The organism is Novosphingobium hassiacum, assembly GCF_014196055.1.
Classification (GTDB): Bacteria; Pseudomonadota; Alphaproteobacteria; order Sphingomonadales; family Sphingomonadaceae; genus Novosphingobium; species Novosphingobium hassiacum.
In genome coordinates, this window is record NZ_JACICY010000002.1 from 316,768 (window position 1) to 428,343 (window position 111,576).

Annotated in this window: 110 protein-coding genes, 1 tRNA gene and 1 pseudogene (1 of these 112 only partly in view); 59 read left to right on the forward strand and 53 right to left on the reverse strand. The window is 64.7% G+C overall.

Annotated features, from left to right (window positions below; all coding sequences use genetic code 11):
- Positions 1-7 precede the first annotated feature (7 nt).
- Positions 8-904 (forward strand): tetratricopeptide repeat protein, encoded by an 897-nt coding sequence (locus GGQ88_RS06220; RefSeq protein WP_183612475.1) that lies wholly within the window; start codon positions 8-10, stop codon positions 902-904.
- Positions 905-909: 5 nt separating this feature from the next.
- Positions 910-1,539, forward strand: coding sequence for an LON peptidase substrate-binding domain-containing protein (locus GGQ88_RS06225; RefSeq protein WP_183612254.1), 630 nt, complete (start codon positions 910-912; stop codon positions 1,537-1,539).
- 1 nt (position 1,540) lies between these two features.
- On the opposite strand, the gene GGQ88_RS06230 is transcribed toward GGQ88_RS06225, so the two are convergent.
- The 7 genes from GGQ88_RS06230 to GGQ88_RS06260 form a co-directional block, all read right to left on the reverse strand.
- Complete coding sequence (locus GGQ88_RS06230) at positions 1,541-2,161, reverse strand: MarC family protein (protein ID WP_183612255.1); 621 nt, start codon at positions 2,159-2,161, stop codon at positions 1,541-1,543.
- Positions 2,162-2,164: 3 nt separating this feature from the next.
- Positions 2,165-2,932, reverse strand: a complete 768-nt coding sequence (locus GGQ88_RS06235) for a hypothetical protein (protein ID WP_183612256.1) — start codon at positions 2,930-2,932, stop codon at positions 2,165-2,167.
- A gap of 169 nt (positions 2,933-3,101) precedes the next feature.
- Positions 3,102-3,995 (reverse strand): bifunctional methylenetetrahydrofolate dehydrogenase/methenyltetrahydrofolate cyclohydrolase FolD, encoded by an 894-nt coding sequence (folD, locus tag GGQ88_RS06240; RefSeq protein ID WP_183612257.1) that lies wholly within the window; start codon positions 3,993-3,995, stop codon positions 3,102-3,104.
- A 26-nt stretch (positions 3,996-4,021) separates the two neighbouring features.
- Positions 4,022-4,321, reverse strand: a complete 300-nt coding sequence (locus GGQ88_RS06245) for a YggT family protein (protein WP_183612258.1) — start codon at positions 4,319-4,321, stop codon at positions 4,022-4,024.
- 93 nt (positions 4,322-4,414) lie between these two features.
- Positions 4,415-4,960, reverse strand: coding sequence for a hypothetical protein (locus tag GGQ88_RS06250; protein WP_183612259.1), 546 nt, complete (start codon positions 4,958-4,960; stop codon positions 4,415-4,417).
- Between the two features lie 67 nt (positions 4,961-5,027).
- A complete protein-coding gene (gene argB, locus GGQ88_RS06255) occupies positions 5,028-5,924 on the reverse strand; it encodes an acetylglutamate kinase (RefSeq protein ID WP_183612260.1) in 897 nt (298 codons plus the stop codon).
- 84 nt (positions 5,925-6,008) lie between these two features.
- Positions 6,009-6,656, reverse strand: a complete 648-nt coding sequence (locus GGQ88_RS06260; RefSeq protein ID WP_183612261.1) for a queuosine precursor transporter — start codon at positions 6,654-6,656, stop codon at positions 6,009-6,011.
- 88 nt (positions 6,657-6,744) lie between these two features.
- On the opposite strand from GGQ88_RS06260, the gene GGQ88_RS06265 reads away from it, so the two are divergent.
- Positions 6,745-8,001, forward strand: coding sequence for a NupC/NupG family nucleoside CNT transporter (locus GGQ88_RS06265; protein WP_183612262.1), 1,257 nt, complete (start codon positions 6,745-6,747; stop codon positions 7,999-8,001).
- A gap of 221 nt (positions 8,002-8,222) precedes the next feature.
- On the opposite strand, the gene mutS is transcribed toward GGQ88_RS06265, so the two are convergent.
- Entirely contained in the window at positions 8,223-10,799 is a 2,577-nt protein-coding gene (gene mutS / locus GGQ88_RS06270) for a DNA mismatch repair protein MutS (protein WP_183612476.1), read from the reverse strand.
- A 136-nt stretch (positions 10,800-10,935) separates the two neighbouring features.
- Between mutS and GGQ88_RS06275 the strand changes: the two genes are divergently transcribed.
- The 6 genes from GGQ88_RS06275 (at position 10,936) to GGQ88_RS06300 (ending at position 19,218) form a co-directional block, all read left to right on the forward strand.
- Positions 10,936-12,582 carry a hypothetical protein gene (locus GGQ88_RS06275; RefSeq protein WP_221214535.1) on the forward strand — a complete coding sequence of 549 codons (1,647 nt, stop codon included), beginning with the start codon at positions 10,936-10,938 and terminating at the stop codon, positions 12,580-12,582.
- 79 nt (positions 12,583-12,661) lie between these two features.
- Positions 12,662-14,926, forward strand: coding sequence for an NADP-dependent malic enzyme (locus tag GGQ88_RS06280; RefSeq protein ID WP_183612263.1), 2,265 nt, complete (start codon positions 12,662-12,664; stop codon positions 14,924-14,926).
- Between the two features lie 105 nt (positions 14,927-15,031).
- Positions 15,032-16,456 carry an aldehyde dehydrogenase family protein gene (locus GGQ88_RS06285; protein ID WP_246385570.1) on the forward strand — a complete coding sequence of 475 codons (1,425 nt, stop codon included), beginning with the start codon at positions 15,032-15,034 and terminating at the stop codon, positions 16,454-16,456.
- Between the two features lie 100 nt (positions 16,457-16,556).
- Complete coding sequence (locus GGQ88_RS06290; protein WP_183612265.1) at positions 16,557-17,234, forward strand: SDR family NAD(P)-dependent oxidoreductase; 678 nt, start codon at positions 16,557-16,559, stop codon at positions 17,232-17,234.
- 89 nt (positions 17,235-17,323) lie between these two features.
- The gene (locus tag GGQ88_RS06295; RefSeq protein ID WP_183612266.1) at positions 17,324-18,073 is read left to right on the forward strand and encodes a 3'(2'),5'-bisphosphate nucleotidase CysQ; all 750 of its coding nucleotides are present in this window, start codon (positions 17,324-17,326) and stop codon (positions 18,071-18,073) included.
- A 35-nt stretch (positions 18,074-18,108) separates the two neighbouring features.
- Entirely contained in the window at positions 18,109-19,218 is a 1,110-nt protein-coding gene (locus GGQ88_RS06300; protein WP_183612267.1) for a helix-turn-helix transcriptional regulator, read from the forward strand.
- 16 nt (positions 19,219-19,234) lie between these two features.
- Here the strand turns inward: GGQ88_RS06300 and GGQ88_RS06305 are convergent, their stop codons facing one another.
- Entirely contained in the window at positions 19,235-20,023 is a 789-nt protein-coding gene (locus GGQ88_RS06305) for an SDR family oxidoreductase (RefSeq protein WP_183612268.1), read from the reverse strand.
- Between the two features lie 275 nt (positions 20,024-20,298).
- On the opposite strand from GGQ88_RS06305, the gene GGQ88_RS06310 reads away from it, so the two are divergent.
- Positions 20,299-21,804, forward strand: a complete 1,506-nt coding sequence (locus GGQ88_RS06310; RefSeq protein ID WP_183612269.1) for a phosphomannomutase — start codon at positions 20,299-20,301, stop codon at positions 21,802-21,804.
- A gap of 97 nt (positions 21,805-21,901) precedes the next feature.
- Complete coding sequence (locus GGQ88_RS06315; RefSeq protein ID WP_183612270.1) at positions 21,902-22,771, forward strand: bifunctional 5,10-methylenetetrahydrofolate dehydrogenase/5,10-methenyltetrahydrofolate cyclohydrolase; 870 nt, start codon at positions 21,902-21,904, stop codon at positions 22,769-22,771.
- Positions 22,772-22,914: 143 nt separating this feature from the next.
- Here GGQ88_RS06315 and GGQ88_RS06320 read toward each other — a convergent pair whose 3' ends face one another.
- From GGQ88_RS06320 to GGQ88_RS06330, 3 genes are read right to left on the reverse strand one after another with little or no spacing between them, the layout of a single operon-like run.
- Entirely contained in the window at positions 22,915-24,429 is a 1,515-nt protein-coding gene (locus GGQ88_RS06320) for a DHA2 family efflux MFS transporter permease subunit (RefSeq protein ID WP_246385572.1), read from the reverse strand.
- Positions 24,416-25,483 carry an HlyD family secretion protein gene (locus GGQ88_RS06325; protein WP_183612272.1) on the reverse strand — a complete coding sequence of 356 codons (1,068 nt, stop codon included), beginning with the start codon at positions 25,481-25,483 and terminating at the stop codon, positions 24,416-24,418. Before GGQ88_RS06325 ends, GGQ88_RS06320 begins: the two co-directional genes overlap by 14 nt.
- Positions 25,476-25,925: a MarR family winged helix-turn-helix transcriptional regulator gene (locus GGQ88_RS06330; protein WP_183612273.1), complete on the reverse strand. Its 450-nt coding sequence runs from the start codon at positions 25,923-25,925 to the stop codon at positions 25,476-25,478. Before GGQ88_RS06330 ends, GGQ88_RS06325 begins: the two co-directional genes overlap by 8 nt.
- Positions 25,926-25,976: 51 nt before the next feature.
- Between GGQ88_RS06330 and GGQ88_RS06335 the strand changes: the two genes are divergently transcribed.
- Complete coding sequence (locus tag GGQ88_RS06335) at positions 25,977-27,560, forward strand: acyl-CoA dehydrogenase family protein (protein ID WP_183612274.1); 1,584 nt, start codon at positions 25,977-25,979, stop codon at positions 27,558-27,560.
- A complete protein-coding gene (locus GGQ88_RS06340) occupies positions 27,560-28,414 on the forward strand; it encodes an HTD2 family dehydratase (RefSeq protein ID WP_183612275.1) in 855 nt (284 codons plus the stop codon). Before GGQ88_RS06335 ends, GGQ88_RS06340 begins: the two co-directional genes overlap by 1 nt.
- Positions 28,415-28,418: 4 nt before the next feature.
- Here GGQ88_RS06340 and ribH read toward each other — a convergent pair whose 3' ends face one another.
- From ribH to GGQ88_RS06355, 3 genes are read right to left on the reverse strand one after another with little or no spacing between them, the layout of a single operon-like run.
- A complete protein-coding gene (gene ribH / locus GGQ88_RS06345; protein WP_183612276.1) occupies positions 28,419-28,841 on the reverse strand; it encodes a 6,7-dimethyl-8-ribityllumazine synthase in 423 nt (140 codons plus the stop codon).
- Between the two features lie 5 nt (positions 28,842-28,846).
- Positions 28,847-30,118 carry a 3,4-dihydroxy-2-butanone-4-phosphate synthase gene (ribB, locus tag GGQ88_RS06350; RefSeq protein ID WP_183612277.1) on the reverse strand — a complete coding sequence of 424 codons (1,272 nt, stop codon included), beginning with the start codon at positions 30,116-30,118 and terminating at the stop codon, positions 28,847-28,849.
- Positions 30,119-30,161: 43 nt separating this feature from the next.
- On the reverse strand, positions 30,162-30,911 hold the full coding sequence (locus tag GGQ88_RS06355; RefSeq protein ID WP_183612278.1) for a DUF1499 domain-containing protein: 750 nt from the start codon (positions 30,909-30,911) through the stop codon (positions 30,162-30,164).
- A 171-nt stretch (positions 30,912-31,082) separates the two neighbouring features.
- On the opposite strand from GGQ88_RS06355, the gene GGQ88_RS06360 reads away from it, so the two are divergent.
- Complete coding sequence (locus tag GGQ88_RS06360; RefSeq protein ID WP_183612478.1) at positions 31,083-33,221, forward strand: FAD-dependent oxidoreductase; 2,139 nt, start codon at positions 31,083-31,085, stop codon at positions 33,219-33,221.
- Between the two features lie 44 nt (positions 33,222-33,265).
- The gene (locus tag GGQ88_RS06365; RefSeq protein WP_246385575.1) at positions 33,266-36,295 is read left to right on the forward strand and encodes a TonB-dependent receptor; all 3,030 of its coding nucleotides are present in this window, start codon (positions 33,266-33,268) and stop codon (positions 36,293-36,295) included.
- Between the two features lie 15 nt (positions 36,296-36,310).
- On the opposite strand, the gene dmpG is transcribed toward GGQ88_RS06365, so the two are convergent.
- From dmpG to GGQ88_RS06380, 3 genes and pseudogenes are all read right to left on the reverse strand, one after another.
- Positions 36,311-37,342, reverse strand: coding sequence for a 4-hydroxy-2-oxovalerate aldolase (gene dmpG, locus GGQ88_RS06370; RefSeq protein ID WP_183612279.1), 1,032 nt, complete (start codon positions 37,340-37,342; stop codon positions 36,311-36,313).
- Positions 37,339-38,281, reverse strand: a pseudogene (locus GGQ88_RS06375) (acetaldehyde dehydrogenase (acetylating)). The gene dmpG and the pseudogene GGQ88_RS06375 overlap by 4 nt, the downstream one beginning before the upstream one ends.
- A gap of 4 nt (positions 38,282-38,285) precedes the next feature.
- Positions 38,286-39,071: a 2-keto-4-pentenoate hydratase gene (locus tag GGQ88_RS06380; protein ID WP_183612280.1), complete on the reverse strand. Its 786-nt coding sequence runs from the start codon at positions 39,069-39,071 to the stop codon at positions 38,286-38,288.
- A gap of 81 nt (positions 39,072-39,152) precedes the next feature.
- Between GGQ88_RS06380 and GGQ88_RS06385 the strand changes: the two genes are divergently transcribed.
- Positions 39,153-39,929, forward strand: coding sequence for an IclR family transcriptional regulator (locus tag GGQ88_RS06385; protein WP_183612281.1), 777 nt, complete (start codon positions 39,153-39,155; stop codon positions 39,927-39,929).
- 54 nt (positions 39,930-39,983) lie between these two features.
- Here GGQ88_RS06385 and GGQ88_RS06390 read toward each other — a convergent pair whose 3' ends face one another.
- The 4 genes from GGQ88_RS06390 to GGQ88_RS06405 form a co-directional block, all read right to left on the reverse strand.
- Complete coding sequence (locus GGQ88_RS06390; protein WP_183612282.1) at positions 39,984-40,679, reverse strand: HPP family protein; 696 nt, start codon at positions 40,677-40,679, stop codon at positions 39,984-39,986.
- 112 nt (positions 40,680-40,791) lie between these two features.
- Positions 40,792-41,340 carry a 30S ribosomal protein S9 gene (gene rpsI, locus GGQ88_RS06395; RefSeq protein WP_183612283.1) on the reverse strand — a complete coding sequence of 183 codons (549 nt, stop codon included), beginning with the start codon at positions 41,338-41,340 and terminating at the stop codon, positions 40,792-40,794.
- A 2-nt stretch (positions 41,341-41,342) separates the two neighbouring features.
- Positions 41,343-41,822 carry a 50S ribosomal protein L13 gene (rplM, locus tag GGQ88_RS06400; RefSeq protein WP_183612284.1) on the reverse strand — a complete coding sequence of 160 codons (480 nt, stop codon included), beginning with the start codon at positions 41,820-41,822 and terminating at the stop codon, positions 41,343-41,345.
- A gap of 150 nt (positions 41,823-41,972) precedes the next feature.
- Positions 41,973-43,028, reverse strand: coding sequence for a COX15/CtaA family protein (locus GGQ88_RS06405; protein ID WP_183612285.1), 1,056 nt, complete (start codon positions 43,026-43,028; stop codon positions 41,973-41,975).
- A gap of 249 nt (positions 43,029-43,277) precedes the next feature.
- Between GGQ88_RS06405 and GGQ88_RS06410 the strand changes: the two genes are divergently transcribed.
- On the forward strand, positions 43,278-43,649 hold the full coding sequence (locus GGQ88_RS06410; protein ID WP_183612286.1) for a MerC domain-containing protein: 372 nt from the start codon (positions 43,278-43,280) through the stop codon (positions 43,647-43,649).
- A 44-nt stretch (positions 43,650-43,693) separates the two neighbouring features.
- Entirely contained in the window at positions 43,694-44,686 is a 993-nt protein-coding gene (gene thiS, locus GGQ88_RS06415; RefSeq protein ID WP_183612287.1) for a sulfur carrier protein ThiS, read from the forward strand.
- A gap of 147 nt (positions 44,687-44,833) precedes the next feature.
- Here the strand turns inward: thiS and GGQ88_RS06420 are convergent, their stop codons facing one another.
- Positions 44,834-46,243, reverse strand: a complete 1,410-nt coding sequence (locus GGQ88_RS06420; RefSeq protein WP_183612288.1) for a methyl-accepting chemotaxis protein — start codon at positions 46,241-46,243, stop codon at positions 44,834-44,836.
- 158 nt (positions 46,244-46,401) lie between these two features.
- Here GGQ88_RS06420 and GGQ88_RS06425 point away from each other — a divergent pair, with 158 nt between their 5' ends.
- From GGQ88_RS06425 to GGQ88_RS06440, 4 genes are all read left to right on the forward strand, one after another.
- Positions 46,402-47,019: a retropepsin-like aspartic protease family protein gene (locus GGQ88_RS06425; protein WP_183612289.1), complete on the forward strand. Its 618-nt coding sequence runs from the start codon at positions 46,402-46,404 to the stop codon at positions 47,017-47,019.
- Between the two features lie 141 nt (positions 47,020-47,160).
- Complete coding sequence (locus GGQ88_RS06430; protein WP_183612290.1) at positions 47,161-47,415, forward strand: hypothetical protein; 255 nt, start codon at positions 47,161-47,163, stop codon at positions 47,413-47,415.
- A 182-nt stretch (positions 47,416-47,597) separates the two neighbouring features.
- Positions 47,598-47,936: a UrcA family protein gene (locus GGQ88_RS06435; RefSeq protein ID WP_183612291.1), complete on the forward strand. Its 339-nt coding sequence runs from the start codon at positions 47,598-47,600 to the stop codon at positions 47,934-47,936.
- A 133-nt stretch (positions 47,937-48,069) separates the two neighbouring features.
- A complete protein-coding gene (locus GGQ88_RS06440; RefSeq protein WP_183612292.1) occupies positions 48,070-49,683 on the forward strand; it encodes a hypothetical protein in 1,614 nt (537 codons plus the stop codon).
- A gap of 5 nt (positions 49,684-49,688) precedes the next feature.
- On the opposite strand, the gene GGQ88_RS06445 is transcribed toward GGQ88_RS06440, so the two are convergent.
- Positions 49,689-50,372, reverse strand: a complete 684-nt coding sequence (locus GGQ88_RS06445; RefSeq protein WP_183612293.1) for a Crp/Fnr family transcriptional regulator — start codon at positions 50,370-50,372, stop codon at positions 49,689-49,691.
- 26 nt (positions 50,373-50,398) lie between these two features.
- Here GGQ88_RS06445 and GGQ88_RS06450 point away from each other — a divergent pair, with 26 nt between their 5' ends.
- Positions 50,399-51,559 carry a serine protease gene (locus GGQ88_RS06450; protein WP_183612294.1) on the forward strand — a complete coding sequence of 387 codons (1,161 nt, stop codon included), beginning with the start codon at positions 50,399-50,401 and terminating at the stop codon, positions 51,557-51,559.
- A gap of 169 nt (positions 51,560-51,728) precedes the next feature.
- On the opposite strand, the gene GGQ88_RS06455 is transcribed toward GGQ88_RS06450, so the two are convergent.
- Positions 51,729-52,016 carry a hypothetical protein gene (locus tag GGQ88_RS06455; RefSeq protein WP_183612295.1) on the reverse strand — a complete coding sequence of 96 codons (288 nt, stop codon included), beginning with the start codon at positions 52,014-52,016 and terminating at the stop codon, positions 51,729-51,731.
- Between the two features lie 23 nt (positions 52,017-52,039).
- The gene (locus tag GGQ88_RS06460) at positions 52,040-53,950 is read right to left on the reverse strand and encodes a TIR domain-containing protein (protein ID WP_183612296.1); all 1,911 of its coding nucleotides are present in this window, start codon (positions 53,948-53,950) and stop codon (positions 52,040-52,042) included.
- 230 nt (positions 53,951-54,180) lie between these two features.
- On the opposite strand from GGQ88_RS06460, the gene GGQ88_RS06465 reads away from it, so the two are divergent.
- Positions 54,181-55,857 (forward strand): hypothetical protein, encoded by a 1,677-nt coding sequence (locus tag GGQ88_RS06465; RefSeq protein WP_183612297.1) that lies wholly within the window; start codon positions 54,181-54,183, stop codon positions 55,855-55,857.
- Between the two features lie 9 nt (positions 55,858-55,866).
- On the opposite strand, the gene GGQ88_RS06470 is transcribed toward GGQ88_RS06465, so the two are convergent.
- Both GGQ88_RS06470 and GGQ88_RS06475 read right to left on the reverse strand, forming a co-directional pair.
- The gene (locus GGQ88_RS06470; protein ID WP_183612298.1) at positions 55,867-57,042 is read right to left on the reverse strand and encodes an aminotransferase; all 1,176 of its coding nucleotides are present in this window, start codon (positions 57,040-57,042) and stop codon (positions 55,867-55,869) included.
- A complete protein-coding gene (locus GGQ88_RS06475; RefSeq protein WP_183612299.1) occupies positions 57,042-58,226 on the reverse strand; it encodes an acyl-CoA dehydrogenase in 1,185 nt (394 codons plus the stop codon). Before GGQ88_RS06475 ends, GGQ88_RS06470 begins: the two co-directional genes overlap by 1 nt.
- Positions 58,227-58,398: 172 nt before the next feature.
- On the opposite strand from GGQ88_RS06475, the gene GGQ88_RS06480 reads away from it, so the two are divergent.
- The 3 genes from GGQ88_RS06480 (at position 58,399) to arsC (ending at position 60,176) form a co-directional block, all read left to right on the forward strand.
- On the forward strand, positions 58,399-59,163 hold the full coding sequence (locus GGQ88_RS06480; protein WP_183612300.1) for a class II aldolase/adducin family protein: 765 nt from the start codon (positions 58,399-58,401) through the stop codon (positions 59,161-59,163).
- A 32-nt stretch (positions 59,164-59,195) separates the two neighbouring features.
- Positions 59,196-59,705 (forward strand): (2Fe-2S)-binding protein, encoded by a 510-nt coding sequence (locus tag GGQ88_RS06485; protein WP_183612301.1) that lies wholly within the window; start codon positions 59,196-59,198, stop codon positions 59,703-59,705.
- A 129-nt stretch (positions 59,706-59,834) separates the two neighbouring features.
- Positions 59,835-60,176, forward strand: a complete 342-nt coding sequence (arsC, locus tag GGQ88_RS06490) for an arsenate reductase (glutaredoxin) (RefSeq protein ID WP_183612302.1) — start codon at positions 59,835-59,837, stop codon at positions 60,174-60,176.
- A 255-nt stretch (positions 60,177-60,431) separates the two neighbouring features.
- On the opposite strand, the gene GGQ88_RS06495 is transcribed toward arsC, so the two are convergent.
- From GGQ88_RS06495 to GGQ88_RS06505, 3 genes are read right to left on the reverse strand one after another with little or no spacing between them, the layout of a single operon-like run.
- A complete protein-coding gene (locus GGQ88_RS06495) occupies positions 60,432-61,562 on the reverse strand; it encodes a M14 family metallopeptidase (protein WP_183612303.1) in 1,131 nt (376 codons plus the stop codon).
- Positions 61,559-62,173, reverse strand: coding sequence for a DUF4136 domain-containing protein (locus GGQ88_RS06500; RefSeq protein ID WP_246385577.1), 615 nt, complete (start codon positions 62,171-62,173; stop codon positions 61,559-61,561). The genes GGQ88_RS06495 and GGQ88_RS06500 overlap by 4 nt, the downstream gene beginning before the upstream one ends.
- Positions 62,174-62,233: 60 nt before the next feature.
- A complete protein-coding gene (locus tag GGQ88_RS06505; protein ID WP_183612304.1) occupies positions 62,234-62,917 on the reverse strand; it encodes a DUF4136 domain-containing protein in 684 nt (227 codons plus the stop codon).
- Between the two features lie 95 nt (positions 62,918-63,012).
- On the opposite strand from GGQ88_RS06505, the gene galE reads away from it, so the two are divergent.
- Positions 63,013-64,014: a UDP-glucose 4-epimerase GalE gene (galE, locus tag GGQ88_RS06510; RefSeq protein ID WP_183612305.1), complete on the forward strand. Its 1,002-nt coding sequence runs from the start codon at positions 63,013-63,015 to the stop codon at positions 64,012-64,014.
- A 29-nt stretch (positions 64,015-64,043) separates the two neighbouring features.
- Here the strand turns inward: galE and GGQ88_RS06515 are convergent, their stop codons facing one another.
- On the reverse strand, positions 64,044-64,811 hold the full coding sequence (locus GGQ88_RS06515) for a hypothetical protein (RefSeq protein ID WP_183612306.1): 768 nt from the start codon (positions 64,809-64,811) through the stop codon (positions 64,044-64,046).
- A 183-nt stretch (positions 64,812-64,994) separates the two neighbouring features.
- On the opposite strand from GGQ88_RS06515, the gene ykgO reads away from it, so the two are divergent.
- Together ykgO and GGQ88_RS06525 are read left to right on the forward strand one after the other, a co-directional pair.
- Positions 64,995-65,120, forward strand: a complete 126-nt coding sequence (ykgO, locus tag GGQ88_RS06520) for a type B 50S ribosomal protein L36 (RefSeq protein ID WP_011446910.1) — start codon at positions 64,995-64,997, stop codon at positions 65,118-65,120.
- 126 nt (positions 65,121-65,246) lie between these two features.
- Positions 65,247-65,852, forward strand: coding sequence for an HAD-IA family hydrolase (locus GGQ88_RS06525; RefSeq protein WP_246385579.1), 606 nt, complete (start codon positions 65,247-65,249; stop codon positions 65,850-65,852).
- 151 nt (positions 65,853-66,003) lie between these two features.
- Here GGQ88_RS06525 and GGQ88_RS06530 read toward each other — a convergent pair whose 3' ends face one another.
- From GGQ88_RS06530 to pepN, 3 genes are all read right to left on the reverse strand, one after another.
- Positions 66,004-66,864: an OmpA family protein gene (locus GGQ88_RS06530; protein WP_343057112.1), complete on the reverse strand. Its 861-nt coding sequence runs from the start codon at positions 66,862-66,864 to the stop codon at positions 66,004-66,006.
- 172 nt (positions 66,865-67,036) lie between these two features.
- Complete coding sequence (gene pgeF / locus GGQ88_RS06535) at positions 67,037-67,804, reverse strand: peptidoglycan editing factor PgeF (protein ID WP_183612307.1); 768 nt, start codon at positions 67,802-67,804, stop codon at positions 67,037-67,039.
- Complete coding sequence (pepN, locus tag GGQ88_RS06540) at positions 67,801-70,416, reverse strand: aminopeptidase N (protein ID WP_183612308.1); 2,616 nt, start codon at positions 70,414-70,416, stop codon at positions 67,801-67,803. Before pepN ends, pgeF begins: the two co-directional genes overlap by 4 nt.
- Before the next feature lie 56 nt (positions 70,417-70,472).
- On the opposite strand from pepN, the gene GGQ88_RS06545 reads away from it, so the two are divergent.
- Complete coding sequence (locus GGQ88_RS06545; protein ID WP_183612309.1) at positions 70,473-71,324, forward strand: Rossmann-fold NAD(P)-binding domain-containing protein; 852 nt, start codon at positions 70,473-70,475, stop codon at positions 71,322-71,324.
- On the opposite strand, the gene GGQ88_RS06550 is transcribed toward GGQ88_RS06545, so the two are convergent.
- Together GGQ88_RS06550 and GGQ88_RS06555 are read right to left on the reverse strand one after the other, a co-directional pair.
- On the reverse strand, positions 71,234-72,166 hold the full coding sequence (locus tag GGQ88_RS06550) for an EamA family transporter (protein WP_183612310.1): 933 nt from the start codon (positions 72,164-72,166) through the stop codon (positions 71,234-71,236). The two genes, GGQ88_RS06545 and GGQ88_RS06550, sit on opposite strands and share 91 nt — an antisense overlap.
- Positions 72,163-73,179, reverse strand: a complete 1,017-nt coding sequence (locus GGQ88_RS06555) for a threonine aldolase family protein (RefSeq protein WP_183612311.1) — start codon at positions 73,177-73,179, stop codon at positions 72,163-72,165. The genes GGQ88_RS06550 and GGQ88_RS06555 overlap by 4 nt, the downstream gene beginning before the upstream one ends.
- Before the next feature lie 71 nt (positions 73,180-73,250).
- Between GGQ88_RS06555 and GGQ88_RS06560 the strand changes: the two genes are divergently transcribed.
- The gene (locus GGQ88_RS06560) at positions 73,251-73,550 is read left to right on the forward strand and encodes a GNAT family N-acetyltransferase (RefSeq protein ID WP_183612312.1); all 300 of its coding nucleotides are present in this window, start codon (positions 73,251-73,253) and stop codon (positions 73,548-73,550) included.
- 9 nt (positions 73,551-73,559) lie between these two features.
- On the opposite strand, the gene GGQ88_RS06565 is transcribed toward GGQ88_RS06560, so the two are convergent.
- Both GGQ88_RS06565 and GGQ88_RS06570 read right to left on the reverse strand, forming a co-directional pair.
- Positions 73,560-74,528 (reverse strand): PAS domain-containing protein, encoded by a 969-nt coding sequence (locus GGQ88_RS06565; RefSeq protein ID WP_183612313.1) that lies wholly within the window; start codon positions 74,526-74,528, stop codon positions 73,560-73,562.
- A 111-nt stretch (positions 74,529-74,639) separates the two neighbouring features.
- A tRNA-Thr gene (locus GGQ88_RS06570) sits at positions 74,640-74,714 on the reverse strand.
- Positions 74,715-74,874: 160 nt separating this feature from the next.
- On the opposite strand from GGQ88_RS06570, the gene GGQ88_RS06575 reads away from it, so the two are divergent.
- Genes GGQ88_RS06575 through GGQ88_RS06600 form a run of 6 tightly spaced genes read left to right on the forward strand, consistent with a single transcriptional unit; the run spans position 74,875 to position 78,756 of the window.
- Positions 74,875-75,030, forward strand: coding sequence for a hypothetical protein (locus GGQ88_RS06575; RefSeq protein ID WP_183612314.1), 156 nt, complete (start codon positions 74,875-74,877; stop codon positions 75,028-75,030).
- A gap of 42 nt (positions 75,031-75,072) precedes the next feature.
- A complete protein-coding gene (gene gpmA, locus GGQ88_RS06580; RefSeq protein WP_183612315.1) occupies positions 75,073-75,759 on the forward strand; it encodes a 2,3-diphosphoglycerate-dependent phosphoglycerate mutase in 687 nt (228 codons plus the stop codon).
- Between the two features lie 30 nt (positions 75,760-75,789).
- Positions 75,790-76,275 (forward strand): 5-(carboxyamino)imidazole ribonucleotide mutase, encoded by a 486-nt coding sequence (purE, locus tag GGQ88_RS06585; protein WP_183612316.1) that lies wholly within the window; start codon positions 75,790-75,792, stop codon positions 76,273-76,275.
- Positions 76,275-77,333 carry a 5-(carboxyamino)imidazole ribonucleotide synthase gene (locus GGQ88_RS06590; protein ID WP_183612317.1) on the forward strand — a complete coding sequence of 353 codons (1,059 nt, stop codon included), beginning with the start codon at positions 76,275-76,277 and terminating at the stop codon, positions 77,331-77,333. Before purE ends, GGQ88_RS06590 begins: the two co-directional genes overlap by 1 nt.
- Complete coding sequence (locus GGQ88_RS06595; protein WP_183612318.1) at positions 77,330-77,836, forward strand: dihydrofolate reductase; 507 nt, start codon at positions 77,330-77,332, stop codon at positions 77,834-77,836. The genes GGQ88_RS06590 and GGQ88_RS06595 overlap by 4 nt, the downstream gene beginning before the upstream one ends.
- Positions 77,833-78,756 carry a bifunctional riboflavin kinase/FAD synthetase gene (locus GGQ88_RS06600; protein ID WP_183612319.1) on the forward strand — a complete coding sequence of 308 codons (924 nt, stop codon included), beginning with the start codon at positions 77,833-77,835 and terminating at the stop codon, positions 78,754-78,756. The genes GGQ88_RS06595 and GGQ88_RS06600 overlap by 4 nt, the downstream gene beginning before the upstream one ends.
- Here the strand turns inward: GGQ88_RS06600 and GGQ88_RS06605 are convergent.
- Positions 78,753-79,217 carry a cupin domain-containing protein gene (locus GGQ88_RS06605; RefSeq protein WP_183612320.1) on the reverse strand — a complete coding sequence of 155 codons (465 nt, stop codon included), beginning with the start codon at positions 79,215-79,217 and terminating at the stop codon, positions 78,753-78,755. The two genes, GGQ88_RS06600 and GGQ88_RS06605, sit on opposite strands and share 4 nt — an antisense overlap.
- A gap of 97 nt (positions 79,218-79,314) precedes the next feature.
- Here GGQ88_RS06605 and ileS point away from each other — a divergent pair, with 97 nt between their 5' ends.
- Genes ileS through GGQ88_RS06620 form a run of 3 tightly spaced genes read left to right on the forward strand, consistent with a single transcriptional unit; the run spans position 79,315 to position 83,155 of the window.
- Positions 79,315-82,221, forward strand: a complete 2,907-nt coding sequence (gene ileS, locus GGQ88_RS06610; protein ID WP_183612321.1) for an isoleucine--tRNA ligase — start codon at positions 79,315-79,317, stop codon at positions 82,219-82,221.
- Positions 82,221-82,739 (forward strand): signal peptidase II, encoded by a 519-nt coding sequence (lspA, locus tag GGQ88_RS06615; RefSeq protein WP_183612322.1) that lies wholly within the window; start codon positions 82,221-82,223, stop codon positions 82,737-82,739. Before ileS ends, lspA begins: the two co-directional genes overlap by 1 nt.
- Positions 82,739-83,155, forward strand: coding sequence for a DUF3035 domain-containing protein (locus GGQ88_RS06620; protein WP_183612483.1), 417 nt, complete (start codon positions 82,739-82,741; stop codon positions 83,153-83,155). The genes lspA and GGQ88_RS06620 overlap by 1 nt, the downstream gene beginning before the upstream one ends.
- A gap of 72 nt (positions 83,156-83,227) precedes the next feature.
- Here GGQ88_RS06620 and ung read toward each other — a convergent pair whose 3' ends face one another.
- A complete protein-coding gene (ung, locus tag GGQ88_RS06625; RefSeq protein ID WP_183612323.1) occupies positions 83,228-83,911 on the reverse strand; it encodes a uracil-DNA glycosylase in 684 nt (227 codons plus the stop codon).
- 184 nt (positions 83,912-84,095) lie between these two features.
- Here ung and GGQ88_RS06630 point away from each other — a divergent pair, with 184 nt between their 5' ends.
- Positions 84,096-85,400 carry a UDP-glucose dehydrogenase family protein gene (locus GGQ88_RS06630; RefSeq protein WP_183612324.1) on the forward strand — a complete coding sequence of 435 codons (1,305 nt, stop codon included), beginning with the start codon at positions 84,096-84,098 and terminating at the stop codon, positions 85,398-85,400.
- 77 nt (positions 85,401-85,477) lie between these two features.
- On the opposite strand, the gene GGQ88_RS06635 is transcribed toward GGQ88_RS06630, so the two are convergent.
- The 3 genes from GGQ88_RS06635 to cysD form a co-directional block, all read right to left on the reverse strand.
- Positions 85,478-85,750 carry a DUF2061 domain-containing protein gene (locus tag GGQ88_RS06635; protein ID WP_183612325.1) on the reverse strand — a complete coding sequence of 91 codons (273 nt, stop codon included), beginning with the start codon at positions 85,748-85,750 and terminating at the stop codon, positions 85,478-85,480.
- Positions 85,751-85,801: 51 nt separating this feature from the next.
- Positions 85,802-87,739 carry a sulfate adenylyltransferase subunit CysN gene (gene cysN, locus GGQ88_RS06640; RefSeq protein WP_183612326.1) on the reverse strand — a complete coding sequence of 646 codons (1,938 nt, stop codon included), beginning with the start codon at positions 87,737-87,739 and terminating at the stop codon, positions 85,802-85,804.
- Positions 87,740-87,863: 124 nt separating this feature from the next.
- Positions 87,864-88,841 (reverse strand): sulfate adenylyltransferase subunit CysD, encoded by a 978-nt coding sequence (cysD, locus tag GGQ88_RS06645; protein WP_281372401.1) that lies wholly within the window; start codon positions 88,839-88,841, stop codon positions 87,864-87,866.
- 117 nt (positions 88,842-88,958) lie between these two features.
- On the opposite strand from cysD, the gene GGQ88_RS06650 reads away from it, so the two are divergent.
- From GGQ88_RS06650 to GGQ88_RS06660, 3 genes are read left to right on the forward strand one after another with little or no spacing between them, the layout of a single operon-like run.
- Positions 88,959-89,576, forward strand: a complete 618-nt coding sequence (locus GGQ88_RS06650) for a ribonuclease D (RefSeq protein WP_183612328.1) — start codon at positions 88,959-88,961, stop codon at positions 89,574-89,576.
- Positions 89,577-89,600: 24 nt separating this feature from the next.
- Entirely contained in the window at positions 89,601-90,245 is a 645-nt protein-coding gene (gene lptC / locus GGQ88_RS06655; RefSeq protein ID WP_183612329.1) for an LPS export ABC transporter periplasmic protein LptC, read from the forward strand.
- Positions 90,246-90,271: 26 nt separating this feature from the next.
- On the forward strand, positions 90,272-90,817 hold the full coding sequence (locus GGQ88_RS06660) for an LptA/OstA family protein (protein ID WP_183612330.1): 546 nt from the start codon (positions 90,272-90,274) through the stop codon (positions 90,815-90,817).
- 12 nt (positions 90,818-90,829) lie between these two features.
- Here the strand turns inward: GGQ88_RS06660 and GGQ88_RS06665 are convergent, their stop codons facing one another.
- The 3 genes from GGQ88_RS06665 to GGQ88_RS06675 form a co-directional block, all read right to left on the reverse strand.
- A complete protein-coding gene (locus tag GGQ88_RS06665) occupies positions 90,830-91,543 on the reverse strand; it encodes a hypothetical protein (protein ID WP_183612331.1) in 714 nt (237 codons plus the stop codon).
- On the reverse strand, positions 91,540-92,880 hold the full coding sequence (locus GGQ88_RS06670; protein ID WP_183612332.1) for an O-antigen ligase family protein: 1,341 nt from the start codon (positions 92,878-92,880) through the stop codon (positions 91,540-91,542). The genes GGQ88_RS06665 and GGQ88_RS06670 overlap by 4 nt, the downstream gene beginning before the upstream one ends.
- Before the next feature lie 135 nt (positions 92,881-93,015).
- Entirely contained in the window at positions 93,016-93,273 is a 258-nt protein-coding gene (locus tag GGQ88_RS06675; RefSeq protein ID WP_183612333.1) for a hypothetical protein, read from the reverse strand.
- Positions 93,274-93,550: 277 nt separating this feature from the next.
- On the opposite strand from GGQ88_RS06675, the gene GGQ88_RS06680 reads away from it, so the two are divergent.
- The 7 genes from GGQ88_RS06680 (at position 93,551) to GGQ88_RS06705 (ending at position 100,344) form a co-directional block, all read left to right on the forward strand.
- On the forward strand, positions 93,551-94,429 hold the full coding sequence (locus tag GGQ88_RS06680) for a hypothetical protein (RefSeq protein ID WP_183612334.1): 879 nt from the start codon (positions 93,551-93,553) through the stop codon (positions 94,427-94,429).
- 116 nt (positions 94,430-94,545) lie between these two features.
- Entirely contained in the window at positions 94,546-94,680 is a 135-nt protein-coding gene (locus GGQ88_RS21525) for a hypothetical protein (RefSeq protein ID WP_281372403.1), read from the forward strand.
- A gap of 28 nt (positions 94,681-94,708) precedes the next feature.
- Positions 94,709-94,978: a PqqD family protein gene (locus GGQ88_RS06685; protein ID WP_183612335.1), complete on the forward strand. Its 270-nt coding sequence runs from the start codon at positions 94,709-94,711 to the stop codon at positions 94,976-94,978.
- A 22-nt stretch (positions 94,979-95,000) separates the two neighbouring features.
- Positions 95,001-95,498, forward strand: coding sequence for a lasso peptide biosynthesis B2 protein (locus GGQ88_RS21225; protein ID WP_183612336.1), 498 nt, complete (start codon positions 95,001-95,003; stop codon positions 95,496-95,498).
- Positions 95,495-97,444 (forward strand): asparagine synthase-related protein, encoded by a 1,950-nt coding sequence (locus tag GGQ88_RS21230; protein WP_183612337.1) that lies wholly within the window; start codon positions 95,495-95,497, stop codon positions 97,442-97,444. The genes GGQ88_RS21225 and GGQ88_RS21230 overlap by 4 nt, the downstream gene beginning before the upstream one ends.
- Positions 97,434-99,122 (forward strand): ATP-binding cassette domain-containing protein, encoded by a 1,689-nt coding sequence (locus tag GGQ88_RS06700; protein ID WP_183612338.1) that lies wholly within the window; start codon positions 97,434-97,436, stop codon positions 99,120-99,122. The genes GGQ88_RS21230 and GGQ88_RS06700 overlap by 11 nt, the downstream gene beginning before the upstream one ends.
- Complete coding sequence (locus GGQ88_RS06705; RefSeq protein ID WP_183612339.1) at positions 99,115-100,344, forward strand: nucleotidyltransferase family protein; 1,230 nt, start codon at positions 99,115-99,117, stop codon at positions 100,342-100,344. Before GGQ88_RS06700 ends, GGQ88_RS06705 begins: the two co-directional genes overlap by 8 nt.
- A 4-nt stretch (positions 100,345-100,348) precedes the next feature.
- On the opposite strand, the gene holA is transcribed toward GGQ88_RS06705, so the two are convergent.
- The 4 genes from holA to GGQ88_RS06725 are packed head-to-tail and all read right to left on the reverse strand — an operon-like array spanning position 100,349 to position 104,929.
- A complete protein-coding gene (holA, locus tag GGQ88_RS06710) occupies positions 100,349-101,359 on the reverse strand; it encodes a DNA polymerase III subunit delta (protein WP_183612340.1) in 1,011 nt (336 codons plus the stop codon).
- Positions 101,356-101,787, reverse strand: a complete 432-nt coding sequence (gene lptE / locus GGQ88_RS06715; RefSeq protein WP_183612484.1) for an LPS assembly lipoprotein LptE — start codon at positions 101,785-101,787, stop codon at positions 101,356-101,358. The genes holA and lptE overlap by 4 nt, the downstream gene beginning before the upstream one ends.
- Positions 101,788-101,845: 58 nt before the next feature.
- Positions 101,846-104,479, reverse strand: coding sequence for a leucine--tRNA ligase (gene leuS / locus GGQ88_RS06720; RefSeq protein WP_183612341.1), 2,634 nt, complete (start codon positions 104,477-104,479; stop codon positions 101,846-101,848).
- Positions 104,480-104,533: 54 nt separating this feature from the next.
- Positions 104,534-104,929, reverse strand: a complete 396-nt coding sequence (locus GGQ88_RS06725; RefSeq protein ID WP_246385620.1) for a DUF3576 domain-containing protein — start codon at positions 104,927-104,929, stop codon at positions 104,534-104,536.
- Between the two features lie 448 nt (positions 104,930-105,377).
- Here GGQ88_RS06725 and GGQ88_RS06730 point away from each other — a divergent pair, with 448 nt between their 5' ends.
- From GGQ88_RS06730 to GGQ88_RS06740, 3 genes are all read left to right on the forward strand, one after another.
- Complete coding sequence (locus tag GGQ88_RS06730) at positions 105,378-106,163, forward strand: hypothetical protein (RefSeq protein ID WP_246385582.1); 786 nt, start codon at positions 105,378-105,380, stop codon at positions 106,161-106,163.
- 138 nt (positions 106,164-106,301) lie between these two features.
- A complete protein-coding gene (gene phbB, locus GGQ88_RS06735; RefSeq protein ID WP_183612343.1) occupies positions 106,302-107,024 on the forward strand; it encodes an acetoacetyl-CoA reductase in 723 nt (240 codons plus the stop codon).
- A 14-nt stretch (positions 107,025-107,038) separates the two neighbouring features.
- Positions 107,039-107,305 (forward strand): ribbon-helix-helix domain-containing protein, encoded by a 267-nt coding sequence (locus GGQ88_RS06740; protein ID WP_183612344.1) that lies wholly within the window; start codon positions 107,039-107,041, stop codon positions 107,303-107,305.
- Here GGQ88_RS06740 and GGQ88_RS06745 read toward each other — a convergent pair.
- Together GGQ88_RS06745 and GGQ88_RS06750 are read right to left on the reverse strand one after the other, a co-directional pair.
- Positions 107,275-107,466 carry a hypothetical protein gene (locus GGQ88_RS06745; RefSeq protein ID WP_183612345.1) on the reverse strand — a complete coding sequence of 64 codons (192 nt, stop codon included), beginning with the start codon at positions 107,464-107,466 and terminating at the stop codon, positions 107,275-107,277. The two genes, GGQ88_RS06740 and GGQ88_RS06745, sit on opposite strands and share 31 nt — an antisense overlap.
- Positions 107,467-107,491: 25 nt before the next feature.
- Entirely contained in the window at positions 107,492-107,800 is a 309-nt protein-coding gene (locus tag GGQ88_RS06750) for a hypothetical protein (protein ID WP_183612346.1), read from the reverse strand.
- Between the two features lie 203 nt (positions 107,801-108,003).
- Here GGQ88_RS06750 and GGQ88_RS06755 point away from each other — a divergent pair, with 203 nt between their 5' ends.
- From GGQ88_RS06755 to metH, 4 genes are all read left to right on the forward strand, one after another.
- A complete protein-coding gene (locus GGQ88_RS06755; protein WP_246385583.1) occupies positions 108,004-109,011 on the forward strand; it encodes an ArsR/SmtB family transcription factor in 1,008 nt (335 codons plus the stop codon).
- Positions 109,012-109,015: 4 nt separating this feature from the next.
- On the forward strand, positions 109,016-109,957 hold the full coding sequence (gene metF / locus GGQ88_RS06760; RefSeq protein WP_183612348.1) for a methylenetetrahydrofolate reductase [NAD(P)H]: 942 nt from the start codon (positions 109,016-109,018) through the stop codon (positions 109,955-109,957).
- The gene (locus tag GGQ88_RS06765; RefSeq protein ID WP_183612349.1) at positions 109,954-111,015 is read left to right on the forward strand and encodes a homocysteine S-methyltransferase family protein; all 1,062 of its coding nucleotides are present in this window, start codon (positions 109,954-109,956) and stop codon (positions 111,013-111,015) included. The genes metF and GGQ88_RS06765 overlap by 4 nt, the downstream gene beginning before the upstream one ends.
- Before the next feature lie 115 nt (positions 111,016-111,130).
- On the forward strand, positions 111,131-111,576 hold the start of the coding sequence (gene metH, locus GGQ88_RS06770; protein ID WP_183612350.1) for a methionine synthase. 2,191 nt of this gene lie beyond the right edge of the window; 446 of the gene's 2,637 nt are visible here — the first part of the coding sequence; its start codon is at positions 111,131-111,133; the stop codon falls past the right edge of the window.

Genomic DNA, 111,576 nt, shown 5'->3' on the forward strand with positions numbered 1-111,576 from the left:
GGCCAGCATGGGGCTCAACCTCGAAGAACAAAAAGCGGTGGACCGTTTCCGCAACGACGTGGTCGAGCCGTCGATGTCCAAGCTGGTGATCCTCGATTTCTGGGCGGAATGGTGCGGACCGTGCAAGGCGTTGACGCCGGTGCTCGAAAAGGTCGCTGCCGAATATGCCGACAAGGGCGTGGTCCTGGCCAAGATCAATGTCGATGAGGACCAGTTCATCGCTGCGCAGTTCCAGGTGCGCTCGATTCCCACTGTCTACGCTATGTTCCAGGGGCAGCCGGTCGCCGACCTCACGCCCGCACGAACCGAGACGCAGTTGCGCCAGTTTATCGACCAGCTGCTCGCCAAGTTCCCGGTTCAGGCCGGAGAGCCGGTGCAGGACATCGCACCGCTGCTCGCCATGGCCGAAGACGTCCTTGGTGAAGGCGACGGCGAGCGTGCCGCGAGCATTTTTGCGCAGATCATCGAGATCGCGCCCGATAGTGCAGCGGCGCACGCCGGGCTGGTCCGTGCGCTGATTCTTGCAGGCCGCAAGGACGAAGCGCAGGGTATCCTCGACGCGCTCGACCCGGCAATTGCGGCAGATCCCGCCATCGCCCAGGCACGCTCGGCGCTCGCGCTGGCCGAAGATGCGCCAGAGGAAACCGAACTGGCGGCGCTACGCGCTGCGGCAGCAGAACGACCAGCCGACATGGAGGCGCAATTGGCCTTCGCTAACGCGCTCTACGCCAGTGGTGAGCGCGATGATGCAGCGGCCAAGCTGCTCGACATGGTCGCGACGGATCGTGCGTGGAACGATGGTGCTGCCCGCGCCCGCCTTCTGCAGATCTTCGAGGCGACCGGGCTTGAAGATCCGTGGGTTTCGGCAACCCGGCGCAAGCTCTCCACTGTGCTGTTCGGTTGATTGCGATGGGCGCGAACGTCAAACCCACGCGCCTGTCGATCTTTCCGCTGACCGGCGCGGTGCTCTATCCCGGCCTGCAACTGCCGCTGCATTTCTTCGAACCGCGCTATCGGGCGCTGGTCAGCGATTCGCTGGCGCGCGACCGGCGTATCGCGATGATCCAGCCTCAGGCCGCGGTCGAGGGCGCACCGCTGTTCCGAATCGGCTGCGTCGGCAAGATCGCGGATGTCGAGGCTTTGGAGGACGGGCGCTATAACGTCGTGCTCGAAGGCATCGCGCGGTTTCGCCTGATTCGGGAACTCGATGTCACCACGCCGTTCCGTCAGGTCGAGGCCGAACTGCTGACCGATGACATGGAAGAGGCGCTGAGCGCGGTCGAACGCGCCTCGTTCGAGCGTGAGGCGCGGCACTTTGCCGATGCGCAGGGTTATGCGGTAGATTGGGAGTCGGTTGCGCGGCTCGACGACATGTCGTTGATCAACGGCGTCTCGCAGATCGCCCCGTTCGACGGCGCGGCCAAGCAGGCGCTGCTCGAAGCCGATACCCTTGCCGAGCGGTGCGAACTGCTCGTTCAGTTGATGCAGTTCTTCGGCAAGCGCGACAGTGACGATGGCGGTCGCGTGACGCTGCAGTAGCTCAGAACTGCGCCTGAATCCCGTCGATCACGAACTGCGCCGCCAGGGCCGCGAGCAGCACGCCGAGCAGCCGGGTGATCACGGCTTCGACCTGTGAGCCCAGCGCGCGGATGATCGGGCGCGCGGCGACGAGCGCGAGAAAGCTCAACACCATCACCACCCCCAGCGCGCCGAGGATTACCAGGGTTTGCTGCGAGCCTTGGGCGCGCGCCGTCAGCAGCATCACCGACGCGATCGATCCGGGGCCTGCCAGCATAGGCATGGCCATCGGGAAGACGGAGACGTCTTCGACCTGCGGCTGTGCCGTGCGGACCTTCTCGGCGCGCTCCTCGCGCCGCTCGGTGCGCTTTTCGAACACCATGTCGAGCGCGATCAGGAACAGCATGATACCGCCCGCAATGCGGAAGCTGTCGAGCTCGATATGCAGCGCGCCGAGGAGGTCTTCACCGAACAGCGCGAAAACCAGCAGGATGCCAGTTGCGATCAGGCATGCCCGCAGCGCCATGCTGAACGCCTGTTTCGACGAGGCGTTGGCGGTAAGGCCGGCATAGATTGGCGCGCATCCGGGCGGATCGATCACCACGAACAGCGTGACGAAGGCCGAGAGGAACAGTTGCCACATCGCTCAGGCTCCCTTCGCCACGAAACTGCGCGCGAGTGCCTCGACCATCGCGCCGTCCTTCCAGATCCATGCGGAAAAGCGGCGGCTTCCGTCGGGCAGTACGACCGATCGCCACGCCAGCGAACCGTCGCGCGATTGCCCATCCTTAACGTCCGCTCCAGCCGGAGCGTCTGCGACCGGGATAGCACCTGCCAGGGGTCGCAGTGGCGGTAGCTTCGATTGCTCCTTGCGCTCGCGCTTGCTCCCCGGCTGGGCCGTGACGCCATCGCGCTGTATGCGTGTGGGGCAATCGGCGACTTTTCCTTGCGCCCAATCGACTTCGCGCAATGGCGCGTCGAGGGCCTGCCCGTCGTCGAGTACCCACTTCCAGTCGATCTTGCCCTTGAACTGGCGCTGCCACACGGTGACGTATTCGCCTGTCGCCGCTGCGCCCTGCCAGCCGCCAAAAGTCAGCCCGGCAGTACCGTCGCAGCTGATCCACGCGGAATGCGGCGCCCATTGCAGCGACGTGGCCGGGTTTTTGCGATCCTTGAGTGCTGCCTTTGCAGACACGCGCTTGCCCTCGATTAGTTCCGCCGTCTCGTCCGCCGTTTCACGAAATGCGGTCCACTGGCCTTTCTCGCGGGCAAGGCGGGCAAAGGCGATGTCGGCAGCAATCAATGCGCTTGGGTTGGCATAGGCCCGCTGCGGGCGCCGTGGCTCGTCGGGCGCGGGTTGGGCCAAGGCCGGGGCGGTGAGGGCGAGGAATGCAATCGGGATCAAGCGCTTCATGGGCACGAGACTAGCCCAAGCGCAGTGCCATTCCCACCCCCAACCCCTCCCGCAAGCGGGAGGGGGGATCATAGGTCAATTCTCCACCTCCCGCTCGCGGGAGAGGGGAGCGGCCCGAACTCCCCTCCCGCTTGCGGGAGGGGTTGGGGGTGGGCACTTTTTCCGCAACTCAGATCGCGTCTGCCGCAAGCTCCAGCCCCGCGTTGCGGTACGCCGCGACCAGCGCGTTGCGCAGCAACACTGCTATCGTCATCGGCCCGACGCCGCCTGGCACCGGCGTGATCGCCGAAGCGACCTCGGCAGCCGAGGCATAGTCGACATCGCCGACCAGCCGCGTCTTGCCTTCGACCGCGCCTGCAACGCGATTGATGCCGACATCGATCACCACTGCACCCGGCTTGATCCAGTCGCCCTTGACCATTTCGGGTCGGCCGACCGCCGCCACCACGATGTCGGCGCGGCGTACGACCTCGGGCAGGTTCTTCGTGCAGCTGTGCGCCACGGTCACCGTGCAGCTTTCCGCGATCAGCAATTGCGCCATGGGCTTGCCCACTATGTTCGACCGCCCGATGACCACAGCGTCCAGCCCGGAAAGGTCGCCCAACCGGTCCTTGAGCAGCATCAGGCAACCCAGCGGCGTACAGGGGACGAACCCCGGCTGGCCCACCGCGAGACGCCCGGCATTGATCACGTGGAAACCATCGACATCCTTGTCCGGCGCGATCGTTGCGATCACCTTCTGCTCGTCCATCTGCGAAGGCAGGGGCAGCTGCACCAGGATGCCGTCCACTGCCGGGTCGGCGTTCAGCGCTGCGACCAGCTCCAGCAGTGCGGCTTCGGACGCATCGGCGGGCAGCTTGTGTTCGAAGCTGTTCATCCCGGCTTCCAGCGTGCTCTTGCCCTTTGACCGGACATAGACCTGGCTTGCAGGGTCCTCTCCCACCAGCACCACCGCGAGACCCGCCTTGCGTCCGGCCTTGGCCTCGAACGCACTTGCAAGCTCACCCACCTTTGCACGCAGATTTGCGGCGAAAGCCTTCCCATCGATCACGACAGCCGTCATCACGTTATCCCGTCAATGATCGCGTGTCAGGCGCCCGCGCTCGATGCGGCAATGCCGCTCAGCAGGATCATCAGCAGGTTGAGGCCCACGATCAGCACCATCGGCGAAAAGTCGATCTGACCGGTATCGGGCATGATCCGGCGGATCGGGCGCAGCAGCGGTTCGAGGATGGCATTGAGCGCCTTCCAGATCGCGGCGACTGCATTGTTGTGCATGTTCACCACGTTGAACGCGATCAGCAGGCCGAGCACGAACTGGACGATCACCACGATCACGATGATATTCACGAGGTAATTGATCATCGAAATCAGCGTGTACAGAAACATGGCGCGTATCCTTGAAGCCCCGGAGTTGCCGCTCTAGCCGACCCTCTCCCACCGCCACAAGTGCCGCGTTTGCATCGGCAGGCGCAACCGGCCTCAGAGCGGCAGCGACAGGCTCTCGACATGCCAGCGCAACTGCTCGGTCGTCGCGCCATCAACATCGTTGACTCGGCGGATGATGACCTCGCCACGCAGCGTGCGGTCGCCGTCGACGATGGTGATCGGTGCGGTGTAGTATAACGATCCCGCAGCACCTTCCTGTGCCCCTGCCCCAATCGTCACCTTGGGCGCTTTGAGCACATCCCACTTCGCGGCGAACGCTGCCTCGTCCATGTTGCTGCGCGCGCCCATGTCACCCCAGAAGGCGCGCATTGCCGACCAATCGCGAGCCTCGATTGCAGCAGCCCACCAGTCGAGCGCCTCGACCGGGTTTTTCGAATAGCTCGGCCGGTCCGCATTTACCGTTGGCGCGGGGCTGGATGCTGAGGGCGCTGCCGACGCAATGGCCGACTCTGATTCACTCGTCAGGGCACCGGGTTGCGATCCGGCGGGCGCTTGCTGGCAGCCGCCCAAGGGCAACGTTCCAAGGCTGAGCGTCATGGCGGTGCCCGTGAAGGCGGCGGCGAGGCTATTTCGTCTCATCGCGACTGACGAGCGGATGCCGCATAAGTTCCTATGATTAATGTAAATTACATTGGCAGGCGCAGCCTCACACCCGGATCAGCGTCCCGGCCCCTTGCGCCGTAAAGATCTCGAGCAGCAAGGCATGCGGCACGCGCCCATCGAGCACGACCGCAGCCTCGCACCCGGCCTCGACAGCATGGACGCAGGTTTCCAGCTTGGGGATCATGCCGCCGCTGATCGTACCGTCCTGCGCCAGTTGCTTGATGTCGGCGGGACGTAGATCGGTCAGCAGGTTCTTGTCCTTGTCCAGCACGCCGGGCACGTCGGTCAGCAGGAATAGCCGCGATGCGCCGACGGCTGCCGCAAGTGCGCCGGCCATCGTATCGGCATTGATGTTGTAGGTGTGACCGTCCTTGCCCACGCCGATCGGCGCTATGACCGGGATGATGCCGGCTGCGCTGAGCGTGTAGAGGATCGAGGCATCGATTTCCGAAGGTTCGCCAACAAAGCCGAGGTCGACGACGCTCTCGATGTTGCTGCCCGGATCCTTCGTCGTGCGTTCCACCTTGGTTGCGGTGACCAGCCCTGCGTCCTTGCCGGAAATGCCGATAGCCTTGCCGCCTGCTGCGGCAATCCACCCCACCAGTTCCTTGTTGATCTTGCCCGACAGCACCATTTCGGCAACCTCGGCCGTGACCTTGTCGGTTACGCGCAGCCCGTCGATGAAGCTCGATTCAACGCCCAGTTGCTTGAGCATCGCGCCGATCTGCGGGCCGCCTCCGTGGACGACGACCGGATTGATGCCCACGGCCTTGAGCAAGACCACGTCCTCGGCGAAATCGCGCGCGGCTTCGGGATCGCCCATTGCGTGGCCGCCGTATTTGACGACGAAGGTCTTGCCGGCATAGCGCTGAAGATAGGGCAGCGCTTCGGTCAGCGTTTCCGCCTTGGCCAGCATCGCGGGATCGTGGTTGTGAGTCATGGGTCGGCCCCTTACGCGGTTACCCTGCGGAATCCAATATTGTGATACGGTACCCGCGCCATGACCCAACGGGAAATGGAAGGCTTAGTTGATGCGATCCAGCCTCCGCCCCAGCCTGAGCACCAGCATGATGATCAGCGGCACGAGCACTGCCGACAGCACGACCTTGGCCAGCATTTGCCCGGCCATCAGGGCCATGATCGGCCTCACCCCATAGAACGACACCGAAATGAAGATCAGCGTGTCGACGATCTGAGACAGTGCTGCGGCGATGAAACCGCGTACTGCCGTGAATCGTCCTGCCGCGCCGCGCAGCCGGTTGAAGATCCACACGTTGAGCGTCACCGAAACGCCATAGGCCATGATGCCCGCAGCCATCATCCGCCACGATTGGCCCAGCACGATCGGGAAGGCGGCCTTGGCGGGCTCGTACATGCCCGGATCGGTCGGCAGGGTCAGCACGAACAGCGTGAGAAAGATCGCAAAGGCGAGCGGCAGGAAGCCGTAGCGCACTAGCCGGTCGGCCACGGCCTTCCCGTGAAGCTCGGCGATGCCGCTCGAAATGCCGACCAGCGTCAGGAAAGGAAATATCCCGGCCTCGACCGCCAGCGGCCCGAGCGCGACCTGTTTGGCGCCCAGCACGCCGCCGAGCGTGACCATTCCCCCGTAAAACAGCGCGAACAGGAATACGGAACGGGGGATAGCGGGTGCTTGTGCGACATGATCTTGCATGAAAGGCCGATAGCGCGCTTTTCAGCCCGCGCCAATTCGCTACTAGGTACCGCTGTAACCAATTCTGTGCGGAGCCCGGTCGCCCCCGATGCGTGTCGTTTTCAGTCTGCTCGGGATGGCCCTCATCCTCGCGCTCGCCATTCTCCTGTCGTCCAACCGCCGCGCAATTCGGCTGCGTGTCGTGGCTGCCGCGTTCGCACTGCAGGCAGGGTTTGCCGCGCTGGTGCTCTACGTACCGTTCGGCAACCGCATGCTGCAAGGCGCGGCAAGCGGCGTCGAAGGGCTGCTCGGCTTTGCCCGCGCGGGCGTCGCGTTCCTGTTCGGGCCGCTCGCCGACCCTGCGATCGGCGGCACCAGCTTTGCCATCTCGGCACTGCCGGTGATCGTGTTCTTCGCCGCGCTGATCTCGATCCTCTATTACCTCGGCGTGATGCAGTTGGTGATCCGCTGGATCGGCGGCGCGCTGGAAAAGGTCACCGGCATCAGCAAGGTCGAATCGCTGTGCGCTGCCAGCAACATCTTCGTCGGGCAAAGCGAATCGCCGCTGGTGATCCGGCCTTACCTTGCCGCACTCAACCCCAGCCAGCTGTTCTGCGTGATGACCGTGGGCATGGCGGGCGTGGCGGGCACGATCCTCGCCGCGTACGCCAGCATGGGCATTCGCATCGATTATCTGGTGGCCGCCGCATTCATGTCGGCACCCGGCGGCATCCTCATGGCCAAGCTGATCATGCCGGATGAGCCGCCGTGCCCCGCAGAGGTCGGTAGCGAGGACCTGCCCAACCCGCACGTCGCGCCGCGCCTTGCCTCGGACGAGGAGGAGCGCCCCGCCAACATCATCATGGCCGCAAGCCAGGGTGCGCAGACCGGCGTGAAGCTGGCCGTCGCTGTAGGTGCCATGGTTCTCGCTTTCGTCGCGCTGGTGGCGCTCGCCAACGGCATTCTCGGCTGGTTTGGCGGCTGGTTCGGCGCGCCCGAACTGTCGTTTCAGATGATCTTCGGCTATGTCTTCGCGCCGGTCTTCCTGCTTCTCGGCGCAGACGGCTGGGGCGAGGCGATGCAGGCCGGCGGCCTGTTCGGCAGCAAGATCGTGCTCAATGAATTCGTCGCGTTCATCGAACTGGGCAAGGACAGCGCACTCTCGCCCCACACCGTCGCCATCGTCACCTTTGCGCTCTGCGGCTTTGCCAATTTCAGCTCGATCGCGATCCAGATGGCAGTAACCGGCGGTCTTGCCCCCAACCAGCGCCCGGTCATTGCCAAACTCGGCCTGCGCGCGCTGATGGCCGGAGCGCTGAGCAACCTGATGAGCGCTGCGCTGGCGGGGATGTTTTTGAGTTTGTAGCAATCTGATTGCTCCCCCGCGAACGCGGGGGCCTCAGGCGGAATAGCGCCCACGTTGAGGCCCGAGGTCCCCGTCTTCGCGGGAACGCACGCGTTGCGTAGCAATCCTGCCCCACTTCTCTCACACTTTCGTCATTCCCGCGCAGGCGGGAATCCAGGGCAACGCCCGACTGGATTCCCGCCTGCGCGGGAATGACGAATGGTGTGCGTAGATGTCTTAACTTACCCGTTCGCCTGCGCCTTCAACTGATACAGCAGGTCCAGCGCCTCGCGCGGTGACAGCGCGTCGATATCCAGCCCGTTCAACCGCTCGCGCAGGGCATCGACCTTTTCCTCCGCCGCCTCGATCGCAGCGGCAAACAACGGCAGGTCGTCCAGTCCCGCAGCCAGCCCACCAGTCGCCGCGCGGCCTTTCTCCAGTTTCTCCAGCACCGACTTTGCGCGCTTGACCACAGGCGCGGGCACGCCCGCCAGCCGAGCCACGGCAAGCCCGTAGCTCTTGTCCGCAGGCCCTTCGGCCAGTTCGTGGAGCAGTACCAGATCGCCCTTCCACTCACGCGCCCGGACGTGGTGCAGCGACAGCGCCTCGCAGCTTTCCGCCAGCCGCGCGAGTTCATGGTAGTGCGTCGCGAACAGGCAGCGGCTGCGATTGATCGAATGCACCGCCTCGGCCACGGCCCATGCCAGCGCGAGGCCATCATAAGTTGACGTCCCTCGCCCGACCTCGTCGAGGATCACGAAACTGCGCTCGGTCGCCTGTGACAGGATCGCGGCAGTCTCGACCATCTCAACCATGAATGTCGAACGCCCGCGCGCCAGATTGTCCGACGCGCCCACGCGGCTGAACAGGCGGTCGACCATGCCGATGGTCGCGGCCTGCGCGGGCACGAACCCGCCTGCCTGCGCCAGCAGCACGATCAGCGCGTTCTGGCGCAGGAACGTCGATTTACCGCCCATGTTCGGCCCGCCGATCAGCCACAGGCGGTCGGTTGGGGCAAGGCAGCAGTCGTTGGCCACGAACCGCTCGCCCCGGCTTGCCAGCGCGGCTTCGACCACGGGATGCCGCCCGCCGATGATCTGGAGGCACGGCTCGTCCACTACGCGCGGCAAGGCCCAGCCGCCCTCGGCCGCGCGTTCGGCCTGACCCGCCGCAACGTCGATCCGCGCGAGGGCAGCAGCCGTTGTCGCGATAGCCTCGCGCGCCCGCACCGCGTGGCCCACCAGATCCTCGAAATGTGCCTCTTCCGCCGCCAGCGAATGCCCGCCGCTTTCGGCAATCCGGCTGGCCTCTTCGTGCAGCGCCAGAGCATTGAAGCGCACCGCACCTGCCATCGTCTGCCGGTGGGTGAAGCCCGAATCGGGGGCCATCAGCCGGTCGGCGTGCTTTGCCGGCACCTCGATGAAGTAGCCCAACACCCCGTTGTGCCGGATCTTGAGCGCAGCCACCCCGGTTTCGTCACGGTACTTCGCCTCAAGCGCGGCAATCGCGCGGCGCGAGTTGCCCGAGACGCGGCGCAACTCGTCCAGCCCGGCGTCATAGCCCTCGGCGATGAAGCCACCTTGCGCGCGCTCGGTCGGTGGTGCGGGCACGAGTGCGCGGGCATAGAGGTCTGTCAAGGCGCCATGCCCTGACAGCGATGGCAGCAATTCGTCCAGAGGCGCGGGTCGGTCGTCCCGCGCACGCAGCATGTCGTGAAGCCGCCGCGCTTCGCTCAACCCGTCGCGCAACTGCCCAAGGTCGCGCGGCGAACCGCGCCCGGCCACGACCCGCCCGAGCGCGCGCCCCACATCGGGCAACGCGCGCAACACGCCGCGAATGTCGCCGCGCAGCAGCGGATCGTCGTGCAGCCAACTGACCAGTTCCAGCCGCCGATAGATGCTGCGCGCATCGGTCAGCGGTGCAGACAGGTCCTCGGCCAGCATTCGCGCGCCGGCGCCGGTCACGCAACGGTCGATCGCCTCGACCAGACTGCCCTTGCGCGTGCCGCCGGTGCTGGTGAGGATTTCGAGGCTGGCGCGCGTCGCCTCATCCATCGCCATGTGCGTGCCCGCCTCGCGCGCGACCGGCGGCAACAGCAGGGGCAGCATACCGCGCCCGGCATGGTCGAGATAGGCGATCAGTCCGCCCGCCGCCGCCAGCATGGCGCGGGTGAACTGCCCAAACCCGTCAAGCGTGGTGACGCCGTGGACCGCTTTGAGTCGAGTCTCGCCCTCGTCGCTGCCGAACGACCGATTCGGCCTTGCAACGCAATCGACGGGCGCTTCGGTCCAGCTCTCGGGCGCGACGACCTCGCTCGCGCCGAGCCTTGCCAGCGCGGCTCCCATCGCCTGCGGCTCGCACTCTTCGAGTTCCATGCGTCCGGTCGAAATGTCGCACGCGGCAATGCCGATCACCCCGCGTACGTCGCATACCGCCGCCAACATGTTGGCACGGCGCGGTTCGAGCAGCGCCTCCTCGGTCAGCGTGCCCGCGGTCACGAAGCGCACGATGTCGCGCGCGACCAATGTCTTGGAACCCCCGCGTTTGCGGGCTTCTTCAGGCGATTCGATCTGTTCGGCGATGGCCACGCGGCACCCTGCGCGGATCAGCCGGGCAAGGTAGCCCTCTGCGGCATGGACGGGCACGCCGCACATCGGGATCGGTGCGCCGCCATGTTCGCCCCGGCTGGTAAGGGCGATGTCGAGCACTTGCGCGGCGGTCTTCGCATCGTCGAAAAACAGCTCGAAGAAGTCGCCCATGCGGTAGAACAGCAGGCAGTCGGCGGCCTGCTCTTTTAGCGCAAGATATTGCGCCATCATCGGAGTTGGGGCATGGGATGTCACGCGGTGGTGGCTAGACCAGCCGCTCGTGTTTCTCAAACCATCAACACCGGATATCCGCAACTGTGCACTGCAGCATGGACGCCGACTTCGGTCTTGTGGGGGTGCCGTAGGTTTGACGCAGGTCCGGCAAAAGGATTGGGTTATCGCGGCGCGTGCCTTGTGGGCGCGCGCAGGGGCACTGCCGTGGCTGTCCGGCCCCGGCATCATCGTCGGTATCCTGCTCGTCTGCCTGCCCTTCGCGCTGGTCGATGTGCCGCCGCTGATCGACATTCCCGGCCACATGGGCGCCGCCGCGATCGAGGCTGCCGGTCCCGGCAACCCGCTTGAAAAGTACTTCACCTGGAAATGGGTGTTCACGCTCAACATCGGTGGCGGCGTGCTGATGAAGGTGTTGGGCGCGCAGTTCGGCATCCTTGCTGCTGGATGGTGGAGCACGGTGCTGGCCACCGGCCTGTTCGCGGGCGGCTGCCTGTGGACGATCCGCATGTTGAACCCCAAGGGCGGACACGCAGCGGCCTGGTCGCTGATGTTCGTGTTCAGCTTCCCGCTGCTGACCGGCTTCCTCAACTACATCCTCGCCACCGGGCTCGCGCTGACCGCGTTCGCCGCCTCGCTGTGGCTCGAGAAGAACCCTCGCGCCCGCGCCACAATGCTGATCGTCGCGCAGCCCGTGGCGATGCTCTGCCACGCCATCGGCGGGCTGTTGCTCGCGCTGCTGGTCGGGGCCCATGCGCTCGGCCGTGCGATCGACGAACTGCCCGAGGGCTGGCGCTGGCGTGACCTGACCAACCGTCGCTGGCTCGAAACGCTCGACTGGAAGGCGATTGCTCATCGCATGTGGCTGACCTGCTGGCCGCTGCTCGCGACGGTCGTCACGATCGCGCTGTGGAAGATATTCTCGCCCGAACCCGCTGCCAGCACCAACGTCTGGCGCTGGGATCAGAAGGCGTGGTCCTTCGTGCTCACGCTGCGCGACCAAAGCCAGTTGCTCGATGCCGGAACCACGATCGCGGCGTGCCTGCTCGTGCTGGTCGGGCCGTTCCTCGGTGCGCGCTGGCGCTGGCGTCAGGGCCTGCCCGCGCTGACCGTGTTCGCGCTGTTCCTCGCGATACCGAGCGATATCAACGGCTCTTCGTTCGTCGATATTCGTCTGCTCCCGGTCGCCGCAATGCTCGGTCTCGGGCTTCAGGACTGGAGCGGCGCGCGCAAGCCCGAATGGGCAAAGATGGTCGCCTATGCCGGCATGGGCCTGCTGGCGGTGCGCCTCTCGGTGACCGCATGGAGCTTTGCTGGCTATGCCGAGGACTACAACAAGCAGCTTTCCGCGCTGACCCATGTCGAACCGGGCAGCCGCGTGCTGGCCTTCGTCGAACATACCTGCCTGGATGAATCATGGCGCTACGCGCGGCGCGATCACCTCGCCAGCCTCGCCAGCCTCTATCGCCAGGCGTGGGTAAACGACAACTGGGCGGTTCCCGGGCTGCACATGGTCGTGCCGCGCTTTCGCCCTGGCCGCAATTTCACCGCCGACCCTTCGGAATTCGTCTGGTCGGCAAGGTGCTCGGGCGGTTGGCGTCGCAATGTCGACAGCGCCCTCAAGTATGCACCGATCGAACGCGTCGATTATGTCTGGCTGATCGACACCGGATTGCCCCGTCGTGGCGATCCGCGCCTGCAGTTGGTTTGGCAGGAAGGCCGCAGCCTGTTGTTCAAGGTGCGCCCGCTCGGCATTCCGACGTGGAAGCCAAAGGATTTCTGACCGGCAAGTTGCAAGCTTGACGTAGCGGCGAAGGTCGGACAGGTCCAAAACCCGTTAGTACGCATGCCAGGGGGATACCATGTCCGAGGAAAGCAACGTCCGCTTCACCGAGCGCGAGGCGCTTTTCTACCACAACACGATCCGCCCCGGTAAGATCGAGATCATCGCGTCCAAGCCGATGGCAACCCAGCGCGACTTGTCGCTGGCATACTCGCCGGGCGTCGCGGTCCCGGTCCGCGCCATCGCCGAAAATCCTGCCGATGCCTATGAATACACGGCCAAGGGCAACCTCGTCGCGGTGATCTCCAACGGCACCGCCATCCTCGGCCTCGGCAATCTCGGCGCGCTGGCGGCAAAGCCGGTGATGGAAGGCAAGGCGGTGCTGTTCAAGCGCTTTGCCGACGTCGATTCGATTGATATCGAGCTCGATACCGAAGACGCGGACAAGTTCATCGAAGCGGTCGCGCTGATGGAGCCGAGCTTCGGCGGCATCAACCTTGAGGACATCAAGGCGCCCGAATGCTTCATCATCGAACAGGCGCTGAAAGAGCGCTTGAAGATCCCGATCATGCACGACGACCAGCATGGCACGGCGATCATCTCGGCTGCCGGTCTGCTCAACGCCTGCTTCCTGACCGGGCGCAAGCTCAGCGAAGTCAAGGTTGTGGTCAATGGCGCGGGCGCTGCCGCGATCGCCTGCACCGCGCTGATGAAGGCGATGGGCGTGCGTCACGATAACGTGACGATGTGCGATCGCTCGGGCGTGATCTACCGTGGCCGCGAAGGCGGCATGGATCAGTGGAAAAGCGCGCACGCGATCGACACCGAAGCGCGCAGCCTCGAAGACGCGCTGAACGGCGCCGACATTTTCCTCGGCCTGTCGGCGGCGGGCGCATTGAAGCCCGAATGGGTCACCAAGATGGCTCCGCAGCCGATCATCTTCGCGATGGCCAACCCCGACCCCGAGATCACCCCGCCCGATGCCAAGGCGATCCGCCCGGATTGCATCGTCGCCACCGGACGTTCGGACTATCCGAACCAGGTCAACAACGTGCTCGGCTTTCCGTTCATCTTCCGCGGCGCGCTCGATGTGCGCGCGACTGCGATCAACGAGGAAATGAAGATCGCCGCAGCGCAGGCCATCGCCCAGCTGGCGCGCGAGCCCGTGCCCGAGGAAGTGGCGGCTGCTTACGGGATCAACCACACCTTCGGGCTGGACTACATCATCCCTGCGCCATTCGATCCACGCCTGATGGAAGTGGTGTCCTCGGCCGTTGCGAAGGCGGCGATGGATTCAGGCGTGGCGCAAAAGCCGATCGAGGATTTCGATGCCTACCGCAACAGCCTAAAAGCGCGGCTGAACCCGACGACATCGGTGCTGACCAACGTATTCGCGACGGCCAAGAATAACCCCAAGCGGGTTGTGTTTGCCGAGGCAGAAAACGAAGTGGTGCTGCGCGCCGCCATCCAATTCAAGGATTTCGGCTATGGCACGCCAGTGCTGGTCGGCCGGACGCAAGGTGTCCTCGATCTGCTGACCGAACTTGGGGTCAGCGATCCTGCCGCGTACGAAATTCACAATTCGGCAGTCTCGCCGCTGGTGCCCGAGATGGTCGCCTACCTCTATGAAAAGCTCAAGCGGCGCGGCTACATGGAGCGCGACGTCAAGCGCATGGTCAATCAGGACCGAAATGTCTTCGCTTCGCTGCTCGTGGCGCTGGGCCATGGCGATGCGCTGATCACCGGCATGACCCGCACTTTCGCGCAGTCGATGAAGGAAGTGCGTCGCGTGCTGGAGCCCAAGCCCGGGCATCTGCCGTTCGGCATCCACTTGATGGTCGCCAAGAACTACACGGTGTTCCTGGCCGATACGACCGTGAACGAGCGTCCCTCGGCCGAAGACCTTGCGCACATCGCGCGCGAAACTGCGGCCGTCGCGCGCCGCATGGGCCACGAACCGCGTGTCGCGTTCCTGTCGTACTCGACCTTCGGCAATCCCTATGGTCGCTGGCTCGACGCGATCCGCGGTGCGGTCGCCATCCTCGACGCCGAAGATCCCGGCTTCGAATACGAGGGCGAGATGGCCCCTGACGCGGCGCTCAACCCTAAGGTCATGGCGAACTACCCGTTCAGCCGCCTGTCGGGCCCCGCCAATGTGCTGATCATGCCCGGCCTGCAGTCTGCTAACATCTCGGCCAAGCTGCTGCGCGAGCTGGCCGGCAATGCGGTCATCGGGCCGATGCTGATCGGCATGGAAAAGCCCGTCCAGATCGCGGCGATGACCTCGATTGCGCCCGATATCCTGACGCTGGCCGTACTGGCAGCGGCGGGGATCGTCGGCTGAACTGACGTATGAATGGGCGCCCCCGCGAAAGCGGGGGCCTCAGGCCTGATCAGGCAAGCCCCGTCAAAAAAGTTCGGTTGCCTAACGTTTCACACACTGCCACTCATGCGCGCCGGACCTTGCGTCGGCGCGTGTGCGCTGGCCTTGGTCACCGCTATTCCATTGACCAAGGCCGAGCATACCATGACCCACACCCAGCCCACCGCCGCTGATCTTTCCGCCGACATCGCGCGGGTTTTTGCACTCCAGACGCAGAACCAGTGGAAGCTCAAGGCCTCCACCGCAGATCAGCGCAAGGCACGCCTCGCCAAGCTGAAATCGGTCGTCGAAGCACACACCGACGCCATCATCGCTGCGGTACTTGAAGACACGCGCAAGCCGGTCGGCGAAATCCGCGTTACCGAAGTGCTCAACGTCACCGCCAACATTCAGCGCAATATCGACAATCTCGATGCGTGGATGACCCCGACCGAAGTCCCCTCGTCGAGCAATCCCGACGACCGCGCGCAGATCGTCTACGAAGCGCGCGGCGTCTGCCTGATCCTGGGCCCCTGGAATTTCCCGCTCGGCCTCGCGCTCGGCCCGGTTGCCGCTGCCGTTGCCGCCGGCAACGGCTGCATCGTCAAGCTGACCGACTTGTGCCCGGCCACCGCGCGCGTTGCCGCAAAAATCATTGCCGAGGCGTTCGACGAAAGCGAAGTCGCGCTGTTCGAGGGCGATGTCAGCGTGGCCTCGGCCCTGCTGGAACTCCCGTTCAACCACGTGTTCTTTACCGGCAGCACCCGCGTCGGCAAGATCGTGATGTCTGCGGCGGCCAAGCACCTTGCCAGCGTGACGCTCGAACTGGGCGGCAAGTCGCCGGTAATCGTCGATGAGGGTGCAGACGTTGCCAAGGTTGCCGCACAACTCGCGGCGGCTAAGCAGTTCAATGGCGGGCAGGCCTGCATCAGCCCCGATTACGTGTTCGTGCGTGAAGACCAGAAGGCCGCGCTGGTCGAGGGTTTCAAGGCCAATGTCGCGGCCAACCTTTACGAAGACGGGCAGATCAGGAAGGACAGCATCGCGCAGGTCGTCAACTCCGCCAACTTCGCGCGCGTGAAGTCGCTGTTCGATGATGCGGTGGCGCAAGGCGCGACCGTGGCGGCGGGGGGCCTGCTCGAAGCGAACGACCTGACCATCCACCCGACGATGTTGACCGACGTTACCCCGCAGATGAAGATCCTGCAGGAAGAAATCTTTGCGCCGATCATCCCGGTGATGACTTACGACAGCCTCGACCAGGCGATCGGCTACATCCAGGCCCACGACAAGCCGCTCGCGCTCTACGTTTACAGCAAGGACGAGGCGAACGTGGCGCGCGTGCTGAATGAGACGTCATCGGGCGGCGTCACCGTCAACGGTGTGTTCTCGCACTATCTCGAAAACAACCTGCCGTTCGGCGGCGTCAACGCTTCGGGCACCGGCAGCTACCACGGCTACTTCGGGTTCAAGGCGTTCAGCCATGAGCGCGCCGTCTACATGCACGCATGAAGAAGGGGCTCAACGTCCTTCCCGCTGTAAATGCAGGCGGTTGACCCGCACCGGGTGATAACGCAACTGTGCCGCAAGGCTTTGTAGCGGGGACAGGAACATGCGTTCGATCATCGTGACCGGGGGATTCGGCATCTTGGGCCGCGCGGTCGCGCAGGCGTTCCGTGAACAGCGCGACCGTGTGGCGCGGATCGACTTCGCGCCCGATGCTGTGGACGACAATCCCGGCGGGCTCGATATCGGCGGGATCGACCTGACCGATGCTGCTGCGGCGGCGGATGTGGTCGCTCGGGTCACCGACACGTTCGGCGGGATCGATGTGCTGGTTAATGTCGCTGGCGGCTTTGTTTGGGAGCCGCTGGTCGATGGCGGGCCGCAGACGTGGGCACGGATGTATGCCATGAACGCCGTGACCTGCGTGACCATGACCAAGGCCGCACTGCCCGTGCTCTCGGCAACGGCAGGAGCGGCCATCGTGAATATCGGAGCAGGCTCGGCACTGGTCGCAGGGGCAGGCATGGGCGGGTATGCAGCGTCCAAGGCCGCAGTCCACGCGTTGACTCAAAGCCTCGCGGCAGAGCTTGCCGACGTTGATTGCACGGTCAATGCAGTGCTCCCGAGCATTATCGATACGCCGACCAACCGTGCCGACATGCCCGATGCCGATGTTGCGCAATGGGTTCAGCCCGCCTCGCTGGCCAAGGTCATCGTGTTCCTTGCCAGCGCGGGTGCGCGCAACATCTCGGGCGCCTTGATCCCTGTCTCCCGCGGCGGATAAATCTGCCGTTGCTCCCAAACGGGAGATTTGTGACGCCGCCGGTGTGTGCATCACACTCGGACAGGATGCCTGCCACAGGGAAATGCCGAATGACCGACGCGGAACTTGCCGCTCACCTCGCTGAATTTGCCGGACGACTGCTGATCACCGTGCGCGACGCGGCGACCTTCGGGGCAAAGGCGCTGGGCAAGGCGGGCGATGCCACCGCCAACCAGTTCCTGGTCCATGCCTTGCGCGAACAGCGCCCCGATGACGGGCTGCTGTCCGAAGAGGAGAAGGACAACTTCGATCGTCTCGCGTTCTCGCGAACATGGATCGTCGATCCGGTCGATGGTACGCGCGAATATGGCGAGCAGCGCGCAGACTGGGCGGTCCATGTAGGCCTCGCGATCGATGGCGTGGCCAGCGTCGGTGCGGTTGCGCTCCCCGGTGCCGCCGATGGTGCAGGCATCGTGCTTCGGACCGATGTGCTGCGCGAGGTTCCACCTGCGCCCGGCGTGTTGCGCATGGTCGTCAGCCGCACCCGCCCGGCGCATGAGGCAGTGACGATTGCAGACAAGATCGGGGCCGAATTGGTGCCGATGGGCAGCGCGGGTGCCAAAGCGATGGCGGTCATCCTGGGTGACGCCGATATCTACCTGCATTCCGGCGGTCAGTTCGAATGGGATTCGTGCGCGCCCGTGGCCGTCGCGTTGGCGCACGGCCTGCACTGTTCGCGGATCGACGGTAGCCCGCTGATCTATAATCAGAGCGACACCTACATGCCCGATCTTTTGATCTGTCGCCCGGAGCATGCGGCGATGCTGCTGGGTGAGATTGCCCTGCTCCACCGAGGGTGACTTGACCGGCGCACTCCCATATGGGAGCGTCACGCATGGTTTCGACAACGGCCGATCAGCGCGAATTGTACCTGCCCCTGATCGAAGGGATTCAGGAAGAACCGCCGTTCGGCCTGTTCATGCGCAACCTCGTCGCGCGCACGGGTGCCCGCCGCGCGTTCATGGTCGTTGAACTCGCCAATGCCGCGCCCGCTCAGGACCCAGCGGTCATTCACGTGATCTCGCCGCGTGCAACGCAAGAGCCGCCACTCGATTTCCGTCGGCTCCACGCTTTGCGGCTGCATCCTTGGGGATCGCTACGGCCCGAGCGGGTCTATGAACTCGACGAAATGCTCAATTACGACGATCGCGCGCAACTGATCGTCCAGCGCGAGGCATTGTCCGACATGGGGATCCGCTATGGCCGCTGGTTGCGCATCAGTGCGGGCGGGGCGGCCGATGCCTGGCTGGTCCTCGTTCGCCAGCGTGAGGATTTCTCGGCGTCTGCTGTCGCCACGCTTTCGGCGATCGCGCCGCATCTGGCATCGGCGCTGCGCACGTTGGTCGCACTCAATGTGCAACGCTTGCAGGCAACGCTCGCCCACTCGGCCCTGATGCGCCTGGGGATCGGTCAGATCGCACTCGACGCCGGCGGCCGCGTGATGGCCGCAGATCCGCTCGCCGAAAGCCTGCTGTCGTTCACGCCGGAGCCGGGCGACGGGGCAGGAAGACGGCTGGCGCTTCTGCCCGAAACAGCACGCGCGCTGGAACAGGTCTGCGCCGAGGTGGCGCGTGCAGACGGGCCGGGGCGGGTGGTTCGGATCGATGCACGGCGCGGGCTCGACCTGCTGCTACGCCGCGCCAACCTCGCCCTGCCCGATCCCGCCGCTCGGCCCGAAGTGACCGGAACGCTGCGGATTGCCCGGCGCGAGGATCCGGGAGCAGGCGCGACCACGTTGCAATCGGTCTACGGGCTTTCCGCGCGGGAGGCAGCGCTGGCGCAAGCGGTTTCGCGCGGCGAACCGCTTGTCGAGGCCGGGCTGGCGCTTGGGCTGACGGTCGAAACGGCGCGCAATTACTCCAAGCGGATCTACGGCAAGACCGGTGCTACGGGTCAGGCCGATCTGGTGCGGCTGATCCTTGGCGGCCTTGCACCCCTAGCTTAGCGCCCGCTTGCGCGGCTCATTCGTCCTGCAATCGGGGCTCCACGCGGATGAGCGACACGGCGGTTCGGCGCGGTTGCGTGAGCATGAAATGGGTGGCCGATGCGATGTCCTCGGCACGGAGCATCCGCTCGGCGTTGATCTCCTCGCGCTGGCGCTCCGGCGGATAGTCGGGATACTGGAAATCGGCGCCGGTGAAACCGGGTTCGATCAGGCCGACCTTGATGTCCTTGTCGGCCAGTTCCTTGCGAAAGCCCGTGGCGAAGCCCTGAATGCCCGATTTGGCGGCAGTGTAGGCTGAGCTTCCACCAGCCAAGGAGACTGCGGACATCGAGCCGATGAGTACGATGTCACCACCGGCTTTCATCCGCGCCGCAGCTTCGCGTGCGCTGATGATGTAGGAGACGAAGTCGGTTTCAAGTTGGTAGCGCAGGTCCTGTTCCGTCCCGTCACTCGCGCTTTGGGCGGGAACAGCCGCGTTGATCACGGCGATGTCCAACCCGCCGAGCCATGCGTCGGCGCTGGTGAAGAAGCGGCGCAGGTCCTGCGGGTTTGACAGGTCCGCCGAGATGCCATCGCCCTGACCAACCTGATTGATCCGGGCCAGCGCATCGGCCAGGTGCTGTTCGTCGCGGCCACAGGTGAATACGCGCACGCCTTCGCTCGCGAGCAGGACCGCGATGGCGCGGCCGATCCCGGTGGTGCCCCCGGTAATGATGGCGCGGCGGCCTTCGAGGTTGGGCTGCTGGGTGTGCAGATCGGAAAGATCGAGATCATTGAATGCAGTCGTGTCGTTCGCGGTGGCCATGATAGTCTCCTGGGAGCGCGTGCAGGCTATGGCGAACACGCGGCGCGCAGGCTCAACGAGCAGATCGCCTGGCAGTTTCGCCCCGATCGACCATTCACCGCATGCAACGGTCGTCATGGTGGCGGAACCGCAGTGTCACTCGACGCATTGATAAGCGATCAGCGCAATGCGAGCGCGGCCGTGAACTTTGCTCCTTTCGGCAATGCCTGACGGTGGCTATTGCGCTCGCAATCCGTCGACTCCCGCCCGCACTCCTCGAATGCGAAAGTCCTTGCATGAACGAATTTGCCCAAAGCCGCACTGCCAGCGTTTCGGAACTGATGGCGCAAAGTGGCGTACCATTCGGCACCAGCGGCGTGCGCGGGCTGGCCCGGGCGATGACCGACATGCTGTGTCATGCCTATGCGACGGCATTCCTCCAGTATCTGCGCGACATCGGCGAATTTGCCGATGGCGACCGCGTGGCGCTGGCCGGAGATCTGCGGATCAGCACGCCACGCATTCTTGCCGCTGTCGCCACGGCGGTGCGCGATTGCGGGGGTGATGTGGTCTATTGCGGACGCACGCCAACCCCGGCGCTGGCGCTTTATGCAATGGGTATCGGCATTCCGTCGATCATGGTCACCGGCAGCCACATTCCGGCAGACCGCAACGGGATCAAGTTCTACCGTCCGCACGGCGAAGTGCTTAAGTCCGATGAAGCGGGGATCGTCGGGCAGATGGTGACGATCGATCCGGCGCGCTACGATGCCGACGGTGCGCTCGCCAATCCCGCCGCGCTGCCTGATGTCCACGATGTCGAAGCCGCCTACGTCGCGCGCTATGTCGATTATTTCGGCGCCGATGTGCTTTCGGGCCTGACCATCGGCATTTACCAACATTCGGCAGTAGGGCGCGATCTGCTGGTCCGCGCGGTCGAGGCTCTGGGCGGGATTGCCGTGCCGTTCGGGCGCTCCGAACAGTTCGTCCCGGTAGATACCGAAGCGATCCGCGAGGAAGACGTCGCCCTGGCCGCCGATTGGGCGCGGTCGAACAAGGTCGACGCGATCATCTCGACCGACGGCGATTCGGACCGCCCGCTGGTGTCTGATGCATCGGGCACGTGGCTGCGTGGCGATATCGTCGGGCTGCTATGCGCGCGTGGCGTTTCGGCGGACGTCGTGGTCACGCCGGTCAGCAGCAATACGGTGGCCGAATTGAGCGGCGCCGTGCCGCGCGTCGTGCGCACGCGGATCGGATCGCCCTATGTGATTGCCGCAATGATGGCCGAGGCCGACGCAGCGCCCGACGCACGCGTCTGCGGGTACGAAGCCAACGGAGGGTTTCTGCTCCAGACTCCGGTCGATGGGCTGTCCGCGCTCCCGACCCGCGACGCGCTTTTGCCGATCATCGCGGTGGTTTCGGCGGCAAAGGATACGCCAGTCGGCGATGTCGTCGCCGCCCTGCCGCCGCGCTTTACCTACAGCGATCGCGTTGCCGATTTCCCGCAGGAACATAGCGCCGCTTTGGTCGCGTTCCTGAGCGAGGGCGGCGAGGATGAGCAGCTGGCACGGATCGCACGCGTATTCGGCGAGATCGCGGGCCTTCCAACCGCGATCGATACGACCGACGGCTACCGCATGACCTTCGCCGATGGCGCGATCATTCACTTCCGCCCATCGGGGAACGCACCCGAACTGCGCTGCTATACCGAGGCCGAGACCGAAGCCCGTGCGCGTGATCTTAACGCGCGGGCGCTTGCCCATGTGCTCGAAAGCGTGGTGCCCGAAGCGACGACCTGAAACGCCCGTTGCACTTTTAGTATGCAACACATACAATAATGCCCGTGACGCCGCGGGCTTCCATCCCTATGCGAGCGCGAATCGTAAGGGGAGCTTCATGGCACAGATCATCGACGGCAAGGCGCTGGCGGCTAAGCTGCTGGAAACGACATCCGCAGACGTCGCCGAAATCGTCGCCGGTGGCGGCACCGCGCCGGGTCTGGCGGTGATCCTCGTCGGTAATGATCCCGCCAGCCAGGTCTATGTCGGTCGCAAGATCTCGCAATGCCGCAAGGCGGGCATCCGCTCGGTCGAGCATCGCCTCGATGCCGAAACGCCGCAGGAGGACCTGCTTGCGCTGATCGATACGCTTAATGCCGATGCAGGCGTACACGGCATCCTCGTGCAGTTGCCGCTGCCCAAGCACATCGACGCCGCGCTGGTGCTCGACCGGATCGATCCGGGCAAGGATGTCGACGGGTTCCATCCGGTCAACGTCGGGCGGCTCTCGACCGGGACCGGCGGACTGGTGCCGTGCACGCCGCTCGGAGTGATGCTGCTGCTCGACAGCGTGATTGAGGACTATCGCGGTCTGAATGTCGTCGTGATCGGCAAATCGAACATCGTCGGCAAGCCGGTGTCGATGCTACTGCTCGAACGCGAGGCGACAGTCACGGTCACCCACATCGAGACGCGGGACCTTCCCGACGTGGCGCGCAAGGCCGATATCATCGTGGCCGCCGCAGGGGCCCCGCATCTTGTGCGCGGCTACTGGGTCAAGCCGGGCGCGGTTGTGATCGACGTCGGGATCAGCCGCGTGACCGATTTCGATGGCACGACGCGCCTGGTCGGCGATTGCGCCACCCACGAATTGGACCATGCACGGGCCGTCACGCCGGTTCCTGGTGGTGTTGGGCCTATGACGATCGCCTGCCTGTTGAGCAACACGGTGCTGGCGGCCAAGCGATCGGCGAAAACGATTGCATAAATCGCAACCCTGTACGCTTATTTCGCACTTGCAGCATTGCATGGTGAGGTGGATAGAGGGGGTGCCTTTCAGGCATCCTCTCCCAAAACTTCCAAGGGTCGGCGCAAGTCGGCCCTTTTTTTGTCTGCCGGACTCGGCGCTACTCAACCGCGCGGCTGGGCCTTGCGCACGAAAAGCAGCAGCGGAATCGCGAAGAAACAGGCCAGCGCCATCGCGTAGAAATCGTTGATATAGGCGATCATCACCGCCTGCTGGTTGACCATGCCATCGACGATCTGCATCGCCGCGTCGCTTGGGCCACCGAATGCCGTGATCCGATCAAGGTTGAACGGAATCAGGGTGCGGGTGATGTGCGCGCCAAGCTCTGCGTGGTTGACCTGGACATTGCGCGCCAGTTCCACAGACGCTCCGGCAATTCCGATAGACGATCCCATGTTGCGCATGAGGTTGCCGAGGCTCGACGCATCGGTGCGGTACTGCGGGGCCAGGGTCGCGAACGCAATCAGGTTCATCGGCAGGAACGTGAAGCTGATGCCGACACCTTGCAGCAGCCCTGCAAAGATGATTGGGCCGCGCGGCATCTCGGTCGACCAGCCGGTCATCAGCCACATCGACCAACCCATCAGCAGCAGACCCAGCCCCAACACTGCGCGGGCGTCCAACTTGGCCATCAGACGCCCGAACAGGGTAATCGAAACGAGCATCCCGATCCCGCGCGGTGCCAGCAACATTCCCGATTGCAAGGGCGTGTAGCCATAGATCTGCTGCAGCAGGCCGGGCAGCAGCGCCATCACCGACATCATCACCAAACCGATCACGAACATGAAGCCTAGCCCGACCACGAAATTGCGATCCCGGAACAGCGCAATCGGAAACAAGGGTGTGGCACTGCCCGACAGGTGGAAGACCGCCAACCACCCGCAGGCGACTGCGACCACCCCGTAGATAATGATCTCTGCCGACGCGAACCAGTCTTGCGACAGCCCCCGGTCGAGAATGAGCTGAAGCCCAGAAACAGTAAGTGCGACCAGCAGCCAGCCGGTAAGGTCAACCTTTCGGTTGCGTGTCGGGGTCTTGGGAAGGTACAGCGCAAGCAGCACGAAGCAGGCGATGCCGACCGGCAGGTTGACGTAGAACACCCAGCGCCAGTCGAAATTCTCGGTCAGGTAACCGCCGATGATCGGGCCGGTGATCGGCCCCAGCATGACCCCTTGCGTGTATATCGCCATCATCCGCGGACGCTCGGCGTCGGTACTGGAATCAAGCGTCACGGTCTGGGCAAGTGGCGATAGAAACGCGCCGCCGAGCCCTTGGAGGATACGGAAGAAGACCATCTGTTCAAGGCTCTGCGCCGCGCCGCACAGCATCGAGGCGGCAGTAAACAGCAGCACCGACCCTAGCATCATGTTGCGGATGCCGAACTTGTCGACCAGCCACCCGGCCAGCGGCAGAGCTACCGCCGAGGCGAGCACGTAGCTGGTCAGAACCCACGTGATCGTATCGCTCGTCGCGCTGAGCGAGGCGGTCATGTGCGGCAGCGCGACGTTGGCGATGGTCGTATCGAGGGTGTACATCACCATTGCTGCCATCGCACCGACCAGCATCAACGTGCGGTTGCGCGAAACCAGCGGCGGCGGGTTTTGCTCAGTCGCCGACATTGACGCTGACATCGGAACTCAGGCCCGCAATCAACGGTCGCTCTGACTTGTCGTCGATTGCGATTCGTACCGGCACGCGCTGGATCACTTTGACCCAGTTGCCGGTGGCGTTTTGTGCGGGAAGCACCGAGAACTCCGAACCGGTGCCCGCCCCGATCGATTCGACGCGGCCCTTCAGCGTCAGCCCCGGATAGGCGTCCAGCCTGATTTCGGCAGGCTGTCCGGGCCGCATCCGCGCAAGGTCGGTTTCCTTGAAATTCGCTTCGACCCGCGCGCCGCCGTCGCGCACGATCGACAGCATCGGCGCGCCGGGAAACACCATCTGGCCCACTTGCAGCCGCGTTACTTGCGTGATCACACCATCGGCGGGCGCGCGAACGACGGTCCGCTCGACCTCTATCCGGGCCCGGACTCGGTCTGCCTGAGCCGAGGCGATGGCGGGGTTCACGCCGGGAACCTGTGACCCTTGCGCCAATTGCGCGCGGGCCTGCTCGACCTCGGCCTGAATAGCGCCGATCCGGTCGCGGGCGCTGGCAACCGCGTGGCTGGCCGTGTCCATCCGTGCCCGGGTGTTGAAGCCCTTGTCCATCAGCGCTTTTTCACGATTATAATTGGACTGCGCGAGCGCAAGGTCATCGCGCGCGCCGGCAAGTTCTGCAGCCTTGGCGGCGATATCGGCGTTCAGCCCGGTCACGCGCGCCTGTGCCGACGCAATCTGCGCGTCGGCCTGCGCGACAGCCGCCGTAAACGTCGCCGGGTCGATAGTGAACAGGACATCGCCCGCCTTGACGTGCTGGTTCTCGCGCACGTTGACGCGGGTGATCAGTCCGCTGACTTCGCCCCCGACCGAGACGATATCCTGCTTGATATAGGCATTGTCGGTCTCGACCGTGCCGGGATCACCATACCAGTACCACAGGCCCGCGCCGATTGCGACGATCGGACCCAGCGCCACGAACGCCGTGCGCGGAAGAGAGCGTTTGGGTCGTGGTGCCTTGACCGGGCTTGCTGCGGCGCTCGCCTCGTCACGGGGGAAAGGATCGGCTTCAGCCATCGGTCGGTTCCGCTTCTGTAGGTACGTCATCGGTAAGGTTGGCTCTGACCCGTTCGAGCAGCGCGAGCAGTTGCTGCTGTTCGGCGGCTGACAGTCCAGCGACCGATTCATCGATCACCGCAGAGGCGCAGGATGCCATGCCGATCATCAACTCGTCAGCCTTGGGGGTCAGGTACAGGCGCCAGCGACGGCGGTCGGCAGGATCGTCGCGGCGTTCGACGAGGTCCAGCTTCGAAAGGCGGTCGATCATCCGGGCAACGGTAATCGCTTCTACCTCAAGCCACGATGCCAGCGCTTGCTGGGTCGTGCCCGGAGTGCGATTGATCGTGGCCAAAGCGCGCCATTGCGGACCCGTCACTCCAAACCGCTTCGCCGCAGCCGCAAACCGCTTGCGGTAAAGACGGCCAATGTCTGATGACACGTAGGCCACGTTTGCTTCCATGCTCTGGCCATAATAGCAGTGCTTACATTCAGCAATGTGCAAAAGGTGCCGATGTTTCAGAATTATCTAGACGCCGCCCGCCTATACCGCGCCAGTGCACTTTCAGCTCTGGCCATGCGGCTCGATGGGCAGCGGATCGACGCGCATCAGCGGGCGGCGCATGGCTTTGCCTGGGTCGCAACAAGCATTGCGGCGATCGAGGCGGTTGCGGCATGGCATGAAACTGCGCGGAGCGAACTGGATACGGCCGTTGCCCACCTCGCCTTTGCCGAAACCGTGGCGCAACTGGTTGGCGGCTTGCCGATGGGCCCGAACGAGATGGTTCGTCCCGGCGATCTGGGACTGCATGCGGCGGCCGGAATTCTGCAGGCCGCCTGCGCCGATCTCCTTGGCGCCGATGCAGCCTCGATCCGAGCACAAGTCGCGGCCGCGCTTGCCGACGGGCAATGGCCGTCGGAATCATTCCAGGATGCCGAACTCGATTCCGTCCGCGAACAGTTCCGCCGCTTCACCAGTGCACAGATCATTCCTCACGCGCACCGCTGGCATCTCGACAATGCGCTGATCCCCGACGCCACCGTGCAGGCGATGGCAGACCTCGGCACTTTCGGGCTGTGCATTCCGGAGGCCTATGGCGGGCTCGGCCTGGGCAAACTGGTGATGTGCGTGGTGACCGAAGAACTGTCGCGCGGGTGGATCGGCGCAGGCTCATTGGGGACGCGCTCGGAGATCGCGGGCGAACTGATCGCAAGCGGCGGGACCGAGGCCCAGCAGGCCCAGTGGCTGCCGCGTATCGCCAGTGGCGAAGTGCTGCCCACGGCGGTCTTCACCGAGCCTGACACCGGCTCCGATCTCGGTGCGCTCCAGACGCGCGCACGTCGCGGCGATGATGGTGAGTGGATCATCGACGGAGCCAAGACGTGGATCACCCACGCCGCCCGCTCGGACCTGATGACGATGCTGGTGCGCACCGTGCCCGACGCCAAGGGTTACGCCGGACTCTCGATGCTGCTGGTGTCAAAGCCGCGCGGGACCGAGGTCGATCCGTTTCCGGCACCGGGCATGTCCGGGTCCGAAATCGAGGTGCTCGGCTATCGCGGAATGCGCGAATACGCGCTGCAGTTCGATAGCATGAAGGCCCCCGGCGATGCGCTGCTCGGCGCGGAGGAGGGGCAGGGCTTCAAGCAACTGATGCGCACGTTCGAAGGCGCACGCATCCAGACCGCCGCGCGCGCGGTCGGCGTAGCGCGGCGCGCACTGGAGCTCGGGCTGGACTATGCGTTGAACCGCAAGCAGTTCGGCCAGGCGATCATCCAGTTCCCGCGCGTTTCCGACAAGCTGGCGATGAGCGTCGTCGACATGGTGATGGCCCGCGAGCTGACTTATGCAGCCGCGCGCGCCAAGGATTCGGGCAAGCGTTGCGACATCGAGGCGGGCATGGCCAAGCTCCTGGCTGCGCGCACCGCGTGGACCAATGCCGATGCCGCTTTGCAGATCCACGGTGGCAACGGCTATGCGCTGGAATACGAGATCAGCCGCGTGCTGTGCGACGCCCGCATCCTCAACATCTTCGAAGGTGCGGCCGAAATACAGGCGCAAGTCATCGCGCGCGGGCTGCTGGAGGTGCGCAACTGATGGGCGAATTCGACGCGTGGGTCGGGCGTAGCGAGCGGCGGACGGACCGCGTGGACGCGGGCCTTGCCGCGCGCTGGCTGGCGACGCTTGATCTTGCGGCCGGCAGCGGCAGCGGTGTGCCGCAAGGGTTGCACTGGTGCCTGTGCGTTCCCGACGCACCGACGGCGGAACTGGGCGAGGACGGGCACCCGTTGCGGGACGGCGGTGCCGACAGCTTCCTTCCACCGATCCCGCTGCCACGCCGGATGTGGGCATCAAGCAAGGTCGAGTTTCTGAAACCACTGCAGCTGGGCGAGTCGGTCGAGCGGACGTCCACCGTGGCCGGCATCAGTGACAAGACCGGCGGCAGCGGCAAGCTGGTGTTCGTCGATATCGCGCATGAAACGCACAGTGGGCGCGGGCTTGCCGTGCGCGAAATGCAGACCGTGGTCTATCGCGATGCTGCCCCGGCAGGCGCGCCGCTGGTGCCGCCCGCGTTGGGCGAGGGAACGTTCGACCCTGCGCCATGGTCGGCGCACCGCCCGGTAACGCCGCGTGAATCACTGCTGCTGCGCTACTCGGCGCTAACCTTCAACGCGCACCGCATCCATTACGACTTGCCCTACGCCAGTGGCATCGAAGGCTATCGCGGGCTGGTGGTTCACGGACCACTGACCGCGACGCTGCTACTGGATCTCGCGCAGGCAGAACTTGGCGACAATGCTCTGGCGCAGTTCGCATTCCGGGGTCTCTCGCCCGCGATCTGCGGCGAGACGCTCCATCTGGTGATGCGCGGGACCGGCGACGCGCTCGAACTCGGCGCGTTTGCGGAGGACGGGCGTCAGGTGATGGCGGCGAACGCCAGCATCACCTGAACCCTTAGTTAGCCCAGCGTTCGCGCAAGGTGAGCAGGGCCATCGCCGCCTTGGCCGCTTCGCCGCCCTTGTCCTTTTGCGCGGGGTCGGCGCGGACCAGCGCCTGCGCTTCGTTTTCGACCGTCAGGATGCCGTTGCCGATGGCGACACCATCCATCGTCAGCGCCATGATCCCGCGCGCGCTTTCGCCTGCTACGATCTCGAAGTGGTACGTCTCGCCACGAATGACCACGCCGATCGCGACATAGCCGTCGTAATCGCCCGACTGGTCGGCCAACGCGATCGCGCCGGGAATCTCGAGCGCGCCGGGTACGGTCACCACTTGCGAATCGTGGCCTGCGGCCTTGATCGCAGCCCGTGCGCCCGCAATCAGCATGTCGTTGAGGTGGTCGTAGAAGCGGGCTTCGACGATCAGGAACTTGGCCATTGGTATCAGTCCTTGGAAATCGGCTGTTCGCCGACGATATTGAGCCCGTAGCCCTCGATTGCCACGATATTGCGGTGTGCGTTGGTCAGCAGGACCATTTCATGCACCCCGAGGTCGGCAAGAATCTGCGCGCCGATGCCGTAGCTGCGCAAATCCATGCCGTTGGCGTCCGAGCCGGAGATTTCGGCGACAAGCTGCGCCGGATCGCTCGGCATCAGCAGCACGATCACACCCGAGCCCGCATTGCCGATTTCGGCCATCGCGCGCTGGAGCACGCGCTTGCGCGGGCCGGGCGAGCCGAGCACGTCGGACAGGATCGAAATGCCGTGCATGCGCACCAGCGTCGGCTGGTCCGGCACGATCGCGCCTTTCTGCAGCACGAGATGGACCGATCCATCAACCTTGTTGCGATAGGTCCGGATCGTCCAGTCACCACCGTAATCGGATGTGAACGGGGCCTGCCCGGTGCATTCGACCAGATGGTCGTGCTTGCGGCGATACTCGATCAGGTCGCGGATCGTGCCCATCTTGAGGCCGTGCTTGCGCGCGAACGGGATGAGATCGTCCATCCGCGCCATCGTGCCATCGTCCTTCATGATCTCGCAGATCACGCCCGAAGGATTCAGCCCGGCAAGGCGCGAGATGTCGACAGCCGCTTCGGTATGGCCTGCGCGAACCAGCACGCCGCCATCGCGCGCGATCAGCGGGAACACGTGACCCGGGGTGACGATATCGTCGCGCGTCTTGCCAGCGTCGATCGCGACCGACACCGTGCGTGCGCGGTCGCCCGCCGAAATGCCCGTGGTTACGCCTTCGCGCGCTTCGATCGAGACGGTGAACGCGGTTTCGTGGCGCGTGCCGTTGTTGCGGCTCATCAGCTCAAGGCCGAGGCTTTTGCAGCGGCTGCGGGTCAGCGTCAGGCAGATCAGTCCGCGACCGTGGGTGGCCATGAAGTTGATCGCATCGGGCGTTGCCATCTGCGCGGGGATGACCAGATCGCCTTCGTTCTCGCGGTCTTCGTCATCCACCAGAATGAACATCCGGCCATTGCGCGCTTCCTCGATGATCTCTTCGATCGGGACCAGCGCCGGGGTATCGTCACTGTCGAACAGGAAGCGTTCGAGCTTGGCCAGCGTATCGGCGGTCGGGTTCCAGGTGTCCTCGGTAACGTCGCGCAAGGTGTTGGCATGCAACCCCGAAGCACGCGCAAGGCCGGACCGGGACATGCCACCTTCAACGACGAGGCGGCGGATTCGAGTGATGAGTTCGCTAGACATGCAGCCTCATTTTCACACTATGATGTGAGGTGCAAGCGAGAAATCACATTGCGTGGGGATTTTCCGCTAGATCCCCCAGGAATGAGCGGATGCGCTTCGCGTTGACGCCCAGATCGCCGATCCCGACGCGGCTCACCGAGCGCATATCGACCAGGCTTGCGGCGCCGTCGTCGGTCGGCACAATGCGAATCGCCACATCGTCGTTGAAGCGAATGAACGAGACGGTGGCGGTTGCCTCGATTGTGCCCTTTGCCGGGTCGGCGGCGGCGACCTTCCACCCGCGCTTCGTCACCAGGGCCTGCGCGGCGGCAAAGGTCGCGGCGGCAGGCTTGGCAATTTTTACCGACTTGAGATCGGGATAGGCCTTGGCGTGGATCGCGCGCCAGTTTTCTACCGTCTCAACGCCGGTCAGGTTGTCCGGTCGCAGCGTGATCTTCGCGAAGGCGGGGGGATTGGCGAGGTCGGTGGTGATGTCGTGGATCGACGGCGCGCCGTTCGCGGACATTGGCCGGGTCAGCAGGAACAGCGCGAATGGCAGCGACAGCACCAGGCCAACGATGGCAGCGTTGCGCAACGACGTGGGGTGGCGCAAATTCAGCACCAGCCCTACGATCCCGAGCACCGCCCCGACGATCGCGAGTGCGCCGCCAGCAAGCATCGCGCTGAACCCGGTCAACTTTGGCACGATGTCATAGCGCGCCAGCACGAGGCCCACTGCGGCGATGGCCAGCGCCGCAACTGCCAGATTGCGCGACCATCGGCTGCTGCGTGTCGTCCATTTGCCGTTCGCCATCCCCGTCGCCTTTCGTTTTGTCGTTCGTCCGGTCCTGTATTACATATCAGGCGGACCGGCGGACCATGCTGCACCAAAGGGCAAGTTTCAATCGCTTGTCTTGCTGCAATGCTCGACAGTCGTGCGGCCACGCCGCGTGCCTTGCCTGCCTTGCCCGAACGGAGCGCGCGCGTGAAGAAGATCCTGATACTGCTCGCGCTGATCCTCGCGGTTGTCGCCTTCTTCTGGTTCGACGCAGGCCAGTATCTCACGCTCGACGCGCTAAAGGCGCGGCAGGGTGAGATCGACGCGCAGTATCGCGCTGCACCGCTGCTGGTCGCGGGCGTGTTCTTCCTCGCCTATGTCGCGCTGACGGCACTATCCATCCCGGGCGCGGCGATCCTGACGTTGGCGGCGGGCGCGATCTTCGGGCTCGTGGTGGGCACGGTGCTGGTGTCGTTCGCCTCGACCATCGGCGCGACACTGGCGTTCCTCGCCTCGCGTTTCGTGCTGGGCGAGACGGTGCAGAACCGCTTCGGTGCGCGCCTGAAGGCGATCAACGAAGGGATCGAACGCGACGGCGCGTTCTACCTGTTCTCGCTGCGGCTGGTGCCGATCTTCCCGTTCTTCATCGTCAACCTGCTGATGGGGCTGACGAAAATCCGCACCTTGACCTACTTCTGGGTGAGCCAGATCGGCATGCTTCTGGGCACGGTCGTCTATGTCAACGCGGGCACGCAGCTGGCAGGGATCTCGAGCTTGCGCGATGTCGCCTCGCCGGGACTGCTGCTGTCGTTCGCCGGACTGGGGCTGCTGCCATGGGCGGGCAAGAGCGTTATGGCACTGATCAAGCGGCGGCGGGTTTACGCGCGGTGGACGAAGCCCAAGCGGTACGACCGCAACCTGATCGTCATCGGCGCAGGCGCGGCGGGGCTGGTGTCCTCGCTGATCGCGGCGACTGTCAAGGCCAGCGTCACACTCGTCGAATCGGGCAAGATGGGCGGCGATTGCCTCAATTACGGCTGCGTGCCGAGCAAGGCGCTGATCAAGAGCGCCAAGATCGCGCAAGCGATGCGCCACGCCGACACTTACGGGCTGAACCCGGTCGAGCCGCAGTTCAGCTTCAAGGCGGTGATGGCGCGCATCCATGCGGTGATCGCGGCGATCGAACCCAACGACAGCGTCGAGCGCTACACCGGCCTCGGCGTCGACGTGGTGCAGGGCCACGCGCGGATCGTCGATCCGTGGACGGTAGAAATTACGCGCAATGACGGCGGCACGCAGCGGCTGACGACGCGGAGCATCGTGATCGCGGCGGGCGCATCTCCCGTGGTCCCGGATCTGCCGGGCCTGAACGAAAGCGGCTATCTGACCAGCGACACGCTGTGGGACGCTTTCGCCAAGCTCGACACGATTCCCGCCCGGATCGCCGTGCTCGGCGGCGGACCGATCGGGTGTGAGCTGGCGCAGGCGCTCGCCCGGCTGGGCGCACAGGTCTCGCAGATCGAAATGGGCGAACGGCTGCTCCCGCGTGAGGACGACGACGTCTCGGCATTGGCGCGGGCCTCACAGGAAGCCTCGGGCGTGCATGTGCTGACGGGCCATGCGGCGCAGCACGTCGAAGAAGGGCGGTTGATCCTCAAAGCGGGCGATGCTGAAACGCCGCTCGCCTTCGATGCGCTGATCGTCGCGGTCGGGCGCAAGGCGCGGCTGACCGGCTATGGCTTGGAAGAACTCGGCATCGACACCGCAAAGACCGTGGTCACCGACGGTTATCTGGCGACGGTCTACCCCAACATCTTTGCGGCAGGCGACGTGGCGGGGCCTTACCAGTTCACCCACACCGCCTCGCATCAGGCCTGGTACGCCAGCGTCAACGCGCTGTTCGGCCAATTCCGCAAGTTCAAGGCCGACTACCGCGTGATCCCCGCTACGACCTTCCTCGACCCCGAAATAGCGCGCGTCGGGTTGAACGAGCGCGAGGCGACCGCGCAGGGCATCGCCCACGAAGTCACGCTATGGCCGATGCATGAACTCGACCGCGCGATTGCCGAGAGCGAGACCGGCGGCTTCGTCAAGGTACTGACCGTTCCGGGAAAGGACCGCATCCTCGGCGTCACCATCGTCGGCGCGCACGCGGGCGAACTGCTGGCGGAATACGTGCTGGCGATGAAGCATGGGTTGGGGCTCAACAAGATCCTCGGCACGATCCACACCTACCCGACCATGGCCGAAGCCAACAAGTTCGCGGCAGGTGCGTGGAAGCGCAAGCATGCGCCCGAGCGGCTGCTGGAGTGGGTAAAACGCTACCACGCGTGGCGTCGCGGCTGAGCGATACAAGCATCTAAACAATCCCGAATGATGGAGCATACCACTTGAGGCGTTCGCTGCTTTACCCCGCTGCCGCGATGGCGGTCGTGCTGGCGACACCGGCCATGGCGCAGCAAGCGGGTCTGCAGGTTTCCGTGGTCGATGCCGCCAGTGGCGAGCCGGTTGCAGGCGCGCAAGTGGTGTTTGAAAACGCCGCCATCGCCGTCCGACGCACCGTGCGCAGCGACGCGCAGGGGCTGGCGCGGTTGCAGGCGCTCGGCACCGGTGGCGCATGGGTGGTTTCGACCGCCGCCAGCGACACTTACCAAGAGGCGCAGGCGCAACCGGTACAGTTGCGTGCCAACTTTGCCAGCAGCGTGACCTTGCGCGTGAAGCCCGTCGGCGCGTCCGAAATCACGGTCACCGCCGCGCGCGCGGTAACCGGGATCAACACCGTCAACGCCGAAATCTCGGCCTCGCTGAGCCAGGTCGAACTGGCCGCGCTGCCGATCGAGGGGCGCGACGTGATCGGATCGCTGGTGCGCCTGCCCAATGTCGTCGCATCGACCGGGTTCTTTCCCGAAGCGCCGGTGATCTCGATCAATGGCTCGAACGGCCTCGACACCAACTACCTGATCGACGGGCTGGACAATAACGAGAATTTCCTTGGCGGGCCGAAGTTTCCGGTGCCGCTGGGCTTCGTCCGCGCGGTCACCGTACTGGCGAACAGCTATTCGGTGGCTTACGGGCGCACCCCCAACGGCGTCGTCAACTTCACCTCGCCATCGGGCACCAACGATCTGCACGGCGAGGTCTACGCACTGGTCCGCCCCGGTCGCCCGCTCGATGCCGCATCGGCTTTCCCGCGCCGCGATCTCAGCGGCAACCCGGTCGGCGAAAGCTTCGAACGCTATCAGGCAGGCGCCAGCATCGGCGGTCCGATCGTGCGCGACACCACGTTCTTCTACGCCAACCTCGAATATACCCGCGACCGCAACGTGCAGATCGTCGATGCGCCCGCGCTGGGCACGGTCGCCAACGTCACCGGGCACAACCAGTCGCTGCTCGGCTCGCTGCGGCTCGACCATCGCCTGTCGGATGACTGGAGCGCGAGCCTGCGCGCCAATGTGGGCCGCGTCAGCATCGATCGACCCGGCGGCGGGCTTGGCGGCGGCAACGCGACTTTCCCCAGCGCCGGGTCCGATCAGGACCGCTTCTCGACGCTGGTTGCCGCAAGCCTGCGCTATTCGGGCGACGACTGGAGCTACGACGGCGCGCTGCAGTTCAGCCGCTTCCGCTGGAACTATGCCCAGCCCAAGGGGCTAGCGGGGCCGCAAGTGGCGATCGTCGGCCCCAGCGGGTTGACCATCGGTGTGGTCGGACATCCGGGATACGTGTTCGATGATCTGGAGAAGACCTGGGCCACCACGCACCGCCTCGAACGGCGCGCTGGCAATCACCGGGTCAGCCTCGGCGTTGATCTGCTGCACTCGAACTTCGCACTGCTCGGCGGCGGCAATCCCGATGGCAACTTCACCGTGCAACTGACCCCCGCGCAACTCTCCACGCTGGCTGCATCGGGCCAGGGCGTGAACCTTGGTGCGCAGGATGTGCTGGCGTTGAATCCGACGGTACTGAACTACGCGGTCGAACTACGCCCGCAAAGTTTCGGCACAGACCAGACGCAGCTCGCGCTCTATGTAGAGGACGAATGGAACCTGACCCCCCGCCTGACCGCCACGCTCGGCCTGCGTTGGGACTATGATTCGCTGACCGCAAAGGGTGGCAGGGGCGGCGACACGAACAACTTCGCCCCGCGTCTGGCGCTCAACTATCGCCCCGATGCGCGCTCGTCGTTCCGGTTCGGGGCAGGGCTGTTCTACGGCAAGCTGGGCTACACGGTGATTTCGGACGCGCTTCAGCGCAACACGACCTCTGCCGGGTTCCTCAGCCAGTTGCGCGCATTGCAGGGCAGGGGGATCATCCCGGCAGGCGTCGACCTTGCGGACGTGACGTTCGACGGCAACCTCACGGTAGCGCCGCCCTGCGCCACCGTGGCGACCTGCCCGACGCCTGCCCAAGTCCAGGCCCAACGCGCCACCGCCACGCTGGGTGAAGGGCGCATCCTCAATCCATTCGGCTACAAAAGTCCCCACAGCCTGCAACTCAGCGGTGGCTACCAGTTCCAGGCGAGTGACACGATCACGCTGGGCGCGGACGTGATCTACAGCCGCTCGCACAATCTGGTGCGGCTGCGTGATTTCAACGCCCCCGCGCCGTTCAGGCCGAACGTCGCCAATCTGACTGCCGCCAACATCGCGCTGCTGCGCGCCCAGCCCGATAACGCAAGCAGGCTGGCGCTGGCGCAAAGCCTTGGGCTCGTGCGCAGTCAGGCGGCTGCCGATGCGACCCGCCCGGTGGCGCTGGTGGCAGGAGGCGCGCGGCAGATCACCGTGTCCGAAACCGCCGGCAACGCGACCTACCGCGCGCTGGTGCTGCAATTGGCGAAGTCACGGGGCGAGGGCTGGTACGCCCTGCGCCTGTCCTACACCCTGTCAAAACTCACCAACGACACCGACGACGTCAACTTCCGCGCGTCCGATGCCAACACGTTCGGCGCTGATTATGGGCCATCGGCGAACGACCGGCGGCACGTCATCTCGGCGGTCGGCACGGTCTATCCCTTGGACGGCCTGACCCTGACCGTGGCAGGGCTGTTCCAGTCGGGACAGCCGGTCAACTTCGTGCCCGATGCCGCCATCTTCGGCACGCAGGACCTCAACGGCGATGGCCAGTCCTTCGGCGAAAACTACGTCGGCAATTCCGACCGCTACCCCGGCGAGGCCCGCAATTCCGGGCGCCTGCCATGGTCGGCAACGGTCGACCTTGGCCTGCGTTATGCCATTCCCGCATTCGCCGGACGGCTGGAGCTGAGCGCCGACGTATTCAACCTGCTCAACGCCAACAACCAGTCGGGCTTTGCCAACGCGGCGACGACATCGAACCAGATCCAGTTCGGCGAATGCGCGCCCTTCGTCCAGCGCAATGCCGCCCCGCCGCGCCAGTTCCAGTTCGGCGCGGCGTGGAAGTTCTAACCTGAGCGAGCGCGGTCAGGCGCTCTCGCGCTTGGCCATGTCGAGCGCGATGTCGACGATCATGTCCTCCTGCCCGCGCACCATCTTGCGACGCCCCACTTCGGCCAGGATCGCGCGCGTATCGACACCATAGTCGGCGGCGGCCTTTTCGGCATGGCGCAGAAAGCTTGAATAGACCCCGGCATAGCCCAGCGTCAGCGTCTCGCGATCGACGCGCACCGGGCGGTCCTGCAGCGGCCGTACCAGTTCTTCGGCGGCGTCCATTAGCGCGTAAAGATCGCAGCCGTGGTTCCAGCCCATGCGGTCAGCTGCTGCGATGAACACTTCGAGCGGGGCATTGCCTGCACCAGCGCCCATGCCGGCAAGGCTGGCATCGACGCGGACCACCCCGTTCTGCACCGCGACGATCGAGTTGGCGACGCCGAGCGACAGGTTGTGGTGGGCATGAACCCCGCGCTGCGTTTCGGGCTTGAGCACGCGATCGTAAGCCTGACAGCGCGCGGCATATTCATCCATGTTCATCGCGCCGCCGCTGTCGGTCACATAGACGCAGTGCGCGCCATAGCTTTCCATCAGCAGCGCTTGCTGCGCCAGCGCCTCGGGCGGGGACATGTGGCTCATCATCAGGAAGCCCGACACGTCCATGCCGAGATTGCGCGCCGCCTCGATGTGCTGGCGGCTGACATCGGCCTCGGTGCAATGCGTGGCGATGCGCACCGACTTCACGCCCATGTCACTCGCCCGTTTGAGGTTGTGCACAGTGCCGATGCCGGGCAGCAGCAACGTGGTCAGGATACTGTGTTCGAGCACTTCGGCGACCGCGCCGATCCAGTCCCAGTCGGTATGCGCACCGAAACCGTAGTTGAAGCTGGACCCTTGCAAGCCGTCGCCATGTGCCACCTCGATCGCATCGACCTTGGCCGCATCGAGCGCCTTGGCGATCTTGACGACATGGTCGAGACCATACTGGTGGCGGATGGCGTGCATGCCATCGCGCAGGGTCACGTCCTGGATGTAGAGCTTGTCTGTGGTCGGATCGAAACTCATGCCGCCATCCTTTCCGCGATCTTTTCGGCGGTCTTCAGCGCAGCCGAGGTCATGATGTCGAGATTGCCCGCGTAGGCCGGCAGATAATGCGCCGCGCCCTCCACTTCGAGGAACACGCTGACCTTCAGCCCGGTGAAGCTGGTCCGTCCGGTACTGGCCATTTCGGAAATATGCAGCGGCTGGTTGTCGCCGATGCTTTCGAACTGCGCCGCCTGCTTCAAGCGGTAGCCGGGCACGTAAGCCTGCACATCGGCCACCATGTCATGGACCGACTGGCGGATCGCCTCGCGATCACCGTCCTCGCACAGGCAGTAGACCGTATCGCGCATGATCAGCGGCGGCTCTGCGGGGTTGAGGATGATGATCGCCTTGCCGCGCGTCGCGCCGCCGACATCGACGATCGCCTGGCTGGTGGTCTCGGTGAACTCGTCGATGTTGGCGCGCGTGCCGGGGCCTGCGCTCTTCGAACTGATCGAAGCAACGATCTCGCCATAGTGGACCTTGGCCACGCGATTGACTGCCGCCACGATCGGGATCGTGGCTTGACCACCGCAAGTGACCATGTTGACGTTGGGCCGCGTCGAGGTGGGCATCGCCGTTGACCGGGGGAATGGTGAAGGGGCCGATCGCGGCCGGCGTCAGGTCGATCACGCGCTTGCCATGCGCCTGGAGCAGTTCGTTGTTGCGCACGTGCGCGCCTGCGCTGGTCGCGTCGAACACGATGGCGATATCGGCGAACTCAGGCATCGCGATCAACCCCTCGATTCCAGCGGAGGTGATCGCCACGCCCAGTCGCTCTGCGCGCTTGAGCCCGTCGCTCTCAGGATCGATGCCGACGAACGCACCCATCTCGAGCACGTTGGACAGGCGCATGATCTTGATCATCAAATCGGTGCCGATATTGCCCGATCCAATGATCGCGACTTTCGTCTTGCTCATGATTTCAACCCTTTGAATATGTGAACGAGCATGAGCCTAAGCCGCCGACGAAGGCTTCGACCTTTTCGCCGGGACTCATCGGGACCATCGGGCCGAGCGCGCCTGCCAGCAGCACATCGCCTGCCTTCAATGGCTCTCCGCGCGCTGCCAGCGTTCGCGCGAGCCATGCAGCAGCGTTGAGCGGATGGCCGAGCGCGGCCGCACCGACGCCCAGCGAAACCGTCTCGCCGTTGATCTGCATGACCATCCCGGCCGTCCAGATATCGAGTCCCGCCAGAGGCTTGCCGTCTTCGGCGAGCACGAAAAATGCGGACGATCCGTTGTCGGCCACGGTATCGGCAAAGGTGATCTTCCAGTCGGCAATGCGGCTGTCGACGATCTCGATCGCGGCGTGGACGGTGGCGACGGCGGCGGCCACTTCCTCGACAGTCGTTTCTGAAGAGGGCAGGTCGGCGCCCAGCACGAACGCGATTTCGGCCTCGGCCTTGGGCTGCAGGCAGCGCGCCGGGTCCAGCATGCCGCCATCGGCAACGCGCATGTCGTCGAACAGCACACCGAAGTCCGGTTGATCGACCCCGAGTTGTGTCTGAACCGCCTTGGCGGTCAGCCCGGCCTTGCGCCCGACGATGCGGCGACCCTGCGCTTCCCAGAACCGCGTATTGATCGTCTGCACGGCATAAGCACCGGCGACGTCGGTCGGCTCCAGGCCGTCGCGCATCGGCGCGATGGGCTGCGCCGCATAGGCCTCACGCAGGCGCAGGGCGAGCGTTTCGTAACTGGGTTTGCTCATCGATCCACATCCTCTCTTGTCCCGATACCTATCGAAGCACCCCCTTGGCACCAGAGCGGCAGCGCACTATCGTCTCGCTAGATGAGACAGAGCGCTGACAGCAAGGGAACCCCCACCGTCGCTGCCTTGAGCCGGAGCCTGGCGCTGCTCGAGGCCGTTCTGGCCGATCGCGATGGGAGCAGCATGGCCACCATCGCCGCCCGGGTGGGCCTGCCGAAGGCGACCGCGCACCGGCAAGCGACGACCCTGCTGCAGGATGGCTTTCTCAGGCGGTTAGCGACCGGCCAGTTGATAGCGGGTCCACGCCTTGTCGCATTGGCGCAGATGCTAGATCACCGGCAGGTCGTCGTGGCCGCAGCCGCGCCCGTGCTCCATCGCCTGGCGCTCAAGCTGGGCTGCGTCGCGCAGTCGGGAACGCTCGAAAACGACATGGTCACTTACCGGATCAAGACTGGTCAGGGCGCCGAAGGGCTGTTCACCCGCGTCGGCCTTCAGCTCGAAGCGTACTGCACCGGCATCGGCAAGGTCCTGCTCGCCCATCTGAGCGAGCGCGAGCGCGAAGCCTATCTCGCGACCGGCCCGTTTCCCGCGCTTACCACGCACACGATCACCGAACCTGCCGCCCTGCGCGTGGAACTGCAGCGTATCCGCGCCCAAGGCTATGCGCGCGACAACGAGGAGATCACCGAAGGCCTCGTCTGCTTTGCCGCACCGCTCAGGATCGGAGAGGGTGAGGTGGTCGCAGCCATTTCCGTATCCAGACTGACTGAGGATCTGCGTCCCGGATTGCAAGCCGCCACGATCAATGCCCTGCTGAGCGCTGCTTGTGAAATCGAAGCCGCGATCCGAACAGGCTGAGCAGGCACAAACCCTGCAATCACGCTGCCAAATCAGCCTGATCAGGCGATCGGCTCATCTGTGATCATCTTCCCAGCGGCGCAACACGCGGCGTTCGACCGCGCGGAACAAGGCGTCGAGGTCCTGTACATTGACGTCGAGCACTTCGTCCCACTCCTCGATCACGGCGTCGAGGTCGGCCTTTTCATACGTTCCCGCCCATGTGCCTTGCGGCATCGGTGGGGCCTGGACCGGCACGTGCGGCCACGCGTGGCCGGTGAGGTTGTTGTAGAGCCACCCTGTGCCGATCAAGGCGAGGACATTGAGCAGGAGTGGGAGCAGTACGCTCGACCAGCCGCCATCGACTGCACTGGCTGCCAGCACACCGACGATCGCGCAGGCGCCGCCCGGCGGGTGCAGGCAGCGCGCATAGGTCATGACCGCGATGGCGAGCGCGACGGCGAGCCCTGCGGCCAGCATCGGGATGCCGATTGCATGACCGACCAGCAGCCCGACCAGCGCAGACAGCATGTTGCCGCCGAGCACGGACCACGGTTGCGCCAGCGGGCTAGCCGGTACCGCGAATACCAGTACCGCCGATGCACCGATCGGCGCGACGATCCATGGCCAGTGATAGGCGTCGGGCACCGACAGACCGAATGCCGCCGCCAGCACAACCCCGATCAGCGCACCGGCGGCTCCGCGCGCCCAGCCCAGCCGTCCGCCGAAGCGCAGTTGTCCCAAAGCGGCGGGGCGGGGAAGCGGCATCATCGGCAGGCACCTTTTCGACTGGCGCTCTTTCAGATGGTCACGCAGCGCAGGCAAGAAAAAAGGGGCCGACCCGAAGGCCAGCCCCTTGATTTTCGGCGGTTGCCGAAGCGGCTTAGCGCTTCGAGAACTGGAAGCTCTTGCGAGCCTTGGCCTTGCCGTACTTCTTGCGTTCCACGACGCGCGGATCGCGGGTCAGGAAGCCGGCAGCCTTTACGGCAGCGCGAAGTTCAGGTTCGAACTTCGACAGGGCCTGGGCGATGCCATGCTTTACCGCGCCGGCCTGGCCCGAAAGACCACCACCCTTGACGGTGCAGACGATGTCGTACTGCTCTTCGCGACCGGCAACCTGGAACGGCTGGTTGATCACCAGACGCAGGGTCGGACGGGCGAAGTAGACCTGCTGGTCGCGACCGTTGACGGTGACCTTGCCCGAACCGGGCTTGAGCCACACGCGGGCAACGGCGTCCTTGCGGCGGCCGGTCGCGTACGAACGGCCCTGCGCGTCGACTTCGCGGTCGCGGATCGGTGCAGGTGGGCCGGTGCGGATTACCGGAGCTGCAACTTCGCCTTCTTCAGCCGGAGCCGAAGGTGCGACAGGAGCAGCGGCTGTCAGATCCTTGAGATCTGCCAGGCTCGATACGGTGTTGTCGGTGTCGGCCATGATTATGCACCCACCTTGTTCTTGCGGTTCATCGAAGCGACGTCGAGCGCCACCGGCTGCGTGCCGGCATGCGGATGCTCGGCACCGGCATAAAGGTGAAGGGCGCGCATCTGCGCACGGCCCAGGGGACCACGCGGGATCATGCGTTCCACAGCCTTTTCAAGCACGCGCTCGGGGAAACGACCGCTGAGGACCTTGTCCGCAGTCACTTCCTTGATGCCGCCGGCATAACCGGTGTGCTTGTAATAGATCTTGTTCTTCAGCTTGTTGCCGGTCAGGCGCACCTTGTCGGCGTTGATCACGACAACGTGATCGCCGCAATCGACGTGGGGCGTGTAGCTCGGCTTGTGCTTGCCGCGCAGACGGTTGGCGATAACGACGGCCAGACGGCCGACCACCAGACCTTCGGCATCGATAAGATGCCAGTTCTTTACCACCTCGGCCGGTTTGATCGACCGGGTGACCTTGCTCAGTGCCTTCATGGCGCTTCGGTTCCCTGGATTTCAGTACACCGGACACGGCAGGCGATGGCCTGTGCATCACGGCGAGGAAGCGCGCCTCTGTTGCATATGGCCCCCAGAGTCAAGCAAATGCGGGGCTTTGCAGAGAGGTAAAATAATACCGCCGTGTTTTCAGGTGCGCCGCGAACCCAGCAAATGTGCACTCCACACGGTTACGCCGACGAGTACCGCGCCGATTAGCTGGTGTAGCACTGCGATCCACAGGGTGACGCCACTCCATACGGTGAAGATGCCGAGCAGGACCTGCGTGCCAAATGCCGAGTGGAGTACAATCGAGGCTTTTCTGTGTGTTCTCCGTAGCTTGCGTGCGACAACGATCAGCACTGCGACGACCGCCCATGCCCACCAGCGGTGAATGAAGTGGACGAGGTAGGGGTCTGAGAGCAGCGCGTGGCCCGCGCCGAGTGCCCAGTCTACGCCTTCGGGATAGAGGCTACCCTGCATCAGCGGCCAGGTGTCCCAGTTGAACCAGCCGCCTCCGGCAGCCGTTCCGGCGCGCAGGCCGGCGACGAGAGCGCCATAAAAAAGCTGTAATGTCAGCATGATGAGCGCCACCGTGCCAAGCTTCGAAAGGCGCGAGCGGGGCTGTCCCTTGTCTAGCGCGAGGAGGTCGAGGGCAGTCCAGACGAGGCCACCGAGCGTGAACAGGGCGACGAGCAGGTGCGTGGCAAGGCGGAAGTGGCTGACCTTTATGTCGTTGACGATGCCCGATTTTACCATCCACCAGCCGACCGCACCCTGCGCCGCGCCGAGCGCCAGCAGCGCGAGCAGCCGAGGCTTGTAACCCTCTGGAATCGCGCGCTTAATCCAGAAGTAGGCGAGGGGAATCGCGAACACCATGCCGATCGTCCGAGCGAGCAGGCGATGGACCCACTCCCAGAAGAAGATGAACTTGTACGTTTCCAGCGTCATACCGGCCGGCCCATTGACGCGCTGGTACTGCGGGGTGGCGCGATAGGCGTCGAATTCGGCCTGCCATTGCGCGTCGGTGATCGGCGGGATCGTGCCCGTCACGGGCTTCCATTCGGTGATCGAAACACCCGATTCGGTGAGCCGGGTAATCCCTCCGACGGCGACGATTGCGAGCACCATGAAAGCGACCAGAAACAGCCAGCGCGCAAGGGTTTTAGGGCTCGGCACGCGCGAAGAAGTGAGGTTCGTCGACATGGCAGAAGCCCCTGCTCCCGGCCCCAGAAAAGCGCAATAGGCATTGTCGGGCAGGCTGAATCGGAGGGCAAAGTGGTTGTGGGGGATTGAGGGTGGGTCGGTGGGGTGTCTGGGGGGTGTAGTGGGGGTGCTGTGGTCCCAATCTACCGGTCTGCAGCGACCTTGCGCGGTGGATCGGCTTCGGTGGTCATGAAATTCGATGACCCGCACTCTTGTCGGATGATACAGTATAACATATATAGCGTCCGGATGAGTGATGCCATGCTTGCCTTGCGTGCCCGGCTGGACCGGATCGGAGTGCTCCTTTCAGGGCTGTGCCTGCTACATTGCGTCGCGGGTATCTTCCTTGTCGGGATGCTCGGCTTGGGCGGGACAGCGTTGCTCGACCCGGACATCCATCGTTGGGGTCTGGCCTTCGCGCTGGTGATCGGCGCGGCCACCATCGGTATCGGCGCGCTGCGCCATGGACGCTTCCTGCCATTGGCGGTGGGCGGCACCGGGCTGGGGCTCATGGCGGGCGCGGTGGCGGTCGGTCATGGCAATGCCGAAGTCGTGCTGACCGTGTGCGGCGTGATCCTTGTGGCGACCGCGCACGTCCTCAACATCCGGCAGGCGCACTGAGCGCAACGCTTGCACGCCGCCCTGCCCGCGTTAAAGCGGGCGGCATGAGCGAGACCCTATCCCTTACCGTCAATGGCGAACCGCGCCGCGCCGCGCCCGGATCGATTGCCGATCTGGTGCGTAGCCTTGAACTCGAGCCGACCAAGGTTGCGGTCGAGCGCAATGGCGAGATCGTGCCGCGATCGACACTGGCCAATGTCCCGATCGCCGATGGGGACGTTCTGGAAATCGTGCATTTCGTCGGCGGAGGACAGAGCGACGTGACAACTGCTGATACATGGACCGTTGCGGGCCGCACTTTCACGTCGCGGCTGATCGTGGGCACCGGCAAGTACAAGGACTTCGAGCAGAACGCCGCTGCCGTGGCGGCCTCGGGCGCGGAGATCGTGACCGTGGCGGTGCGGCGTGTGAATGTGTCGGACCCCAAGGCACCGATGCTGACCGACTTCATCGATCCCAAGAAGATCACCTACCTGCCCAACACCGCAGGCTGCTTTACCGCCGAAGATGCGATCCGCACCTTGCGGCTGGCGCGCGAGGCGGGCGGCTGGGATCTGGTGAAGCTGGAAGTCTTGGGCGAGGCGCGCACGCTGTACCCCAACATGATCGAGACGATCCGCGCGACCGAAGTGCTGGCCAAGGAAGGCTTTTTGCCGATGGTCTACTGCACCGACGATCCGATCGCGGCCAATCAACTGGAAGATGCAGGCGCGGTGGCGGTCATGCCGCTGGGCGCGCCGATCGGATCAGGCCTCGGCATCCAGAACCGCGTGACCATTCGCCTGATCGTGGAGGGTGCCAAGGTGCCGGTGCTGGTCGATGCGGGCGTGGGCACTGCATCTGATGCTGCGGTGGCGATGGAGCTCGGCTGTGATGGGGTGCTGATGAACACTGCGATTGCCGAAGCGAAGGACCCGCTGCGCATGGCGCGGGCGATGAAGCTGGCGGTCGAGGCCGGGCGCGATGCCTATCTTTCAGGGCGCATGGGCACGCGCAAGTATGCCGATCCTTCGAGCCCGCTGGCGGGATTGATCTGAGGCTGGAAGATGCCCACCCCCGGCCCCTCCCGCGTGCGGGAGGGGGGAAGACGGGGGTTGTTCCAGACCCTCCCGCGTGCGGGAGGGAGGAAGTCGGGGGTGGCTCTAGACCCTCCCGGGTGCGGGAGGGGGAAGTCAGGGGTGGCTCTAGAATTCGTCCCAGTCCTGGCCGACGGCGACTGGTGCTCGGGCCGGGAGTGACGACGTCGCGCGGGTGGGCGCCGGGCGCGATCGGGCTGCACGTGGGGGCGCGGTGCGAATGTCGCGGTTGCGCGTTTCGGCGGGCATGCGGAATGCGCCGACGTTCTCCGACAGGATGTTCGCCTGTTCGGCAAGGCTGCGCGCGGCGGCGGCGGATTCTTCGACCATCGCGGCATTCTGCTGGGTCATCTGGTCCATTTCGGCCACGCTTGCGTTGACATCCCTGAGCTGAGCCACCTGATCTCCGGTCTTTTCCGCAACATCGGTGATAAAGCTGTTGATCTGGCTGATGCGGGTGGACAGTTCCACAAGCACTTCGCGGGTGCGTTCGACCGTGGTCACGCCTTGCGCCACCGCGCCCGAACTGGCGGTGACCAGCTTCTTGATGTCGCTGGCAGCATCGGTGCAGCGCTGGGCGAGCGCACGCACTTCGGTGGCGACGACCGCGAAGCCCCGGCCTGCTTCGCCCGCACGTGCAGCTTCGACCCCGGCGTTGAGCGCGAGCAGGTTGGTCTGGAACGCGATGCCGTCGATCAGGCCGACGATGCGTGAGATTTCATTCGAGGAGCGTTCGATCTCCTGCATCGACGTGGTCGCCGATGCCGCGATGTCCTGGCCCTCAAAGGCTTTTTCGACGGCGGTCGCGACCGAGCGGTTGGCTTCACTGGCCTGGGCCGCAGTGGTCGCAAGCGCCGAGGTGACTTCGTTCATCGCCGCAGAAGCGCGTTGCAGGTTTGCGGCCTGGCGTTCGTTGCGCTGGGCAAGATCTGCCGAAGCTGCGTTGATCTCGTCGCTGCCGCCAAGCACGTTCTGGGCAAGGCCGCTGATGCTCGCCATCGTCGCGGCAATACTGGCGACCCCCTGGTTGTAGTTGACGCGCAGGCTGTCGCAGTCCTCGGGGAAAGGTTCGACGATCGAGTTGCTGAGGTCGTTCTGGGCAAGACGGCCAAGGGCTTGGTTCATCTGTTCGATGATGATGCGCTGCCCCGCTTCGAGCGAGATCGCCCTCTCGGTCGTATTACGGAAGCCGTCCATCGCGCGCGTCATGCGACCGACACAATCGCCATTTTCCGTATAGCGGATCGGGCTTTGAATGTCGCCCTGTGCCATCGCTTCGAGCCGTAGCACGGTATCGACGTAGGGGCGGCAGACACGGTCGCCCGCGATCGCCAGTGCAGCGGCGACGGCGAGGGTCGATCCCACCGCGATCAGCGTTACGAGCCAGAACGATTGGGCGGGCGCAAACATCAGCGCCGGTATCGCCAGCACATTGAGGCCGGTGATGGCCGTTAGGCCAATCAGAAGAACACGGAACTTCGTGCGGATCGGGGCTTGCGTTTCGAACCAGTGCAACATGGGTGTACTTCCGCCTTCAACATTTGATCATGACAGCGGTTTTTAGGGGCAGGGTGTGAACGTCTGCGCAGGGATGACCTACGCATATTTACAGAGGTGCGTCGGCGGGATCGAACCTGACCGGCAACGGTTCATGGCGCAGGCTTTGCGGAGAATTCATGCCGATAACGACCAATCCTGAATGGCTGCAGCTTGCGGTCTATGCGGTGATCGCGGCGCTGCTGTTGATCGCGCTGTTCAAGATTCCCTTTGTCGGTAAGGTCTTGCGTTCGCTGCTGTCGTTCGGCCTGCTCGCATTCTGCCTGTTCCTGCTGTTCCAGCAAGCGCCGTTCGATCCGAACCTGTCGCGGCTGACCGATCGGCTCGGGCTCGACAGTCAGGAAGTGGTCGGCGACGAATTGCGGATCACGATGGCGCGCGACGGGCATTTCTGGGCCCGGGTCATGATCAACGGGGTTGAGCGGCGGATGCTCGTCGACAGCGGCGCGACGGTTACCGCGATCTCGACGCAGACAGCAGATGCTGCAGGCGTCGAGCGGTCGGTGGGCGGCGTACCGGTCATGGTCCGGACCGCCAACGGCACGGTGCCTGCTGAAACCGGACGGATCGAGCGGCTCGACCTCGGCGGGATCGAGGCGCGCAACCTGAGCGTTGTCATTTCCCCGGCTCTGGGCAACGTCGATGTGTTGGGAATGAACTTCCTGTCGCGGCTCGCGTCCTGGCGGGTGGAGGGGAAAACCCTGATCATGGCGCCCGGGAAGGCGAGCACGCAGTGAGACTGGCGACGCGCGCGTGCATGCGCTGCTCCTTTTGCGCGGGTTCCAGCCGGTCGTCGCAGTCGTATCAAACCGCGTGGGGATAGAAATGCAGGCTTCGACCGTTGTTCTGCCACAGGCAATTCAGACAAGGTATGGGCGATGAGCGAGGACACGCAGCCGACGCAAGGGATGGGCAAGCCGCAGGACAAGGGCGCGCCCGACGGAACAAATACGCCGCGTAAAGGTGGCGGCGAGAGCGCAGGCGGGGCCTATCCCAACCCCCATACCGGCAAGGCGCCGCCGAAGAAGGAATGGCACGGCGGGCAGAGCGAGACCGCCTATCATGGCGGCGGACAGCTGGGCGAGGAAGAGGTGAAGCCGGGTGGCAATTCCAATTCCGGCTCGAAATCCTGAACCCCGGCGAGCGATGGCGATTTTCCGGTTTGCCAAGGCCCGTGGCTGGCGTGGGCGGGGTGAGGGTTTGAGTTTTTTCGCCTATATCTGAGCGAAATCGACCCCGTGATGGCCGTCACGCGTCGGGTTTTTCGATGGGGCCTAATTCTCCTTCTGCCAACAGGGCACACAGGAGAAACCCGATGACCACCACCAAGCTGATCGCTCTCGCCATTGCCGCTGTAACCCTTGCATGCGGCGCAGCGCAGGCCGAGGAAATCCCCACGATCAACGTCATGATCAAGGGCGCCGACCTGCTCGACCCGGCTGCGGTCAAGACGATCGAACTGCGCATCCGCAAGGCCGCGATCAAGGTTTGCCAGACGCCGCAGCAGAGCAGCCAAGGCCTGCTGACCTACGACCGCCCCTGCTTCGTCAAGGCACGCGACAATGCGCTGGCTGGATTGAAGACCGAAATCGCGTCGGCGCGGACCGCCAAGGGCGAACACACGCTGGTCCTGGCTGCGCCTGCACATCCGTGATCGAACCGCAATGAAGCAAAGCCCCGCCGAGCGTATCGGCGGGGCTTTGCTTGCTTAATCGGGCGACGTGATCCAGCATCGCGCCAGGGGTTGCATCGAAAAATCCGACATACTTTCGCTGCAGGATGAAGCCATGACATTACTGGCCGGTTTGCCGGCGATCATCACTGCAGCGCGGGCCGGTGCCATCGGCTATGCCGAGCGCCTGTTCCGCGACGGCGGCTATGACCGGCTCAGCGATGATCCGGCGGCGCTGGCGGTTCACGCGCGGCTGCTCAAGGATCGCGCGTTGTGCCTGCCGCCCGTGGAGCGCGAGGCCGGATTCGCGCAGGCCGCCGCTGCCTATGCACGGGCCGATGCGCTGGGGCCGCAGCTTTATACGCGGCTGAACGTGGCGACGCTGACGCTGCTGGCGGGTGATCGCGCGCGTGCCGCCGTGCTGGCGGGGGAATTGCTGGCGTGGCTTGGCGGTGCGCAGCCCCTGCATGAAACGCCGTTCCTGATCGCGGCGGCAAAGGCCGAGGCGCACTTGTTGCGCGGTGACGGGCAAGCTGCGCAAGCGGCATTGGCGCGTGCGATCGCGCAGGCACCGCGTGCGTTCGAGGACCACGCCAGCACGCTGCGACAACTGCGCATGATCTGTGAGGCGACCGGCAGCGACGACCGCTGGCTCGACGCATTCAGGCCGCCCGCGGCGATGCACTATGCCGGCCATCTCGGTGTCGGCGCGAAGGCGGACGGCGCGCTGATCGAGCGGATCGATGACATGCTGGCGGCTTCGCATGTCGGCTTTGCCTTTGGTGCGTTGGCTGCGGGGGCGGACCTGACGATCGCCGAGCGCGTACTCGAGAGCGGGGGCGAGCTGCATGTCGTGCTGCCGTTGCGTGAAGATGCGTTCGTGGCGCAATCGGTGCGGCCCTACGGAGCCGACTGGGAGGCACGATTTCTTGCGTGCCGCGACGCTGCTGCAAGCTGGACCGAAACCGCGCGCGATACCGGCGCCTATGAGCCGCTCGCCAGCCACCTTGCCGCCGACGTCGCGATGGGATCGGCGGTGCGCCATAGCCGCAGTTTGGGCAGCGAGGCGATGCAACTGGTGATCGTCGACGATGCGCCGGGGCCGCTCGGAGCCGGCATCCACACTGCGCGCGATGTCGAGCGCTGGGCCTCGACCGGGCGGGCGACGCAAGTGCTGCGCGCACCGCGAGCGGCGCCGGTGGTGGCATCGGGCGCGCGCACCGCGCTGGAAGGCCGCGCCGACCGACGGCTGGCGGCGATGCTGCAGATCGAGTTCGCGGGCCTTGCCGATCTGGACGAGGCCGGGCTGGCCGATGCGGTGGCCGATGTGCTGCTGCCGTTCCGGACCGCGCTGGCGGACCTTGCCGCGAAGCCCGAGGTGGTGCTGCCCTGCGGCAACAGCCGGATCATGGCGTTCACCGATCCCGAAAGCGCCTATGCCTTTGCCCGCGCGGCGTTGCTGATTCCGACAGGGCAGTTCGGGCTTACGATCGCGGGGCATTACGGCCTGGCGCACTGGCTGAGCGATCCCGAGGCGCTGATCGGGCGGCCGGTGGACCAGCTCGGCGCGATCGCGGCGGTGGCGTTTCCCGGAACGATCACGGTCAGCGAGGCGTTCGCCTCGGCGCTGTTTCTGGCGGCAGGCGACGAGGTCTATGCCGAGCCGCTGGGCGAGGTGGGCGAATTGCGCATTCACGCCTTGCGCCGCGTGGCACCGGGGCTGGCGTGATGGCTCTAGTAGATCAGTTCTTCGAGGCGATGTTCGGCGACGACACGCAGCGCCTGTTCGTCGCGGGTGATGATCCCGCGGCGTTGCAATGCAGCGATCGTGCGCGAGACGGTTTCGCGCGTGCTCTGGACCCGCAGCGCCAGCTGGCTGAGCACCGGGGGCGGGGCGATCGTCAGGTCGTCGCTCTCGCGCGCCATGCGCAGGATCTCGGCATGGACGCGGCCGGTGGCCGAGAGCGTGCTGCTGCCGGCAAGGCGATGGTTCTGGGCGGAAAGGCGCGCGATCATCTGGCGCGATACGGCCATGGCGACCGACGCGTGCGTGCTCATCAGCCCGAGCATCACGTGCGCCAGCAGCACGGCGGCGCGGACCATGTCGAGCGCGACGATCTCGAGCTCCTGTTCGGTCATCGCGAGCAGCGCGCCTTCGCCGAAGATGTCGCCGGGGCCATACTCCTCGAGCATCGCCTGACGCCCTTCGAGCGAGATCGCGCGCGCGCGTGCCCTGCCCGACAGCACGACGTGGACATGATCGCACCGCGCGCCGAGGCTGACGATGATCGTGCGCGCAGGGAAGCGCGCGTCGCGCGACGCGGCGGCAATCTGGAGCGCGACGTCCTGTGCGCAGGCGAAGAAGCCCGCCAGCAGCGCGGGCATTTCAGCTTCAGGGTAAGGTTGTGCGGGCGTCATCGTGACCGCAGACTACAGGAACCGGGATGGCACGCAAAGGCAGCACGGAGGCGGGGAGGGCGATGATCATGGCACAGCGTGTGCGGGCGACACTGGCGCTTCTTGCCGTGTTAGCGATGACCCTGACGGGGCCTGCGCGCGTGATGGCGCAGGACAGCGCCGCAGTGGCCGATACGGAGCAGACTGCAAACGCCGGGCCCGTCATCCCCACAGGCGATTGCGAGGCGCGGCGACTGTCCAAGGTCCGGCGCGTCGTCGGCGGCACCACCGCGAAAAAGGAAAACGGGCTGTGGCAGGCCGAGATCCTGTCCTCGCCGAGCTATAGCGAAGCCGACCGCGAGTATGATCGCAGCTTGGCCCACGGCGATCCGTGCAAGATCTACCTCGACCTGCGCGCCGATTACGAACTGGCGCACAAGTGCGGCGGATCGTGGCTGGGCGACGGCTTCGTGATTACCGCCGCGCATTGCGTGGACAACATTCCCGGTTTCAACGGCAAGGCGGGGAACGTGCTGACCGACCGGCGGGTGCGGCTTGGCACGCTGTCGCTGCTGGTGACCGACGGCTTCTTCGATATCGACGCGGTGGTGATCCATGCGGGCTACAATTCGGAGCGCAAGCTGGATGATATCGCGCTGATCCGGTTGCGGCCCGATGCCCGTCTGGCGCAATTCAAGTCGGCCAAGCGGCTGGCCGCGATCCGGACGATGGTGCCGTCGGACCCAGACTTTCGCCCCGACGAGGATCTGCTGGTGACCGGATGGGGCTGGATGGGATCGCGCGATGCCAAGGTCATGGTCACGCGGCTCGACAACGAGGGCAACGTCCAGCGCAATCCCTCGGCCTTGCGGCAGTTGCAGTTGGCATGGCTGCCGGACGCAATGTGCCAGGCCGAATATGGCCGGTTCTACGATGCGGGCATGCTATGCGCGGCAAGCCGCGATGCCGATGGCGCGATCGCGTTGGACAAGGACAGCTGCCAGGGCGACAGCGGGGGGCCGTTGACGCGAGTGGGCGCCAACGGCCGCCGCGTGCTGGTCGGGCTGGTATCGGGCGGGACCGGTTGCGGCGCGGGAAAGCCTGCGGTCTACACGCGCGTCTCGGCTTATGCCGACTGGATCAGGCAGGCCAAGCGCGCCGCCGCGAGCGGCCGGGTGGTGCGTGTCCCGGCCGCTGCTGCGCGTTAGGGCATAATTGCGGCGAGCAGCATAGCTGTCGTAAACCGACCCCCAACCCCTCCCTTAAGGGAGGGGAGCGAGACTTATCCCCTTGGGGAGCGAGACTTATCGGACCGCAAGTGATCAGTCCCAGCGGGGTGGGTGTCCGCCATCGGTGCTTGCAGAACCAAACCGCCTTTTACTGCTCGGTCGGCGGGGTGCGTTCCACGACGCCCGTTTGCTCCTGCGGCCCCGTGCGCTCGACCACGCCGGTTTGTTCCTGAGGTCCGGTGCGTTCGACCACGCCCGTCTGCTCTTGCGGACCGGTCCGCTCGACGACGCCGGTCTGCGGATCGGGTGCGGTCTGGGTGGAAGTGGAGGCGGGTTTGACCGATGCGGCTGTCGCGGGGGCGTCGCTCATGCTGTGGCATCCGGCGAGTGCGCAGGCGGTCCCGGCCGCGAGTATGGTGACGATAATCTTGCGCATCGTATTCCCCTTGTTGCTTGGTCTTATGCAAATCCTGCGGCGGCAGCGAGCGAGCGGAACCGTGGCGTTTCCCGCAAGGGGATCAGCAGCGGATCGCTGTACATCATCAGGAAGCCACCGTCGCGCAGCCTCCACGCCTTGTCGAGTTCGTCGAGCGCGCGATCGGGCTCGCCCCACTGGGCATGAATCTGCGCGTACTGGTAGAGGCTCTTGTCGCCCATCTGCCTGACCAGATCGTCGAGCGCCGTTTGCGCGGCGGCGCGGTTGCCGCGCTTGTGCGCGATGATCGCAAGGCCGGGCAGACGGCGCGGCGGGCTCTTCTCGCGCTCGAACGACTGCGCGGCGGCATCGAGATCGCCGAGCATGAGCTGGGCAAAGCCCATCAGCGAATGGATGCCCGAGAGCGTTGGATTGAGTGAGATCGCGAGGCGGTATTGCTCGATCGCCCCGGCATTGTCCCCGGCGACGAAGCGGACGTCGCCGCTCGACCGGAAGGTGCGGGCGTTGAGCGGATCGAGCGTTGCCGAGCGCGCGATGACGCTTGCGGCCTGATCGGTCCGGCGCAGGCGACCAAGGAAGGTCCCGTGGCGCGCGAGGATGTCGGCATCGCCCGGGGCGAGTTCGTAGGAACGCTGGTAAGGAGCAACCGCGGCGCGCATGTCCAGCAGGCCGCTCGAATAGGCAAAGCCGAGCGCGGAGAAGCCCTCGGCAAAAGCGGGCGCGAGCGTGGTGGCCTTTTTGGCGGCGGCGACGGCGCTGGCATAGCCGAGCGTGCGCCCCGCTTCATCGTCATAGAGGTTGCCGATGACCATCAGCGCGCGCGAGCGGGCGGCGTGCGCCCCGGCGTAGGACGGATCGAGCGCAATCGCGCGGTCGAAATAGGCCAGCGCCGCGCGGTCGCTGGCCTCGTCGATCCCGGCTTCGTAGAGGTCGCGCCCGCGCAAGTAGGCATCGAACGCAGAGACATCGGTAGTGCCGCCGACCGCGCCCGCCGCGTCTGTTTCTCGCGGGCCGAGCGCGACAGACAAGGCCTGCGCGACGGTTCCGGCGATCTCGTTCTGCAGAGCGAAGATATCGGCGAGCGGGCGTTCGTAGCTTTGCGCCCATTTGCTGAGGCCCGTGGACCCTTCGGCCATCTGCGCCGCGATCTTGACGCGACCCGCAGCGCGCTGGACGTTGCCCGACAGGACGAACGCGACGCCAAGCTCGCTGGCGATCTTGCGGATGTCGCCCGATTGGCGGTCGACGGTTTCGGACGAGGCTTGCCCCACGATCTGCAGCATCGGGTTGCGGATCAGGCGGGTGCGGATTTCGCTGGTCAGGCCGTCGGAGAAATAGCGCTGTTCGGCCTCGCCGGTCAGGTTGGCGAAAGGCAGAACGGCGATGCTGGGCTTGGGTGAGCCGCCTCGGTTACGCAGCGCGATGCCGCTGCCGACCGCAACCACCGCGACGCTGCCCGCGACGATGGCGGCGCGGCGGGTGACCAGCGCGGGGCGGCGTGCGGGCGTGCGGGGCGGTATCGCCTGCGGTTCGCGTTGGTGGAGCGCGGCGACGGCGCGCAGGAACTTCTGCGCAGGCTCGCTATCGGGTTTGCCCAGCGACTTGCCGATGTCGATGGCCTGGAACTGGCGGAAGCCGAGCGGCGGGAGCGAGCCGTCGATCGACAGCGGCACGAGCCGACCGGAGTTACGCCCGTGTTCGGCCTCGTCATGGACCCAGTACGATGACGTCGAGGTGGCCGACCACAGCACGACCACGGCACTGGCGGCTTCGAGTGCGTCGGCAATGGTCTTGGAGAAGCGTTCGCCGCCTTCGAGCAACCCGTCCCACCATACGCTGAACCCCGCCTGTTCGAGCAGGGCGACAACGGCGACGGCCGCCTTGCGGTCGGCAGAGGCGTAGCTGAGGAAGACGCTGCGTGGAGGGTCGACCATTACCGGGATGTTCCCGGCCGGGCGTCAAGACTGCCGAGCATCGACTTCACCCCCCATTAAATCCCCCGATTACTGTCAGGCATATAGCAGATGTGCGCGTTCGGCCATTGCTCATGCGCAATTGTGGACGGTCCGATTGGTGGGTGGCAAGAATTGCGCGGCGTGGTTACTGTGCCTGCAGCGGGCTGGCGCATCCGGCATAGCGAAGCAGGCGGGGGCCGGTTCGATACATGCCCGGATATGACGTTCAGGCACCGCTTCCACCGCTCGGGTTCGGGATCGGGATCGTGGGTCACAGGCCCGATCGGCTGGTCGATCAGCCCGCGATCGCGCGATGTCTCGGGCGGCTGTTCGGGGTGGTCGAGGAGGCGCTTGGCGCCACGGCGGCGAAGGGCGGACATGGGGCCGCGGTTCCGCCACGATTGGTTTCGGCGCTTGCCGAAGGTGCGGACCGGATTGCGGCGCGTGTCGCGCTGGCGCGCGGCATGGCGCTGGTCGCGGTGCTGCCGTTCGCGGCGGACGTCTACGAGGGCGATTTCGCCGATGCGGCGGCGCGAGATGAGTTTCGACAGCTGGTTGCAGCGGCACAGGCCAGTGTCGTGCTTGATGGGGAAGTTGCGGCACGCGAGCGCGCTTATGACCGGGCGGGGCTGGTGTTGCTCGAGAACGTGGACCTGCTGATCGCGGTGTGGGATGGCGGTCCGGGCCGGGGCCGGGGCGGCACGCGCGAGGTGATCGAGGAAGCGGCGCGGCGCGGCGTTCCGGTGGTGACGGTCTCGACCGACGGGCTGCAGGTGGAACTCCGCAGCGCAAGTCTGGACGCGTACGCATCGCGCTTTGCCGACCTGCCGCGCCTGCCCGAAGCGCGGCTGGAAGGGCTGGTCGCGGAGCTTGTCTCGCTGCCTGATGGCAAAAGCGCGGTTGCAGAATGGGCGTGGCTAAGCCGACTGCCATCGTTCGGGGTGGGCCACCGGGTCTATCCGGCGCTGCTGCGACTGGCCGGGGCCGGTTCGGCGAAATCTGCTTCCCCCATGTCTGCTGCCGGTGACGCGCTGAGCGAGGCATTCGGGTGGTGGGATGCGGCGGCGGTCGAGGCGGCGCAGGCGTTTCGATCGGCGGTGATCGTGAACTTCGGCCTCGCAGCGCTGGCGGTGGTGCTGGCGGCGGGATCGGTGCTGGCGGGACACTGGAAATGGGTGTTCGTCTTGCTCGAGGTGGTGACGATCCTGTTGCTGCTGGCCAATACCGTCGTCGGACGCCGCCGCAACTGGCAGGACCGCTGGCTGGAATCGCGCGAGGTGGCCGAACTGCTGCGCGTCGCGTCGATCCAGCGGTATCTGGCGATCGGGCGGATCGCGGGCGTCGGCGATGGGGGGTGGGCCAGCGCCTATGTCACCGCGTTCACGCGCGCTGCGCCGCTGCGCTCGATCGACCTGTCCAACCCCGCGGCCTCGGGCCTTGAGGCGATCGAGGCGGTGCGGCGGCAGTCCGCGTGGAATGCGGCGACGGCCGGACGGATGCACCGCGCCGCGCACCGGATCGAGCGGTTCGGCGAGATTCTGTTCGGCATAGTCCTGCTGGCAGCGGTGATCTGGCTGGGTCTTTGCGCGACCCTGCCCCAAGTGGCGGCGGCGCTGAAGTATCCGCTGACCGCGCTGTCGGCCGGTTTGCCTGCGGTTGCTACGGCGAGCTACGGGATCAGGGTGATCATCGACTTCGAGGGGATCGCCGAACGCTCGCATCGCATCGCTGCGGGGCTGACGCTGTTGCTCGACAGGCTCGATGCGGGGCCGCGTAGCGCCGAGGGGCTGCAGGGCTTCTGCCGCGCGGCATCGGCCACGATGATCGCCGACGTCGCCTCGTGGCGGCTGCTGGCAGAGGGGCGCCGACTGGCCATTCCGGGCTGAGCGGCGGTGCTATCCGATGCTGTCGCGCCAGCGTGCCAGCTGCGTGATCGCCTGTTCGAGCAGGGCTTCGGGCTTGCAGTGGCACAGGCGGACGATGTGGCGCGGGGCGTCGGGGCCTTCCCATAGCGCTGAAAGCGGGATCGATGCGACGCGTGCTTCACGCACCGCCTGTTCGGCAAAAGTGCGGTCGTCGAGCGGGATGCCCGATGCGGCCAGATCGATGCAGGCGAACCAGGTGGCGGCACTGTCGAGCACGGCGAAGCCTTCGCGGGACAGGCCTTCGAGCAAGGCACTGCGGGTCTGCGCCCAGCGGTCGCTGCAGGCTTGCGCGATAGCGGGCTGATCGAGCCCGGCGGCGACGGCCCACTGCAGCATCGGCGGAGTGGTGAAAGTGAGGAACTGGTGCGCGCGGGCGAGCACTGCGGCCATCTCGGGCGCGGCGATCAGCCAGCCGACCTTCCACCCGGTGACGCCGAAGATCTTGCCGGCCGAGCCGATCTTGACCGTGCGTGCGGCCATACCCGGCTGGGCCAGCAGCGAGGCGTGGGGATTGCCGTCGAAGCGGACGTTTTCCCACACCTCGTCGCAGATCGCGATCAGATCGTGCGCGGTGCAGACTTGCGCGAGCATCGCGAGGTCTGCGGGGCTGGCAAGCGTGCCGGTGGGGTTGAGCGGATCGTTGAGCACGAGCGCGCGGGTGCGCGGGGTGATCGCGGCGTCTATCGCGGTGCGGTCATAGCCCCAATGCGGCGGGCGCAGGGGGATGAACACGGGCACGCCGCCAGCGCGCCGGATCATCGGCGCATAGGCATCGTAGGCGGGCGCGAAGAGCAGGACTTCGTCGCCCGGTGAGACGACGCCGAGGATGGCGGCAGCGATAGCCTCGGTCGCGCCGCTGGTGACGATCACGCCTTCAGGCGCGATGGCGAGGTGCTGGGTGCGGGCGTAGAACCTTGCGATGGCGCGGCGCAGTTCGGGCAGGCCCGCCATCGGCGGATATTGGTGCGATTTTTCCGCAGTCGCGTGGGCGAGCGCGTTCAGCAGGGCAGGGTGGGGCGGATCGTCGGGGAAGCCCTGCCCGAGATTGATCGCGCCCAGATCGCGCGCGAGGCCTGACATGTGTTCGAACACGGTGAGCGGCATGTCGCGGTAGACGGGTGCCAGCCGCTGCGCGGGATCGGTCATCAGAACGCGGCGATTCCGGTGATGGCGCGGCCCAGGATCAGCGCGTGGACATCGTGCGTGCCTTCGTAGGTGTTGACCGTTTCAAGGTTCACCATGTGGCGGATCACCTGATAGTCCCCCGAAATGCCGTTGCCGCCATGCATGTCGCGCGAGGTGCGGGCGATGTCGAGCGCCTTGCCGACGTTGTTGCGCTTGACGATCGAGATCATCTCGGGCGCGAAGGCACCTTCGTCCATCAGGCGTCCGATGCGCAAGCTGGCGTGGAGGCCGAGCGTGATGTCGGTGAGCATGTCGGCCAGCTTCTTCTGGAATAGCTGCGTGGCGGCAAGCGGTCGGCCGAACTGGTGGCGGTCGAGGCCGTACTGGCGCGCGGCGGCAAAGCAGAATTCGGCAGCGCCCAAAGCTCCCCACGAAATGCCGTAGCGGGCGCGGTTGAGGCAGCCGAACGGGCCTTTCAGCCCTTGCACGTTGGGCAGCAGCGCGTCGTCGGGCACGAACACGTCTTCCATCACGACCATGCCGGTGATCGAGGCGCGCAGGGAGATCTTGTTCTCGATTTTGGGCGCGGACAGCCCCTTCATGCCTTTTTCGAGGACGAAGCCGCGGATGCCATCGCTGTGCGCGTCGCTCTTGGCCCAGACCACGAAGACATCGGCGATCGGCGCGTTGGAGATCCAGGTCTTGGTGCCGTTGAGCACGTAGCCGCCGTCAACTTTCCTGGCATGGGTGCGCATGCCGCCCGGGTCGGACCCGGCGTCGGGCTCGGTCAGGCCGAAGCAGCCGATCCATTCGCCGGTGGCGAGCTTGGGCAGGTACTTGCGGCGCTGCTCTTCCGAGCCGTATTCATAGATCGGGAACATGACGAGGCTCGACTGCACGCTCATCATCGAGCGGTAGCCTGAATCGACCCGTTCGACCTCGCGCGCGACGAGGCCGTAGGCGACGTAGCCGGCATCGGCGCAGCCGTATTCCTCGGGCAGGGTCAGCCCCAGCAGGCCCTGCGCGCCCATCTCGCGGAAGATTTCGGGATCGGTGTGCTCGTTGGCGAAGGCATCGATCACGCGCGGCTGCAGGCGGTCCTGCGCGAAGGAGCGCGCCGCGTCGCGGATCATCCGTTCATCGTCGGTAAGCTGGCCTTCGAGCGCCAGCGCGTCTTCCCAATCGAACCGGACCATGCCTGCCATTTTCGTATCTCCTGATTGCTTGACGATTGGCATTGTCTCGCGACCGCATCAACACGCCTTTTGTTCATTTGTTGTGGTGGCGCGAAAGAATGTGCCCCGCGCGGGCGACTTGCGCCTTGCAGGTCATGCGATACAAGTTGCGTATAGCAACGATAAATCCGGAGAGCGCGTGATGGCTACCCAACTGCGGTCCAACATCGAATGCAGCGACGCCGAGTGGCAGGCCCGGCAGGAGCTGGCGGCGTGCTATCGCATCTACGACCACCTCGGCTGGTCCGAATCGATCTACAACCACATCTCGCTGAAGGTGCCGGGCGAGGACAACGCTTTCCTGATCAACCCGTTCGGGCTGCTCTATTGCGAGGTGACCGCATCGAACCTGGTCAAGATCGACCTCGACGGCAACAAGCTGGCGCATAGCGATTATCCGGTCAATCAGGCGGGCTTTACCCAGCATGCCTATTTCCACCGGCATCTGCCGTGGGCCCACGCGATCTCGCATGTCCACACGACCGAGACGATGGCGGTGTGCAGCCTTGCCGAAGGGCTGATGCCGATCAACTTCTACGCCTGCAGCTTTACAGGTCAGGTCGCCTATCACGAGTTTGAGGGCGTGACCGTGCGCGCAGAGGAAGGCGAGCGGCTGCTGGCAAACCTTGGCGACAAGCGCATCCTGATGCTGCGCAATCATGGACCGGTGGTTATGGCCAGGACTCTGCAGCAGATGTTCCTCACGCAGTGGAGCTTGCAGCGCGCCTGCGAGATCCAGATCGCGACGCTGTCGATGGGCCAGCCGGTGGTGCGCGTGCCCGACGCCGTGGTGCAGGTGCACCAGCGCGATCTTGGGCAGGTCAATGCCGGTGGCGCGGTGGGCGAGGCCGACTTTGCGGCTTGGACGCGGCGGATCGACAGGATCGATCGCAGTTGGCGGGATTGATTGCGGCGTAGGTGGCGGGCTAGAGCCGCTTCATGGCCCGCCTTACCGTCAACAACCAGCCCGTGCAGTATCGTCTTGATGACGATACGCCGTTGCTGTGGGCGCTGCGCGATGCGGCCAACCTGACCGGCACGAAGTACGGCTGCGGGACGGGCGAGTGCGGCGCGTGCATGGTGATCGTCGACGGGCAGGCGATGCCGAGCTGCACGCTGTCGCTGGGCGAGGCCGAAGGACGCAGCGTGACCACGATCGAAGGGCTTTCCGCCGATCGCTCGCACCCGGTGCAGCAGGCGCTGGTGGCAGAACAGGCGATCCAGTGCGGGTTCTGTACGCCGGGGATCGTGATGGCGGCGGCGGCCTTGCTGACGACCAATGCCAGTCCGACCGACGAGGACATCGGGCGCGCGATTACCAATATCTGCCGCTGCGGGGTGTACCCGCGCTTGACGCGTGCGATCCAGCGCGCGGCGCGGGTGCTGCGGGGCGAGGAGACGATCAGTGCCGCGCCACCGCCGGCGATCGTGGCGCCGGGGGCGGGGTAGCTGCGGGTCATGCCGCGACAATATTCAATTGCTCCCCCGCGAAGGCGGGGGCCTCAGGCCTTGGCGTGCAACCTCCTGCGGTCCCCGCCTTCGCGGGGACGCATGATTGGTTGATTTGGAGAAGAGACGATGAAGGCAACGATCTGGCACAACCCCGGCTGCGGGACTTCGCGCAATACGTTGGCGCTGCTCGAGGAAGCGGGTGCCGATGTGACGGTGATCGGATATCTCAAGACCCCGCCGAGTGCCGACAAGCTGGCGCAGCTTTACCGCGATGCCGGGATCACGCCGCAGCAGGGTTTGCGGTTGAATGGCACCGATGCCGAAGAACGCGGGCTGCCACAGGCCGATGACGCGACGGTGCTGGCAGCGATGGTTGCTGAGCCGAAATTGATCGAGCGTCCGCTGGTCGAGACCGACAAGGGCGTGCGGCTGTGCCGTCCGAAAGAAAAGGTGCTGGAGATCCTGTGACGGACGCGCTGCGCTGACGTCGGGTTGAGGTTTCCTCGACACGAACGGGTTTATCTCGTTGGTAGGATTCAGCTAGCGCGCCCTAGAAGGGCAGGGGCTTGCCTGCGAGGATCAGCGCCATGGCACTGCCGAGCACGATCAGCTTGCGCGCTATTTCGTGCAGCACGAAGGGGGCATGCGGAGCGTGAGCCAAGGAGACGGAGCGAACCATGACCCGTGGTTACGCGCCGACCCCTTAACAGTGGGTAAAGATGGTCAATCCCGAAGCCATTCGAGCAGCGAGGCGAGGCATTCACGCGCCAGCAGCTTCGAGCGTTCCGGACTCCAGCCCTGCGCCGGGCATGGCAGGTCGTCGTTGTCCTTGAACGGCATTTCGAGCGTCATCGCCACGCAGCCGAAGCGTTCGGCAAGCTGGTTGGTCGACATCGACAGGTTGGCGCGGCCTGCGCCAGCGGTGGGATAGCCGCGCTTGGTCTGGAAATCGGGCGTGCGCCGCTCGAGGATCTGGCGGTAGCGGGTGTAGGCGGCACCTTGTACTTCGGTCCATGACGGGATGCCTTCGAACCCGGCGATGAACACGTAGGGGATCGCTTCGTCGCCGTGTACGTCCATGGCGAAATCGACGCCGGTTGCATCCATCGCGTTGCGGATCGCCAGGACTTCGGGCGAGCGTTCCGCCGAGGGTTCATGCCATTCGCGGTTGAGGTTCACGCCGACCGCGTTGGTGCGCAAGTGGCCGCGGCACGAGCCATCGGGGTTGGCGTTGGGCACGATGTGGAAGCGGCAGCGCTGGCGCAGCGCGCGGGCGTGGGGGTCGGCGGGATCGGTGAGCATGTCGAGCGCGCCCTCCATCCACCATTCGGCCATCGATTCGCCGGGATGCTGGCGCGCGTAGAGCCAGACCTGCTTGGGGCCATCGCCGAGTGACAGGCAGTCGATCGGCTGGCCTTCGATGCTGAGGCCGAGGTTGCGCAATTCGACTCCATCGCAGGCGGCGGTCTGTGCGACCAGATCGTGATGGCGCTCCATCGAATAGGGCGCGAAGTAGGCAAACCAGCAGGTCCCGGCAGCCGGGGTGTGGCGGATGGTCAACGTACCGCCGTCTTCCTGGGCGTCGTAGCTGGTTTCGGTGCGGCCCCAGAATTCGCGATCTTCTGAAAAGGCGGCGCGGTAGGCGGGCCAGCCGCCGGGATAGGCCGACGCGGAAAGTCCGGTGATCTTGAGCGTAAGCGCGCGTCCGGCGGCACCGTCCACGCGAAAATGAAACCACTGGAAGAACTCGGAATCCCGGTCCTTGCGGATCGCGAGCCGGGCGGTGGTGCCGTCGATGGAACGGACTTCGATGTTACCGGAATCGAATGCGGCGTTGATGCTGATCTGGTTCATTTCACCTTGATAGTCGCACCGGACTTGCCGGGGAAGCCCGCGAAGAGGGCGCGCGCCATGCGCGGTGCGGCAAGAGCGGGAGCGGCTTCCTTCGCCTTGGCATTCTCGCGCGATTCGGCGCGGCCTTCCCATAGCGCTTCGCCGGTGATCCGGTCACGAATGCGCACGGACAGGCGCGTCAGCACCAGTTCCTTGGGACCGCCGCCAAGGTTGAGGCCGAGCCCGAGGCCCACGCCGCCGCCGTAGCTGCCGGTCGATCCGCCGACACCCACGCTGAACGGACCGCGCGCGCCTTCGCGGCGCACGGTCTCGCGATCGACCTCGACTTGGGCGATGGCGTTGGCCGCGCCCGGGGTGGCGGTGCCGAAGCCTGCGGCGAGTAGTTCGCGCGCCACGGCATCGCGCCACACGGCCTGTTCGAGGCTGGCGGGATCGGTGCCGGGTGCCGATTCGACGATGACCGCTGCGCCGCTCAGGCGAGCGACCGTCTGCGGGGTGTGGAACGCGGTAACCTCGATCTCCGCAGGCTTCGCCACGACGGGGGAGGTCGTGAGTGACAGCAGGGCGACTGCGGCGGCAAGGCATTTCATGTCAGCGATCCGGTTGTTCATGCAAGACGGTGCGACGTCTGCAGGTGGCGCGCAATGCCAAATGGCACAGCACAGGTGGCGTCAGCCGATGGGCGCGATCTCGGTGGCGCTTTCGAACCTGTCGAACAGCGCCGAGGCGAGGCGGGCGGCGACCGCGCCGTTGTCGAGGCCTTCGTCGTCCTCGCGCGTCTGGGCGATGGCGTGGCCTTCCCACAGCACGCGATCGCTTGCGCGGTCGCGGATGCGCACGTCGAGGCGGGTCGCGACGATGGCCTTGCGCGGCTTGGTCAAGTCGATGTTGAGGCCCAGTGCAGTGTAGCTGCCGCGGTTGGACACGCCGACCGCCATCTCGCCCGACACTGGCTTGCGCTTGGGCTCTTCGGGAACGACGGTCTGGTGTGTGATGCCGATCTGCGCGATCTGGCCGCCAGTCGCTCCGCTGACGGCGGTGTCGTAGCCGAGCTTGGCAAGCTGATCGACGACGGCGGCTTCGTAAACCGGGAGCTTCCATTCGGCCTCGGCACCGGGGGCAGCGGCGACGGTGATCGGGCCCTTGCCGAGCTGTGCGGCGGAACCCGTGGCGCGGAAAGCCTCGACATCGACGCGGGCGGCGGGACCGGTAGAGCGGCGGCCATCCTCACCGCGCAGGCGCTGATCGCCCAGCGGTGAACCCCATGCCCCGCCCTGCGGATAGGGCTGGGCTTGCGCGAACACCGGCAAGGCCAGGCTTGCAACGAGCGCACAGGAAAGCAATGGGAGCTTCATTCGTTGTTTTCCTGTTTGCAATGTGGACGACCTACTAACACGTGTAAGCCCGTGCCGCTGTCGCAGGTATGAACGCCGCCGAGGAGCTATTGCCAATGACCAAGCTACCCGTTCTCGTCACCGGCGGTGCAGGCTATATCGGAAGCCACGCGGTGCTGGCGTTGAAGGATGCGGGGTGGCCGGTTTCGGTGATCGACAATCTGGTGACCGGCTTCCGCTTTGCGGTGCCCGAAGGCGTGCCTTTCTATGAAGGCGATATCGCCGACTCGGAACTGGTCGCGCGGATCATCGCCGAGCAGGGCATCAAGGCGGTGATGCATTTTGCCGGATCGGTGGTCGTGCCCGAATCGGTCGAGAACCCGCTGAAGTACTACCACAACAACACTGCCAAGAGCCGCGCGCTGATCGAGGCTGCGGTGACCGGCGGGGTGCCGCATTTCATCTTTTCGTCGACCGCTGCGACTTACGGCATCCCCGAGACATCGCCGGTGCGCGAGGATTGCCCGCAGCGGCCGATCAATCCCTATGGCATGTCCAAGCTGATGACCGAGGCGATGCTCGGTGACGTGGCCAAGGCGCACCCGCTCAACTATTGCGCGCTGCGCTATTTCAACGTCGCAGGTGCCGACCCGCAGGCGCGCACCGGGCAGTCGACGGCGGGCGCGACGCACCTGATCAAGGTTGCGGTCGAGGCGGCGCTGGGCAAGCGCGAATCGGTCGGCGTCTATGGCACCGACTATGCGACGCCAGATGGCACGGGCGTGCGCGATTACATCCACGTATCCGACCTGGCCGCCGCACACGTTCTGGCGTTGCAGGCGCTGGTCGAACAGCCGGACCGCTCGCTGACGATGAACTGCGGCTATGGGCGCGGGTTCTCGGTGCTCGAAGTGCTGGACGCGGTGGACCGGGTGACCAACCAGAAGATCGTGCGCAAGCTGGAGGGGCGCCGTGCGGGCGATCCCGATGCGCTGATATCGGACAACGCAGCGATTCGGGCAACGCTGCCGTGGGTCCCGCAATACGCCGATCTCGATACGATTGTGTCACACGCGCTGGCGTGGGAGCGCAAGCTGGGCGAGATGGCTCAGGCTTAGGTAAGGCCCGCTCTCGGTACAGGCGGCCCTTAGTACAGGCTGGCCTCATCCGGTGTCTTCGCGTTTTGCGCGCGCCACTCGGTGTAGCGCAGGAATGTGCCGTCGGGCTGGCGCAGGAAATCGCATTGCTTGGCGATGGTGCGCGCAATCTGCGGCCAGTGCTCCATGCGGTCCGTGCCGAAATTGAAGCACAGAAACACCGCGCGCTCGTCCAGCTCGCCAAGGGCGGTGGAATGCCGGAAATGGGTGCCGAAGACGATGCCCTTGCCCAAGCGGTAGGTCAGTGTGGGGCGCTCGTTGCGCACGCTCTCATACGTGAGCCCCAGGCCGCCGGTGTTGGCGGTAAGCGGGGCCATCAGCGTGAACGCCTGGTTGTCCTGCGTCAGCCAGTCGCAATGCATGTTGAGCGCCGTGCAACTGCTGCGTGTCACGAAGAACCCTGCGTAAAGCCTGATCTCGCGGTCGTGGGGAACGAACGGCGCAACCATCGGGCCGACCCCGCTGCGATGGAAGACCTGCTCGAACCAGTCGTAGGCAGGTTTGTCGGCGTGGCTCAGCCAGCAGATATCGCTGCTCCAGCCGCTCGGGCGCTCGTTATACAGCCGCACTCCGTTGGACAGGGTGTAACGCGCGCCCTTTTCCTCCATTCGCCGCGTCTCGATGGCTAGCGGTGCAAGCTCGTCGATGATCGCGTCAGGCATGTCGCATTCGAAGACATTGGGAGCCATCAGCGCAGCGTTGAGGAAGCGGGGCTGTCCCGGCACATGCAGTACACCCGGTATGGCTTGCGCTGGCATGGTTTCCTTTCGCGGACCGGCGTACTGTATCCGCATTTCGGTTCATCGGGGTTGCCCGGGATTTGCACGCGGAACACGTTTTGACAAGCGCGGCGGCGCTGGCAGGGTTGACTTGGTGGAATGCCCTCTTTAACGGCCACGCTTCAGTTTTCAGCCCGGTCAGCTCGGGCAAAGGGATTCGACATGAAGATTCGCAATAGCCTGAAGTCGCTCAAGGATCGTCACCGGGACAACCGCGTGATCCGTCGTCGTGGCCGCGTCTATGTGATCAACAAGACCCAGAAGCGCTTCAAGGCGCGTCAGGGCTAAGACTTTCAGAGTTTCGGTGCAGTCTCGCGACGGCGGGGCTGCATCGGAAACACCGGCAGGCTTCCTTGTGAAGCTGTGTTGCCCCCGCCGAAACGCGGGGGCGCTGTCGTTTGTGGGGCATCGGATTTGGTCGAAGCTGTCGTCTGGGATATCGGCCGGGTGCTGGTCGAATGGGATCTGGCGCGAATCTATCGCGATGCGATCCCCGATGACGGCGCGCGCACCCGATTCGTCAGTGAAGTCGTGACCGAGCAGTGGCACATGCAGCACGATGCGGGCGTGCCGTTTGCGCAGATGGTGGCGGCAAGGCAGGCCGAATTTCCACACCATGCCGATCTGATCGCGCTTTATGCGACCGACTGGCTTGAAAGCATACCGGGACCTGTTGCCGGAACGCACGAATTGATCGAGCGCCTGACCGCGCGGGGCGTGCCGCAGTACGCGATCACCAATTTCGGCGTGGAAGCCTGGGCGTTGTTCCGGCCCACATTCCCGATTCTGAACCACATGCGCGACATCGTGATTTCAGGGGTTGAGCGGCTGGTGAAGCCGGGTGAGGCGATCTTCGATCTGGCGGCGCGGCGGTTCGGCTGCAGCCCAGACGCGATGCTGTTCATCGACGACAGCGCGCCGAACGTCGAGACAGCGCGGCGGCTGGGCTGGCAGGCGTTTCACTTTACCGGCGATGCGGGCGCACTTGAGGTGCGGTTAATTGGGTTGGGGTTGCTCTAAACACCATCCGTTCGTGTCGCGCGAAGTCGAGACACATGCGCACTGTGTCTCGACTTCGGGCTTCGCCCGAAGTTTATCCCGAGCTTGACGAGGGGCTCGACACGAACGGGCTACGGCGGGTTACAACAATCCGAAACCCGCCGCGCCGTCATCAAAAGCCGTCGATGGCTTTGCTGACAAGAACGTTGACCGCCACGCGCCGGTTCTGCGCCTTGCCTTCCGCAGTATAATTGTCGGCCGCCGGATCGGATTCGGCCATGCCCGTTGGGGTCAGCATACGGTACGGCTTCCAGCGGCACTGCTGCTGCAGGTAGTTGATCACGCTGGCGGCACGCTTTTCGCTGAGCGTCTGGTTGTAGTCCTCAGGCCCGACCGAATCGGTGTAGCCGACCACGAGCAGCAGCGCGTTGTCCATGCCTTCGGCGGTTGAGGCTGCCTGGCATAGTTCGGCGCGGGCTTGCGGCGATAGTGCAGCCTTGCCGGTGTCGAAATAGACGTTGGTCGTCGCCTTGACGTTGTAGTTGTCGATGTCGCCCATCCGGCTGCGCAGGCCTTCGGTTGCGGCGCTCTGTTCGGCAAACCCCTGCGCGGTTCCGTTGCGGATCATGTTGGCGGTCTTGAAATCGCCATTCTTGAAAGTGATCTGGCTGGCGAGCAGGTTGGTGCCCGATTGCATGGTCTTGACGGTGACCGGCAAGCCGTTGAGCAGGTTCGTCATATCCAGCTTCTTGGCGCCGAACAGGCCGGTGCTGGCCTTTACCGTCGTGCCATCGTTCAGGAAGATCACCGTGCTCGTGCCGTCGGCAGCAGTGACCTTCATCTTGTCGCCCTTGCGCGCGGTGATGACACCCTTGATTTCAGGCCCCTTGGTCAATTCGGCCATGTCGGGCAGGGCTTCGCCTTCGACGATGATGTTGGGGTTCTGCTCCTGCGCCCAGACGCCGGTCGATGGGCACAACGTTGCCGTGCCCAGCAGGAGAGCAAGGCCCGCTGTTCTGGAAAGGCTGGTCACGAAAAGTCTCCTCACTGATTTCGATTGCAGGCCTGTTGCGAGAATTCTTTCTGGCAGATGAATAGTACGGGTGACCAGCCCTCTCGCTTGGGTAAATCGCACCGGTTTTGGGCCAAAGTGAATATGCGGTCAGGAATCGCAGCCGGGTGAAAGCACCATCAGGCAGCGCGAATCACTGCCGTGCGGCTAGCCCGATCAGCGAAATCTGCCTCCCGTACCCAGGCTCGGCCCGGTGCGTGGCGCGGCGGTAGGAGTAGAAGCGTTGCTCCTGCGCGTAAGTGTCCTGCCCCAGCATGCCGACTTTGCCGATGCCCGCGTCGCGCAGGCGTGAAGCGGCGTAGCCTTCGAGGTCGAACCACGCGTGGCCTCCGCGGCCAGCGCGGAAAAAGCGTTCGTTCTCGGGCGATTGCTCGAGGAAGCGCGCTTCGAAGGCGGTGTCGACCTCGTAGCTTTTCTGCGCGATGCAGGGCCCGACCACGGCGGCGATGTTTTCGCGCCGGGCGCCAAGGGCCTCCATTGCGGTCAAAGTCGCCTCAGATACCCCGGTGAATGCGCCTTTCCAGCCTGCATGGGCCGCACCGACGATTCCCGCTTGAGCATCATGGAACAGGATGGGCGCGCAGTCGGCGGTGAGCACGCCGAGCACGATGCCCGGGCGGTCGGTGACCAGCGCGTCGGCCTTGGGGCGGTCGGCATCGGTCCACGGCTGCGTTACCGTGACCACGTCGGGCGAGTGGATCTGGTAGCAGGTCTGCAAGATGCCGCCCGGCAGCACCGCCTCGACCGCGCGGCGGCGGTTTTCGGATGTCAGCGCCGAGTCATCCTCGCTGTAGCTGACGTTCAGGCCGGCCAGATCGCCCGTACTGACCCCGCCGCGCCGCCCGAGAAAGCCATGCGCGGCAGTTGCCAGGAGCGGGTGGGTCAGCGCCGCGACGCTCACCCTTCCAGGCTCTTGGTCACCTGTTCGCGCACGTCGCGCGACAGGGTGGGGGCAGCCGCGATCCGTTCGAGTTCGGCGCGCATCAGGGCGGCGCGGGTCTCGTCCACCTTTTTCCAGCGGCCGAGCGACGACACGAAGCGCGCGGCGACGTTGGCGTTGATCGGGTCGAGCCGCAGGATCAGGTCGGCGATCAGGCGATAGCCCTCGCCGCCTTCACGGTGGAAGGCCTGCGCGTTGACCGCATAGGCCATCCACAGCGCGCGGACGCGATTGGGGTTGGCCATCGTGAAGTCGGGGTGCTGTGCCAGTGCCTTGACGTGCTCGGTCGCGTTGGGGTTGAGCGAGCCTGCCTGGAGCGAGAACCACTTGTCGATGACCAGCATGTTGCCGGCAAAGCGATCATGGAAATCGGCGAGCGCGGCTTCGCGTTCGGCGACGCTAAGGCTGCACAGAACCATCAGGGCCGACTGGCGGTCGGTCATATTGGTGGCGCTGTCGTACTGCGCCTTGGCGCGTGCGGCGGCTTCGGCGGGGTCTGCCGGGGCGAGATGGACCAGCGCCTGCGTCTTGAGTTTGCGCGCGCCACGTGCGGCTGCGTCGAGGCTGTAGGGCACTGCGCTGCAACGGTCGTGCAGGGCGAGCCACTTGTCCTTCAGCGTTTCGCCCAGCCAGCGCTTGAGGCCTTCGCGTTCGGCGAAGATGCGCGTGGGGTCGGCGCGGGTGAGCTGTTCGGCAAGGTAAGCCTCGCCCGGCAGGATCAGCAGTTCGCCGCGCATCAGATCGTCGAGCGCGGTGTCATCGAGGATCGCACCCATGGCATCGCCGATCGCGGCGCGCCCGGCAGCGCGCTCGGCATCGGACATCGTGCCCGAGATCGCGGCAACGAGGTGGCGCACGATCAGCTGCTGCATCGCTTCGTAGCGCGCGAATGGATCATCGTCGTGCGCCGCGAGGAACACCAGATCGTCGGCGGTGATCGGCGCGGTGATCTCTACCGGGGCGGAGAAGCCGCGGTTGATCGACAGCACCGGCGCGTCGGCAAAGCCTTCGAAGGTGAAGGTCTGGCTGGGCTGGTCGAGAACCAGCAGTTCCTCGCCGTGGTGCTGACCCGTCGCGCGGTCGAACAGCGCGGTGCGCAAGGGAATGACCATCGGTTGCTTGACCGGCTGGCCGGGGGTGGGGGCCATCGTCTGCGTCAGCGTGAGGGTGACGGTTGAGCCGGTGTGCGCCATTTCCACGGTAACCTTCGGCGTACCGGCCTGTTCGTACCAGCGGCGGAACTGGGCGAGGTCGATGCCCGCGCCATCCTCGATGGCCTTGACGAAATCCTCGCACGTCGCGGCCTCGCCATCGTGGCGGTCGAAGTACAGTGAAGTGCCCTTGAGGAATCGCTCCATGCCGGTCAGCACGGTCATCATGCGGATGACTTCGGCGCCCTTGTTATAAACCGTGGCGGTGTAGAAGTTGCTGATTTCCTGATAGGAATCCGGGCGGATCGGGTGGGCGAGCGGGCCTGAATCCTCGGGGAACTGCGCCGCGCGCAGGACGCGGACGTCTTCGATCCGCTTGACCGGGGGTGAGCCGCGATCGGCGCTGAACTGCTGGTCGCGCAGGACGGTGAAGCCCTCCTTGAGCGAGAGCTGGAACCAGTCGCGGCAGGTCACGCGGTTGCCCGACCAGTTGTGGAAGTATTCGTGCGCGACCACGCCTTCGACCGCGTCGTAATCGCCGTCGGTGGCGGTTTCGGGGTCTGCCAGGATGTAGCGCGTGTTGAAGACGTTGAGGCCCTTGTTCTCCATCGCGCCGGCGTTGAAATCGCTGACCGCGACGATGTTGAAGATGTCGAGATCGTATTCGCGGCCGTAGACGTCCTCGTCCCACTTCATCGAGGCGATGAGCGAGCGCATGGCGTGATCGGTGCGCTCCTCGTCGCCCGCGCGGACGTAGATCGCGAGGCTGACCTTGCGGCCGTTCATCGTGGTGAAGCTGTCGCGGTTGGCCACGAGATCACCCGCGACCAGCGCGAACAGGTAGGAGGGCTTCGGCCAGGGATCGTGCCATTCGGCCCAGTGCGTGTCGTCGGGGCCATCGCCTGAATCGGTCGGGTTGCCGTTGGACAGCAGGACCGGAAAAGCAGCCTTGTCGCCGGACATGCGCACCGAGTAGACCGAAAGCACATCGGGGCGGTCGGGGAAGAAAGTGATCCGGCGGAAGCCCTCGGCTTCGCACTGGGTGCAGAGCAGGCCGTTCGACGCGTAGAGGCCGGAAAGCTGGGTGTTGGCGGTGGGATCGATCAGCGTTTCGATGCCGATATCGTGCGCATCGCCGGGCAGGTCGATGACCAGATCGGACCCGTCCATGTGCCAATCGTTGTGCGGATGGCCGTCGACAGTGATCGCCTTCGCTTCAAGCGCATCGCCATTGAGGCGCAGTTGCGTGGTGGCGTCTCCTGCGGGATTCCTGCGCACCTTGAGCGTGGACTGCACCTTCGTCGCATCGAGCGAGAGCGCGAAATTGAGCGCGATCTGCGGGATCAGCCATTCGGGGGGACGATAGTCCGCGCGGTGGATCACGGGCGGCGGGGCGAATGGTGCGCTGGACAGATCGTTCATGGCGCTGAACTTAGGAACGCTTAGCCAAAGCGGCAATCGCGGTTATGAACCTTTCGATGAACAGCATGCTGATTTTCGGAATGGGCTACACCGCGCAAGTGCTGGCGGCACGGTTGCGCGGGGCCGGGTGGCTGGTGCGCGGCACGGGGAGCGCAGGCGACATCGCGTTCAATGATGGCGGTGCGGTGCGTGAGGCGCTGGGTGCGGCAACGCATGTGCTGTCGTCGGTGCCGCCGTTGCGCGCGGGCGGTGGCGATCCGGTGCTGGATACTTACGGCGCGGATATCGCTGCGAGCGGGGTGGAATGGATCGGGTATCTGTCCTCGACCGGGGTCTATGGCGATGCGGGTGGCGCGTGGGTCGATGAAAGCGCTGTCGTGGGGCAAGGGCGGCGCACCGCGCGGGCTGCGGCGGATCTCGACTGGCAGGCGCTGGATCGCCGCGTGCGGGTGTTCCGCTTGCCCGGAATCTACGGGCCGGGGCGCAGCGCGCTCGACCGGGTGGCGGAGGGCCGGGCGCACCGGATCGCCATTCCCGATCAGGTGTTCAGCCGGGTCCATGTCGATGATATCACCAGTGGGGTGATCGCCTCGTTCACGGGGCCTGCGGGGGTCTACAATCTGGCGGACGACCTGCCGTGCAGCCAGAACGCGGTGATCGAAGAGGCGGCGCGGTTGCTGGGGTGCGAGGCGCCTGTGATGCAGTCACTCGAACAGGCGAACCTATCGCCGATGGCGCTGGCGTTCTATGCCGAAAACCGGCGCGTGGCGAATGGCAAGGCGAAGCGGGTGCTCGGCTGGAGCCCTGCCCATCCGACCTATCGCGAGGGCTTGCGCGCCTTGAGGGCGAGCACCAGCCCGACCATGACCAGCACCGATCCGGCGGCGGCGATCAGCGACCAGCGGTAGCCTTCGAACATCGTCGAGAGCACCATCGCGACGACCGGCACGAGCACGCCGTTGTAGGCACCGCGCCCTGCTCCCAGTCGTTGCAACAGGCGGAAATAGAGCGGGAAGGTGACGACCGAGCCGATCAGGGCGAGATAGATCACGCCGAACAGATAGGCGGGGCTGGTGTCGAACTGCGGTGAGCCTTCGACGGTCCACGCAAATGCGCCGTCGATGAGCGCGCCGAACAGCATGGCCCATGCGAGCAGCGGGACCATCGGCTGGTGACGCGCCCCGGAGCTGGCCTGCAGCACGTTGGCGGATGAGGCGCTGAGCAGGGCGGCGGCGGTGAGCGCGATACCGACGAGGACTTTGCCCTCGGGCGGGGCCATGCGGTATTCGTGGAGCAGCAACAGCGCGATGCCGACGCCCGCTACCGCTGACCCGGCGAGAAAGCCGCGCGTGATCGGCTGCTTGAGGAAAAGCCAGCCGAGCAAGGCGTTGGGCACCATCAGCAGCGCGAACAGCACCGCGACTATCCCTGAGGTCAGGTGCTGTTCGGCGCGATAGACGAACTGGAAGTTCATCACGAACTGCGCGAGGCCGAGCAGCGCGGCGATACGCAGGCCGGCAGCGTTTATGCGCAACGATTCGCGCCGGATCAGCGCGAGTGCGCCCATGCCGATGGCGGCGACGATGAACCGCCAGGTGACCGACCAGCTTGGCGGGACCGCGCCGATCTGGTCCTTGATCACCAGCCAGGTCGAACCCCAGATCAGCGCGACGATGAAGAACGGACCTGCGACGCTCAGCTGCCAGAAGCGCGCGTGGCCGGGGAGTTCATGTTCCGGATCGGCGCTCACAATGCAGCGATCGCGCGGGCGAGTGCGCTGACTTGTGCGGGGTCGCTGTTCCAGGCGGTAACGAGGCGTGCGGCTCCGGGCGCTCCGGCGGGCGCGGTCCAGTCGTAGAAATCGAACCCTTGCGCGCGCAAGGCGTCCTGCTCGGCTGGAGACATCACGACGAAGATCTCGTTCGCCTCGACCGGGTGGAACACGCGTGCACCGCATGCAGCGGCGATTTCCTGCGCGGCATCGTTGGCGGCGCGGGCATTGTCGAGCCACAGGTCGCGCTCGATCATCGCGAGGACTTGCGCGGCGAGGTAGCGGCCCTTGGACTGGAGGTGTCCGGCGCGCTTGCGGCGGTAGCGCACGACATTGGCGAGTTCCATGTCGAAAAACACCAGCGCCTCGGCGTTCATGCCGCCGTTCTTGACGCAGCCGAAGCTGAGCACATCGACGCCTGCCTGCGCGGTGAGTTCGGCGGGGTGGCAGCCCAGATGCGCGACCGCGTTGGCAAAGCGCGCACCGTCCATGTGCAGGCCAAGGCCCCGGCCTTGCGCGAGTGAGCCGATCGCGGCGATCTCTTCAGGCGTGTAGACGCGGCCATATTCGGTGGCCTGCGTGATCGAAATGGCGTGAGGCTGGACCTGATGCACGTCGTCACGGATCGGGTCGATCAGGGTGCGGATGGCTTGCTGCGTCAGCTTGGCGCCTTCGCCATCGGCCAGCATCAGCTTGGCACCGTGCGTGTAGAAGCCTGGCGCGCCGCCTTCGTCCATCTCGATATGGGCTTCGCGGTGGCACACCACGCCGCCGTGGGGCGGGACCATCGCGGCGAGCGCGAGGCAGTTCGCCGCCGTTCCCGTAGCGACCCAGAGCGCGGCGCATTCGGTACCGAACAGGTCGGAGAACGCCTCGTCCAGCCTTTGCGAGAGCGCATCGCCATCGTAGCCCGAATCGGGGGCGTCGGCGGCGTGCATCGCCTCCCACACGCGGGGGTGGACGGCGGCGGCATTGTCGGAAAAGAATTTCATCGGAAACCGCAATGTCGGCGCGCACGTTTGGGGTCAAGCCCAGCACTTCGGGTCAAGCAAGGAGAAGCGGCATGGCAGACAAAGCAGATGTTACGATTACCCATTTCGATCAGGGCGCGCGTGGCGAATATCACGCCAAGGTTGAGGGCAGTGATGTCATCGGACGGCTGACCTACAGCCAGAAGGGCGATGTCGTGACTGCGGACCATACGCTCGTGCCGCCAGAAATTGGTGGGCGCGGGGTTGCGGCGCAACTGGTCGAGGCGCTGATCGCCGATGCGCGCAAGATGGGCTTCAAGATCGTGCCGCAGTGCAGCTATGTGGACGTTGCATTCCGCCGCCACCCGGAATGGGCGGACCTGCGCGCCTGAGCAAGGGCTTCAGGCGTCGTTCGCGATCGGCAGGCTCAACGTGGCGTCCAGTCCGTTCTCGACCCAGTCGATCGCGAACGTGGCGCCGCGCGCCTTGCAGATACGGTCGATCAGCCGGAGTCCCTGACCGCCGACCCGGGACGTCGATTCGACGCGCGTGTCCGAACGCTCCTGCCAACGAATGACGTGGCTGTCGCCCGAGGTGCGCGAATCGACTGCGATGCGGCCGCCCATGCCGATGGCGCCATGCTTGGTCGAGTTGACCGTCAGTTCACCGATCACGAGCGAGATCACGTCTGCATGTTCGCGTGAGACGGCCAGTTCGTCATTGCACACCAGACTGACGGTCTGACGACCACCGTCCTGAAAGGGTGAGACGAGCGTCGACAGAAGATCCGACACGTCGGCTTCCTCGCGCTCATCGGAAAAAAGAGTCTGGGCGCGGGCCAGAGCCGAAATGCGCGCTACCATCTCGTCGGCGAATGCGGAATTTTCGGCGTGGCCCCGCGCAATCGTGCGCAGCATGGAACAGACGATGGCAAAGCTGTTCTTCAGGCGGTGGCGCATCTCAGCGAGGAGAATCTGCAGGGCTTCACGGTCGGCATGAAGCTGGCTGACGTCGCGTGAGATCGAGATGAAGCCCGCCGCAGTGCCGTCTGGTGCCTTGACCGGGGAGACGCTGATTTCCCACCAGCGCGGCGTGCCTTTGGCTGTCGGGCAGAACGCCTCGATGCGCGAAACCTTACCAGATGCTGCCGTCTCCATCGCGTCACGGATCAGGGCGCGAGACTCCTCGGGCCAGAGCATCGCCCATTCGGTATCCTTGATCGGATTGAAATCGGCGATCTCCATGGCACACAGGCCATTCGGATTCATCCACAGCAGCCCACCATCCGGCCCGACGAGTTTGACGCAATCGGTGCTCTGTTCAAGGACGAGCGACAGGCTTTCGGGGGAGAGGTTGGCAGACTTCAACATTGAACCAGCCCCTCGTGCATTCGTGCATAAAGCACAAACAAAGGCAAAGTTCCATAAGCCGGCATCCGGTTCAGCTGTACGAAGGTGAAGGATGTGCCTGATGCCGGGAAATGGTGCTGCTGGGGAGGATTGAACTCCCGACCTCAGCCTTACCAAGGATGCGCTCTACCACTGAGCTACAGCAGCACACCATTTCCAAGACAGCCCATGACCGCGCTCGAAAGGGCGGGCTGGGCAGGGGCGGGCTAATGGCTGCGGGGGGATGCTTTGTCAAGCAGGCGTTGCCCGACCATTTGACAGTGCGGGGCTTGCGGTCTGGAGAGGACGGCGGCAATCATGTGGTGAAATGACCGACAGCAAAACGAACGCCAGCCGCGAAGAGCGCCTTGCCGCGCGGCTGCGCGAGAACCTCAAGCGGCGAAAAGCGCAGGCCAGAGCGCTCGATACGGATGGCGAATCCGCCCCGTTACAGGAAAGCGGCCTTTCCAATCCCGACACGTGACGCTAGGGGCCGCGTGACATTTCAACAGCACAGGATGCCCCGATGCCCCGCCTGATCCTGATCCGTCACGGCCAGTCGCAGTGGAACCTCGAGAACCGCTTCACCGGCTGGTGGGACGTGGACGTGACCGAAAAGGGCGCGGCCGAGGCTTTTGCGGCGGGCCAACTGCTCAAGGACAAGGGCGTCCTGCCGACGCTGGCGTTCACCTCGCTTCAGACCCGCGCGATCAAGACGCTGCATCTGGCGCTGGAAGCGATGGGGCGTCTGTGGGTTCAGGAAGACAAGGACTGGCGCCTGAACGAGCGGCACTATGGCGGGCTGACCGGGCTCGACAAGGTCGAGACCGCGGCCAAGCATGGCGACGATCAGGTCAAGGTCTGGCGCCGCAGCTTCGACATTCCGCCGCCGGTGCTGGACAAGTCGAGCGAATTCGATCTGTCGGCCGATCCGCGTTATGCCGGGATCGCGGTGCCTGCGACCGAAAGCCTGAAAGATACCATCGCCCGCGTGCTGCCATGCTGGAACGAGAAGATCGCGCCGGCGCTGAAGGCAGGCGAAACGGTGATCGTATCCGCACACGGCAATTCATTGCGCGCGCTGGTCAAGCACCTGTCGGGCATTTCGGACGCCGACATTACCGGTTTGGAGATCCCGACCGGACAGCCGATCATCTATGAACTTGACGACAACCTGGCGGAAGTCGAACGCTATTACCTGTCGGAGCGTTGAAGCGCGCCGCAGCCTGAAAGGGGCGGGGGGATGAATACCGAACCGCTGGTCGCCATCGTCATGGGCAGCCAGTCCGACTGGGAAACGATGCAGAATGCCGCCGCCGTGCTTAAAAAGCTCGGTGTGGCGCATGAATGCCGCATCGTCTCGGCGCACCGTACGCCCGACCGGCTGGTCGAATTCGCCAAGACCGCACACCTCCAAGGCTTCAAGGTGGTGATCGCGGGCGCAGGCGGTGCGGCGCATCTGCCGGGCATGGTTGCCTCGATGACGCACCTGCCGGTGCTGGGCGTGCCGGTAGAATCCAAGGCCTTGAAGGGCATGGATTCGCTATTGTCGATCGTGCAGATGCCGGGCGGGATACCGGTCGGCACATTGGCCATCGGCGTTCCGGGCGCGACCAATGCGGGTATTCTGGCGGCGTCGATTCTGGCGACAGCGGACGATGCGCTGGCGCAGCGATTGATCGCCTTCCGCACCGCGCAAACCGAATCGGTTGTGGAGAAGCCCGTCTGATGATCGCTCCGGGTGAGACGATCGGCATTCTGGGGGGCGGGCAGCTTGGCCGGATGATCGCGCTGGCTGCGGCGAACCTTGGCTATCGCTGCCATGTCTATGCGCCCGAGCCCGATCCGATCGCAGCGGACGTCTGTGCGGCATTCACGCAGGGCGAATTCGATGACGAGGCAGCGCTCGCGGCCTTTGCCGAGCACTGCGCGGTGGTGACGTACGAGTTCGAGAACGTGGCGGCGGGGCCGCTGGGCGCGATTATGCCCAACGCGCGGCTGCATCCGCCAGCACGCGCTCTCGAAGTGGCGCAGGACCGGGTTGCCGAGAAGACTTTCGTCGAAGCGCTGGGCGGAATGCCTGCGCCTTGGGCCAAGGTCGATTCGCGCGATGATCTGAAGGCGGCGGTTGCGCGCATCGGCGCTCCGGGTATCCTCAAGACGCGGCGCGACGGCTATGACGGTAAGGGCCAGTGGCGGATCATGCAAGGTGCGGATGCCGACACGCTCGACCTTGCCGATGTGCCGCTGATCTACGAAGGCTTCGTGACTTTTGCCGCGGAATTCTCGGTTATTCTCGTGCGCACATCGGCGGGTGAGGTGCGCTTCTGGGATAGCGCCGAGAACGTGCACAAGAACGGCATTCTTGATCGTTCGACCGTGCCCGCAGCGCAAGTGATCCGCGATCAGGTGGACGCGGCGCGCGGCCTTGCGGGCAAGGTTGCCGATGCGTTGAATTACGTCGGCGTGCTCACGCTGGAGTTCTTCGCGACCGACGCTGGCCCCGTGTTCAACGAGATGGCGCCGCGCGTGCACAATTCCGGGCACTGGAGCATCGAGGGCGCGCTCACCAGCCAGTTCGAGAACCACGTCCGCGCGATTTGCGGCCTGCCGCTAGGCTCGACCGCGCTCGCCGCCAAGGGCGTGGTCATGGACAACCTGATCGGCGACGACGCGCACGATTGGCCCGCGATCCTGTCGGACCCGGCGAACCACCTGCACTTGTACGGCAAGGCGGCGGTGCGTCCGGGCCGCAAGATGGGGCATGTGACCCGGCTGGTGCTGTGAGCGTCCGCCAAGGCCTGTTCCTGATCTATGCCCGCGCCGAAAACGGCGTGATCGGGCGCGACAACGCGCTGCCGTGGCGGCTTCCGGCGGACCTCAAGCGGTTCAAGGCGCTGACCATGGGCCCTGATGGACAGGGTAGGCCGATGATCATGGGGCGCAAGACCTTCGAGAGCTTTCCGTCGCCCCTGCCCGGTCGCCGCCATATCGTGCTGACGCGCGATGCGCAGTGGCGGGCCGAAGGGGCTGAGGTCGCGCATGACGTTGCGGGCGCGTTTGCGCTGGCAGGTGGTGGCGATGTCGCGGTGATCGGCGGGGCGGAAATCTACCGGCTGTTCCTGCCGCTTGCCCACCGCGTTGAATTGACCGAAGTTCATGGGGCATTTGACGGCGACACCTTCGTGCCGCCGCTCGGCGACGAATGGACCGAGGTTACGCGTGAGACACATCCGGCCGACGCGGGCCGACCTGCTTTCGACTGGGTGACGCTGGAGCGCGCACCATGATCCGCCTCGACAGTCGCGAGCCGGTGCCCGAAGCCCTGCGCGGCGGAGTCGTAGCGCTCGGCAATTTCGACGGGTTTCATCTGGGGCATCAGGCGGTGGTCGGCGAGGCGATCCGCTGGGCGCAGGCAGACGGGCGACCGGCGATTGTCGCCACGTTCGACCCGCACCCCAAGCGCTATTTCTCGCCGGACTCGGCGCCTTTCAGGCTGACGACGCTGGATCAGCGGCAGGACCTGTTCGCGGATGCCGGGGCGGACGCAATGCTGGTGATCCACTTCGGTGCCGAGGTTGCGGGCATGACCGCTGCGGAATGGATCGAGGAGGGGCTGTTCGCGCATCTCGGCGCGGTGGGCGTGGTCACCGGTGAGGATTTCACGTTCGGCAAAGGGCGGAGCGGCAATCCGCAAGTGCTGGCCGAGCATGGTGCAAAGGTCGGGCTGCGCGCCAAGGCGGTCGGCGCGGTGACGCTGGCGGGCGAAATCGTATCGTCCAGCCGCATCCGCCACGCTTTGCAGAGCGGCGATTGCGAGACGGCGACGCGGCTGCTGACGCGGCCTTTCGCGATGCGCGGGATCGTGCAGCACGGCGACAAGGTGGGGCGCACGATCAACTTCCCGACCGCGAATCTCGACATCGGCAACTATCTGCGCCCGCGCTATGGCATCTACGCGGTAACGGGGCGTCTGCCCGACGGGCGCGTGCTGAAGGGGGCGGCGAACATCGGCATCCGCCCGACGTTCGATCCGCCCAAGGAATTGCTCGAACCGCACTTTTTCGACTTTGCGGGCGATCTCTACGGGCAGGAGATCGAAGTGGCGTTCCATCACTTCCTGCGGCCCGAGGCGAAATTCGACGGACTGGATGCGCTGATGGCGCAGATGGCATTGGATTGCGAACAGGCCCGCGCGCTGCTTGCCTAGGGCAGTCGCTCGGCAGGGTACGGTGTTCCGTCCTTGTGGAAGTAGTCATCGCCTTCGAACATCATGTCGATATCCGAATAAGCGCCGCTGCCGTTAGGATCCCCGCCGCTGATGCATACCATGACGCAGTCGGTATCGCTTTCGTTTACGAGGTGGTGTCCGTTCTCGACCCCTTTGGCCCAGGCGATCACGTCGCCCGGGCGCACGATCGTGCGGCCCTCGTCCTCGATCAGCACGGCCTCGCCGGCAATCATCACCAGCAGTTCGTCCTCATCGCGATGCCAGTGGCGCTGGCTGGACCATGCGCCGGGCTTGAGCACGACGTGGCTGGCGCCGAATGCGGTCAGCCCGGCGGCGGGTCCGAGCCTGCGATACCAGCGACCCTGAACTTCGCGGTGGAATGGCGCCGGATAGTCGGTGGCGTCGGTCTGCGGGATGGCTTCAAGATCGATCTTTGGCATGGCTGTCTTCCCGGCGCGTGAGTCCCGGCACGATAGCGGTTCGGCAAGGGCGTCGCTACTTCCCCAACGCGCCCAATTGATCTAGTGCGCAGCCGTCATGACCGAACCACGCGACTTTCGCCCGACCGTCTTCCTGCCGAAGACCGATTTCCCGATGAAAGCCGGGCTCCCCCAGAAGGAGCCGGGCATTCTGGCGCGTTGGCAGGCCGAGGATATTTATCGGAAGGTTCGCGAGAGCCGGAAGGGCCGCGAGAAGTTCATTCTCCATGATGGCCCGCCTTATGCCAATGGCGACATGCACATCGGACATGCGCTGAACCATATCCTCAAGGACATGGTCTGCCGCACGCAGAACCTGCTCGGCAAGGACGCGCCCTATGTGCCCGGCTGGGACTGCCACGGCCTTCCGATCGAGTGGAAGGTCGAAGAGGAATACCGCAAGAAAAAGAAGAACAAGGACGAGGTTCCGCCAAAGGAGTTCCGCGCCGAATGCCGCGCCTATGCCCAGAAGTGGGTCGATGTGCAGCGCGAGCAGTTGAAGCGCCTCGGCATCAATGGCGATTGGGACAACCCCTACCTGACGATGGATTCGCAGGCCGAGGGCACCATCGTGCGCGAACTGCTGAAGTTTGCGGAAAGCGGCCAGCTCTATCGCGGGGCCAAGCCGGTGATGTGGTCGCCGGTCGAAAAGACCGCGCTGGCCGAGGCCGAGGTCGAGTACGAGGACATCGTCTCGACCCAGATCGACGTGGCGTTCGAGATCGTTGAATCCCCGATTGCGGAACTGGTCGGCGCGCGTGCAGTGATCTGGACGACGACGCCTTGGACGATCCCGGTGAACCAGGCTTTGGCTTATGGGCCGGACGTTGCGTATTGGCTTGCCAACACAACCGATGGTCGGAAGTATCTGGTTGCTTTCGATCTTCTCGAAGCTTTTCTCAACAGAACGGGCTTGGGTTTACTTGATGAACCCGGAATGCCTAAAGACGGCGAAGGATTGCTGCGCTACGGTCTAAGCAAGACTTTCAACGGCTCCGACCTCGCCGGAACCATCGCTCGCCACCCGATGCACGCGCTTGGCGGGTTCTTCGCCAAGCCGCGCCCGATGCTGCCCGGCGATTTCGTCACCACCGACAGCGGCACGGGCCTTGTCCACATGGCACCCGATCATGGCGAGGACGACTTTGCGCTGTGCAAGGCGCACGGGATCGAGCCGGTCTTCGCGGTGCTGGGCGATGGCAAGTATCGTGAGGACTGGGGCTGGCTCGGCGGGCAAGGTTCGGTCATCAACCCCAAGTTCAACGCGCCGGATGGGCCGATCTGTTCGGACCTGCGCGAAGCGGGCGGGTTGCTGGCGGCGAGTGCCGATTACAAGCATTCCTACCCGCATTCGTGGCGTTCGAAGGCCAAGGTGATCTATCGCTGCACGCCGCAGTGGTTCGTGCCGATGGATCGTGAACTCCCCTCCCGCTTGCGGGAGGGGTCGGGGGAGGGCCTGTTGGCTGCCCCGAGCGCGGCGGTTGAGGGAACAAGCCCTCCCCTAACCCCTCCCGCAGGCGGGAGGGGGACTTTGAGGGATGTGGCCCTCAACGCCATCGCCCAGACCCGCTTCGTCCCCGAAAAGGGCCGCAACCGCATCGGCGCGATGGTCGAAGGCCGCCCGGACTGGGTGCTCTCACGCCAGCGCGCGTGGGGCGTGCCGATCACGCTGTTCGTCGATCGCAAGAGCGGTCAGTACCTCGCCGATCCCGAAGTCAACGCGCGGATCGTCGCTGCCGTCATGGCAGGCGGTGTCGATGCGTGGGACGAGGAGCACGCGCAGGAGTATCTGGGCGACACGTACAAGCTCGACGATTACGAGCGCGTCACCGACATTCTCGACGTGTGGTTCGATTCCGGTTCGACTCACGCTTTCGTGCTGGAATCGGGACGCTGGCCGGACCTGTCCTGGCCTGCCAACCTCTACCTCGAAGGGTCGGACCAGCATCGCGGCTGGTTCCAGTCCTCACTGCTCGAAAGCTGCGCGACGCGGGGCCGTGCGCCTTATGATGCAGTGCTGACGCACGGCTTCACGATGGACCAGAAGGGCATGAAAATGTCCAAGTCCTTGGGCAACACGATCAGCCCGATCGACCTGATGCGCGATTATGGCGCGGATATCCTGCGGCTCTGGGCGCTCTCGGTCGATTTCACCGAGGACCACCGCATCGGCAAGGAGATCCTGCAGGGGGTCGCCGACCAGTACCGCAAGCTGCGCAACACCTACCGCTACCTGCTCGGCGCGCTGGAAGGTTTTTCGGAAGCCGAGCGTGTCGGCGTGGAAGAGATGCCCGAGCTTGAGCAATACATGCTCGGCCTGCTGGGCAAGCTGGACGCAACGCTGCGGCAGGCGGTCGATGATTTCGACTTCAACACCTACGTCCGCGCGCTGACCGAGTTCTGCAACGAGGACCTGTCGGCGTTCTTCTTCGATATCCGCAAGGACAGCCTGTACTGCGACGCCGTGACGGACCCCAAGCGCCGCGCCTATCGCACCGTGCTCGATACGCTGTTCCACGCGCTGGTCCGCTATGGCGCGCCGGTGCTGGTGTTCACTTCGGAAGAAGTCTGGGCTTCGCGCTATCCCGATGGCGACAGCGTGCACCTGCTCGAATGGCCGCAAGTGCCTGTCGTTGCCGTGGACGAGGCGCGCTGGAGCGAGCTGCGGGCGCTGCGTCAGACGGTCAACGAGGCCATCGAGCCGTTGCGCCGCGAAAAGGTGCTGGGTTCGGGGCTTGAGGCTGTCGTGACTGTGCCTGCCGATGCTCCGCAAGCCGATCTTGCCGAACTGTTCATCACCGCGACAGTCAATCGCGGGCAGGGCAGTGACGTGACCGTCGAACGATCCACCGACCACAAGTGCGGCCGTTGCTGGCGCCTGCTTCCCGAAGTTTCGGAAGACGGCGATCTGTGCGCGCGCTGCGATGATGTGGTTGCGCAAATCGATGCCGGGGCCGTCGCCTGATGCTGACGCGCCTGCGTATCGAGGGGCTGGCGCTCGCCGCGGTTGTCTTCGCGATCGATCGCGTGATCAAAGCGGTGATGGTCGGGCCGCTCGCGCTGCCTTCGCGCGGGGTGATCGACATTCTGCCGTTCTTCGATTTCCGCTATGCCGAAAACTACGGCGTTTCGTTCGGGATGTTTACCGCGACCTCGCTGGAAATGCGGCTGGGGCTGATCGTGGTGACCGCGCTGATCGCCACCGGCGTGTTCATCTGGATGCTGCGCGAGACTCTGCGCGGGGATATTCTCGGTCTCGGCCTGATCCTCGGCGGGGCCATCGGCAATATCTTCGATCGGCTCGCCTATGGCTACGTCATCGACTATGCCGACCTGCACATCGGCGAATGGCGGCCGTTCCAGATATTCAACCTTGCCGACGTGGCGATCACGTTCGGTGTCCTGATACTGCTTGCCCGCTCGTTCAAATCGCGCGAAAAGCCCAACGATAGCGGCGACAGTACCGCCACGGAGAATGCATGATGCGTAAAGCTGCCGCCCTTGCTGTTGTCGTCTCGGCGGCGACGTTGCTGTCTGCCTGCGGTGGTGGCGGCGGTTCGCTGCTCAACCGTGACCGGCCCGACGAGATGGCGGTGACCCGCGCCGCGCCGCTGGTCGTGCCGCCCGATTTCTCGCTGACTCCGCCGAACCCCGGCGCGCCGCGCCCGCAGGATTCGGAAACCGGGCGTCAGGCGCTCGACGCGCTGTTCGGCGGACCTTCGGCACGTTCGGGGGTCGAGACCGATACGCTCAACCGCGCGGGTACGGCTGCCGCCTCGATCCGCTCGACCGTGGGCGATCCGGGCACGCAGACGGTGGCCAAGGGCCAGATGGTCCGCGATATCCTCGCCGCGCCTGAGGGCGATGGTCAGGCAGCGTCGGCCAGCATTCCGGGCTGATCGGATCTTATCGCACGATACGAAAAGCCCCGCTCCGGCGGGGTTTTTTATTGCCCAACTCTCGTGTGGGCGTCACGTAAACCAGTCGATCTCGCCGCGACCGTGCGCCTTCAGAAAGGCGTTGGCCTGGCTGAAGTGGCGACAGCCGAAGAAACCGGCGTAGGCTGAAAGTGGGCTGGGGTGCGGGGCCTTGAGCACGAGATGCGGGCCTGATTCGAGCGCCGGAACGCGCGCCGCCTTCTTCTGTGCGTGGCTACCCCAGAGCATGAACACCACAGGTTCGGGCCGAACTGCTACGGCAGCGATCACGGCATCGGTGAATTGCTCCCAGCCGATTTTTTGATGCGAGCCGGCCGCGCCGGCTTCTACCGTCAGCGCGTTGTTGAGCAACAGCACCCCTTGCCTTGCCCACGAATCGAGATTGCCGTGCGCAGGTCGGGGGAGGCCGAGATCGGTTTCGAGTTCCTTGTGAATGTTGACCAGGCTTGGCGGGACCTTGACGCCGGGTTGCACCGAAAAGGCGAGACCATGGGCTTGACCCGGGCCGTGATAGGGATCCTGTCCCAGAATCACCACGCGCACCGCGTCGGGCGGGGTCAGGTCGAGTGCGGCCAGTTGCTGCGCGCGCGGCGGATAGACCACCTTGGCAAGGCTCTGTTCGCGCTGAAGGAAGGATTCGATATCCTGCAGCACGCCGGGGCGAAGAGTGGAGACCAGCACGGCCTGCCAAGGCTGGGGAATCTCGATCGAGGTCATCGCGCTGCTCTAGGCAACGTTCGGGCAGGCAACAAGACAGTGAGGCGATAGGGGCCGGGGTTAAGGCCGCGCTTGCAAGCTTGTGCGGCATGGGTATTAGCCCCTATGCTGCTACTGCGAAGAAACGGGGCGGCTATCGGATATCAACCGGTCGAGCGGGCCGGAACAAGCGGATGATACTTGCATGAAGATCGCAATGGTGGGTTCGGGCTATGTCGGACTGGTATCCGGAGCCTGCTTTGCCGATTTCGGGCACGATGTCGTTTGCATCGACAAGGACGCCGGCAAGATCGACTTGCTACACAAGGGCGTAATGCCGATCTACGAGCCGGGGCTTGCCGAACTGGTCGCGGCCAACGTCAAGGCGGGGCGGCTGTCGTTCTCGACCGATCTTGCCAGCGCGATCGAAGACGCGCAGGCGATCTTCATCGCCGTGGGTACGCCCTCACGACGCGGCGATGGCCACGCCGACCTCAGCTATGTTCGCGCGGTGGCGCAGGAACTGGGTGAGAACCTGAAGACGCCTGCGGTGATCGTGACCAAGTCGACCGTACCCGTCGGCACGGGTGACGAGGTCGAGCGGATCATCGGCGATACCGGCACGGACGTGAAGTTTGCGGTCGTCTCGAACCCCGAATTCCTGCGCGAAGGTGCCGCGATCGGCGATTTCAAGCGGCCTGACCGTATCGTTATCGGGGCCGAGGACGAATGGGCGCGCGGCGTGATGACCGAGGTTTATCGCCCGCTGTTCCTGAACAAGGCGCCGATCCTGTTCACCTCGCGGCGCAGTTCCGAACTGATCAAGTACGCGGCCAACGCGTTTCTTGCGACCAAGATCATGTTCATCAACGAGATGGCGGATCTCTGCGAGAAGGTCGGCGGCGACGTGCAGGACGTGGCGCGCGGGATCGGGCTCGACAATCGCATCGGATCGAAGTTCCTTCACGCCGGGCCGGGCTACGGCGGGTCGTGCTTCCCCAAGGATACGCTGGCGCTGCTCAAGACCGCCGAGGACTTCGGCAGTCCGGTGCGGCTGGTCGAGGCCGTGGTCAAGGCCAACGACAGCCGCAAGCGCGCGATGGGCCGCAAGGTCATCGACGCGTTGGGCGGCGAGGCACGCGGCAAGCGGGTGGCGCTGCTCGGCCTGACGTTCAAGCCCAACACCGACGACATGCGCGATGCGCCGTCGATCGCGATCGTCCAGACACTGCTCGATGCCGGCGCTGAAGTCGTCGGTTACGATCCCGAGGGCATGGATGCCGCAGCGGCGATCATGCCCGATGTCGAGATGGCGACGAGCACATACGCTGCGATCGAAGGTGCGGACGCGGTCGTGCTGGTGACCGAGTGGGACGCATTCAGGGCGATCGATTTCAACCGGGTGAAGCGCATCGTGAAGGCACCGGTGATCGTCGATCTTCGCAATGTCTACGATCCGGGCGAGTTGCGCGCGGCGGGGTTCGAATATTCGAGCGTCGGGCGCCCCTGACGGTCGGTTAGCGTAACCAACGTCGCAAACCCACCCCGGGAGGGTTTGCGACGTTGGTGACTGCGAACCGGCCTGCCTTACACCATATCGGGTTCGAGTGTCGGCTGCGGGGCATCGTCCTGAGCCGCCGGGCGCTTGGTGCCCCACAGGACCGAACTCCACGCGCGTTCGTGGAAATAATACAGTGCGATCTTGGTGATCACTTCGGTTCCGGCGATGGCACCGGCCGCCTTGGCATCATGCGTGAACAGCAGGCTCAACAGGAAGGTGTCGATGCTGCCCAGCGTGCGCCAGCTGATCGCCTTGACCACCGAACGGGTGTGGGCTTCGTGGCCGTGAAACAAGAACATTTCTGCACTCCTTTGCCGGGCGCTGCGGCCCGGTGTGATTTCACGGGTGGTTCAGATCGTCGGGGTCCAGCCCAGAAGATGATCGACGATCCGTTCGGCTGCGGCTTCTGGTGATTCGCGAGTAGTATCTACACGGATTTCGGCGTTCTCAGGTGCTTCGTAGGGGCTGTCGATGCCGGTGAAGTTCTTGAGTTGCCCGGAACGCGCCTTCTTGTAGAGGCCCTTGACGTCGCGCCGTTCGGCTTCTTCCAAGGGTGTGTCGATGAACACTTCGAGGAATTCGCCGTCCGCCAGAAGCCCGCGCACCATTTCGCGCTCGGCGCGGAACGGGCTGATGAAGGCGGTGAGCACGATGAGGCCAGCGTCGGTCATGAGCCGCGCGACTTCGCCGACGCGGCGGATATTCTCGATGCGATCGGCCTCGGTAAAGCCGAGATCCTTGTTGAGGCCGTGGCGGACGTTGTCGCCGTCGAGCAGGAAGGTGTGCTTGCCGAGCGCGTGGAGTTTCTTTTCGACGAGGTTGGCAATGGTCGACTTGCCCGAGCCGGAGAGTCCTGTGAACCACAGCACGCCGGGCTTCTGGTTCTTGGACGCGGCATGGGCCTCACGCGTGATGTCGAGCGCCTGCCAATGGACGTTCTGGGCGCGGCGAAGGCTGAAATTCAGCATGCCGGCTGCGACCGTGGCATTGGTGATCTTGTCGACCAGCACGAACCCACCGAGCGTGCGGCTCTGCGTGTAGGGCTCGAACACGATGGGCTTGTCGGTCGCAAGTTCGGCGACGCCGATGGCGTTGAGATCGAGCGTTTTGGCCGCCAGTTGCGACCCAGAGCCGCCTGCATCGTTGACGTTCACGACGTACTTGGGCGCCTGGACTGTGGCCGAGACGGTCTGCGTGGCGAGCTTGAGCCAGTAGGCACGGCCCGGGATCATGGCTTCGTCATTGAGCCAGACCAGCGTGGCCTCGAACTGGTCGGCGGCCTGGGGCGGATTGTCTGCGAGCGCAATCACGTCGCCGCGCGAACAATCGACCTCGTCCGCAAGGCAGATCGTGACCGACTGGCCCGCGACGGCCTGATCAAGATCCGCGTCGAGCGTGACCACGCGCGTGACCGTGCTGGTCTTGCCCGATGGCAGGACGCGGATCGCATCGCCGGGCTTGACGCTGCCGGTCGCGATCAGGCCTGAGAACCCGCGGAAATCGAGGTTGGGGCGGTTGACCCACTGCGCCGGCATGCGGAACGGCTTTTCCGCGTCGGTCGATGCCAGCACCTCGACCGTTTCGAGATGCTCGATCAGCGTCGGGCCGGTGTACCACGGCGTGTTGGCCGAAGCGGTGGTGATGTTGTCGCCCTTGAAGCCCGAAATGGGCATCGCGGTAAAGCTCTCGATGCCGATGCTGCGCGCGAACTCGGTGTAGTCCTTGACGATCGCGTCGAAGATCGCCGGGTCGTAATCGACCAGATCCATCTTGTTGACGGCCAGTACGATGTTCCTGATGCCGATCAGGTGGCACAAGTAGCTGTGCCGGCGCGTCTGGACGAGCACGCCCTTGCGCGCGTCGATCAGGATCACTGCGAGGTCGGCGGTGGAAGCGCCGGTGATCATGTTGCGGGTGTACTGTTCGTGGCCGGGGCAATCGGCGACGATGAACTTGCGCTTTTCGGTGTTGAAGAAGCGGTAGGCGACATCGATGGTGATGCCCTGTTCGCGTTCGGCGGCAAGGCCATCGACCAGCAGCGCGAAGTCGATCTCTTCACCTTGTGTGCCCGATTTCCTGGAATCGCTCTCCAGCGCGGCAAGCTGGTCCTCGAAGATCACCTTCGAATCATACAGCAGTCGCCCGATCAGCGTGGACTTGCCATCGTCCACCGACCCGCAGGTGATGAAGCGCAGCATCGTCTTGTGCTGGTGCTGGTCGAGATAGGCGTCGATGTCCTGCGCAATGAGCGCTTCGGTCTGGTAGATCACGTCGGTCTGGTCGGTCATTTCTTGATCCCTCCAAGTCCCCCTCCCGCTTGCGGGAGGGGTTAGGGGTGGGCCTGTTCAGGCAAATGTATTCGGGTGAGACTGCCCACCCCCGCCCCCTCCCGCAAGCGGGAGGGGAGAAGCGTCAAAAGTACCCCTGCTGCTTTTTCACTTCCATGCCGGCACCGCCCGCATCCTTGTCGATCGCGCGGCCCTGGCGTTCGCTGGTGGTGGTCAGCAGCGTTTCCTGAATGACCTCGGGAAGTGTCTTGGCGGTGCTTTCGACCGCGCCGGTGAGCGGATAGCAGCCGAGCGTGCGGAAGCGGATCGAGCGCATCACCGGTTCTTCGCCGGGCAGCAGCGGGAAGCGCTCGTCGTCGACCATCAGCAGCATGCCGTCACGCTCGACCGTCGGGCGCATGTCGGCCATGTACAGCGGCACGATCGGCACGTCGTTGAGGTGGATGTACTGCCAGATGTCGAGCTCGGTCCAATTCGAGATCGGGAAGGCGCGGATCGATTCGCCCTTGTTTTTCCGCGCGTTGTAGAGGTTCCACAGCTCGGGGCGCTGGTTCTTTGGGTCCCAGCCGTGGCTGGCGCTGCGGAACGAGAGGATGCGCTCCTTGGCGCGGCTCTTTTCCTCGTCGCGCCGTGCGCCGCCAAAGGCCGCGTCGAAGCCATACTTGTCGAGCGCCTGCTTCAACCCTTCGGTCTTCCACATGTCGGTGTGGAGTGCGCCGTGATCGAACGGATTGATCCCGCGCTCTGCCGCCTCGGGGTTCTGGTAGACCAGCAGTTCCATGCCGCTTTCCGTGGCCATGCGGTCGCGCAGCTTGTACATTTCCTTGAACTTCCACGTCGTATCGACATGGAGCAGCGGGAATGGCGGCGGCGAGGGGTAGAACGCCTTGCGGGCCAAGTGCAGCATCACCGCGCTGTCCTTGCCCACCGAATAGAGCATGACCGGGCGCTCGGCCTCGGCCACGACCTCGCGCATGATATGGATCGCTTCGGCTTCGAGGCGCTGCAAGTGAGTGAGAACAGGACTGGTCATTGCGACGGCTTCGCTCCGCTGTTGCGTGAGCGTTGAATGGTTTCGGGGGCCTCCGGTCGATACTCCCATATGGGAGTGAGTCGTATGGGATCTCTTTATTGCCACGAAGCGCGGGTTCGTCCGCTGGCCCAGCCTTGAGCGAGACAAGAGCTTGCCGCCGCCATGGCAACCGCCTAAGCGCAGTGAATGGCCGTATATTTCCACGAAGAAGACCTTCCCGAGGGCGTTCTTGCGCCCGGTCCGGTTGCCGTCGATACCGAAACCATGGGGCTGATCACCCCGCGTGATCGCCTGTGCCTCGTCCAGATTTCGGACGGCGGGGGCGACGAGCACCTCGTGCGGTTCGCAGCCGGCAGCGATTACGCGGCGCCGAACCTGAAGGCGGTGCTGGCCGATCCCGCGCGGATCAAGCTGTACCACTTCGCCCGGTTCGATCTGGCGGCCATCGAGCATTACCTCGGCGTGACTGCCGCGCCGGTGTTCTGCACCAAGATCGCATCGAAGATGGTGCGCACCTATACCGACCGTCACGGCCTCAAGGACTTGGTGCGCGAACTGCTGGGCAAGGAGATTTCCAAGCAGCAGCAGTCGAGCGACTGGGGCGCCCCGGTGCTGAGCGACGCGCAGCAGGAATATGCCGCGTCCGATGTGCGCCACTTGCACGCGATGCACACGATCCTGATCGAGCGGCTTGCGCGTGAGCACCGTACCGAGATGGCGCAGGCATGCTTCGATTTCCTGCCCGTTCGCGCGCGGCTCGATCTGGCTGGCTGGGCCGATCGCGATATCTTCAGCCACGAGTAAGGTGCGAGGGACAAGGCTGCTGCGATGACCGAGCAAGCCGACATCATGCGGACGCAACGGCGCGGTTTTGCCGCGCCAGGCGGATTCCACGACAAGCTCGTCCATTTCCTGGCGCGCGCCTTGCCTGCGGCGGTCGGCGCACTGCTGGCGGTAATGATCATCGCGCCGTTATCGCCGCGCGGTGAGATCAGCTTCCTGCTCGACCGGCGCAAGGTCGCGGTGCTCGAAGACCGCATGCAGGTGTCGAGCGCGATGTATCGTGGGCTGGACGATTCAGGACGCAGCTTTTCGGTGACGGCAGGGTCTGCGGTGCAGAAGACGCGCACCGTCCCGCAGATCCGGCTGGACCAGTTGACCGCGCGCATCCTGCTTGACGATGGGCCCGCCATGTTGACCGCGGGGCGGGGCGACTACAACTTCGACCGCGAGATCGTCGATGTGGTCGGGCCGATCAATTTTCAGACGGCAGGCGGCTACCGGATGACCACGACCAACGTGGATATCGATCTGGGGGCAAAGCGGCTGCAGAGCCGTGGTCCGGTAGAGGGACGTATTCCGGCTGGTACGTTTTCGGCAGACGCGATAAGCGCCGACTTGTCCGAGCGATCCGTCACACTCGAAGGCAATGCCCGCCTTCGCATGGTGCCGGGCAAGATGCAGATGCCATGAGAGACACAACCCGAGGCGGGAACCCCATGACCACGATCGAGATCATTCGCGCTGCCCGTCCCCTGCGCATGGCGGCTTTGGGCTTTGCCGGATCGGCCGCGCTCGTCGCTGGAGCGCAGCACCTGTTCGCGCAAGCGATTGCCAACCACAACAGCAACGCGCCGGTTAATTACGAGGCCGATCGTATCGAGGTGCAGGACAAGGCCAAGCGTGTTGTCCTGTCGGGCAACGTCGACATCGCGCAGTCCGACTTGCGCATGCGCGCGGCGCGCACGACCGTGGCCTATACCGATGCAAACGGGATCAAGATCGACCGGATCGACGCCAACGGCGGGGTGCAGGTGACGCGCGGCAACGAGAACGCACGCGGCGACGTGGCGGTCTACGATTTCAACCGCAACGTCATCACGATGACGGGCAATGTCGCGCTGCGTCGCAGCGGCGACACGCTGAATGGCGGACGTCTGGTGATCGATCTCGATTCGGGATTGTCGAGTGTCGATGGCAGGGCGGGAGCCGGTGGTAGCGGCGGCCGTGTCTCGGGCACGTTCAACGTCAAACAGCAGAACTGAAGACGCAACCGGTCAGCCGGGCGTGCAGTTGCTCACCGCCGGGCTGATGGCTGCAAGCTCTGCGACCATTTTGCGTCCGTTGTAAAATTGCTGCAGCCGCGTTGTTGCGCGGCAATCCAGTCGGATGCCTTTGGCGGCAGCGAGCGCAACCGTCTGGGCGAGCTCGACCGGTGCGGATTGCGGCACTGTGGCCAGAAACGAGGACGTCCAGCGACCGCCTGAGCCGAGCGTCTCAGCCAGCGCGGCACGTCCCTCGGGCTTGGCGAGCAATTGCGCGGTCAGATCGCGCAGCGGCGCCTGATTGTCCTGCAGCGCCCACATCGCCGCCAGTCGGCGCGCGGATTCACCCGCATCCCCGGCATTGAATGCGATCGCGAACATGGCCTGCTGAGCGATCGGGTCTCGCCAGCCGCGTCGCGCTGCAGCCTGTACCAGCAGTCCCGATTTCTCGCTCTTGCCGACGCGTTCCTCTGCAATAGCGAGCAGGGACAGGTGTTCGGAAGGCACCGGGCGACGCCGCACCAGCAATTGCGCGTCCTGCAAAGCCATTGCAGGCGAATCGGACCGGACGGTCGAGCTGACAAGCTGCTCTTGCGCGAAGCTGCGAAACGGCGTCGGCACGAGCGTCGCAAGCTGCGGGATCCGGCGCGAGGCGCGATCGAGTTCCGCTCCGCTTGCCGCGATTGCCAGCACCGCTATCAGGCATAGCCACAGCGCGCGCATCATGCCGGCTCCTCCGAGCGGGGCGAAGCCGATCGGCGGCTACGGACCGGCGCTAGCAGAACTATCGCCAGAGCCGCGAGGCACAGCATCGTCTGGTTTCGCAACGGGTAGTCGAGCACCGACTGCAACGCGATCGCAAGCAGGATGCCGGCCCCCGAGAGCGCGGGCCATCGTTGCGCAGTTGCCATTGCACGCGCCGCTGCGACCCCGATCCACAAGACCCAGGCAGCCAGTACCGCAAGGCCGATTGCTCCGGCTTCGATCGCGAGCTCCAGATAGTCGTTATGCGCGCGTCCGGCACGACGCGGGGATATGTTCTCAAGCGATTCGTCTGCCTGGAATACCTCGTCGAACGTCGCCATTCCTGCACCGACGGGCCAGTAGCGCCGAGCGGTAAAATTCGCATCGTCCCAGATCAGCGGGCGCTGGTCCTCGGTATTTTCGAAACGCGCCAGAACGCTGTCGAGGCGGGTGCCGCTGCTCATCGTGGCCAAGCCTGCAATTGCGACCAGCGCAACCCCGGCGACCAGCAGCATGCGGCCCGCCGGTTGCCCGCCGGCCTGCGGCTTTGCAGGTCGGAACCGCAGGCTCGCAAAATGGACGGCATAAAGCGCCAGTGGAATGGCCAGCAGCACGAGGCCGGTGCGCGACTGGGTTAGCACGACGCCGACGCCGAGCAGTAGCGCGGCGCTGAACTTGGCCAGGCCGGGCGCCGACAGGAGCCGCGAAGGCGCAAGCGTGGCCATCAGGATCAGGCAACAGACAAGGAAAATGGCCGTGGAATTGCGGTTGGCAAAAAATCCGAACAGAACGCCCGGCATCTCGTTTTCGACGTAGAGAATTCCCGCACCGCCGCCCAGAACCTGGACCGATCCCAGCACGATGTTGAGCAAGCCGAGGCCGATCACCACCAGCACTGCGCGCGCCAGGCCATCGTCGGGACAGCGCCAGCCGAGTACCACGACTGCGAAGGGTGCGAGCAGGCCGATGAATGCAACAAAGGTTCGCGCGCTGTCGACCGACATTGCAAACCAGCCAGGACCGCCCGCTGCGGCCAGCGATTCCGCGACCAGTTCCCGGCCGGGAAGGGCGGTCCAGACAGAGGCCGGAAGGGGCAGGATCTGTAGTAACGGCACGCACAGCGACATGACAACGAGCGCGACGAGAACCGGCGGTCCTTCGCGGAAGAAGTCGCGGACTGCAGAGTAGTTCAGCGCCAGCAAGCCGAGAGCGAACAACTGAACCACAAGGTTCGAGAGGCCGTAGGCGACTCCGCCGCCGCCCATGATGACGGCGACGATCAACAGAGCGCTAAGCTGGTTGGCGCGGGTCTTGAGCATGGCGGTTGATTGACCGGTTGGGGCCGAGGGTCAAGCTAATCTGGCTGAAGCCCGAGCGATCGTTTGCAGACACATATTCCAGACAAAGAGAACCCGGCCACCATTGCTGGTGCCCGGGTCAACTTGTAACCGAAATCAGTTCGCGCCGTTCGACTTTGCGTCGAGCGCGCGCGAAAGACCGTAGGCAGCAGCGCCGCCCGAAAGCAGAATGATAACCCAGATAGCGGGCTTCAGACCGTTTTCATCATCAACCTTGGACGACGAGCGGCTCGCCGAGTAACCGGTCGTCGGGTAAACCGAGGACGAAGCAGCGCGAGTGCCAGCCTGAGCAGCGATCGGTGCGACGAGCAACGAACCAGCTGCAAGTGCCGACGCAATCCGGGAAAACTTCATAATTAATCTCCTAAAGCAGTAGCACTTACGTTTACCGCCCTCTCAATGCCGCCGATACCGCAATGCAAAATGATTCGCAACCTTTAGTAAGTAGTTCACCTGAATTTCACCAGTTTTGGCAAGGTTCCGGCAAGGGAGTGCCTGGCGGTCAAGCCATAACCTGTTCCAACATGGAAGTTTTATGCGCTAGCTCACACATCCAAGGTTTTGCACGACCGGACAGGGTGTCCGGCAGAAGAATGTTGCTTTTTGCGATGCACGCGGCGAACTGGCCAGCATGCCGGAACCAACAGAATACGCACAGATTGCCGACGCGAATGCTGCCCTCGCTCGGTTGCAGAGCGAAATGCAGGTCGAATTCGGTCCTGTACCCGTTTCCATCGAAGGTGAATTTCTTGACGATGGGGACGGTTTTATCGTTTCTTCTCAAGAGTTTCTATTTACGACTTGGGAAGACGTACGATTTCACTACCGCAAAGGGCGCGGGCTGACTGTGCAATTGCCTCCCGCTGGTCTTGATACGGACTTCGAGTTGTTTTTGTGGGGTACCGTGTTCGGAACGGTCGCCTGGCTCAACGATTATGTGCCGCTTCACGCCAGCGCGGTCGATGTCGGCGGGCGGGTGGTGGCGTTTACCGCAGACTCAGGCGGGGGCAAATCGACGCTGGCGGCATCGCTGGCGGCCCGCGGACTGCCTCATGTCTGCGACGACACGCTTGTTGTTGCACTGCAGCCAAATGGGGTGATGGCCTTGCCCGATGCCAAGCCGCTCAAGCTATGGGACGACGCTCTGGGTCTGGCCAGTTCGACGGCGCTACGGCCGGTCTATTCAATGCCGGGCAAGAACTACGCCGATCCCGCGCGCAAAGCGACCGGGCCGCTGCCACTGACCGATCTCGTGTTCCTCGAGCGCGGAGAAAAGGTTGCGTTCGAGCCGGTTACCGGAGCGGCAAAACTCGCGCTGCTGCCTGCTACCCTCTATCGTGGGTTCGTGCATGTCGCGCGTGGCGATCGCGCGCTGCACGAGCAGTTCCTGATGACGTTAACCTCTCAGGTTCGCGTGTGGCGATTGTTCCGTCCGTTTGATTCGCACCGTTTCGGAGAGGATGTCGACACGATCAAGGCAATCCTTTGCGGCGAGTCTTGGGGCGGTTAAGAGTATGAATTAACAACACATAACTGATCTTTCATTCTTGGTTGCTTCGCAGGCGCAACAAATGTACAACATAAGCATTGGTTTTCAGGTTGTTAACTAAAGTTAGGGGTTCAAACATGGCTCAGATGAATAACGACAGCGCCAAGACTTGGTCGGCTCCGGTTCTTGAAGAACTGACGATCGATCTTTCGGCGATTGCTGCCAAGAACCAGCCGGGCAACGACGGCAGTGGTGGCAAGACCAAGAGCTGATCTTCGTTACTGTCGGATTGTTTGCCAGATGTCCCGTACTCTTCGGAAGGTCGAATCGACCTTCTGTGCAACTGAAGTCGATGGCGAGCTTGTCATGATCCATGTGGATACAGGCAAGTTCTTCTCGATGAAGGGTGTCAGCCTCGATATCTGGCAAAAACTGGATCGCATTGACGATCTTGATCTGATCTGCGCCGAATTGCAGCATGAGTATGGCATATCGCCTGAAGAGTGCAGCAATTCGGTCAGCAGCTTTGCCGACCAACTGGTCGCGGCGGGCTTCGCCTCTGAAAGCTGATGAGGCCGTGGCGCATGTTGCGGTGATATCAACTTCACAGACGTGGAAACTGCGCGGATACGTTGGCGTGTCTGTGGCGGCGCTGCTCGTTGCCCGCGGACTGGTTGCGTTCGTGCCATTCGTGCATTGGCGCGCCACGCTCGGTCGGCTTGTGCCCGACGCTGTTTCTCCTCAGAGCATGCTTTCTGCGGCTGCGCCCGGGATGCCGTTGGTTGATCCCGGCCCCCACCCCTCCGAACTGCGCTCCACCCTTGCTCGGTGTGTCGAGCATGCGGCCGACCGCCTTCCCGGACATTACAAATGCCTGCCCAAGGCGGCCGCGTTGCAATGGATGCTGCGCGCGTGGCGTGTGCCCTCGAAACTGGTCATCGCGTTCCATGTGACCGATCGCACGGGGCCAGACGCCTACCATGCTTGGGTCGAAGTCGACGGAGCAATGATCATCGGGCAGTGCGATCGTACGGCCTATCGCCCGATCATGGTGTTCGAACAAACCCGCAAACCTCGCAGCGTCCTGTGAGACCTGAGATCCTGCTGGCGAGTGTTGCGGTCGATTTCGGCGAGACCGAATGGTTTACCGAGAGCTGGGAGCGTGTCGTCCGGTCGATGACGCTGGGCAAGGCCGGCGACGTCGGTCACGGACGCAGCCCGGGAGCAGCGCTGGCGTGGCGCGAGGCCAAGCCAGTGCCTGCCGGTCGCAGCGTCCAGATGCGCCGGACGCCCGTTCGGATGCAGGAAGATGGATCGACAACCATCCTTGCCGGGCGCCTGTACCGGACCGATGAGCTTGCCACGCGGTTCGGCCTGCCTTCATCGACAGACCCGGCGGATATCTATGCCCGCGTCCATGCCAGGTACGGCGATGCTTGCGACACGATCATTGTCGGCGATTATGCAGCGCTGCAATGGTTTCCGCAGACCCGGACGTTGCGCCTTGCGCGTTCGCCCACCAGCAGCATGCCGTTGCATGTCTGGCGCGAAGGCGAGCGTCTGGTCGTGTCCTCGCTTCCGGGTCCGATCCTTGCCAGCGGCGTGCCGTCCCGGATCAACGACGATCACCTTGCCGACACCTTGCTGCTGAATACGCTCGATGGCGTTTCCAGCTGGTACGCGGGTATGCATCGCGTGCCGAGTGGAACCTGTGAAATACACGATCCGTCAGGCATCCGGCGACGCCGGTTCTGGAGCATCGGCGAGGTACCCGAAGTACGGTTTGCCACCGATTCCGAATATGTCGAAGCACTCGACGATCTGTTCGAAGAAGCGGTGCGCGAGACAATGCACGGCGCAAGCACGCCTGCCATCCTGCTGTCGGGTGGGTTCGATTCGCAGGCGGTTGCCAGTTACGCGGTCGGAAACCTTGGCGATGGCACGCCGCTGCGCTCGTTCACTTCCATCCCGATGGCAGGCCATATCACGCCCGACCGGCCACACGTGTTCGGCGATGAATCGGATCACGTCCGGGCCTTGTGTGCGATGTACCCCCGGATCGAACCGCATTTCGTCGATGCCGCCGATTATACCTATGGCGAGCGTCAGGCCCGCCACTTGCTGGTCGGCGGGTGGCCTGCACTGAACGAATCCAACGTACACTGGGTTCATGCCGCGATGGAGCGCGCCAGCGGACTGGGCTGCGATGTTCTGCTTACCGGTAACTATGGCAATGCGGGCTTCAGCTATGACGGGCTGACCGGCTATCCTGACTGGCTTCGGTCAGGACAGTGGGCGCGTCTGCTGCGCGAAATCGGCAAGAGTCCCGACGAACGCCCGTTCTGGCGCAAGCTGCTGTCGATGGCGGTCATGCCGCATGTGCCGCTGGCCTGGCGACGCCGGATTGACCGGCACCGCCGATGGCGGGCCTCACCGTTCACCGACTGGTGTTCGATGCGCGAGCACTACGCCCGCCAGTCCGGCGCTTTGGCGCGTGCCGATGCGATCGGTGCGGACATCGATTTCTACGACGTCCGTTCGTCCGCCGAGTGGCGCCGGAGCGTGGCCGAAAGTCTTGCCAGCCTCACGCCCGAGATCGACCTTGGGTTCAGACTGCTTTACGGTCTGCCCTCGCGCGACCCGACAGCTTATCCGCCGCTGCTTGCGTTTTGCGCCGGGGTGCCGGACGAGCAATATCTGCGCGATGGCCAGTCCCGCTGGCTGGCACGGCGCCTGCTGAAGGGACGCGTCCCGGACATGGTCTGGCAGGAAGAACGCGCAGGTGCGCAGTCGCTGGACTGGCCGGTGCGGTTCAGCCGCGATCGGGAGCGGCTGCTTGGTGACTTGACCGCGATGAAGGATGATCCGCGACTCGCCGATGTGTTCGACCTCGACCGCATGATCGCCACCTTGGCCGAGTGGGACGGGACCGACCACCCCGCCAGCCGCAGTGGCACCCGCATCAACTCCGGGATCGGGCGCGGCATGGCCATGGCGCGCTTCGTCAGCTTCGTGGAAGGTCGCAATGTCGGGTAAACCCGCAAGTCCGACGGTTCGCGCCCTGCGGGTGATCAGGGACGCGGCCGGCGTGGGGCGGCTCGTCTGGATCGCGGCGTTGATGATCGTGTCGAGCCTGACCGAAGGCATCGGTCTGCTGATGCTGGTGCCGATCACCGGACTGATTGCGGGCAAGGGGGCGCTCGGAGCGGCGGGCGCGTGGCTCGAGCCTGTCGCCGCCTGGCCGGTCGGGCTGCTGCTCGCAATGGTCGTGGCGCTGGTGATAATGCGCGCCGCGCTCGTATATCTGGTCCTCGACGCCCGCTACCGGCTGGGCCTGACGCTGACCAAGGTCATGCGGATCCAGACCCAGAACGCGATCCTGGCCGCCGAATGGCGTTGGCTGTGCCGCCAGAGCAGCTCCGATCATGTCGGACACCTGATGGGCGAGGCGGACCGCGTCGGGCAACTGGGTGAGGAGGCGCTGTCGATCGCGACGGGTCTGATCACCGCCACGATCCTGCTGTTTACGGCGACCGTGGTGTCATGGAAACTGACCGTTGTCGCGCTGGCGACGGCGGGTCTGGTCGCAACTTGCATGATCGCGATGCGATCGCGCCGCGAAGTTGCTGTCGTGCGCTACAGCGATGCCTATCAGGCGTTGAATGCGCAGGTGACCAACGGACTGTTCCATTTGCGTGCGGCGCGTATCGGCGGCGCGGAGGCATCTCTCGTCGAACAGTTCAACCATGCCGCGCGGGTGATGGAACTGGCCGAGCAGCAGTACAATCGGACGCATTCGTTGGTCCATGTCATGCTGCAGGTGGTTGCGGCGGTGTCGCTCGGGATGCTGGTCTACGTGGCGACGATGCATCTCCACTCACCGCTGACCGCGCTGGTCCCGGTGCTGGCAATCATGGCACGGCTCGTGCCCGTCGCGACCAGCTTGCAGCAGGACCTCAGTCGCTGGGGGCATGACCGCAGTGCTCTCGATGGTTTGCAGGACCTGATTGGTGAAGCAACGCGCAATGTCGAAGCGCGCAGTGCTGGTACGGATGCGCCCGCGCTGCGCGAAGCACTGGTCCTGCGCGGGATAACCCTGCGTTACGAAGGACGCGAAACGCCCGTGTTCGATGGCTTCGAGCTGACGATCGCGGCGGGCTCGGTCGTGTGCATTTCAGGCCCCTCGGGATCGGGCAAGAGCAGCCTGGCCGACATGTTGAGCGGGCTGATCTCGCCCGATGCGGGGGAGGTGCTGGTCGATGGCCAGCCGCTCGCCGGTGCGTTGCGCGTCGCGTGGCGCAGCCGCGTCGCCTATGTCGAGCAGATCCCCTATCTGTTCGACGGGACCATTGCCGACAATCTGCGCTGGGGTCTGCCGCACGAGGACGACGAGGCCTTGTGGGATGCGCTCGGGCTTGCCTCGGCATCGTTCGTCGCCGCCTTGCCCGAAGGGCTGGCCACGCGCGTGGGCGAGCAGGGCCGCCAGTTTTCGGGCGGCGAACGCCAGCGCCTCGCACTCGCGCGTGCATTGCTTCGCAAGCCCGATCTGCTTATCCTCGATGAAATCACATCCGCGCTCGATAGCGGAAATGAGGCTGCGGTGATCGAATCGATCGCGGCGCTCAAAGGGAGTTGCACCGTCTTGATCCTCGGCCACCGGTCAACCCTGCAGCGTCTGGCGGACCACGTGGTCGAGCTTGCTCCCGGTGACTGAGCCGCGCGGCAAAGGCAATCGCGCCAGTCCCGAAGCGCTCGCGCTGTTACGCATATGCGCTGCGCCCGACAGCGATCACAGCGCCGCATTGGCGCTGCTCGACGAGGGCCACTGGGTAAGTCTGGTCGAGCTCGCCCTAAGCAAGCGCGCCGGGCAACTGGTGCGCCGCGCGGTCAGCAAGCTTGCATTCGTGCCAGCGGCGGCGAGGGCTGAACTGGACAATGAGGCCAATTGGTATCTGCATTACGGGCTGCAACAGAAAGCCGCCATCCGCAGCCTGTTCGACACGCTGGACGCGGCGGGATTCAGCCCGATCTGGCTCAAGGGCCTGTCGCTTGCGATGTCCGACTATCCTGACGCGATGCTGCGTCCGATGCGCGACGTCGATGCCCTGCTGCCCCTCGAAGACGTGGTTCGCGCCCAGACGTTGCTGCTCGACAGTCCGAATTATCGCAAGGCACCGTGGGCAGGCAATTACGGCGTCGAGTACGGCCATCAGATGCCCGAGATTCAGGATACGCGCTTCGACCTGACGATCGAATTGCACCACCGCGTCAATGCCCGCAACTGGGAGCAGGAGGGGGCGTTCGTCGCGTTCCTCAAGCAGGGCGCGCAAGTGCGTGAGATCCTCGGGCGGCCGTTCCGGGTGCCGTCGACAGTGGGCAATTTCCTGCACCTGACCGAACATGCGACGCTTCACCACATGTTCGAAAACGGGTCACTGACTTTGGCCGATCTGCACTTCATCGCCACACGCCACGCGCTGGATTGGGACGAGGTGGCGCGCGAGGCCGAGCGGTTCGGCTTGCGCAATGCGCTTGGCCTTGTTGCCGCCACCGCGCACAGCCTTGGCGCGACATGGGTGCCGCAACGCTTGCTCGATGATTGCGGCTGCTCGGACGATCAGATCGAAGTGGCCTATGCCGCGATGCTGCTTTCATCCACCGAAGTCGCGCAAAGCAAGCTGCTGCGGCGGTTCGACGCGGAAAACCCCGAGAAATCATGGACCATCGGTGCGGCGCTGGCGCGCGCGCTTCAGCCAAACCCTTATGAACTCGCGCGGATCGTCGGGTGCGAGGCGACCAGCCCGCTGCGGTTTGCCGGATACCCGGCGTGGCTGTGGAACCGTGGCCGGATCTATCGCGCAGCCACGGCAGGTCGGGCGGTGCAAGATCACGCAACCAACGAGGCGAAGCTCCTGCAGTGGATGCGCAAGGGCTAGAGGCCTATCGCGACGCCGAGCGCGCGATCTGGGCAAGCCCCTGTGCCAGCACCAGCTCGCCGTTGCGGTTGTCCTCCATCAAGGTGCAATGGAGCGTGGACAGCCGTTCGCACAACTTGCCAAGCCGCGCGCCGCGCCAGCGCCGTAACTGGTTCGTGAGGTCGGTACGATCGCGAAAAAACACGCGCTCCTCGTTCACGAACGCGTCGATGTCGTTGCGCGTGCCCAGGCGCGACGCCAGCTGGACCAGTTGCGTGGCCCGCCGTTCGAACGCCAGCAGCAGGCCCACCGGGTTCAGCCCCAGCTCCCGCAGCCTTGAAAGCTCGCCCGACAAGCGCCGGACATCACCGCTCAGGACGGCATTGACCAGCGGCATGAAGCTGTCGTCCTCGCTCACTGCGCCGATGGCATCGAGCACCGCAGCGTCGGGTGTGCGGGGCGATTGCGGACTGGCGTCGAGGTAGAGCGCCAGCTTTTCGATCTCGCTGCGCGCCATGCGCGTATCGAGCCCGGTGGCGCGGGCGATACGCTCGGCCAGACTGTGGTTCAATGTGACACCGACCGCGCCGCCCATGTCGCGGATCGCGTCCGCCACGGCCTTGAGATCGGGCGGGTAGAACATCGCCACGACCGCTTCGCTGCGATTCTCCAGCAGCTTGGCGATGCGCGACTTGTCGGTGGCGGACGTCGCCACGATCAGCACCGGCCAGCCTTCGACCGGGCTTTCGACGAGGGTTGCGACCGCATCGTGGGCATCGTCGCCCGTTGCCCGAACGTGGATGATCCGCTTGTCGCCGAACAGGGATACCGAACGTGCCTCGTCGGCAAGCTTGACCGGGTCGCGCTTCAGCTCAGCGCCGGTCATTTCGACCTTTTCGGCCTCGCCCAGCAAGGCTGCGATGCGGTTGGCGGCGTCGCTGGCACCTGCCTCATCGGGTCCGCAGAAATAGAAGATGCGGCATTCCTTGGCCGCGCGCGCAGCACTGGTGCCGAAATTCTTCTGGGTCAGCTTCACTTCTTGTTGCGCAGGCGCACCGCTATGCGCGTGACGATCTGGTCGGCGACTTCCTGCGACAGGTTTTCGAGCGCGGTCTGCTCAGCCGCGATCACCGCGTATTCGCTGTTGACCACGTCGAAGCCCGCGTCGGACCCCGCCGTCGCATCAAGCACGACGTCACCCGATGCCAGATCGACCAGCTGATAGCGCGCGCGCAGCGTCCGCCGTTCGCGGGTGATCGTGTCGTTCGAAAGCTGGCCGAGGCCCTCGACCTTGTCATCCAGCCGGATGTCCAGGCGATAGCGCGTCTGGGAGTTCTGCCGCCCCGCGCCCAGCCGGTCGACCAGCGCATTGCGCACCAGCCAGCCCGATTGCCCCTCGATCGGCGAGACACCGACATCGGACAATGAACGCGCCAGACTGCCGCTGCCGCCGCCCGCGTACATCGGCTTGAGGCCGCAGCCGCCGACCAACGCGACGGGCGCGACAAGCAATATCAGGCGCTTAAGCGACAAGGTTCACCAGACGGTCGGGCACTACGATCACTTTCCTTATCTCCGCCCCATCGAGCGCACGCTGCACTTTCTCGGACGCGAGGGCAAGGCGCTCAAGCTCTTCGCTGGGTGTGCCCTTGGCCACGGTCAGCGTATCGCGCAGCTTGCCCTTGACCTGCACCGCGACGGTCACCTCATCATCGACCAGCAGCGCCGGATCGACCTCGGGCCATGCCGCGTCGGAGACGAGCCCATCACCGATTCGCGCATAGGCCTCTTCGGCCAGATGCGGCATCATCGGTGCGACCAGCAGCAGCAGCTTGGCAATCGCGGCCGAGCGGCTGGCAGACGGTGCCGCCTTCTCGATCGCGCCGGTCAGTTCATAGATGCGGGCCACCGCCTTGTTGAAGCCCAGCGCTTCGATGTCCGACGCGGCGGCATGCACCGTCTGGTGCGCCTTGCGGTCGAGCGCCTTGTCTTCGCCGGTAGCGGCGGCATCGTACTGTCCGAACAACCGCCACAACCGCTGGACGAAACGCGCGCAACCCTCGATCCCGGCTTCCGACCACGGCAGATCGCGCTCGGGCGGGCTGTCCGACAGCATGAACCAGCGGATCGCGTCGGCACCGTGTTTGGCGACGATCTCATCCGGGTCCACGACGTTCTTCTTGGACTTGGACATTTTTTCAATGCGGCCGCGCGAAGCACCCAATGAGAAGGAACTGCCCGTCGCAATCTTTTGGGTCTTTGTGGCAAGTTCGATATACTCAGCAGGCGAAAGCCAACGCTTGGACGTAAAGGTTTCCAGGTTTAACTTCGTGATAGCCGTTTGAGTGCCGTACTTCTCAAAAACGTCTCTATTGTCGAAGTAGTCGGATTGGTCTGTAACACTCACGATTTGTTCGCTGTACGTCTCGTGCGTCACCATGCCTTGCGTGAATAGGCTCGCAAACGGCTCGGTCACTTCGATCTTGCCGATCCGGGCGAGGGCACGGGTCCAGAACCGAGCATAGAGCAAGTGCAGGATCGCGTGCTCGATTCCGCCGATGTACTGCTCGACCGGCAACCAGCGCTTGATCTCTTCCGGATCGAACGGGCGGTCGGCGGGCTGGCTGGCAAAGCGCAGGAAGTACCACGACGAATCGACGAAGGTATCCAGCGTATCGGTCTCGCGCCGAGCGGGGTGGCCGCACTGCGGGCAATCAACATGCTTCCACGTCGGGTGACGGTCGAGCGGATTGCCCGGAACATCGAAGCTGACGTCTTCGGGCAGGATCACCGGCAGCTGCTTCTTGGGCACCGGCACCACGCCGCAGATCTCGCAGTGGATGAACGGGATCGGCGTGCCCCAATAGCGCTGGCGGCTCACGCCCCAGTCACGCAGGCGCCACACCGTCTTGCCCTCGCCGAAACCACCGTCCTGCGTACGGGCAATGATCGCGACCTTGGCATCGGCCACGTTCATCCCATTGAGGAAATCGCTGTTCACCAGAACGCCGTCGCCCGCTTCGGCCTCGCCGGTAAACGGCTTGTCCGCGTCCGCCGGATCGCTGGCAACGACGCGCAGGATCGGCAACCCGTACTTGGTCGCAAAATCGAAATCGCGCTGGTCATGCCCCGGCACCGCCATGATCGCGCCGGTGCCGTATTCCATCAGCACGAAGTTGGCGATGAACACAGGCAGGTCCGCGCTGGTGAACGGATGCTTGGCGGTAATGCCTGTATCGAAGCCCAGCTTCTCGGCGGTCTCCAGTTCGGCAGCGGTCGTCCCGCCCTGCTTGCACAGTGCGATGAAGTCCTCGGCGTCCTTCGACTTTGCCGCAACGCCCTGCGCCACGGGATGATCGGCGGCCACGGCAACGAAGCTCGCGCCGAAGATCGTGTCGGGGCGGGTAGTATAGACTTCCAGCTTGTCGCCGCTCGAAAGATCGAACGCGAACTGCAGGCCCTGACTCTTGCCGATCCAGTTTTCCTGCATCGTGCGGACCTTCTCGGGCCACTTGTCGAGCGTTGAGAGCCCTTCGAGCAGTTCGTCGGCAAAGTCGGTGATTTTGAGGAACCACTGGCTCAGCTTGCGCTTCTCGACCAGCGCGCCCGAGCGCCAGCCGCGCCCGTCGATGACCTGTTCGTTGGCGAGCACGGTCATGTCGACCGGATCCCAGTTGACCGTCGATTCCTTGCGGTAGACGAGGCCCGCTGCATAAAGGTCGAGGAACAGCGCCTGTTCGTGGCCGTAATATTCCGGCTCGCAGGTCGCGATCTCTCGGCTCCAGTCGAGCGCGAAGCCCAGCCGCTTCAACTGCGCCTTCATGTTGGCGATGTTGTCGCGGGTCCAGCCGCCGGGGTGGACGCCCTTTTCCATGGCCGCGTTTTCGGCGGGCATCCCGAATGCGTCCCAGCCCATCGGATGGAGCACTTCATGGCCGCGCATCCGCTTGTAGCGCGCCAGCACGTCGCCCATCGTGTAGTTGCGCACGTGCCCGATATGGATGCGCCCCGATGGGTAGGGAAACATCTCGAGCACGTAGCTGCGGGGCTTGCTCGACGCGTCGTCGGCGCGGAACGTCTGGCGCTCGTCCCATACCTGCTGCCAGCGGGTGTCGGCGGTCGCGGGATCGAAGCGTTCTGGAGTGTCAGCGGTCATGCGCGCTCCTCTAGGGAGCGCGCGCCGCACACGCAACAATTAGGGTGGTTGGCCTCAGCCCGAAATCGCGGCGCGGCGCAGATCGCGCGCCTTGGTCAGGATGATGTCTTCGAGCTTCTGCACGGTCACGGCCTGGACCGGTGCATCGACCCACTGTCCGCCGGTCAGCGTCTGGCGGCTGGCGGCGACGCGCAGTGCATCGGCGCGCAAGTCCTGATCGACGATCGACACGGTGACCTTCATCCGCTCGCCCGGGTTTTTGGGGTTGGCGTACCAGTCGGTCACGATCACGCCGCCGTTGCTGTCGGTCTGGACCAGCGGCATGAACGACAGCGCATCGAGGCTGGCGCGCCACAAGTATGCATTTACGCCGATCGTGGTGACCTGGCTGGCGGCAAGGTCCGCCTTGGGGCGATCCTTCTTGCCGCAGCCCGTGGCGAGAACCGCCATGGTTCCGATCACGATGCCGCGAACGATCAGCTTCCGGGTGTTGCGGGTGGCGTTTGCGGTCATGGTCACTTCGGTGCAGTCCTTGGCTTTGCGGCGGTCGGAACCGATCCGGTCGCGTTGGGCCGCGCCTCGCGACGCAGCGTTTCAGGGCCTCTATCATTCCCGCGCGCGGTGCGGCAAGCGCCATGAACATGCGCGCTGGTTAGCGCCCTAATGGGTGTCCATGCAGTGAACGCCTGCTGAATGCCGGTGCGCACCTGTGGACATTGCGTCACACATACAAAGGAAGAGTCAAAAAGCGAAGCAAGGTCTGGAACTTGGAGGCAGTCAGACGTATTGATGCCCCAAGCACTTCCGCGTGTCAGAGTCGCAATGTGGCTGGCGTAGACGGATAGGCAGACTGGTGGGGTCGCAGTTGCGGCCTCGGTTGGGGAAGAAACGGGTTATCATGGCGGGCAAGCGTACACGGTTGGATGCGAAAGGCGTCACACGCCTGCGCTCGCGTGCGCCGCTTGCAGCCACGGCGGCCGCAATCGTCCTCGGCCTGTTCCTCGCCCCCACCGTCAGCAGCGCTTTTTCCAGCGGCTTCGATGCCAAGCCGGTCAGCCTTGCCGCGCGGGGCGGCATCGGCTCGTTCACGCCGGCTTCGGTCGATGAACGCCTTGCCTCGCAGATCACCGTGCGCGCCCTTAACGGCAAGCAGTTCCGCTTTACGCCGGCCGGCAACGAAACGCGGCCCGGTCGCGCGGTAACCGTCGCGGTTCGCCTTGATTCGCAAACCGCGCGCGCCTTCTCGGTTCGCAGCGTGCTTGCCGAAGTTCAGCCGGGCGCCGGCGCTTCGCCGGTCCGGATCGCACCGACCGCGTTCAATCTCGGCATGGCGCGCGGCTACACCAGCTTCGCTCCGTCGGGCGCTTCCTCCGCTCTGCATGATCTGCAGCGCATCGAAATGCCCGATCTTGCCCGGATTAAGCCATCGGCGGTCAAGTCCACGCCTTCGCGCTTTGCCCCACGGGTCGAAGTCGATGATCGCGATCGCGCCGGTCGTGCGCCGCGCACGCTCGAAGGCCAAGGCGATTATCAGGTCGAACTTGGTGGCAGCTACCGCCTGACGCGCAATCTTAATGTCAACGCCGGCGTACGCTATTCGCCCGAGCGTGACCGTCTGCTCCCGCTTACCGATGGCAAGCAGGACAATCAGGCAGTCTATGTCGGAACCCAATTCCGCTTCTGACGCCTAATCCAAATGTTTTGGTTAAGTTGCTGTGCAGCAATTCGATGCTGCACCTGCAGCATTTACGTATTCAGTTACTTGTAGCCGGTCCGCAATGCACCTACCGTAACTCTGACAAGCGTTTTCGGGAGGTTTGATATGCCGCGTGTTGCAGTCGTCACTGGTGGTACCCGCGGGATCGGCGAAGCCATCTGTCTCGCGCTTAAGGCAGAAGGCCGCACGGTCGTCGCCAACTACGGTGGTAACGAAGAAAAGGCCCGCGCCTTCACTGCGCGCACCGGAATCCCTTCATATCGTTTCGATGTCGGCGATCACGAGGCCACCCTTGCAGGCTGCGCCCAGATCACGGCCGACGTTGGTCCGATCGATATCGTCGTCAACAATGCCGGCATCACCCGTGACGGCGTGCTCCACAAGATGAGCTTCGACGACTGGAACGAGGTCATGCGCATCAACCTTGGGGGCTGTTTCAACATGGCCAAAGCCACGTTCCCCGGCATGCGCGAACGCGGCTGGGGCCGGATCGTCAATATCGGCTCGGTGAACGGACAGTCCGGCCAATATGGCCAGGTCAATTACGCGGCTGCCAAATCGGGAATCCACGGTTTCACCAAGGCGCTGGCACAGGAAGGCGCCAAGTACGGCGTGACCGTCAATGCGATCGCGCCCGGCTATATCGATACCGACATGGTCGCCGCCGTACCTGCTCCCGTTCTTGAAAAGATTGTCGCGAAGATCCCCGTAGGTCGCCTTGGCGCCGCCGAAGAGATTGCGCGCGGCGTCGTGTTCCTCACTTGCGAGAAGGGTGGCTTCGTCACCGGTTCGACGATGTCGCTCAACGGTGGCCAGCATATGTATTGATCGGGGCAGAGCGCTTGGACCGGTCTATTTATCACCCCCCGGTCAAGCGCTCGGTCGAGATCGCGGGGCACAAAACCTCGATCAGCCTTGAGCCCCTGTTCTGGGATATGCTGCGCTCTGCGGCGTCGCGCGAAGGCGTGCCGTTAAATGCGCTGGTCGCGCGCATAGACGCCGAGCGCATTGTCAGCGCTACTCCGCCAGGGCTGGCGGGCGCAATCCGGTTATGGCTGGTGTCGCAGGATCGTGGAGATCACGACGCTGAAGGCGCAGGGGCCGGCTGAGGCGGCTGCGCGGGCTGCGCAGAGGCCTCGGGCAGATCGGGCAGTTCGCGCTGGTCGAGCATCTCGGCGGCCGCGTCCAGGGCGGCCGCTTCGTCCTTTGAAACGCCGCCCGGCTTTTCCTCCTCCGTGCTGCAGGATGCCAGCAGCACGGCGAGCGCCATCGCGGCAACCCTGCGCATTGCGCTGTTACTGCGGCGCGGGCTGTGCAGGCTGCTCACCCTCTTCACTGTCGGCAGCCTGGGCGGCAGCGGCAACTGCAGCGGCATTGTTGGCAGCATCGCGCGCAGCATCGGCTTCCGTATCGGCTGCGGCAGACGCATCGGGTGCAGGCGCCATCGGCGCAGCAGCGGCGGAAGGCTCCATCGCCGGCAATTCGTCGGCCGGCATCTCGACCGTGTCTTCCGAAGCGGCTTCCGAAGCGTCGTCAGAGCGACCGCAGGCGGAAAGCGCCAGACCGGCTGCGGCAACGATCGCGAGGCTTGCGTACTTCTTCATGAAATTCCCTCTCATGGGCGATGGAAACACCCGCTTAACCGGTAACGCCACGTGCGCGGCGCTCAAGCCCTTGTTCTATCGGGGCGGTATGGCGAACGCAATTGCATCGTGCAATCAAGTCGTCGCAACAACCGTAACATATGATATAAAGAACTCTTTAAGTCTCTTGACGGATATAAAGGTTTCTTTATATGGGTGTGCAGATGAATATCCACGACGCCATTCGCGCACTTGATGACTCGACGCGCCTGCGCATCATGCGTCTCCTCGCCAGCATGGAGCTGGCGGTCGGCGAAGTGGCGCAAGTGCTGGGCCAAAGCCAGCCACGTGTGTCGCGCCATATCAAGATCCTGTGCGATTCAGGCCTCGCCGAACGGCGCAAGGAAGGGGCATGGGTCTTCCTGCGCAGCTCGCTGGGCGATAGTTCCGAAAATCCATTGGCTTGTGCCATCGCACGGCTGCTTGCCGTTGCCGAGCAGGAGGACGCGGCGTTCGGGCGTCGCTGCGCCGAAGACCGCCAGCACCTCGACGCCATCCGGACCGCGCGCGAATCCCACGCGCTCGACTGGTTCTCGCGCCACGCGGAGGAATGGGACGAACTGCGCTCGCTGCACATCGCCGATGGTCCAGTTGAAGCAGCGCTTGGCGAAATGCTGGCCGATCTGACCCACGGCGATAGCGGTCTGGGGCGGCTGCTCGATGTCGGCACCGGCACCGGCCGTATTGCCGAACTGTTTGCCCCGCAGGCAAGTCAGGTCGTCGCCTTCGATAAGAGCCCCGACATGCTGCGCATCGCGCGCGCGCGGCTCCAGCACTTACCCGCAGGTTCGGTCGAACTGGTCCAGGGCGATTTTGCGCAACTGCCATTCGCCGCGCGCCGCTTCGATACCGTCCTGCTCCATCAGGTGCTGCATTATGCGCAGGCTCCTGAAGCCGTGCTGGCCGGTGCCGCCCGTGTCACTGCCCCCGGTGGCCGCGTCGCCATTGTCGATTTCGCCGCGCACGATCGCGAAGACCTGCGCCAGACCCATGCCCATGCCCGCCTCGGCTTTTCCGACGCGCAGATCGAGGCGATGCTGCTCGACAGCGGCTTCGTCCCGCAGGCTACGCGCGCGCTCGCGGGGCACGAACTCGTCGTCAAGCTGTGGACGGCCACGCGCCGCGAAGACAGCATTACCCAACTCGATACTCGGCAAGTCCGGAAGGCCTAGACCCATGAACGCCAGCTACGATCAGTTGCGTGAGGCGCGCACCGCCCTTGATACCCCGCTGTTTGCCGGACTTCCCGGTGACATCTCGGTCTCGTTCGAATTCTTCCCGCCCAAGTCCGACGCGCTGATGACGCAGCTGTGGGATGTGGTCGAAACGCTCGCCCCGCTCGAGCCGCGCTTTGTCTCGGTCACCTACGGCGCGGGCGGCTCGACCCGCGATCGTACCCACGGCACCGTCGCGCGGATCATCAAGGAGGCAAAGCTTCCCGCTGCGGCGCACCTCACTTGCGTCGATGCGACCAAGGCCGAAATCCGCGAAGTTGCGGAAGGCTACTGGGAAGCAGGCGTGCGCCACATCGTCGCGCTGCGTGGCGACATGGGCGCACCGGGCGTGCCGTTCACCCCGCACCCCGAAGGCTATGCCGACGCCGCCGAACTGGTGGCAGGCCTCAAGACTATCGCCCCGTTCGAGATATCGGTCGCCGCTTATCCCGAATCGCACCCGGATTCGCCCAGCGAGCAGGCCGATCTCGACAACCTCAAGCGCAAGCTCGACGCAGGGGCAACCCGTGCGATCAGCCAGTTCTTTTTCGAGCCCGAAATCTTCTTCCGCTACCGTGACAAGCTGGCGGCAGCGGGCATCGACGCGCCCGTCCTGCCCGGCATCCTGCCCGTCTCGAACGTCGCCCAGACGCGCAAGTTTGCCGCGGCCTGTGGCGCGGTGATCCCGGCGTGGATGGATGGGCTGTTCGAAGGTCTCGATACGCACCCTGGATCGCGCCAGCTGGTCGCGGCTACCATCGCGGCTGAATTCTGCCGCCGTCTTTATGCCGGTGGCGTCCGCGACTTCCACTTTTACACCCTCAACCGCGCCGAACTGTCCTACGCGATCTGCCACCTGCTTGGCCTGCGTCCGACACGCCCCGCGCTGGAGAAAGCCGCGTGACTCTCGCCCCTTCCACCGCCCGTCTCGCCCTGCTCGAACAGGCAGCGCAACGCATCCTGATCACCGATGGCGCGTTCGGCACCGAGATCCAGAACTTCAAGCTGACCGAGGCCGACTATGCTGGCTCGCTGGGCCTGGCCAAGGACCAGAAGGGCAACAACGACATCCTCGCGCTGACCAAGCCCGAAGTGCCCGAATCGATCCACCGCGCCTACTTTGCTGCAGGGGCGGACATCGCCGAAACCAACACCTTCAGCGCCAACCGCATCAGCCAGGCCGACTACGCCGCCGAACACCTCGTGCGCGAAATCAACGTCCAGTCGGCGCAGCTTGCCCGCCGCGTGGCCGATGAATTCACCGCGAAAGACGGTCGCCCGCGCTTCGTGGCAGGCGCAATCGGCCCGACCAACAAGACGCTCTCGCTCAGCCCCGACGTCAACGATCCCGGCTTTCGCGAGATCGACTGGGATCACCTCGTCGACGTCTATGCCGAGCAGGCCTTCGCGTTGATCGAAGGCGGCGCGGATTTCATCCTGATCGAAACCGTGTTCGACACGCTCAACGCCAAGGCCGCCGTGATGTCTGTACGCCAGGTCGAGCAGGCGTTGGGCCGCGAAGTGCCGATCATGCTGTCGATGACCCTGACCGACCTTTCGGGCCGCAACCTCTCGGGCCATACGGTCGAGGCGTTCTGGTACGCGGTGCGCCATGCCAAGCCGCTGACGATCGGCCTCAACTGCTCGTTCGGCGCGACCCAGCTTCGTCCGCATGTGAAATCGCTCTCCGAAATCGCGGACACGCTGATCATGGTCTATCCCAACGCCGGGCTTCCCAATGAACTCGGCGAATATGATGAAATGCCCGCGACCACCGCAAGCCTCGTCAAGGAATGGGCCGACCACGGCCAGGTCAACGTGCTCGGCGGCTGCTGCGGCTCGACGCCCGCGCACATCGCCGCGATGGCAAAGGCGGTCGCGGGTCTGACCCCGCGTAACCAGCCGGCACCCAAAACTGCGACGCGGCTGGCAGGTCTCGAACCATTTATCATGGCGGCGTAATCTAGTCCCCCTCCCGCAAGCGGGAGGGGTTAGGGGTGGGCGGCGCCACAGCGCCCACTCCAAAGAAAAGAACCCACCCCCGACCCCTCCCGCAAGCGGGAGGGGGGAGTAGAAAATGAACACCACCCCATCCGGCTCCAGCTTCGTCAACGTCGGCGAACGCACCAACGTCACCGGCTCCGCCGCGTTCAAGAAGCTGATCCTTGCGGGCGATTACCCCAAGGCGGTCGAAGTCGCGCGCCAGCAGGTCGAGAACGGCGCGCAGGTGATCGACGTCAACATGGACGAGGGTCTGCTCGACGCGGTCGAGGCGATGACCACCTATCTCAAGCTGATCTCGGCCGAGCCCGATATTGCGCGGGTGCCGGTGATGATCGACAGTTCGAAGTGGGACGTGATCGAAGCGGGCCTCAAGTGCGTTTCGGGCAAGCCGATCGTCAATTCGATTTCGATGAAGGAAGGCGAGGAGGCCTTTCTCACCCACGCCCGCAAATGCATGGATTACGGCGCGGCGGTCGTGGTCATGGCCTTCGACGAGAAGGGCCAGGCCGATACCAAGCA

Bases quoted from the DNA above. Each gene is read 5' to 3' on its own strand.
- GGQ88_RS06680 (WP_183612334.1), top strand. From the start codon at position 93,551: ATGCCGGAACCAACAGAATACGCACAGATTGCCGACGCGAATGCTGCC.
- metF (WP_183612348.1), top strand. From the start codon at position 109,016: ATGAACGCCAGCTACGATCAGTTGCGTGAGGCGCGCACCGCCCTTGAT.
- GGQ88_RS06235 (WP_183612256.1), bottom strand. From the start codon at position 2,932: ATGAAGCGCTTGATCCCGATTGCATTCCTCGCCCTCACCGCCCCGGCC.
- mutS (WP_183612476.1), bottom strand. From the start codon at position 10,799: ATGATGGCGCAATATCTTGCGCTAAAAGAGCAGGCCGCCGACTGCCTG.
- GGQ88_RS06310 (WP_183612269.1), top strand. From the start codon at position 20,299: ATGAACGAATTTGCCCAAAGCCGCACTGCCAGCGTTTCGGAACTGATG.
- argB (WP_183612260.1), bottom strand. From the start codon at position 5,924: ATGACTCACAACCACGATCCCGCGATGCTGGCCAAGGCGGAAACGCTG.
- GGQ88_RS06560 (WP_183612312.1), top strand. From the start codon at position 73,251: ATGGCAGACAAAGCAGATGTTACGATTACCCATTTCGATCAGGGCGCG.
- GGQ88_RS06445 (WP_183612293.1), bottom strand. From the start codon at position 50,372: ATGACGCCCGCACAACCTTACCCTGAAGCTGAAATGCCCGCGCTGCTG.
- lspA (WP_183612322.1), top strand. From the start codon at position 82,221: ATGCTGACGCGCCTGCGTATCGAGGGGCTGGCGCTCGCCGCGGTTGTC.
- GGQ88_RS06390 (WP_183612282.1), bottom strand. From the start codon at position 40,679: ATGATGCCGCTTCCCCGCCCCGCCGCTTTGGGACAACTGCGCTTCGGC.
- GGQ88_RS06505 (WP_183612304.1), bottom strand. From the start codon at position 62,917: ATGAAGCTCCCATTGCTTTCCTGTGCGCTCGTTGCAAGCCTGGCCTTG.
- GGQ88_RS21525 (WP_281372403.1), top strand. From the start codon at position 94,546: ATGGCTCAGATGAATAACGACAGCGCCAAGACTTGGTCGGCTCCGGTT.
- GGQ88_RS06700 (WP_183612338.1), top strand. From the start codon at position 97,434: ATGTCGGGTAAACCCGCAAGTCCGACGGTTCGCGCCCTGCGGGTGATC.
- GGQ88_RS06295 (WP_183612266.1), top strand. From the start codon at position 17,324: ATGACCGACGCGGAACTTGCCGCTCACCTCGCTGAATTTGCCGGACGA.
- GGQ88_RS06220 (WP_183612475.1), top strand. From the start codon at position 8: ATGGGGCTCAACCTCGAAGAACAAAAAGCGGTGGACCGTTTCCGCAAC.
- GGQ88_RS06230 (WP_183612255.1), bottom strand. From the start codon at position 2,161: ATGTGGCAACTGTTCCTCTCGGCCTTCGTCACGCTGTTCGTGGTGATC.
- GGQ88_RS06380 (WP_183612280.1), bottom strand. From the start codon at position 39,071: ATGAGCAAACCCAGTTACGAAACGCTCGCCCTGCGCCTGCGTGAGGCC.
- lptE (WP_183612484.1), bottom strand. From the start codon at position 101,787: ATGTACGCGGGCGGCGGCAGCGGCAGTCTGGCGCGTTCATTGTCCGAT.
- GGQ88_RS06465 (WP_183612297.1), top strand. From the start codon at position 54,181: ATGCCCGGATATGACGTTCAGGCACCGCTTCCACCGCTCGGGTTCGGG.
- GGQ88_RS06455 (WP_183612295.1), bottom strand. From the start codon at position 52,016: ATGCGCAAGATTATCGTCACCATACTCGCGGCCGGGACCGCCTGCGCA.
- GGQ88_RS06475 (WP_183612299.1), bottom strand. From the start codon at position 58,226: ATGGCAGGCATGGTCCGGTTCGATTGGGAAGACGCGCTGGCGCTCGAA.
- GGQ88_RS06565 (WP_183612313.1), bottom strand. From the start codon at position 74,528: ATGTTGAAGTCTGCCAACCTCTCCCCCGAAAGCCTGTCGCTCGTCCTT.
- GGQ88_RS06670 (WP_183612332.1), bottom strand. From the start codon at position 92,880: ATGCTCAAGACCCGCGCCAACCAGCTTAGCGCTCTGTTGATCGTCGCC.
- GGQ88_RS06450 (WP_183612294.1), top strand. From the start codon at position 50,399: ATGGCACGCAAAGGCAGCACGGAGGCGGGGAGGGCGATGATCATGGCA.
- ileS (WP_183612321.1), top strand. From the start codon at position 79,315: ATGACCGAACCACGCGACTTTCGCCCGACCGTCTTCCTGCCGAAGACC.
- dmpG (WP_183612279.1), bottom strand. From the start codon at position 37,342: ATGAGTTTCGATCCGACCACAGACAAGCTCTACATCCAGGACGTGACC.
- rplM (WP_183612284.1), bottom strand. From the start codon at position 41,822: ATGAAGGCACTGAGCAAGGTCACCCGGTCGATCAAACCGGCCGAGGTG.
- GGQ88_RS06430 (WP_183612290.1), top strand. From the start codon at position 47,161: ATGAGCGAGGACACGCAGCCGACGCAAGGGATGGGCAAGCCGCAGGAC.
- GGQ88_RS06515 (WP_183612306.1), bottom strand. From the start codon at position 64,811: ATGCCAGCGCAAGCCATACCGGGTGTACTGCATGTGCCGGGACAGCCC.
- GGQ88_RS06755 (WP_246385583.1), top strand. From the start codon at position 108,004: ATGAATATCCACGACGCCATTCGCGCACTTGATGACTCGACGCGCCTG.
- GGQ88_RS06280 (WP_183612263.1), top strand. From the start codon at position 12,662: ATGTCCGAGGAAAGCAACGTCCGCTTCACCGAGCGCGAGGCGCTTTTC.
- ribH (WP_183612276.1), bottom strand. From the start codon at position 28,841: ATGGCCAAGTTCCTGATCGTCGAAGCCCGCTTCTACGACCACCTCAAC.
- GGQ88_RS06620 (WP_183612483.1), top strand. From the start codon at position 82,739: ATGCGTAAAGCTGCCGCCCTTGCTGTTGTCGTCTCGGCGGCGACGTTG.
- arsC (WP_183612302.1), top strand. From the start codon at position 59,835: ATGAAGGCAACGATCTGGCACAACCCCGGCTGCGGGACTTCGCGCAAT.
- ung (WP_183612323.1), bottom strand. From the start codon at position 83,911: ATGACCTCGATCGAGATTCCCCAGCCTTGGCAGGCCGTGCTGGTCTCC.
- GGQ88_RS06545 (WP_183612309.1), top strand. From the start codon at position 70,473: ATGAACAGCATGCTGATTTTCGGAATGGGCTACACCGCGCAAGTGCTG.
- GGQ88_RS06425 (WP_183612289.1), top strand. From the start codon at position 46,402: ATGCCGATAACGACCAATCCTGAATGGCTGCAGCTTGCGGTCTATGCG.
- GGQ88_RS06250 (WP_183612259.1), bottom strand. From the start codon at position 4,960: ATGAGACGAAATAGCCTCGCCGCCGCCTTCACGGGCACCGCCATGACG.
- thiS (WP_183612287.1), top strand. From the start codon at position 43,694: ATGAGCGAGACCCTATCCCTTACCGTCAATGGCGAACCGCGCCGCGCC.
- GGQ88_RS06435 (WP_183612291.1), top strand. From the start codon at position 47,598: ATGACCACCACCAAGCTGATCGCTCTCGCCATTGCCGCTGTAACCCTT.
- GGQ88_RS06665 (WP_183612331.1), bottom strand. From the start codon at position 91,543: ATGATGCGCGCGCTGTGGCTATGCCTGATAGCGGTGCTGGCAATCGCG.
- rpsI (WP_183612283.1), bottom strand. From the start codon at position 41,340: ATGGCCGACACCGACAACACCGTATCGAGCCTGGCAGATCTCAAGGAT.
- GGQ88_RS06480 (WP_183612300.1), top strand. From the start codon at position 58,399: ATGGCTACCCAACTGCGGTCCAACATCGAATGCAGCGACGCCGAGTGG.
- GGQ88_RS06300 (WP_183612267.1), top strand. From the start codon at position 18,109: ATGGTTTCGACAACGGCCGATCAGCGCGAATTGTACCTGCCCCTGATC.
- purE (WP_183612316.1), top strand. From the start codon at position 75,790: ATGAATACCGAACCGCTGGTCGCCATCGTCATGGGCAGCCAGTCCGAC.
- GGQ88_RS06340 (WP_183612275.1), top strand. From the start codon at position 27,560: ATGGGCGAATTCGACGCGTGGGTCGGGCGTAGCGAGCGGCGGACGGAC.
- GGQ88_RS06605 (WP_183612320.1), bottom strand. From the start codon at position 79,217: ATGCCAAAGATCGATCTTGAAGCCATCCCGCAGACCGACGCCACCGAC.
- GGQ88_RS06385 (WP_183612281.1), top strand. From the start codon at position 39,153: ATGAGACAGAGCGCTGACAGCAAGGGAACCCCCACCGTCGCTGCCTTG.
- ykgO (WP_011446910.1), top strand. From the start codon at position 64,995: ATGAAGATTCGCAATAGCCTGAAGTCGCTCAAGGATCGTCACCGGGAC.
- GGQ88_RS06495 (WP_183612303.1), bottom strand. From the start codon at position 61,562: ATGAACCAGATCAGCATCAACGCCGCATTCGATTCCGGTAACATCGAA.
- cysN (WP_183612326.1), bottom strand. From the start codon at position 87,739: ATGACCGACCAGACCGACGTGATCTACCAGACCGAAGCGCTCATTGCG.
- GGQ88_RS06485 (WP_183612301.1), top strand. From the start codon at position 59,196: ATGGCCCGCCTTACCGTCAACAACCAGCCCGTGCAGTATCGTCTTGAT.
- GGQ88_RS06685 (WP_183612335.1), top strand. From the start codon at position 94,709: ATGTCCCGTACTCTTCGGAAGGTCGAATCGACCTTCTGTGCAACTGAA.
- GGQ88_RS06440 (WP_183612292.1), top strand. From the start codon at position 48,070: ATGACATTACTGGCCGGTTTGCCGGCGATCATCACTGCAGCGCGGGCC.
- GGQ88_RS06500 (WP_246385577.1), bottom strand. From the start codon at position 62,173: ATGAACAACCGGATCGCTGACATGAAATGCCTTGCCGCCGCAGTCGCC.
- GGQ88_RS06745 (WP_183612345.1), bottom strand. From the start codon at position 107,466: ATGGCGCTCGCCGTGCTGCTGGCATCCTGCAGCACGGAGGAGGAAAAG.
- GGQ88_RS06355 (WP_183612278.1), bottom strand. From the start codon at position 30,911: ATGGCGAACGGCAAATGGACGACACGCAGCAGCCGATGGTCGCGCAAT.
- GGQ88_RS06675 (WP_183612333.1), bottom strand. From the start codon at position 93,273: ATGAAGTTTTCCCGGATTGCGTCGGCACTTGCAGCTGGTTCGTTGCTC.
- GGQ88_RS06325 (WP_183612272.1), bottom strand. From the start codon at position 25,483: ATGGCTGAAGCCGATCCTTTCCCCCGTGACGAGGCGAGCGCCGCAGCA.
- GGQ88_RS06470 (WP_183612298.1), bottom strand. From the start codon at position 57,042: ATGACCGATCCCGCGCAGCGGCTGGCACCCGTCTACCGCGACATGCCG.
- GGQ88_RS06575 (WP_183612314.1), top strand. From the start codon at position 74,875: ATGACCGACAGCAAAACGAACGCCAGCCGCGAAGAGCGCCTTGCCGCG.
- cysD (WP_281372401.1), bottom strand. From the start codon at position 88,841: ATGGGAGTATCGACCGGAGGCCCCCGAAACCATTCAACGCTCACGCAA.
- folD (WP_183612257.1), bottom strand. From the start codon at position 3,995: ATGACGGCTGTCGTGATCGATGGGAAGGCTTTCGCCGCAAATCTGCGT.
- GGQ88_RS06420 (WP_183612288.1), bottom strand. From the start codon at position 46,243: ATGTTGCACTGGTTCGAAACGCAAGCCCCGATCCGCACGAAGTTCCGT.
- GGQ88_RS06290 (WP_183612265.1), top strand. From the start codon at position 16,557: ATGCGTTCGATCATCGTGACCGGGGGATTCGGCATCTTGGGCCGCGCG.
- GGQ88_RS06405 (WP_183612285.1), bottom strand. From the start codon at position 43,028: ATGTCGACGAACCTCACTTCTTCGCGCGTGCCGAGCCCTAAAACCCTT.
- GGQ88_RS06725 (WP_246385620.1), bottom strand. From the start codon at position 104,929: ATGGCGGTTCTCGCCACGGGCTGCGGCAAGAAGGATCGCCCCAAGGCG.
- gpmA (WP_183612315.1), top strand. From the start codon at position 75,073: ATGCCCCGCCTGATCCTGATCCGTCACGGCCAGTCGCAGTGGAACCTC.
- GGQ88_RS06330 (WP_183612273.1), bottom strand. From the start codon at position 25,925: ATGGAAGCAAACGTGGCCTACGTGTCATCAGACATTGGCCGTCTTTAC.
- GGQ88_RS06460 (WP_183612296.1), bottom strand. From the start codon at position 53,950: ATGGTCGACCCTCCACGCAGCGTCTTCCTCAGCTACGCCTCTGCCGAC.
- lptC (WP_183612329.1), top strand. From the start codon at position 89,601: ATGACCGAGCAAGCCGACATCATGCGGACGCAACGGCGCGGTTTTGCC.
- GGQ88_RS06285 (WP_246385570.1), top strand. From the start codon at position 15,032: ATGCGCGCCGGACCTTGCGTCGGCGCGTGTGCGCTGGCCTTGGTCACC.
- GGQ88_RS06260 (WP_183612261.1), bottom strand. From the start codon at position 6,656: ATGCAAGATCATGTCGCACAAGCACCCGCTATCCCCCGTTCCGTATTC.
- GGQ88_RS06315 (WP_183612270.1), top strand. From the start codon at position 21,902: ATGGCACAGATCATCGACGGCAAGGCGCTGGCGGCTAAGCTGCTGGAA.
- GGQ88_RS06590 (WP_183612317.1), top strand. From the start codon at position 76,275: ATGATCGCTCCGGGTGAGACGATCGGCATTCTGGGGGGCGGGCAGCTT.
- GGQ88_RS06335 (WP_183612274.1), top strand. From the start codon at position 25,977: ATGTTTCAGAATTATCTAGACGCCGCCCGCCTATACCGCGCCAGTGCA.
- GGQ88_RS06600 (WP_183612319.1), top strand. From the start codon at position 77,833: ATGATCCGCCTCGACAGTCGCGAGCCGGTGCCCGAAGCCCTGCGCGGC.
- ribB (WP_183612277.1), bottom strand. From the start codon at position 30,118: ATGTCTAGCGAACTCATCACTCGAATCCGCCGCCTCGTCGTTGAAGGT.
- galE (WP_183612305.1), top strand. From the start codon at position 63,013: ATGACCAAGCTACCCGTTCTCGTCACCGGCGGTGCAGGCTATATCGGA.
- GGQ88_RS06555 (WP_183612311.1), bottom strand. From the start codon at position 73,179: ATGAAATTCTTTTCCGACAATGCCGCCGCCGTCCACCCCCGCGTGTGG.
- GGQ88_RS06635 (WP_183612325.1), bottom strand. From the start codon at position 85,750: ATGTTCTTGTTTCACGGCCACGAAGCCCACACCCGTTCGGTGGTCAAG.
- GGQ88_RS06225 (WP_183612254.1), top strand. From the start codon at position 910: ATGGGCGCGAACGTCAAACCCACGCGCCTGTCGATCTTTCCGCTGACC.
- pepN (WP_183612308.1), bottom strand. From the start codon at position 70,416: ATGAACGATCTGTCCAGCGCACCATTCGCCCCGCCGCCCGTGATCCAC.
- GGQ88_RS06630 (WP_183612324.1), top strand. From the start codon at position 84,096: ATGAAGATCGCAATGGTGGGTTCGGGCTATGTCGGACTGGTATCCGGA.
- leuS (WP_183612341.1), bottom strand. From the start codon at position 104,479: ATGACCGCTGACACTCCAGAACGCTTCGATCCCGCGACCGCCGACACC.
- GGQ88_RS06650 (WP_183612328.1), top strand. From the start codon at position 88,959: ATGGCCGTATATTTCCACGAAGAAGACCTTCCCGAGGGCGTTCTTGCG.
- GGQ88_RS06245 (WP_183612258.1), bottom strand. From the start codon at position 4,321: ATGTTTCTGTACACGCTGATTTCGATGATCAATTACCTCGTGAATATC.
- phbB (WP_183612343.1), top strand. From the start codon at position 106,302: ATGCCGCGTGTTGCAGTCGTCACTGGTGGTACCCGCGGGATCGGCGAA.
- GGQ88_RS06320 (WP_246385572.1), bottom strand. From the start codon at position 24,429: ATGTCGGCGACTGAGCAAAACCCGCCGCCGCTGGTTTCGCGCAACCGC.
- GGQ88_RS06660 (WP_183612330.1), top strand. From the start codon at position 90,272: ATGACCACGATCGAGATCATTCGCGCTGCCCGTCCCCTGCGCATGGCG.
- GGQ88_RS06730 (WP_246385582.1), top strand. From the start codon at position 105,378: ATGGCGGGCAAGCGTACACGGTTGGATGCGAAAGGCGTCACACGCCTG.
- GGQ88_RS06305 (WP_183612268.1), bottom strand. From the start codon at position 20,023: ATGGCCACCGCGAACGACACGACTGCATTCAATGATCTCGATCTTTCC.
- GGQ88_RS06750 (WP_183612346.1), bottom strand. From the start codon at position 107,800: ATGAAGAAGTACGCAAGCCTCGCGATCGTTGCCGCAGCCGGTCTGGCG.
- GGQ88_RS06410 (WP_183612286.1), top strand. From the start codon at position 43,278: ATGAGTGATGCCATGCTTGCCTTGCGTGCCCGGCTGGACCGGATCGGA.
- GGQ88_RS06265 (WP_183612262.1), top strand. From the start codon at position 6,745: ATGCGTGTCGTTTTCAGTCTGCTCGGGATGGCCCTCATCCTCGCGCTC.